Origin of the sequence: Deferribacter autotrophicus (assembly GCF_008362905.1) — a bacterium.
GTDB lineage: Bacteria > Chrysiogenota > Deferribacteres > Deferribacterales > Deferribacteraceae > Deferribacter > Deferribacter autotrophicus.
In genome coordinates this window covers 1-115,343 of the sequence record NZ_VFJB01000009.1, presented here as the reverse complement: position 1 = coordinate 115,343, position 115,343 = coordinate 1, and the positions used below count along the sequence as shown (strand labels likewise).

The 115,343-nt window shown below is 34.0% G+C and carries 107 protein-coding genes, 1 tRNA gene, 1 other RNA gene and 1 riboswitch; of the genes, 92 read left to right on the top strand and 17 right to left on the bottom strand.

Annotated elements, in window-relative coordinates:
• Nucleotides 1–26: 26 nt before the first annotated feature.
• From FHQ18_RS10975 to FHQ18_RS10960, 4 genes are read left to right on the top strand one after another with little or no spacing between them, the layout of a single operon-like run.
• On the top strand, nt 27–323 hold the full coding sequence (locus tag FHQ18_RS10975; protein WP_149267222.1) for a DUF4212 domain-containing protein: 297 nt from the start codon (nt 27–29) through the stop codon (nt 321–323).
• Nucleotides 324–333: 10 nt separating this feature from the next.
• Entirely contained in the window at nt 334–1,974 is a 1,641-nt protein-coding gene (locus FHQ18_RS10970; RefSeq protein ID WP_149267221.1) for a sodium/solute symporter, read from the top strand.
• A gap of 56 nt (nt 1,975–2,030) precedes the next feature.
• Nucleotides 2,031–2,255, top strand: a complete 225-nt coding sequence (locus tag FHQ18_RS10965) for a hypothetical protein (RefSeq protein ID WP_149267220.1) — start codon at nt 2,031–2,033, stop codon at nt 2,253–2,255.
• 20 nt (nt 2,256–2,275) lie between these two features.
• Nucleotides 2,276–4,156: a putative nucleotidyltransferase substrate binding domain-containing protein gene (locus tag FHQ18_RS10960; protein WP_149267219.1), complete on the top strand. Its 1,881-nt coding sequence runs from the start codon at nt 2,276–2,278 to the stop codon at nt 4,154–4,156.
• 14 nt (nt 4,157–4,170) lie between these two features.
• On the opposite strand, the gene FHQ18_RS10955 is transcribed toward FHQ18_RS10960, so the two are convergent.
• The 8 genes from FHQ18_RS10955 to FHQ18_RS10920 form a co-directional block, all read right to left on the bottom strand.
• On the bottom strand, nt 4,171–5,304 hold the full coding sequence (locus FHQ18_RS10955) for an aminopeptidase (RefSeq protein ID WP_149267218.1): 1,134 nt from the start codon (nt 5,302–5,304) through the stop codon (nt 4,171–4,173).
• On the bottom strand, nt 5,304–6,902 hold the full coding sequence (locus tag FHQ18_RS10950; RefSeq protein WP_149267217.1) for a bacteriohemerythrin: 1,599 nt from the start codon (nt 6,900–6,902) through the stop codon (nt 5,304–5,306). The genes FHQ18_RS10955 and FHQ18_RS10950 overlap by 1 nt, the downstream gene beginning before the upstream one ends.
• Nucleotides 6,903–7,125: 223 nt before the next feature.
• On the bottom strand, nt 7,126–8,139 hold the full coding sequence (locus FHQ18_RS10945; protein ID WP_149265152.1) for an IS110 family RNA-guided transposase: 1,014 nt from the start codon (nt 8,137–8,139) through the stop codon (nt 7,126–7,128).
• A 643-nt stretch (nt 8,140–8,782) separates the two neighbouring features.
• Nucleotides 8,783–11,560, bottom strand: coding sequence for a DEAD/DEAH box helicase (locus FHQ18_RS10940; protein WP_149267216.1), 2,778 nt, complete (start codon nt 11,558–11,560; stop codon nt 8,783–8,785).
• On the bottom strand, nt 11,557–12,726 hold the full coding sequence (locus FHQ18_RS10935; protein WP_149267215.1) for a class I SAM-dependent rRNA methyltransferase: 1,170 nt from the start codon (nt 12,724–12,726) through the stop codon (nt 11,557–11,559). Before FHQ18_RS10935 ends, FHQ18_RS10940 begins: the two co-directional genes overlap by 4 nt.
• 392 nt (nt 12,727–13,118) lie before the next feature.
• Entirely contained in the window at nt 13,119–14,195 is a 1,077-nt protein-coding gene (locus FHQ18_RS10930) for a M20/M25/M40 family metallo-hydrolase (protein WP_149267214.1), read from the bottom strand.
• Nucleotides 14,192–14,656, bottom strand: a complete 465-nt coding sequence (locus tag FHQ18_RS10925; RefSeq protein ID WP_149267213.1) for a GNAT family N-acetyltransferase — start codon at nt 14,654–14,656, stop codon at nt 14,192–14,194. The genes FHQ18_RS10930 and FHQ18_RS10925 overlap by 4 nt, the downstream gene beginning before the upstream one ends.
• Nucleotides 14,657–14,866: 210 nt before the next feature.
• Nucleotides 14,867–15,322 carry a PepSY domain-containing protein gene (locus tag FHQ18_RS10920; RefSeq protein ID WP_149267212.1) on the bottom strand — a complete coding sequence of 152 codons (456 nt, stop codon included), beginning with the start codon at nt 15,320–15,322 and terminating at the stop codon, nt 14,867–14,869.
• Nucleotides 15,323–15,701: 379 nt separating this feature from the next.
• Between FHQ18_RS10920 and FHQ18_RS10915 the strand changes: the two genes are divergently transcribed.
• From FHQ18_RS10915 to FHQ18_RS10870, 10 genes are all read left to right on the top strand, one after another.
• Nucleotides 15,702–15,790 (top strand) — tRNA-Leu (locus FHQ18_RS10915).
• Between the two features lie 174 nt (nt 15,791–15,964).
• Nucleotides 15,965–16,597, top strand: coding sequence for a class I SAM-dependent methyltransferase (locus tag FHQ18_RS10910; RefSeq protein ID WP_149267211.1), 633 nt, complete (start codon nt 15,965–15,967; stop codon nt 16,595–16,597).
• A complete protein-coding gene (locus FHQ18_RS10905) occupies nt 16,594–17,223 on the top strand; it encodes a class I SAM-dependent DNA methyltransferase (RefSeq protein ID WP_149267210.1) in 630 nt (209 codons plus the stop codon). Before FHQ18_RS10910 ends, FHQ18_RS10905 begins: the two co-directional genes overlap by 4 nt.
• A complete protein-coding gene (locus FHQ18_RS10900) occupies nt 17,220–17,450 on the top strand; it encodes a GSU3529 family protein (protein WP_149267209.1) in 231 nt (76 codons plus the stop codon). The genes FHQ18_RS10905 and FHQ18_RS10900 overlap by 4 nt, the downstream gene beginning before the upstream one ends.
• 297 nt (nt 17,451–17,747) lie before the next feature.
• Nucleotides 17,748–18,206 (top strand): DUF134 domain-containing protein, encoded by a 459-nt coding sequence (locus tag FHQ18_RS10895; protein WP_149267208.1) that lies wholly within the window; start codon nt 17,748–17,750, stop codon nt 18,204–18,206.
• Nucleotides 18,207–18,397: 191 nt separating this feature from the next.
• Nucleotides 18,398–20,725, top strand: coding sequence for a molybdopterin-containing oxidoreductase family protein (locus FHQ18_RS10890; protein ID WP_149267207.1), 2,328 nt, complete (start codon nt 18,398–18,400; stop codon nt 20,723–20,725).
• A 14-nt stretch (nt 20,726–20,739) separates the two neighbouring features.
• The gene (locus FHQ18_RS10885; protein ID WP_149267206.1) at nt 20,740–21,297 is read left to right on the top strand and encodes a 4Fe-4S dicluster domain-containing protein; all 558 of its coding nucleotides are present in this window, start codon (nt 20,740–20,742) and stop codon (nt 21,295–21,297) included.
• 9 nt (nt 21,298–21,306) lie between these two features.
• Nucleotides 21,307–22,494 (top strand): NrfD/PsrC family molybdoenzyme membrane anchor subunit, encoded by a 1,188-nt coding sequence (nrfD, locus tag FHQ18_RS10880; protein WP_149267205.1) that lies wholly within the window; start codon nt 21,307–21,309, stop codon nt 22,492–22,494.
• Nucleotides 22,495–22,551: 57 nt separating this feature from the next.
• Nucleotides 22,552–23,496, top strand: a complete 945-nt coding sequence (locus tag FHQ18_RS10875; protein ID WP_149267204.1) for an extracellular solute-binding protein — start codon at nt 22,552–22,554, stop codon at nt 23,494–23,496.
• 16 nt (nt 23,497–23,512) lie between these two features.
• Nucleotides 23,513–23,863: a cytochrome c gene (locus tag FHQ18_RS10870; protein WP_149267203.1), complete on the top strand. Its 351-nt coding sequence runs from the start codon at nt 23,513–23,515 to the stop codon at nt 23,861–23,863.
• A 454-nt stretch (nt 23,864–24,317) separates the two neighbouring features.
• On the opposite strand, the gene FHQ18_RS10865 is transcribed toward FHQ18_RS10870, so the two are convergent.
• Nucleotides 24,318–26,219, bottom strand: a complete 1,902-nt coding sequence (locus FHQ18_RS10865) for an NAD(P)/FAD-dependent oxidoreductase (protein WP_149267202.1) — start codon at nt 26,217–26,219, stop codon at nt 24,318–24,320.
• 283 nt (nt 26,220–26,502) lie between these two features.
• Between FHQ18_RS10865 and FHQ18_RS10860 the strand changes: the two genes are divergently transcribed.
• The 28 genes from FHQ18_RS10860 (at nt 26,503) to FHQ18_RS10730 (ending at nt 52,293) form a co-directional block, all read left to right on the top strand.
• The gene (locus FHQ18_RS10860) at nt 26,503–28,836 is read left to right on the top strand and encodes a molybdopterin-dependent oxidoreductase (protein ID WP_149267201.1); all 2,334 of its coding nucleotides are present in this window, start codon (nt 26,503–26,505) and stop codon (nt 28,834–28,836) included.
• A gap of 14 nt (nt 28,837–28,850) precedes the next feature.
• Complete coding sequence (locus FHQ18_RS10855; RefSeq protein ID WP_149267200.1) at nt 28,851–29,405, top strand: 4Fe-4S dicluster domain-containing protein; 555 nt, start codon at nt 28,851–28,853, stop codon at nt 29,403–29,405.
• A 9-nt stretch (nt 29,406–29,414) separates the two neighbouring features.
• A complete protein-coding gene (gene nrfD / locus FHQ18_RS10850; RefSeq protein ID WP_149267199.1) occupies nt 29,415–30,605 on the top strand; it encodes an NrfD/PsrC family molybdoenzyme membrane anchor subunit in 1,191 nt (396 codons plus the stop codon).
• Between the two features lie 236 nt (nt 30,606–30,841).
• Nucleotides 30,842–31,213, top strand: coding sequence for a DUF134 domain-containing protein (locus FHQ18_RS10845; RefSeq protein WP_149267198.1), 372 nt, complete (start codon nt 30,842–30,844; stop codon nt 31,211–31,213).
• A 19-nt stretch (nt 31,214–31,232) separates the two neighbouring features.
• A complete protein-coding gene (locus tag FHQ18_RS10840; protein WP_149267197.1) occupies nt 31,233–31,442 on the top strand; it encodes a DUF5320 domain-containing protein in 210 nt (69 codons plus the stop codon).
• Between the two features lie 3 nt (nt 31,443–31,445).
• Entirely contained in the window at nt 31,446–32,288 is an 843-nt protein-coding gene (locus tag FHQ18_RS10835; protein WP_188020399.1) for an AAA family ATPase, read from the top strand.
• Complete coding sequence (locus FHQ18_RS10830) at nt 32,285–33,151, top strand: ATP-binding protein (protein ID WP_149267195.1); 867 nt, start codon at nt 32,285–32,287, stop codon at nt 33,149–33,151. Before FHQ18_RS10835 ends, FHQ18_RS10830 begins: the two co-directional genes overlap by 4 nt.
• A 15-nt stretch (nt 33,152–33,166) precedes the next feature.
• Nucleotides 33,167–33,526: a NifB/NifX family molybdenum-iron cluster-binding protein gene (locus FHQ18_RS10825; protein WP_149267194.1), complete on the top strand. Its 360-nt coding sequence runs from the start codon at nt 33,167–33,169 to the stop codon at nt 33,524–33,526.
• Between the two features lie 16 nt (nt 33,527–33,542).
• Nucleotides 33,543–33,893: a NifB/NifX family molybdenum-iron cluster-binding protein gene (locus tag FHQ18_RS10820; RefSeq protein ID WP_149267193.1), complete on the top strand. Its 351-nt coding sequence runs from the start codon at nt 33,543–33,545 to the stop codon at nt 33,891–33,893.
• A 280-nt stretch (nt 33,894–34,173) separates the two neighbouring features.
• On the top strand, nt 34,174–34,578 hold the full coding sequence (gene flgB, locus FHQ18_RS10815) for a flagellar basal body rod protein FlgB (protein WP_149267192.1): 405 nt from the start codon (nt 34,174–34,176) through the stop codon (nt 34,576–34,578).
• An 8-nt stretch (nt 34,579–34,586) separates the two neighbouring features.
• Nucleotides 34,587–34,991, top strand: coding sequence for a flagellar basal body rod protein FlgC (gene flgC, locus FHQ18_RS10810; protein ID WP_149267191.1), 405 nt, complete (start codon nt 34,587–34,589; stop codon nt 34,989–34,991).
• The gene (locus FHQ18_RS12890; RefSeq protein WP_281285460.1) at nt 34,991–35,122 is read left to right on the top strand and encodes a hypothetical protein; all 132 of its coding nucleotides are present in this window, start codon (nt 34,991–34,993) and stop codon (nt 35,120–35,122) included. The genes flgC and FHQ18_RS12890 overlap by 1 nt, the downstream gene beginning before the upstream one ends.
• Nucleotides 35,123–35,296: 174 nt before the next feature.
• The gene (gene fliE, locus FHQ18_RS10805) at nt 35,297–35,602 is read left to right on the top strand and encodes a flagellar hook-basal body complex protein FliE (protein WP_149267190.1); all 306 of its coding nucleotides are present in this window, start codon (nt 35,297–35,299) and stop codon (nt 35,600–35,602) included.
• A 1-nt stretch (nt 35,603) separates the two neighbouring features.
• Nucleotides 35,604–37,277, top strand: a complete 1,674-nt coding sequence (fliF, locus tag FHQ18_RS10800; RefSeq protein ID WP_149267189.1) for a flagellar basal-body MS-ring/collar protein FliF — start codon at nt 35,604–35,606, stop codon at nt 37,275–37,277.
• Nucleotides 37,278–38,288 (top strand): flagellar motor switch protein FliG, encoded by a 1,011-nt coding sequence (fliG, locus tag FHQ18_RS10795; protein WP_149267188.1) that lies wholly within the window; start codon nt 37,278–37,280, stop codon nt 38,286–38,288. It begins immediately after the preceding gene.
• A 20-nt stretch (nt 38,289–38,308) separates the two neighbouring features.
• Nucleotides 38,309–39,067 carry a FliH/SctL family protein gene (locus FHQ18_RS10790; RefSeq protein WP_149267187.1) on the top strand — a complete coding sequence of 253 codons (759 nt, stop codon included), beginning with the start codon at nt 38,309–38,311 and terminating at the stop codon, nt 39,065–39,067.
• A complete protein-coding gene (gene fliI, locus FHQ18_RS10785) occupies nt 39,045–40,352 on the top strand; it encodes a flagellar protein export ATPase FliI (protein WP_149267186.1) in 1,308 nt (435 codons plus the stop codon). The genes FHQ18_RS10790 and fliI overlap by 23 nt, the downstream gene beginning before the upstream one ends.
• Nucleotides 40,353–40,597: 245 nt before the next feature.
• Nucleotides 40,598–41,026, top strand: a complete 429-nt coding sequence (fliJ, locus tag FHQ18_RS10780) for a flagellar export protein FliJ (protein WP_149267185.1) — start codon at nt 40,598–40,600, stop codon at nt 41,024–41,026.
• A 16-nt stretch (nt 41,027–41,042) separates the two neighbouring features.
• The gene (locus FHQ18_RS10775; RefSeq protein ID WP_149267184.1) at nt 41,043–41,507 is read left to right on the top strand and encodes a MotE family protein; all 465 of its coding nucleotides are present in this window, start codon (nt 41,043–41,045) and stop codon (nt 41,505–41,507) included.
• Nucleotides 41,504–42,130, top strand: coding sequence for an O-methyltransferase (locus FHQ18_RS10770; protein ID WP_149267183.1), 627 nt, complete (start codon nt 41,504–41,506; stop codon nt 42,128–42,130). Before FHQ18_RS10775 ends, FHQ18_RS10770 begins: the two co-directional genes overlap by 4 nt.
• Nucleotides 42,120–43,322, top strand: coding sequence for a peptidase U32 family protein (locus tag FHQ18_RS10765; protein ID WP_149267182.1), 1,203 nt, complete (start codon nt 42,120–42,122; stop codon nt 43,320–43,322). The genes FHQ18_RS10770 and FHQ18_RS10765 overlap by 11 nt, the downstream gene beginning before the upstream one ends.
• 164 nt (nt 43,323–43,486) lie before the next feature.
• The gene (ligA, locus tag FHQ18_RS10760) at nt 43,487–45,460 is read left to right on the top strand and encodes an NAD-dependent DNA ligase LigA (RefSeq protein WP_149267181.1); all 1,974 of its coding nucleotides are present in this window, start codon (nt 43,487–43,489) and stop codon (nt 45,458–45,460) included.
• 1 nt (nt 45,461) lies between these two features.
• The gene (locus FHQ18_RS10755; RefSeq protein WP_149267180.1) at nt 45,462–46,313 is read left to right on the top strand and encodes a pyruvate, water dikinase regulatory protein; all 852 of its coding nucleotides are present in this window, start codon (nt 45,462–45,464) and stop codon (nt 46,311–46,313) included.
• 347 nt (nt 46,314–46,660) lie between these two features.
• On the top strand, nt 46,661–47,506 hold the full coding sequence (locus FHQ18_RS10750; RefSeq protein WP_149267179.1) for a helical backbone metal receptor: 846 nt from the start codon (nt 46,661–46,663) through the stop codon (nt 47,504–47,506).
• Nucleotides 47,467–48,462: a FecCD family ABC transporter permease gene (locus tag FHQ18_RS10745; protein WP_149267178.1), complete on the top strand. Its 996-nt coding sequence runs from the start codon at nt 47,467–47,469 to the stop codon at nt 48,460–48,462. The genes FHQ18_RS10750 and FHQ18_RS10745 overlap by 40 nt, the downstream gene beginning before the upstream one ends.
• A complete protein-coding gene (locus FHQ18_RS10740; protein WP_149267177.1) occupies nt 48,449–49,204 on the top strand; it encodes an ABC transporter ATP-binding protein in 756 nt (251 codons plus the stop codon). The genes FHQ18_RS10745 and FHQ18_RS10740 overlap by 14 nt, the downstream gene beginning before the upstream one ends.
• A riboswitch (cobalamin riboswitch) is annotated at nt 49,199–49,368 on the top strand. It overlaps the preceding gene by 6 nt.
• A 149-nt stretch (nt 49,369–49,517) precedes the next feature.
• Nucleotides 49,518–51,497: a TonB-dependent receptor plug domain-containing protein gene (locus tag FHQ18_RS10735; protein WP_149267176.1), complete on the top strand. Its 1,980-nt coding sequence runs from the start codon at nt 49,518–49,520 to the stop codon at nt 51,495–51,497.
• A 226-nt stretch (nt 51,498–51,723) separates the two neighbouring features.
• Nucleotides 51,724–52,293 carry an energy transducer TonB gene (locus FHQ18_RS10730; RefSeq protein ID WP_188020398.1) on the top strand — a complete coding sequence of 190 codons (570 nt, stop codon included), beginning with the start codon at nt 51,724–51,726 and terminating at the stop codon, nt 52,291–52,293.
• On the opposite strand, the gene FHQ18_RS10725 is transcribed toward FHQ18_RS10730, so the two are convergent.
• Genes FHQ18_RS10725 through FHQ18_RS10715 form a run of 3 tightly spaced genes read right to left on the bottom strand, consistent with a single transcriptional unit; the run spans nt 52,277 to nt 54,064 of the window.
• Nucleotides 52,277–53,032 (bottom strand): pseudouridine synthase family protein, encoded by a 756-nt coding sequence (locus FHQ18_RS10725; RefSeq protein ID WP_149267174.1) that lies wholly within the window; start codon nt 53,030–53,032, stop codon nt 52,277–52,279. The genes FHQ18_RS10730 and FHQ18_RS10725 overlap by 17 nt on opposite strands.
• Nucleotides 53,029–53,730 carry a CidB/LrgB family autolysis modulator gene (locus FHQ18_RS10720; protein WP_149267173.1) on the bottom strand — a complete coding sequence of 234 codons (702 nt, stop codon included), beginning with the start codon at nt 53,728–53,730 and terminating at the stop codon, nt 53,029–53,031. The genes FHQ18_RS10725 and FHQ18_RS10720 overlap by 4 nt, the downstream gene beginning before the upstream one ends.
• Complete coding sequence (locus FHQ18_RS10715; RefSeq protein WP_149267172.1) at nt 53,714–54,064, bottom strand: CidA/LrgA family protein; 351 nt, start codon at nt 54,062–54,064, stop codon at nt 53,714–53,716. The genes FHQ18_RS10720 and FHQ18_RS10715 overlap by 17 nt, the downstream gene beginning before the upstream one ends.
• Nucleotides 54,065–54,136: 72 nt before the next feature.
• On the opposite strand from FHQ18_RS10715, the gene radC reads away from it, so the two are divergent.
• Genes radC through FHQ18_RS10700 form a run of 3 tightly spaced genes read left to right on the top strand, consistent with a single transcriptional unit; the run spans nt 54,137 to nt 57,062 of the window.
• Complete coding sequence (gene radC, locus FHQ18_RS10710; protein WP_149267171.1) at nt 54,137–54,802, top strand: RadC family protein; 666 nt, start codon at nt 54,137–54,139, stop codon at nt 54,800–54,802.
• Nucleotides 54,799–56,166, top strand: coding sequence for a DUF4139 domain-containing protein (locus FHQ18_RS10705; RefSeq protein ID WP_149267170.1), 1,368 nt, complete (start codon nt 54,799–54,801; stop codon nt 56,164–56,166). The genes radC and FHQ18_RS10705 overlap by 4 nt, the downstream gene beginning before the upstream one ends.
• A gap of 8 nt (nt 56,167–56,174) precedes the next feature.
• Nucleotides 56,175–57,062, top strand: a complete 888-nt coding sequence (locus FHQ18_RS10700; protein ID WP_149267169.1) for a complex I NDUFA9 subunit family protein — start codon at nt 56,175–56,177, stop codon at nt 57,060–57,062.
• Between the two features lie 90 nt (nt 57,063–57,152).
• On the opposite strand, the gene recD is transcribed toward FHQ18_RS10700, so the two are convergent.
• Genes recD through FHQ18_RS10685 form a run of 3 tightly spaced genes read right to left on the bottom strand, consistent with a single transcriptional unit; the run spans nt 57,153 to nt 65,263 of the window.
• Nucleotides 57,153–58,898, bottom strand: a complete 1,746-nt coding sequence (gene recD / locus FHQ18_RS10695; RefSeq protein ID WP_149267168.1) for an exodeoxyribonuclease V subunit alpha — start codon at nt 58,896–58,898, stop codon at nt 57,153–57,155.
• On the bottom strand, nt 58,885–62,196 hold the full coding sequence (locus tag FHQ18_RS10690; RefSeq protein WP_149267167.1) for a UvrD-helicase domain-containing protein: 3,312 nt from the start codon (nt 62,194–62,196) through the stop codon (nt 58,885–58,887). The genes recD and FHQ18_RS10690 overlap by 14 nt, the downstream gene beginning before the upstream one ends.
• Nucleotides 62,186–65,263: an exodeoxyribonuclease V subunit gamma gene (locus FHQ18_RS10685; protein ID WP_149267166.1), complete on the bottom strand. Its 3,078-nt coding sequence runs from the start codon at nt 65,261–65,263 to the stop codon at nt 62,186–62,188. The genes FHQ18_RS10690 and FHQ18_RS10685 overlap by 11 nt, the downstream gene beginning before the upstream one ends.
• Before the next feature lie 336 nt (nt 65,264–65,599).
• On the opposite strand from FHQ18_RS10685, the gene hutC reads away from it, so the two are divergent.
• The 42 genes from hutC (at nt 65,600) to FHQ18_RS10470 (ending at nt 107,560) form a co-directional block, all read left to right on the top strand.
• Nucleotides 65,600–66,376, top strand: coding sequence for a histidine utilization transcriptional repressor HutC (gene hutC, locus FHQ18_RS10680; protein WP_188020397.1), 777 nt, complete (start codon nt 65,600–65,602; stop codon nt 66,374–66,376).
• Nucleotides 66,348–67,913 (top strand): histidine ammonia-lyase, encoded by a 1,566-nt coding sequence (gene hutH / locus FHQ18_RS10675; RefSeq protein ID WP_149267164.1) that lies wholly within the window; start codon nt 66,348–66,350, stop codon nt 67,911–67,913. Before hutC ends, hutH begins: the two co-directional genes overlap by 29 nt.
• On the top strand, nt 67,891–69,573 hold the full coding sequence (gene hutU / locus FHQ18_RS10670) for a urocanate hydratase (protein WP_149267163.1): 1,683 nt from the start codon (nt 67,891–67,893) through the stop codon (nt 69,571–69,573). The genes hutH and hutU overlap by 23 nt, the downstream gene beginning before the upstream one ends.
• A gap of 155 nt (nt 69,574–69,728) precedes the next feature.
• Complete coding sequence (gene hutG / locus FHQ18_RS10665) at nt 69,729–70,679, top strand: formimidoylglutamase (protein ID WP_149267162.1); 951 nt, start codon at nt 69,729–69,731, stop codon at nt 70,677–70,679.
• Complete coding sequence (hutI, locus tag FHQ18_RS10660) at nt 70,676–71,905, top strand: imidazolonepropionase (protein WP_246798755.1); 1,230 nt, start codon at nt 70,676–70,678, stop codon at nt 71,903–71,905. The genes hutG and hutI overlap by 4 nt, the downstream gene beginning before the upstream one ends.
• Before the next feature lie 28 nt (nt 71,906–71,933).
• Entirely contained in the window at nt 71,934–72,299 is a 366-nt protein-coding gene (locus tag FHQ18_RS10655) for a DsrE/DsrF/TusD sulfur relay family protein (RefSeq protein WP_149267385.1), read from the top strand.
• A 457-nt stretch (nt 72,300–72,756) separates the two neighbouring features.
• A complete protein-coding gene (thrS, locus tag FHQ18_RS10650) occupies nt 72,757–74,682 on the top strand; it encodes a threonine--tRNA ligase (protein WP_425457908.1) in 1,926 nt (641 codons plus the stop codon).
• Nucleotides 74,683–74,685: 3 nt separating this feature from the next.
• Entirely contained in the window at nt 74,686–75,210 is a 525-nt protein-coding gene (infC, locus tag FHQ18_RS10645) for a translation initiation factor IF-3 (RefSeq protein WP_149267160.1), read from the top strand.
• Between the two features lie 16 nt (nt 75,211–75,226).
• Nucleotides 75,227–75,424 carry a 50S ribosomal protein L35 gene (rpmI, locus tag FHQ18_RS10640; RefSeq protein ID WP_149267159.1) on the top strand — a complete coding sequence of 66 codons (198 nt, stop codon included), beginning with the start codon at nt 75,227–75,229 and terminating at the stop codon, nt 75,422–75,424.
• Between the two features lie 15 nt (nt 75,425–75,439).
• Nucleotides 75,440–75,787: a 50S ribosomal protein L20 gene (gene rplT, locus FHQ18_RS10635; protein ID WP_149267158.1), complete on the top strand. Its 348-nt coding sequence runs from the start codon at nt 75,440–75,442 to the stop codon at nt 75,785–75,787.
• Between the two features lie 154 nt (nt 75,788–75,941).
• A complete protein-coding gene (gene pheS, locus FHQ18_RS10630) occupies nt 75,942–76,955 on the top strand; it encodes a phenylalanine--tRNA ligase subunit alpha (protein WP_149267157.1) in 1,014 nt (337 codons plus the stop codon).
• Between the two features lie 12 nt (nt 76,956–76,967).
• Nucleotides 76,968–79,352, top strand: a complete 2,385-nt coding sequence (gene pheT / locus FHQ18_RS10625) for a phenylalanine--tRNA ligase subunit beta (protein WP_149267156.1) — start codon at nt 76,968–76,970, stop codon at nt 79,350–79,352.
• A gap of 117 nt (nt 79,353–79,469) precedes the next feature.
• A complete protein-coding gene (locus FHQ18_RS10620; protein ID WP_149267155.1) occupies nt 79,470–79,664 on the top strand; it encodes a hypothetical protein in 195 nt (64 codons plus the stop codon).
• A gap of 13 nt (nt 79,665–79,677) precedes the next feature.
• Nucleotides 79,678–79,944 (top strand): cell division protein ZapA, encoded by a 267-nt coding sequence (locus tag FHQ18_RS10615; RefSeq protein WP_149267154.1) that lies wholly within the window; start codon nt 79,678–79,680, stop codon nt 79,942–79,944.
• A gap of 3 nt (nt 79,945–79,947) precedes the next feature.
• Nucleotides 79,948–80,130, top strand: a non-coding RNA gene (gene ssrS, locus FHQ18_RS10610) — 6S RNA.
• 15 nt (nt 80,131–80,145) lie between these two features.
• Nucleotides 80,146–81,366 (top strand): AAA family ATPase, encoded by a 1,221-nt coding sequence (locus tag FHQ18_RS10605; protein WP_149267153.1) that lies wholly within the window; start codon nt 80,146–80,148, stop codon nt 81,364–81,366.
• A complete protein-coding gene (locus FHQ18_RS10600) occupies nt 81,353–81,895 on the top strand; it encodes a 5-formyltetrahydrofolate cyclo-ligase (protein ID WP_149267152.1) in 543 nt (180 codons plus the stop codon). The genes FHQ18_RS10605 and FHQ18_RS10600 overlap by 14 nt, the downstream gene beginning before the upstream one ends.
• Entirely contained in the window at nt 81,895–83,454 is a 1,560-nt protein-coding gene (rny, locus tag FHQ18_RS10595; RefSeq protein ID WP_149267383.1) for a ribonuclease Y, read from the top strand. Before FHQ18_RS10600 ends, rny begins: the two co-directional genes overlap by 1 nt.
• Before the next feature lie 88 nt (nt 83,455–83,542).
• Entirely contained in the window at nt 83,543–84,322 is a 780-nt protein-coding gene (locus FHQ18_RS10590) for a TIGR00282 family metallophosphoesterase (RefSeq protein WP_149267151.1), read from the top strand.
• 4 nt (nt 84,323–84,326) lie between these two features.
• Complete coding sequence (gene nadA, locus FHQ18_RS10585; RefSeq protein WP_149267150.1) at nt 84,327–85,235, top strand: quinolinate synthase NadA; 909 nt, start codon at nt 84,327–84,329, stop codon at nt 85,233–85,235.
• 178 nt (nt 85,236–85,413) lie between these two features.
• Nucleotides 85,414–85,893, top strand: a complete 480-nt coding sequence (gene rpiB / locus FHQ18_RS10580) for a ribose 5-phosphate isomerase B (protein WP_149267149.1) — start codon at nt 85,414–85,416, stop codon at nt 85,891–85,893.
• Nucleotides 85,890–87,146, top strand: a complete 1,257-nt coding sequence (gene glyA / locus FHQ18_RS10575; protein WP_149267148.1) for a serine hydroxymethyltransferase — start codon at nt 85,890–85,892, stop codon at nt 87,144–87,146. Before rpiB ends, glyA begins: the two co-directional genes overlap by 4 nt.
• Nucleotides 87,143–87,592 (top strand): deoxycytidylate deaminase, encoded by a 450-nt coding sequence (locus tag FHQ18_RS10570; protein WP_149267147.1) that lies wholly within the window; start codon nt 87,143–87,145, stop codon nt 87,590–87,592. Before glyA ends, FHQ18_RS10570 begins: the two co-directional genes overlap by 4 nt.
• An 8-nt stretch (nt 87,593–87,600) precedes the next feature.
• On the top strand, nt 87,601–88,908 hold the full coding sequence (rsxC, locus tag FHQ18_RS10565; protein ID WP_149267146.1) for an electron transport complex subunit RsxC: 1,308 nt from the start codon (nt 87,601–87,603) through the stop codon (nt 88,906–88,908).
• On the top strand, nt 88,895–89,890 hold the full coding sequence (locus FHQ18_RS10560; RefSeq protein ID WP_149267145.1) for an RnfABCDGE type electron transport complex subunit D: 996 nt from the start codon (nt 88,895–88,897) through the stop codon (nt 89,888–89,890). Before rsxC ends, FHQ18_RS10560 begins: the two co-directional genes overlap by 14 nt.
• Nucleotides 89,883–90,440, top strand: coding sequence for an RnfABCDGE type electron transport complex subunit G (locus FHQ18_RS10555; protein WP_246798749.1), 558 nt, complete (start codon nt 89,883–89,885; stop codon nt 90,438–90,440). The genes FHQ18_RS10560 and FHQ18_RS10555 overlap by 8 nt, the downstream gene beginning before the upstream one ends.
• Nucleotides 90,437–91,042: an electron transport complex subunit RsxE gene (gene rsxE, locus FHQ18_RS10550; RefSeq protein WP_149267144.1), complete on the top strand. Its 606-nt coding sequence runs from the start codon at nt 90,437–90,439 to the stop codon at nt 91,040–91,042. The genes FHQ18_RS10555 and rsxE overlap by 4 nt, the downstream gene beginning before the upstream one ends.
• 885 nt (nt 91,043–91,927) lie before the next feature.
• Nucleotides 91,928–92,509 (top strand): electron transport complex subunit RsxA, encoded by a 582-nt coding sequence (gene rsxA, locus FHQ18_RS10545; RefSeq protein WP_149267143.1) that lies wholly within the window; start codon nt 91,928–91,930, stop codon nt 92,507–92,509.
• Between the two features lie 17 nt (nt 92,510–92,526).
• Entirely contained in the window at nt 92,527–93,309 is a 783-nt protein-coding gene (locus tag FHQ18_RS10540; protein WP_149267142.1) for an RnfABCDGE type electron transport complex subunit B, read from the top strand.
• Nucleotides 93,310–93,705: 396 nt separating this feature from the next.
• A complete protein-coding gene (locus FHQ18_RS10530) occupies nt 93,706–94,704 on the top strand; it encodes a histone deacetylase family protein (protein ID WP_149267140.1) in 999 nt (332 codons plus the stop codon).
• A gap of 14 nt (nt 94,705–94,718) precedes the next feature.
• Nucleotides 94,719–95,354, top strand: a complete 636-nt coding sequence (locus FHQ18_RS10525) for a CBS domain-containing protein (protein WP_149267139.1) — start codon at nt 94,719–94,721, stop codon at nt 95,352–95,354.
• A 137-nt stretch (nt 95,355–95,491) separates the two neighbouring features.
• Nucleotides 95,492–96,400 (top strand): GntR family transcriptional regulator, encoded by a 909-nt coding sequence (locus tag FHQ18_RS10520; RefSeq protein ID WP_149267138.1) that lies wholly within the window; start codon nt 95,492–95,494, stop codon nt 96,398–96,400.
• The gene (locus FHQ18_RS10515) at nt 96,400–98,367 is read left to right on the top strand and encodes a hydantoinase/oxoprolinase family protein (protein ID WP_149267137.1); all 1,968 of its coding nucleotides are present in this window, start codon (nt 96,400–96,402) and stop codon (nt 98,365–98,367) included. The genes FHQ18_RS10520 and FHQ18_RS10515 overlap by 1 nt, the downstream gene beginning before the upstream one ends.
• A gap of 9 nt (nt 98,368–98,376) precedes the next feature.
• The gene (locus FHQ18_RS10510; protein WP_149267136.1) at nt 98,377–99,945 is read left to right on the top strand and encodes a hydantoinase B/oxoprolinase family protein; all 1,569 of its coding nucleotides are present in this window, start codon (nt 98,377–98,379) and stop codon (nt 99,943–99,945) included.
• A gap of 1 nt (nt 99,946) precedes the next feature.
• On the top strand, nt 99,947–100,723 hold the full coding sequence (locus tag FHQ18_RS10505; protein WP_188020396.1) for a putative hydro-lyase: 777 nt from the start codon (nt 99,947–99,949) through the stop codon (nt 100,721–100,723).
• Nucleotides 100,724–100,762: 39 nt separating this feature from the next.
• On the top strand, nt 100,763–101,815 hold the full coding sequence (locus FHQ18_RS10500) for a TRAP transporter substrate-binding protein (RefSeq protein ID WP_149267135.1): 1,053 nt from the start codon (nt 100,763–100,765) through the stop codon (nt 101,813–101,815).
• Between the two features lie 52 nt (nt 101,816–101,867).
• Nucleotides 101,868–102,455 (top strand): TRAP transporter small permease subunit, encoded by a 588-nt coding sequence (locus FHQ18_RS10495; RefSeq protein ID WP_149267134.1) that lies wholly within the window; start codon nt 101,868–101,870, stop codon nt 102,453–102,455.
• A 10-nt stretch (nt 102,456–102,465) separates the two neighbouring features.
• A complete protein-coding gene (locus FHQ18_RS10490; protein ID WP_223144616.1) occupies nt 102,466–103,755 on the top strand; it encodes a TRAP transporter large permease in 1,290 nt (429 codons plus the stop codon).
• 74 nt (nt 103,756–103,829) lie between these two features.
• Nucleotides 103,830–104,528, top strand: a complete 699-nt coding sequence (locus tag FHQ18_RS10485) for a DUF2848 family protein (protein WP_149267133.1) — start codon at nt 103,830–103,832, stop codon at nt 104,526–104,528.
• Nucleotides 104,529–104,763: 235 nt separating this feature from the next.
• Nucleotides 104,764–105,741, top strand: a complete 978-nt coding sequence (locus FHQ18_RS10480; RefSeq protein ID WP_149267132.1) for a TRAP transporter substrate-binding protein — start codon at nt 104,764–104,766, stop codon at nt 105,739–105,741.
• Complete coding sequence (locus tag FHQ18_RS10475) at nt 105,738–106,229, top strand: TRAP transporter small permease subunit (RefSeq protein ID WP_149267131.1); 492 nt, start codon at nt 105,738–105,740, stop codon at nt 106,227–106,229. The genes FHQ18_RS10480 and FHQ18_RS10475 overlap by 4 nt, the downstream gene beginning before the upstream one ends.
• Nucleotides 106,226–107,560 (top strand): TRAP transporter large permease, encoded by a 1,335-nt coding sequence (locus FHQ18_RS10470; protein WP_149267130.1) that lies wholly within the window; start codon nt 106,226–106,228, stop codon nt 107,558–107,560. Before FHQ18_RS10475 ends, FHQ18_RS10470 begins: the two co-directional genes overlap by 4 nt.
• A gap of 24 nt (nt 107,561–107,584) precedes the next feature.
• On the opposite strand, the gene FHQ18_RS12885 is transcribed toward FHQ18_RS10470, so the two are convergent.
• Complete coding sequence (locus tag FHQ18_RS12885) at nt 107,585–107,716, bottom strand: hypothetical protein (protein ID WP_281285459.1); 132 nt, start codon at nt 107,714–107,716, stop codon at nt 107,585–107,587.
• A gap of 305 nt (nt 107,717–108,021) precedes the next feature.
• Nucleotides 108,022–109,032: an IS110 family RNA-guided transposase gene (locus FHQ18_RS10465; protein WP_149265288.1), complete on the bottom strand. Its 1,011-nt coding sequence runs from the start codon at nt 109,030–109,032 to the stop codon at nt 108,022–108,024.
• Nucleotides 109,033–109,679: 647 nt separating this feature from the next.
• Between FHQ18_RS10465 and FHQ18_RS10460 the strand changes: the two genes are divergently transcribed.
• From FHQ18_RS10460 to FHQ18_RS10440, 5 genes are all read left to right on the top strand, one after another.
• Entirely contained in the window at nt 109,680–110,810 is a 1,131-nt protein-coding gene (locus FHQ18_RS10460) for an MFS transporter (RefSeq protein ID WP_149267129.1), read from the top strand.
• Nucleotides 110,811–110,901: 91 nt separating this feature from the next.
• Nucleotides 110,902–111,585, top strand: coding sequence for a TorD/DmsD family molecular chaperone (locus tag FHQ18_RS10455; protein WP_188020395.1), 684 nt, complete (start codon nt 110,902–110,904; stop codon nt 111,583–111,585).
• Nucleotides 111,586–111,655: 70 nt separating this feature from the next.
• Entirely contained in the window at nt 111,656–111,985 is a 330-nt protein-coding gene (locus FHQ18_RS10450) for a c-type cytochrome (protein WP_149267127.1), read from the top strand.
• Between the two features lie 88 nt (nt 111,986–112,073).
• Nucleotides 112,074–113,867 (top strand): DUF3373 family protein, encoded by a 1,794-nt coding sequence (locus tag FHQ18_RS10445; protein ID WP_149267126.1) that lies wholly within the window; start codon nt 112,074–112,076, stop codon nt 113,865–113,867.
• A 937-nt stretch (nt 113,868–114,804) separates the two neighbouring features.
• A partial coding sequence (locus FHQ18_RS10440; protein ID WP_149267125.1) for a helix-turn-helix domain-containing protein occupies nt 114,805–115,343 on the top strand: 539 nt, incomplete at its 3' end.

Here is a 115,343-nt window from a genome sequence, read left to right as displayed (position 1 = left end):
CTGCAATAAATTTATAGGAGGTCTTTATGGACAAAGAAAAAGTAATTGATATCAGTTTTTTTAACCCCAAAAGGCCCCACGTTAAGGCTGAGGTAAGAGCAGCCTCTATTACAATCTTTCTTTGGGCCTGTGCGTGGATTTTACCAGTTTTCCTAATCTGGATTACGGGTGATGAAAAAGGGATTGGGCCATTGACAAAGGCAAAGTTTCTTGGGTTCCCATTACATTACTGGTTGTTAGCTCAAGGTTCTACAATAAGCTTCGTTCTGCTTTGTGCTCTCTTTGTCTATCTTTGGAATAAGTTTGTTAAAGCGGGAGAATAGGAGGATATTTATGAAGAAAATTAGATTTTGGCTTTTAACTCTTTTTGTTTTCTTAATGTCATCACCTGTTGTTTTTGCTGCTGGGGAGGAACTTTTCGAGCTTAAAAAAGGTTTTAAATTAGTTCCTGCAATTATTATGATTGCTTTTATTGTTTTATATCTTGCAGTAGGTTGGATGATGAAGGTTCAGACCACAGAAGGTTACTGGGTGGCTGAACGTAACATTGGTAGTGTTGGTAATGGTATGGCAATTGCTTCAGACTGGATGTCAGCGGCATCCTTCATGGGTGTGGCAGGTTTGCTTTACCTGAAAGGTTGGTTTGGTCTTGCATATATTATTGGGTGGACTGGTGGATACGTTTTACTTCTTACACTTAGTGCTTCTCAGCTTAGAAGATTTGGTAAGTTTACAATTCCTGAGTTTTTAGGTGACAGATATAATTCTCATGGAATTCGTCTTATCACTGCAGTAGTAACTGTAATAATTGCTATTACATATTCTACTGCTCAGTTTAAAGGTATTGCTCTAATATCTGGTTGGATATTTGGAATGGGTTATGCTGGTTCAGTATTCTTTGCTGCTGGTATTGTACTTGTATATATGCTGATGTCTGGTCAGAAAGGTGTTACAAAAAACCAGCAAATTCAGTATGTTGTATTAATTACAGGCTTCTTACTTCCTCTTTTCATAATTTTTAGAAAGTATGCTTCACAGCTTGGGACACCTGGTATTTTACCACAAATTGAATATGGTTCTATTATTTCAAATTACATTGCTAATCCTTCCAGTGATAAATATGTTGCATACTATATTACACCTTGGGCAAAAGGTAACTTTTATCAGTTATTTGCTTTGGCAACCACATTAATGATTGGTACAGCTGGTCTTCCTCATATTCTTGTAAGATTTTACACTGTTAAAGATGAGGATGTGGCAAGAAAATCTGTTGTTTGGGGACTTTTCTTCATAGGTCTTCTTTACTGGTCATCTCCAGCTTATGCTGCACTTGGTCACTACTTCAACCCAGATGGTGGTAAAAAAGTAGCTGACGTTATTATCCTTTCAGCACCAGAAAGAGCAGGGCTTGGTCTCTTCTTCATGGGTTATCTTGCTTCAGGTGCTCTTGCAGCTGGTCTTTCAACTGTTGCTGGTTTGATGGTGGCGGGAGCTGCTGCTATTGCACATGACTGGTACGCCACTGTATTTAAGCCAAGCTCAAGTGAGAAAGAAAGACTTTTTATGGCAAGAGTATTCACAGCTGCATTGGTAGTTATCGTTATTTTTACAGCATTGAAGCCTCCTGCACTTATTGCGCAGATTGTGGCTATGGCTTTTGCGATAGCTGGTTCTGCCATATTCCCAGCAATAATACTTGGTGTATGGTATGGTAAATCCAATAAATATGGCGCAATGGCTGGTATGATTGTGGGGCTTGTTGGTGCAGTTGTGGCTATGATTGGCTGGATTAATAAGGTACCGTTCTTTGGTCCTCATGGTATCATGCCAGCTACAAGTTCAGCCCTTATCCTTGCACCATTAAACGCTATTGTTAACATTATTGTTTCAAATGCTACTCAGGAAAAACTTACAGAAGAAGATATTCATGCTGCAAATGAAGTATTGAAGGTAATGCACAATATTACTGAGTAAACAATAATAGAGGGAGAGGCATCACCTCTCCCTAAAATTTATTTTGGGGGTAGCAGATGACTGAAAAAGAGAAAATTTTAAGAGGTATTAAGATAAGAAAGTTTATAGTTAATGCAGCAATTGTTTTGGCTTTTTTTTCTATGGTACTGGATTTGATAATTACAAGAAATTTCTTTGTGCATGTAGGTGAATTGATGCTTGTAAGTCTTTTATCTTTCGGTTTTGCAATCTTTATGACGTACCAGATAAAGCAATTAAGAAGTAAACTTGAAGGGCAATAATATTTATTTTATAATTTAGTATGATTAATGATGAGATATTAAATCTGCTTACGAACTTTTATTTATTTCAAGGTATTGAACCTGATCGACTAAAACCTGTAGCTAAAAATGCTGAAATTGTTACTTTAAGTAAGGGTGATGTTATTTTTTATAAAGGTGATAAATATCACCGTGGTGTTTATTTGATTGTAGAAGGAACCGTAGTTTATAAATCTGATTTTGGCCATGAAGATATAGTTTTAAAACCTGGTGATTTTGTTGGCCTTACCACATTTCTTGGTAAATCCAAATATCTTGTAACAGCAATCTGTGAAGAAGACTCTACTTTAGTATTTTTTCCTGAAGTGTGTATTTATAAATTAATGGATGAATATGATGATTTTCGAGATAGATTCAATTCTATGGTACTTTATAGAATTTCTCAAATAAAAGGGGATAAGGGTAGTGAGCAGCTTTTGTCATCAACTTTTAAATCAATAGGTTCTTATATGAGTTCTCCTGTGATTACGGTAAATGAGAATGAAGGTTTAGTAGATGCCTGTAAGTTAATGTCAAAATATAGAATAGGCTCAATAGTGGTAGTGGATGATGATGAAAATGTAAAGGGGTTGTTATCATCAAAGGATGTAATTCACAATTTTTTTGATGATTTTGAAAATAATTTAAAAGATTTATCTCTTGCTAAATATATGGATCATAATCCTATAATGCTTCCTCCTGAATTTCCATTAGTGGAAGCATTTTCTGAAATTCAGAGAAAAAATGAAGATTATGCCATTGTTGCAAGACGCAATAAACCGTTAGGAATTATTTCAGGTAAGGATATATTACGAGTTCTTTTTAGAAATTCTTCCATTTTTTCAGCTACAATTGATTCATCATCTACACTTGATGAATTAAAAATAAATTTCAATGAGTTATACAAAATTGCTGAAAATATGATTAACAATTCGAAGCTCACAAGTGAAATTCTTCCTGTTATCAGTACGATGCATATAAGTATTCAGAGAAAAATTTATAATATTACAGCTGAACAATATTTAGAAGAGACAGGGGTGGATGTAAGACTTATAAAACATGCTGTAATAATTATGGGAAGTTGTGCAAGAAAAGAGGCAATGCTTGATCCTGACCAGGATAATGGTTTTATTTTTCCTGATAATATAACTGAGGAAGAAAAAAAATATTTGATGGAATTTGGAGCGAAGTTTTCTGATAATCTTGAATATGTTGGTTATGAAAAATGTATCGGTAATATTATGGTAACAAATCCAGAAATGGCAAATACTGTAAGTGGTTGGAAAGAATTTATTGGTGGATGGGTGGATAACCCTGGAGATAAGGGGATAAGATGGTCATCAATTGTTTTTGACCTTTCACTTTTGCATGGCGAAGAAAGACTTGTATGGGAGTTGAGAGATTTTATCCTTGAAAAAATTAGTAAAAAACCGGCTTTTCTTTTACAGATACTTGAAAGTGATTCTAATTTGAGGATTCCAATATCTATTTTTGGCAAATTTATTGTGGAGAAAGAAGGGAAATACAAAGGGAAAATAAATCTTAAAAGAGCTGCACTTTCTTTTATTGTGGATGTTACAAGAGCATTTACTCTCTATAAAAAAATGACAGCGCTAAATACTGTGGAGAGACTTAAGACTTTACAAAGACATAATGTTCTCTCAGAGGAGAAAACTGCAAACGTTTTGAATGCCTATGAAGTGGTAACAGATATCATTTTCAATAATCAAGTGATACAGGCAAAGAATGGAGAAGAGGTTAATAAATTTGTAAATCCGAATGAATTATCATTATTTAATCAGGAGAGATTGAAAGAAGCGTTGCATACCATATCAAAATATTTAACTACAGGTCTCAGATATTTTCGTGGTTCACCATTTTAGAGTGAAAAACAATTCTAAAATTTTAGCATGTAGCTCCTATCTTTCAAAATTAAAGTTTTATTACCTGATTTATCAATTCCATACACTTCAGGATAAAGCACTAAATAGTCTTCATGAAAAGGAGCTTGATTTTTCCCACCGAAAGCGTGATTATCACCAAATGCAATGTGAATAGTGCCATAAATCTTTTCTGATTCCAGAATATTATCAAGCATAATGGCTTTATTGTTTGTACCAAATCCAAGTTCGGCTACAAATTTGTTATTAGGATGACGATTTATCTTTTCAAGCATTTCATCCACATAAGGTTCATTTCCTGAGATTTCTTTAATTATGCCATTTTCAACAGTAATTTTGATTGAAGAGTCAAGTTTTCTGGTGGGTGCATATTCTAATATCAAGGTTCCATGGCTTTTACCTTCTACTGGTGCAAAAAAAGCCTCTCCAGCTGGAAGGTTGCTAAAACTACCTGGTTTATTAAGTTTTCCTGTGTCAGGAATGACGTTTCTATCTTCTTTTGAAATGTATATATTTGTACCATTATCACTTAGTATTTGAAAACCAACAAAATTATCTAAATAATCTGCAAGATTTGTGGTAAAATCTGAAAGTTCATTTATGTCTGCTGTCATGGATGTATTAAACATTTCTGGGTCAAATAGTGGCATACTAGCGTATCTACCACCAGCAATTTCTGTAAATAGTTTTCTAAAAAAAGTATGACTGGTTGAGAAATTTGTAATAGCCATTATTACATCAAAATTTGCTTTTCTTGAAAAAACAAATTTACCAATTAAACCTTTATCCTCTACTGTTAAACTTTTGGTTAAAAGTTTTTCAGACAAGCCGTGAGAATTTAAATAAGATATGAAATCTTCTCCAAAAACAAACTCCCATACCTTTAAATCGGGCTCTTTTCCATGCCCCTTTGTGGATGGATACTCCAATAAATAGGTGTTTTTATGCAACTTTTTTAACTCTACATAAAGGTTTTCCGTGAATTTGTTTAGTTCTTGCCATCTAACTTTATCTTTATCATTAACATCATTGATATCTTCAAATAATTCGGAAAGTATTAAAAGTCGTTCTTCTTTTTTCAATTCAAAAGCATTTTCAATAATATTTTTTGCCTGTACTTCTAGATTCATTATTCCACCTTCCCTTTCAAGTATGGAGCATATTTTTTATCTTCACCCATTATGTGCTTTATAAGCCATTTTTTTAAAAAATTCATTAAGTTAAAACCAATCGCTTCATCACCACTTTTGTATTTATTTATAAAATCAATTACAGTTGCTTTTAATTTTTCATGTATCTTATGATGGGTTTCATATTCAGGATAATTAAACTGCCTGAAAGCCTCTTCTTCTGAATCAAAGTGATACACAGTGTATTCAACTAATTCATTTAAGATATTTTCAAGAATTTGAGATGATTTATCAGCTTTTATAGCGTCATATAATTTGTTAATGATTTCTACTAACTTTTTATGTTGATTGTCAAATTTTGAAATACCTGTTTCCAGTTTTTCTGACCATTCAAAAAATTTTTCAGTGTGAACAATCTTGAAATAACCTAATTCCTGCATTAATTCTTCTGATATTTCAAGAAGATCATCGCTTGCCTGCTTTGTTTTAAGTGACAAGTCTTTTATGTTTGATATTTTTGTGGCTACATCTGATATGTTTTTAGAAATATCTTCGATTGCAAATGACTCTTCATTTATGGCAGTGGTAATAGTCTCCAGTTTTGTTTTTATTTCAGCAAAGGATTCATTTACTTCTCTAATAGCTGATATGGAAGTATTGGCTGTATTAACACCTTTGTCCACTTCTTCTATTTCTCTATTGACGACATCTATTATGTCATTGGTTTCTTTTTGAATATTTTTGATTGATTCTTCTATGAGTTTTGTGGAATCAGTGGTTTTGGTAGCAAGTTTTCTTACCTCATCAGCAACTACAGCAAAACCTCTACCATGCTCTCCAGCCCTTGCGGCTTCAATAGCAGCATTTAATGCTAAAAGATTGGTTTGGTCAGCTATGTCATTGATAGTAAGTATAATTTTACCTATTTCATCAGATAGTTTCTTAAAATTTGATACCTTTTCAGCAATTTGATTTGAAGTATAAGCAATGTTTTCTATTTGGTTTTTATTGTGTTCAATCATTTCAATAGATTTTAATAATTTTTCTTCGGCATGATTTGATGTTTCACTTATTTCAAATATGTTATCAAGAATGTTTTTACTTGTAGAATTTAGTTCTTCTGCAGCAGATGAGACGCTTTGGATCTCATCGTTTATGCTGACAATATTTGTTTCCATTTTTTCACTCGTTAAACTCAAATCTTCAGAAGCAGATTTTAATGTAATAGATGTATTGTAAAAGTTTTTTATAACTTCACTGAATTTTTCCATTGAATCGGTAAAGTTTGTAACCAATTCTGAAAGCTCGTCATTACTTGGTATATCAATTTTTTGAAATTCAATATTACCTTTTTTAATTTCTTCAGTATATTTTTTTAAGATATCTAAGTATTTGAAGAGATATTTTAGAATAAAAATAATGACTGATACAGCTGAAACAGTGCCTATGAGCATAAGAATAGCATTTATGTAAATTATTGTGTTTTTATCAAATGAGTCAGTTGTCAAAGAATAGATATTAAATAGACCAATGATACCTCCAATAATTCCTACGAATAAAATTCCAATTGCTATTTTGATTTTCAAACTCAATTGCATAAGTTCCTCCAATTGTGTTTAAAGATATTTTATTATAAATCGAATCTTTTTCAAGAAGATTAACACTGGCGTCACCCCATTTTTTACAAAACTTTTTTTAATGAGTTTGTGGGAAAACATTTTTCGGGTTCAAGTTCCCATAAAACCGCCATGGATGGCGGTTTTAGAGGAACTTGCCTCGGAACAAAACTGGACGTTTTGTGAGAATGTTCCGTGTTAATTGTCAACCATTTTCTGTAACCTCTGTTAAATTTTTTAAATATTCTGGATCATATGGCCTACCGTTTTTTAATACACCAAATATTTGCCTTATCAATTTATTCGCTACTGCTATTATCGCCAATTTCTTCGCTTTACCTGATGATAAAAGCCTTCTATACAAATTTGAACAAAATTTATTATACCGTATCGCTGACAATGAACATACAAACAATATCTTCCTTATATAAGCATTTCCTCTCCTTGATATATGTCCCCTTCCCCTTACAGATGTCCCAGATTCCCTAATAGAAGGACACAAACCTATATAACTAACAACCTCCTTCGCCCTCTTGAAATTACGAAAACACTCCAATTTGCCCAACACTATCGACGCTAACTTCATACCTACTCCAGGAATACTCATAACTAACTCATATTCCTCTCTATAACGACTTTTCAACAAAACCTCTAGTTCCTGCTCCAATTTCTTAATCTTGCTCTTATAGGCGGAAATTACATCTTTATAACACGATATAACCTCTTCTTGTTCATATGGCAATTGGCTAAATCCCTCTATCTGATTATTCAATCTATTTATCTGAGATTGAAAATCCTCTATTGCTTTTAAACGACTATCTATCTCATAATATAATTCATCCTTAGGTTTAAATCTCCATTTATAACCATATTCCAGCCCATATTCCGCTATCAATTTGGAATCCGATTTGTCTGTCTTTGCCTTCCTTAAATTCATATCTGAATATTTCTTTATTGACATCGGATTAGCTACACTTACTTCGTAACCTAACTCCCTACTCAAATGGGTGGCTAATTTTAAATGATATACTCCTGTACTTTCCATCATAAAAAGTACTTTCGACCAATCTACTCCTTTTACTTTCTTAAGAAAATCTTTAGTAAAAGATCTTACACTATTGCTCGTCTCGTAATACTTGTGCGTAGATCCATCATAAAAACTTATTGACAATGTCGACTTTGATACATCAATACCTACCACATTTTCAAATCTTCTCATTTTATAATGTCTCCTATATTTTTTCTTGAGCTTTGCTTCCCTTTATACTATCATCGCAACATAATACAGGCTCGTAGCCTAATGTTCCGTCCAGTATTTGGAAAGCTGAAGGTGGGGACAACATTCTCAACGGTTTCTTACAACCAATGAGAAAAATGTCCTTGTTCACCTTCAGTGCTCCATACATTACATAACCTTTTTTTAACTCTTTGTTAATTGTTTATTCCATATTTCTAATATACGATGAGAAAAATGTTTTCCCACAAACAATTCAACATAATTTATTGATATATAATTATAATTCAAAACAGCCTCCGAAAAAATGGGGTGACTCCAGGATTAACAAGTTTTACATAGTCGTACTTACAACCTTTTTCGACCATAGTCTGATCTCTTAAATGCGATTAAGTCAGAGTTAAATAGTTAACCAATGTAAGTGCTAGTTAATCGGTACTGAAAAAGGGTATTAGGGGTAGTAAAGGTAGTAGAGGTTTTAGGGGGAAAAGAGGAAATGGGGGTAGGGTGAGGTTAAGGTTAAGGTTGAGGGGAAAAAATTATAGAAAAGGCTGAGAGAATTTATTTTCTTTTTCTTAAAAACGAAATTGCAACAATACATTGGGATTTTTTTTTAAGTAAGCGATAATTACATAAATACGTAGTTCCAGTTGACGGGGATTGTTATTTTCAATCCTTTGTTGTCACAATATACTTTTTTGTGTTGAATTCCGTATTCAAAAACCTTATAGGTTATTTCAACATCTTTTTTACAATATTCTATAATTTTATCAAAATTACCTTCTTTATACCATTGTAATGATTGCAGCCCATCAGCACATTTTTGAATATTCAATGTGGCTTTAGCAATGTTGTTTAAAGAAAAACGCTTTCCTGTGATATTTTTAATATCGTGCAGTATATCTAAAATTATAGAATGCTTTTTATTTATGCTTAAGTAAGCACTCAATACCTTGAAGTCAAAATTAATGATATTAAAACCGATGAGTGCTTTGGCATTTTTTATAATATCTTCAAAGAATCTCATATCTTTTTCATAAAATATTAGATAGTCATCCTTTTTAAAAGAATAGGCCACGAGGATTGCTACTCCCATTTTATGAGCATTTTTCCATCCGCCCACTTCATTGGCCGAATATTTTGTTTCAATATCAAATACAAGTATGTCATCTTTATGAACTGAGTTTGATACTTTTTTTGTGTCAGATTTTTTATTTAAAATGAATTCAAGAAGAGCTGTTGCGCCATTTTTATCAAGGGGGTAGTTACCTGATCCACATTTTGGGGAGATGATGCATGCTGGACAACCAGTTTCACACTGGCAGTTTTTTATATTTAACAATGTGATTTGAAGAATTTTTTCTATTTTATCAAAAACACGTTTTGTTATACCAATACCACCTGGGTATCCATCGTATAAAAAGATAGATATTTTTCCTGTTTGTGGATGGGCTGGATATGATATACCACCAATATCATTCCTATCGCAAAGAATTTCGGTGGGTATCATTGCTATAATTGCATGCTCTATCGCATGAATTGAACCCATTAGGTTACCGATTAGTTGAGTTTCAGGTATCTCTATTACAATACCTTTAGTTTCAAACTGGATGGGTTCTGTTTCGATATCCACTTTCCCAAGTTTTTCTCCTGTTTTTTCAGCGATTTTTTCATAACCTGTCAAATGTTCTGTCACAAGGAGATCAACATATTTGCAGTTAAAATTACTTATATTTGTTTCTTTATGAATTTTTAATATTGCAGTTTGTTTTTCTACCAGGGGGCGTGTGTAGTAATTTGGATTTGCAGGTTTGACGTGTATTTCCCTTTTTGAGTGGTCAATTTTTTCCACTATGAAGGTTTCTCCTCGGTGAAGATAGATGGCACCTATATGATTTTCAGTATATGCTTTTTTTGCAGAATTTGTGCCTATGATAATATTGTTCATCATAATGGTGTAAGTGTTACCGCTTGCCCTTAAATCCACTTCCTTGTGGGGGTAGTTTTTGAAAGTGACGATAACTCTGTTCTCTTCATCCTGAAAAAGTTCTTTTGATTCAAGCATATTATCAATGATTCTGGAATAATGATTGTAATAATATTCGCTATTACTTATCGGCTTTTCAAAGGCTGCACATTGAATGTGTTGTTTTTGAATAATTTCGTTGTCTATATCAATTAGGGCATCCTCAAAGCTCGAAGATAAAAGTTTATCGGGATTTTTTACAAAGTATTGATCGAGGGCATCGTTGGTAGCAATTAATATAATAAGGCTTTCGTTGCCGTTTCTGCCTCCTCTTCCTGCTCTTTGCCAAAGACTCATAAGGGAGCCCGGAAAGCCTAAAATGATTGTGGCGTCAATTCCACCAATATCTATTCCAAGTTCGAAGGCACTTGTGGCGATTACACCTTTGAGCTTACCGTCTCTAAAATTCTTTTCAATGGCTCTTCTCTCTTCAGGCAAAAAACCGGCACGATACGATGATATGGAATCTTTTTTAACATTTACGTCAGAGATAAGTCTTCTATAAATCGTTTCGGTTTGAATTCTTGATTTTGTAAAGCAAAGGGTTTTAATTCCTGATTCTATAAATATTTTCATAAAATAAGAGCTTAAATTTGCAGCAGGAACGGTTTCCGGATTGAAAAAAAGAAAATATTTTTTACTGGAGGGTGCGCCATTTTCGTTAATATGTTCAAAATCTATATCAAAAAGATCCCTTGCAAACTCCTTTGCATTACCAATTGTGGCTGATGCTGTGATGATTTGTAGATGAGGTAAAAAACGTTTTAACCTTTGAAAAATATTTCTTACGTGTGAGCCGAAAACACCTCTATAAATATGCAGTTCATCTACTACAATGTATTTTAAATCTTTTAGAAAAGTTTCCCATTCCGTGATTTTGGGTAATATAGAATAATGTAATATATCCACGTTAGATATAATAATATCAGGTGGATTTGTTAAAATTTTTCTTCGCTTTTTTTTGTCTGTATCTCCATCGATCACTTCAACCTTAAAATCAAAAAGAGGTATTTTATTTGCAAAATCTTCTAATTTTTCTTTTTGGTCATAACCCAAGGCTTTTATAGGAAAAAGATAAAGGGCTTTTGATCCGTTTAGATAGATATCTTCCAGTATGGGAAGATTGTAGCATAATGTTTTTCCTGAAGCTGTGGGGGTGGTAATAAGAACGTTTTTACCTTCTTTTATTAATTTGTAAGCTTTTGCTTGATGGGAGTAAAGGTGGGATATTCCCATCTCTTTTAATGTTTCTTTAAAAATTTGATTTTCTATGATTTCTAAGTCTACAAAAGAGCCTTTTTGTTCTTCCAAAATTTTTTCAAAAACAAGATCATTTGCAAATTTACCGTTTTTTATATACCTGACAACAGATTCTATCATAATACCTGAATAAAAAATCCTTTGAGATAAAATGTTTCCTTCATTTTGGGGTTGACCGGATGATCAAAACCTTGTGATAGCTTGGAGAGAATTTTAAACTTTTTACCAGCTGTTTTTGCTGCATTATTTAATATCCAGTGAAATTTTTCTTCATCTACATGCTGCGAGCAACTGCATGTAAAGATAAATCCATTTTTTTTCACAGACTTCAACGCCCATTTATTTAAATTAATATATCCTTTGAGAGCCTCATTTAATTTTTTCTTAGATTTTACAAAGGCCGGTGGGTCTATGACAAGAACATCAGGCTTCTCATTACTTTGGGCTAGATTCTTTAAAAAATCTATGGCATCCATTTTTATAAACTCTGTTTCTGCCTTGAATTTATTCAATTTTACGTTTTCCTCAGCACATTCAAGGGGGAAAGCGGAAATATCTACAAAAGTAACCTTTTTAGCACCGTTTTTTAATGCGTTTAATCCCCATCCTCCTATGTAAGAGAATACATCTATCACATAGCTATCTTTTGCCACAAATTGCATTAACTTTTTGTTTTCCCGTTGATCGAAATAATAGCCGGTTTTCTGACCTTTAAGAATATTTACATACATTTTTATTTCGTTTTCTTCAAAAAATATGTCACCATTAAATTCGCTATTAAGAGATTCTACCGAAAGGGGTAACGTCTCGAGAAGCCTTGCGTTGTTATCATTTTTCAATACGATATTTATATTATTAGAAAATATTTCTTTTAGGGCTGTTATAATGAGATCTTTATTTTTATCAGCCCAAAATGTATTCAATTGAATGGAGAAGATGTTATCGTATCTATCGATTATAACACCGGGGAAGAAATCACCTTCACTAAACAGTAATCGATAATAAGGCTTGTTATACAATTTTTTTCGCAATGAAAGTGCTGTGGTAATTCTATTTTTTACGAAATCAATGTCAATTTTTGTATCTTTTTTACTTAGGATCCTGGCACATATAAGAGAATGAGGATTGACATATCCGATTCCCACAAAGTCTTTGGTATGTGTAAAAATTTTTGCAAGTTCACCAGGAACAAAATCTTTTAGGTTTTCCACTTCGTTTGAAAATATCCAGAGATAACCAGTTTGGACTCGTCGTTCAAAACCTTTTTTCAAGAAAAGTGACTTCATAAGATTATTTTAAACAATAAACGAAAAAAAAAGTCAAATGAAAAAGAATTATTATTTTTTTTCATTATAAAAGTGAGTTTTTATTTTTTTATGAAAAGAGAAAACTAAAAGTAAAAGATTTGCCAGTGCCACACTTGATAAAATTATAAGCATTCTCATATAAGGTTCATGAAAATGCAAACGAATAATTGACAGTTTATAAGCAGTGATTATCCATATAATTGTGCCGAGTACAAAGGAGATTTGAAGTATATACATTGCAAATTTGTTTTTTATAAAAAAGAGCAGAATCATACTCATAAAAATTACGGTTAAAAAGATATTTCCTCTTCTTAAAAAGTGGGCAGCATTGATAAGCTCTGTTATTAATAGAATAATAAAAAAAATAGTTTTTATTTTTCTCCCTCCATTACAGAATAATAAATGTTTGATGCTTTTACTACTTCTGTAAAATTTACATACTCATCTCCAGTATGGGCACTGGATAAATCTCCTGGACCTAAAATAATAGGTTTAATACCTGATTGCCATAAAATTGGAGCATCGGAATCACTTTTAAAGAGTGAAGGGGTAAAATCGATGTTTTGTTCATTGTAAATTTTCTTCAGTTGTTTTGGTAAATATGCTTTTTCGGATAGTTCGTAGCCATGATGTATCGTTTCTAATGAAAATTTTATTTCTTTATCATTAAACTTACTATAAATTAATTCTTCTATTTCAAAGGTTAATGTACCTATAGGGTATTTAGTGGGTAGATGTAAGTCAAGGTATGCTTCACATCTATCAGGACTTGCAAACCCAGCCTGTGAACTATTAAAATCCCTAATATTGTAAAGGATATCTCCTTTTTTATCGATATAGTTTATTATCAGGTTAAGGCAGTCCATCATTAATTTTACTGCATTTTTGTCAGGTTTTGAAATGGATGCGTGTAATTTTTGTCCGTAAGTTACCAGTGACATCTCTACATAGCCATAATGACCAAAACATGGATTTAAACTTGTAGGTTCACCTATAATTGCCCAATCAAAGGAATATTCACGGGCAAGTTCAAAAGCACCGTCACCAGATTCTTCTTCTCCCACAACAAGTGCAAGTGAACAAGGAAAATCTGATTTGTTCTTTTCTCTATATGTTAAAAATGCTTCAATCATAGCGGCACAGCCACCTTTCATATCTGCAGAACCAAGACCATAAATTTCGTCGTCGTATATGTCAGCTTCATAATTTTCATAGTCAAAGGCAGGTACGGTATCAATATGGCCTACAAAGACGAGATCACATTCCCCTTCTTCAGGAAGAACTAAAATATTGCCTCTTGAATCTTCAACCTCTTGATATACAAAATCAATATTATATTTTTTTAAAAAATCTTTTAAGAAATTTATTATTTCTTCTTCTTTACCTGATGGACTGTAAATATTGATCATATCTGTAAGTAAATTCCTAAGTCGTTCTACATTTATCATCTGTTCTCTCTTTCTTTTAAATAAAGTGTTAAATAAATTTGTTCTTTTGGTTCACTAAAACCTTTATTTCTAAAGAAATTTAATGCTTCTTCGTTGCTTTTTTCAACATCTACAAAAAGAGTTACAACGCCATTTTTTTCCATATATTTTTTAAATTCGTCAAAAAGTTTTGATGCTACTCCTTGTTTTTTATATTCCTCATCTACGCACAACCATACAAGATAACCATATTTTATTAGTGCTTTATTGACCACATAAGAAAGTATAAAACCTGCGATTTTACCGTCTATTTCAGCTACAAAGCAGCTTTCTTTATCATTTATAAAGAATTCGGCGACTTCATTTTCATCCCATACCCTGTAGAGATTTGGGTAATTTTGTAAAGTAAAGACCTTTTCTCCAAGCTTATAAATATGCGGTAAATCATCAATGGTTATTGTTCTAATTACTATGTTTTTCATACAAAATCCCATTATATAGTAATTTAATATGGTCTAAGTAGATTTATAAATCAATTCTAAATTTAAGCTATAAGATTATTTTTTGAAGATATGGTGTCTAAGGAAGGAAATTTATAACAAATTCTTAATGTATGTATACTAATTTATTCTTAGTACTTAATATGCATCATAGTATACATTCTTTAAAAAGAGGGGGGTGCCCATACCCCTCTAATTTCTATCTTCGTCATAATTGTCTGGGAAAGGTCCCATTACGTAGCCCCATGGATTAACATGAAATTCAAATTTATTGCCTGCAGAATCTACAACATCAACTTCGTACATTGTTCCCATTGGCATTCTGAATTTCTCAACTTCTTTTATTGTGTAACCTTTAAAATATTCTTCCAAAACTTTTTCCACTGCTTTTTTTGCATCTTCTTCTGTGATCTGTTTTACGTTACCTTGAAAACCTGTACCGTAACCCATGCAATAGCCTGGACCATAGCCATAGCCAGCACCTGGGGCATAACCTTGATTGTAACCAGGTCCCATCATACCATGACCCATCATTCCAGGTCCCATTCCGTATCCATAACCAAAACCTCTACCGAATCCTGGCCCGTGAGCAAAAGCTAAAGTTGCTCCAAAAACTACGATTGTTGCTAAAATTAACAGTTTTTTCATAACTGCACCTCCTAATGTATTTTTTATCAACGTTTACATTTATATTTAGAGCATAAAGGATGCCAGAATGCCAAAAGTTGATAACTGGTTGATATTAAAGGGAATAGCTAGAATAGCGTTACTTGGAAACTGTGTAAATATTACGCAACTGTGTAAATATTACACATAAAGTGGGTAGGAATTTTCTTGCTTACTATTTCTTACTATTTAAGGTGTTGGGATAAAATTTTTGGATGTTATTAAAGTTTAATAAAGGTAGTAAAGGTTATAAGAAACTTTGTGGATGTTATCACCCTACAAAACTGTCTCTCATTTCCCCTAACCTCGATTTAAAATACTTGACATTTTTCTAAAAAAAATATAAAGCAATTGAGCACTTGCCGAAGTGGTGGAACTGGTAGACACGCAGGACTAAGGATCCTGTGGGAGTAAAATCCCGTGGGGGTTCGAGTCCCCCCTTCGGCACCATCTCATCTTTTCTTTTTAATATGTCAGCATAGAATTGAGATCTTTTTATTTTAGTATCTTGTAGCTTTACCTACCTTTTTATTACCCTTATTACCCTCATAACCTTTAATACCTACTACTCCAAAATAGTTATCAGCTATTGCTAAAAACTCAAAAATGTTTTAGATTTATTCTATGAAAATCAGGAATGTTGCTTTTAAGAAGTTTTTTGAAAATTATGATGATTGGTTTATTGAAAATGAGAATCTATACTTATCTGAGCTAAAAATCTTTCAAAAGTTAGGTATTGGAGGGGAATCTGTTGAGATTGGTATAGGCACCGGCAAGTTTGCCAGACCTCTTGGGATAAAATATGGCGTTGAGCCTACAAAGGAGATGTATGAGAAAATAAGAGATAAAGTAAACATTGTGGAGGGAGTAGCAGAGTATTTACCTATAAAAACCGGAGTGATGAATTGGACTGTAATGATTACCACAATCTGTTTTGTAGTAGCCCCATTATTATCCATCAAAGAGATGTATAGAATTTTAAAAAAGAATGGCAAATGTGCTTTGGGTTTTGTGGATAAGGATTCTCCCATTGGTAGGCTTTATCAGAAAAAGAAAGAAAAAAGTAAATTTTATAAAGAGGCAACATTTTTTGGTACGAGCGAGTTACTAAATATGATGAAAAGTGTCGGATTTACCCATCTTAATGTATGGCAGACTCTTTATGGTGATTTTGATGAAATTAGAAATAATGTTCAGGAGCCTAAGGCTGGTTATGGTGAGGGGAGTTTTGTGGTGATAGTGGGGGAGAAGCTATGAGTGTGAAGAAATTTGATAAAACAGCTTTTACATATGACTGCAAGCCGATGCATGTAGAAAGGGCAAAAGCAGTTGCTGATGCTATTAAAAGGATTGTACCTATGCAGAAAGATTGGAAATTGGCGGATTTTGGATGTGGGACAGGATTACTTGGATTTAATTTTGTTGATGATGTAAGAGAAATTGATATGATTGATTTATCTGAAAATATGTTAAGTGTTTTGAAAGAAAAGCTGGAAAGCTTGCAACTTTCCAATATGAATCCAAAATTGGTGGATATCTTAGATGAAAATATACCTATAGACGAATATGACATGGTTATTACTTTAATGACATTTCATCACATTGAAGATTTAAAAGGTGTGTTGGAAAGGCTTTCTAGTATGTTAAAACCAGCTGGATATCTTGCCATTGCAGATTTGGAAGAAGAGGATGGAACGTATCATCAAGATGGGGATACCGTTCATAATGGAATCAATCAAAAAATGTTAAAACAGTTAGCGACAGAATCAGGATTAAAATTTATTCAAAGTGATATCCCATATATTATAAGGAAAAAGGTGAGAGGAATTAACAGAGAATATCCTGTTTTTTTGCATGTTTATAAAAAGGGGGGGGGATTATGAAAGAAAAATTGGATAAATTAAAGTATTTGGCCAAATTGCAAAATACAGAATCTGATTTACCTAATTATTTGTTAGATAAGATATTAAAAATTGAAAAAGTAAATAATGAAAAATTGCTGGATGCATTAATTGAGTATGTGGAAAACTTCAATCCTGAGGCAGGTTTAGGCTGTTTTTCAGATGGATATTCTGCTAAGGATATAGAGGAAATGCTTAAAAAATTATAAGCAAATAATTGATAAAATTATAAGTTTTTGGATTAAGCCAATAATAATAATTTTTATATTTTTGATAAGAGCAAAGCTAATATTTGTTGGTAAAGGTTTTTAAGGTTATTTAATCGAAAAAATAGGTGGAAAAATTTTTAATAAATGGTCAAATGCTAATAATATAAGGAGAGAATTTATAATGAAAATCTATACCTGTTATATATGAAATAATGAGCATATGCTATTTATAGAACGATGTTATAAATTGTTTGACATCATTGCTTAATTTGTATATATAAAAATTCGAGGTTAGATATGGCTAGACCACCAAAGAAGAGAAAAGTTAAACATAGACCGCGTTTTTTTGAGTTTGGTCCTTATTGTAATTTTTACGAGCATATTCGTTCAATAAATTTGTCAGTGGATCAGCTAGAGGCAATGCGATTGGCTGATCTTGAAGGGTATTCACAAGAAGAAGCCGCTGAAGTGATGCATGTATCCAGGCAGACTTTTGGTAGGATTGTGGAACAGGCTCGTAAAATTGTTACAGATGCATTAGTAAATGGTAAAAGAATAACAATAACTTATGATGATTACATCGAGTTTATACCTAGAGAAGTAAAATGTATTGAATGTGGGTATGAATGGGTTTTAGCTGATGGTATTGAAGATAAAGATATAGTTTGTCCAAGTTGTGGTAAGAGTGAAGTAATAAAAAGACAGCGTTGCGGCGTTTATTGTCAGTGTCCATTAAGAGTGAATTCTAAAATCTAACTTTTAAGCAAAAAAACTTATTAATTTTAGCAAATGCCAAAAATAATATACTGTTCTATATTATTGGCATATCCTATTAATTTACCTAGCATAATCTCATAACCTATTGATAAACAAGTAAATTTAATATTGACATTATTATAATATAGTTATATTCGGATTTATCAAAATCCATAAAGGAGGTCATAACCATGTCTTTATTGAAAACGAAAGTTTCAAGGAGAAAGTTCCTTGGGCTCACGAGCGGGGCATTGGCTTCAACTTTAGTAATGTCAAATTTTGGTGTTTTGAAAAAGGTTGGGGCGTCAGAGGAAAAGGGTAATTCGAAGTATGGCAGAAAATTTGTTCCTTCCACTTGTGCCATTTGTGTTAACAAGTGCGGTTTTATTGCAGAAGTTGATAACGGTGTAATAAGAAAAATTAACCCTAATCCAAAGTTTTTCAAGTCACGTGCAATGATATGTGCAAGGGGTAATGCTGGTGCTAAAGTTCCTTATGATCCAGACAGGCTAAAAAAGCCTCTTATTCGAGTAGGTAAGAGGGGCGAGGGTAAATGGAAAGAGGTTAGCTGGGAAGAGGCTTACGACTATATCGTTGATAATGTCGTTAAGCTGGTTAGAAAATACAAAAACAGATCAACCATTGCTTTCGCATCAACAGAGGGGTTTCAAGAAGAATATTTTATTGATCTTGCAAATATTATAGGTACTACAAATACTGTAAGACACCCCACCCTTTGTCTTGCATCTAATATTCAAGGTTATTCTTCTGTTTTCGGGACCTTTCCAGATGCAGATATTGCTAATGCAGAGTTTGTAATAATTGCAGGTTCAAACAGAGCTGAAGCTATAGTTACTCCGGACACTATCGATATGGCTAAAAATCATAGGAAACAGACATTAATATATATAGATCCAAGAGCTACTAAAACAACCGCTTTAGCTGACAAGTGGTATCCAATTAAGCCTGGTACCGATTTGGCTTTGGTTTTGGCAATGATCCATGTGATTATTAAGGAAAATCTTTACGATAAAGAATTCGTTGAAAAATATACTTACGGTTTTGATAAGCTTGCTGAGCATGTAAAACAGTATACTCCAGAATGGGCAGAAAAAGAGACAGAAATACCTGCCAGTGAAATTTACTGGCTTGCAAGAGAGTTTGCCAAACATGCTCCAAGATCTATATGGTATCCTGGAAGAAGGAGCTCTTTCTATGCTAACGATGTATATTATAGAAGGGCTTGTGCAATCTTAAATGCAATATGTGGTGCATGGGATAGACCTGGCGGTTTGATTCCAAAATCAAAGATACCTTTGAGAAAGTATGAAATAGAATTTCCAATTTTCGATTGGACTAGAGATAGAATTGATGCTGGTAAAGTACCTTTCCTTGGTGATGTTTTGCCAGAAGAAGATAAAACAGATGCAGGTCTTCCAACAGACTCATGTCAATATCTATCTGAAAAAGACGGTAGCTGGATACTTTTTAGAGAAGCTATTTTAAAAGGTGTACCTTATCCTGTGAAAGGGTTGTTTGTATACAAACAAAACCCTGTTGAGTCGGTGCCAAACAGAAAGAAAACATTGCAGATGCTTGAGCAGATGGAATTTATCTGTACTATTGATGTGGCAATGAGTGATACTGCCTGGTATTCCGATGTGGTGTTGCCTGAATCAACTTATCTTGAAAGATGGGATCCAGTTCACTCATTAAACGGTGTGGTACCTATTGCAGTAATGAGACAACCAGTAATTGAACCTCTATTTGATACAAAGTCTATGTTTGAGATTATGTGTAATCTTGCTCACAAATTTATGGAAAGAAAAGATTTCTGGGAAGATACCTCTGAAGAAGATCTTGAGATGTTTAAAGAAACATGTTTGAAAAGATTGACTAAAAATCCTGTAAAAGATTTTGCAAAATATCAGGTTTCCAAATATCCAGGTGCCTTTGAGCAGTTGTTAAAAGAGGGTGTATTTTATTTAAGTGACAAACCAAAATATGGCAAAACATTAAAAGATGGGTTTAGATTTAAAACCAGAACAGGTAAGATTGAACTTTATAATGTGAAATATGAAGAAAAAGGTTTGCATCCATTACCTGTTTACACAAGACATACCGATCCAAAACCTGGCCAATTTAGATTTGTTGTAGGTAGACATGGTCAATTTACCCATGCTTCAACACAGAATAACCCATGGTTACTTGAAGCGTACGGAGATAAAGAGAATGCTGTTTGGATAAATGCAAAAGTAGCTGCCAAAATGGGTATTAAGGCTGGAGATAAAGTAAAAGTTAAAAGCCCTGTAGGGGAGCAGATTGTTAAAGCGTTACCTACAGAGTATATAAGACCGGATGTGGTATTCTATGTTCACGGTTTTGGTAGACTTTCAAAAGGATTGTCAAATATTTATCGTGTAGGTGCTTCTGATGCAGAGATTATTGTAGATTATATGGAATCTATTTCAGGAAATGCAGCTATGCATGAAACATTTGTAACTATAGAGAAAATTTAATTTAGGGGTGTGAGATGAGTAAGAAAAAATGGGCTATAGTTTTAGACGATAGCAAATGTATTGATTGTAAGGCTTGCACTGTTGCATGTAAAATGGAGAACCATGTTCCTTTGGGGATGTATTTTTATAGAAACTGGGTTGCTGAAAGGACAAAAGAATCAGAGTTTCCTATGATAAAAAGAATGTTCAGACCATCTCAATGTCAACAGTGTGAAAACCCCCCTTGTGTTCATGTGTGTCCAACCAGGGCTTCATATCAGACAGAAGATGGTGTGGTGCTTGTGGATCACGAAAAATGTATCCTTTGCAAATATTGTATGACAGCATGTCCTTATGATGCCAGATATGTAAATGAAGAGATTGAGGCTATTGATAAATGTACATTCTGTTATCACAGATTAGCTGAAGGTAGAATTCCAGCTTGTGTGGAAACATGTCCTCCAAAAGTTAGAGTATTTGGTGATTTGAATGATCCTGATAGTGAAGTTTCCAAGCTTGTGAAGATGCATGATACTGAGGTTTTAAAGCCTGAAAAAGGTACAAAACCTAAGCTTATTTATATTAAAAGATAGGGGGTTATCATGAGTGCTCATGCAACTACAATAAATAAAAGTGATATCTTTAATGGTAACAAAAGGATTTCTAATGTATGGTTGGGTTTGTTTTTGCTCATAGCATTAATCGGTTTGTATGGTGTATTTAAAAAGCTTACTTTAGGTGATGCTGCTTACGGTGTTACCAAAACAGTACCTTGGGGAATTTTGATCTCCACATATGTATTCTTTGTTGTTTCAAGTACTGGATTATGTTTGATATCTTCAATGGGGCACGTTTTTGGAATTGAAAAGTATGAAGTTATTGGTAAAAGAGCGATTGTCTTAGCTATTTTTACTCTTTTATGTGGTTTTGGTGTTATCGGTCTTGAGCTCGGTCATCCATTTAGAATGATGATTTACAATATTATTTCACCAAATTTTCATTCTGCTATCTGGTGGATGGGTACACTATACGGTTTGTATCTCATTTGCATTGCTATTGAATTTTATTTTCTCATGACTCATAATCATACTGGTGCTCAGATTGCTGGTCTTGCCGGTTTTATTGCTGGTATCTCTGCTCACTCAAACCTTGGTGCTATTTTCGGGTTTCTTGAAGCAAGACCTTTCTGGCATGGGCCATATCTTCCTATTTACTTCATTCTTTCTGCTCTTATTTCTGGAACTGCATTAATTCTCATCATTATGAATGTTGCTTATGGTGGTCCTAGCAGATTACCAGAAAAGGCTCATGAAGCGCTTAAAGGGCTTTCTAAAATTTTTGGTTTATTACTCGGAATAATCATATTCTTTGATATCTGGAAAGTTTTAACTTCCGTATATGGTGCACCACCTGAAAAATATGAAACTGTGAAAGTGCTTTTAACTGGAGACTTGTCAATCAATTTCTGGTTCTTTGAAGTGTTGCTTGGAATGGTTATACCTTTCTTAATAATTATTACTACAAAAGGGAATAACTTAAAGGCATCATTGGTAGCAGCAATTTCAGCTGTTATCGGTATTTTCTTCATGCGTTATGATCTTGTAATTGCAGGTCAAATGGTACCAATGAGAGAGCCAGTTCCTGGTGCGAGAGTTCAGGGTGCAGGCTTAGATGGTCTTGTACATTATACTCCATCTTTTGCGGAAATTTCCATTGTAGTTGGAGCAATATCTTTTTGTATCTTCCTTTATCTTCTAGCAGAAAAAGTTCTTAATTTAAGCGAAGAGTAAAATCATAGGGAGGTGGTTAAGGCCACCTCCCGAATAAAAAAAATTGTGGGGTGAGTTATGAAAAAACTATTTGTAGTCTTGGGATTATTGTTGGCAATTTCGATATCAGCATATGCTCAAGAATATTTAAAGGTATTGATACCGAAAAGCCTTGAAAAAAGCTTTTCGGTAATAGCTAAAGATTTTTATGATAAGCATAAGATAAAAATTAAGTATGAAAGCAATTGTAGTGGTAAGGCAGCAAAACTCATCCATGATTATGGCAAGATAATTGATGTGATTGTAAGTGCTGATTATTCAGTTATTGATAATGTACTTGTGGAAAAAGGATTTGCCGATTGGAATATAAAATTTGCTAAAAACGAGATGGTTGTAGGTTATAGAGCTGATAGTAAGTATGCTAATAAAATAAATGCAAATAATTGGTATGAGATTATCATGAAACCGGATGTAAAGTTTGGACTTTCTGCAGCGACGGATGAACCTTGCGGTTATAGAAGTTTAATGGTTTTAAAACTTGCCGAACTATTTTATAAAAAAGATAATTTTGCTGAAGATGCGGTACAGAAGGCTATTTTTGAAAGAAAAAGTGATCTAGATATAGTAAAAGATTTATTAAGTAAGAAAGTAGATTATATTATTTCATATAAGACTTACGCAAAAGAATATAACTTCAATTATTTAAAGCTTCCAAAAGAAATTAATCTATTTTCTTCCAGATATGGTGAATTTTACAAGAAAGTAAAAATAAAAGATCATAAGTATGGGCTTGGGCTAAAAGAAATTCCTGCAACATGTATCTTTTACAGTGTAACAATTCCACAAACAACTCAAAAAAGGGATTTGGCTGTAAAGTTTGTGAAATACTTACTTTCAAATGATGTGGCTTCTATTCTTGAAAAGCATGGTTTCTTTGTTTTGTGCGAGCCAGAAGTGACAGGGAATATTGACCATCTGGATAAAGAGCTGAAATCTGTTGTTAAATATTGTGTAAAGTTTTAAAAAGTGGGAGGATGTCATGAAAAAAGTTCTTATTTTTGTTTTAGTTAGTTTTTTTGCTTCTATGACAATTTATGCTGGGAAATCACCAGATGCAGGAAGAAACATTTGGAAAAAGTATTGTAGACTTGCGTGTCATGATGGTAAAAAAGTCGATTTTCCTAAGTTGGCTCCAAATTCAAAGACTCAAGAACAATGGAAAAATGTTTTTGCCAATAATAGAAAATATTTGATGGATGTACATAAGGGTATAGATTTTGGCAAGTTAAAGGATATTGATTGGAAAAAGATCGAAATGTTTGTGGTAAATCATGCATATGATTCTAATCAGCCTGAGAGTTGCGAAACTACAGAGTATTTCGTAAAATAAGAAATGAGGGGGACACCCCCTCTTTTTATTATTCTGGGGTCACCCCATTTTTTAAGTTTTCAAACTTGTAATTAATTGATATTAAAACGAAATATATGTTTTATTGAGAGAAAATGTGTCTGCTATTTTCTTGCTCATTCTCAAAAAACATCCTGTTTTTTTCCGAGGTTGTCCCTCTAAAACCGCCATCCATAACAGAACATAAAGGGGGTAACCCCCCTTTAAAACCCCCCGAAAATAGGATAAGACCGTAAATAAATGTTTTAGGAAATTAGTTTTCTTTTCAGAAAACTAATTTAGGGGGTAACCCCCCTTTAAAACCCCCCGAAAATAGGATAAAAATAGAAAGTATTATTTTTATAAATTTAATTTTCGTAAATGAAAACTACGAAAAATGTTTTCCCGCAAACTCATTAAAACAAAGTTTTCCAAAAAATGGGGTGACTCCAGTTTATTATTCGATTGAGATTGCTGCTTTGTATCCTTGTTGAGTGGCTGCGAAAATATCTTCTGGACAGTTTGCATCTCCGACAACTAAAACATTTTTGCGTTTTTTCACAAGTAATGTATGCAATTCGTGGTTTGGCAACATTCCTGAGGCCACAATTACAGTGTCGAAAGGCTCCCATTTCCCCTTTTTACCTTCGTGTTCATAAACTACACCATTTTTTTCAAACTTTAAGACCTTAGTATTAGGCATAATCTTGATATTTGGTTTATTTTGGAGACGCTTTAACATAAGGTTTTTGGTTATAGGCTCCATATCATTGGCAATGGTGTCTGTTCTTTTTGTAATTACCACATCATACCCTTTTTCCACCAATACCTCTGCAGCTTCCATCCCCACCATTCCAGCACCGATTATTAGGACTCTTTTACCTTTAACCGGTTTTGAGTTTTCAAAAAACTCTAGGCTTGTTATCCAATATTGAGCGTCTAAATTTTCAATTTCAGGGATGTTTTGTCTTGAGCCTGTGGCTACAATATAATAATCAAAACCGTCTATGTCATTTTCAGTAAAAGCATAATTCAATTTAATATCTTTTACATGTTTTATAGTTTCATTAATTAACCCTTCCAATGGTCTTGTCATTGTTTCTTTGTGAGGAGCAAGGGGAGCTAATCTGAATTGCCCACCAAGCTCATTGTTTTTTTCAAATAAAGTTGGTTTATGTCCCATTTTTGAAAGTGTAATTGCTGCACTCATACCGGCAGGACCACCACCTATAACGGCAACTTTTTTAGGATTGTCTGTTTTTGTGACAGGTTTTTTATCAATTTCTGGATTTACAATACAGCCAAGTCCCTTACCATTTCTTACATTATATAAACATCCTTGCAAACAATAGCCGCAATAAACAATATCATCGGTTTTATCTTCTAATATTTTATTAACCAAATTATGATCAGCAATAAGAGGTCTTCCAAATGCAATAAAATCTGCAATATTTTCACGTTCGAAAAGCTTGATTTTCTCCAAATCAGCCATTCTACCTGCAGCAATTATAGGCAGGTCTGTCATATTTTTTATTGCTTTGAATGCTTCAATTTGCATATTTTCAGGTAGTGCCATGTGGCTATAATACCATGGTGAAGTATCACAAGCATTTCCAAGGCCGCAATGGATAGCGTCAAAGCCATATTCTTTAGCAAGGTCTAAAATTATTTTATTTTTTTCAGGTGTAATACCTTCTTCTACGAATTCATTTGCGGAGATTCTTATAAATTTCACGGTGTTAGGTGCATTATTTGCAGCGATTTCTAAAACTTTTCTTAAAAAGAGAGTTTTATCTTTACCATATTCGTCATTTCTTTTGTTTAATCGCTCTGATAAAAACTGATGCACCAGGTATCCGTGTCCACACTGTATTTCAATGGCATCAAATCCAGCTTCGACGGCTCTTTTTACAGCTACTTCATAATCGTGTAAAATTGCTTCAATTTCATCTTTGGTAAGTTCTTCTGGGGTCTGTCCTGTGGATGGGCAGGTTATGGATGATGGTGCCTTTGGGGGCATTCCTGTTGCCTTGGGATTGGCAGCCCGGCCTGCATGGTTTAAATTGATGCAAGCAAGACAATCGTTTTTATGTAGTAAATTCACAATCTTTTTTAAATTTTCTACGCTATTCTCAAGATGTATGGTAATCTGCTTTGGGTGTTCTTTGCCACTTTGGGATACGGACACAGGTTCTAAAATAATCATTGCTACGCCACTTTTTGATACATTATCGTAGTAGGTGAGATGTCTTTCATTGACATCACCATTAGGTGAGCCGTACCCGGTTTTTATCGGTGCCATGATAAATCTATTCTTGAATTTTAAGTTTTTGATTGAAACAGGTTCTTTGTAAATCATAATACATCCTCCCTCTTGTAGTAGTTTTAATACGAAATAAATTATAATCATATGTTCGTAACTTCAATAAAAAAATTTTAAAATATTTGATTATTTGAATAATACAATATTGGTCCTAATTTAACCCATTGTTATTTAAAATAAAATTCCGTTTGAAAACTTTTGTGAAGTTATGCAACTATTTGTCAAAAGATAAAAATTTTTCTTGCATATGCTAACAAAATATGTATATTGTATACAATTCTAAGGTAGCTAAGCTATTAAATACAGGAGGACTGCTATTATGAAGCTAGCAGATTTAAAAATTAGCAGAAGAAAGTTTTTAGCAGCCTCAGGTACTACTGCAGCAGCCATCGCAATGGCTGGTGGATTATCAAGTTTAAAAGCAGTGGCATCTGAGCACAGTGCAGAATCAAGTAATGGTGGTGAACGTGGAAGAAAGTTCATTCCTTCTACATGTGCAATATGCGTTAATAAGTGTGGATTGATTGCTGAAGTTGTGGATGGAAGAATCAAAAAGCTAAACCCTAACCCAAAATATCTTAAAAGTAGAGGGATGTTGTGTGCTAGAGGAAATGCAGGGGCTGCAGTTCCTTATGATCCAAACAGGTTGAAAAAACCTTTACTGAGAGTTGGAAAAAGAGGTGAAGGTAAGTGGAAAGAGATTAGCTGGGATGAGGCTTTCAAATATGTGGCAAACAAGCTGGCTGAGTTGAAACAGAAATATGAAAATAGATCTACCGTATTGTTTGCATCCACTGAAGGGTTTCAAGAAGAATTTTTCTACTTCTTGGCACAGTCTTATGGTTCTCTCAATACCGTTAGACATCCAACCCTTTGTCTGGCATCAGTAATTCAAGGATGGATGTCTGTTTTTGGGACATATCCAGATGCGGATATGAGAAACGCTGAATTTGTTCTTATGTTTGGAGCAAATAGAGCTGAAGGGCTTGTGACTCCTGATTCTGTAGATTTTCAGAGATTTAAACCAAAAGGGCAGCAGCTTATATACTTTGACCCAAGATTTACCAATACTGCTGCCAAAGCGGATAAATGGTATCCAATTAAGCCTGGTACCGATATGGCTCTTGTTCTCGCTTTGATAAATGTAATCATTAGCGAGAATTTGTATGATAAAGAGTTTGTTGAGAAATATACTTACGGTTTTGATAAGCTTGCAGAACATGTAAAAAAATACACACCTGAGTGGGCTGAAAAAGAGTGTGAAATTCCTGCATCTGAAATCAGATGGATTGCTAGAGAATTCGCAAAGTACGCTCCAAGAAGTCTTGTGTATCCAGGTAGAAGGAGCTCTTGGTATGTAAATGACACATATTTCAGAAGAGCATGTGCCATCTTAACGGCTATTTGTGGTAGCTGGGATGTTCCTGGCGGTATTGTACCTAAATCAAAGATAGCTTTGGCTAAACATGATGACATAGTTTTCCCTGTTTTCGATATGGCTGAAGATAGAATTGATAAGGAAGCTAAAGGAATTATCAAAGAACTTCTCCCTGATGATGAAAGAACATCAGCTGGACTACCCACTGATTCCTGTACCTTCTTAGGTGAAAAGGATGGTAGCTGGCTTGCATTAAGGGAAGCTGTGCTTAAAGGTGAGCCATATCCTGTGAAAGGGATGATGGTTTACAAACAAAACCCTGTTGAATCTGTACCAGAAAGACGTAAGACACTGAAAATGCTTGAACAGATGGAATTTATCTGCGTAATTGATGTGCAGATGTCCGATACAGCTTGGTTTGCAGATATTGTGTTGCCTGAATCTACATATCTTGAAAGATGGGATCCTTGTCATGGTGAGTCAGGTATATGGCCAGTAGTTGCTTTTAGACAACCTGTAATCAAGCCATTGTTTGATACAAAGTCAATGCATGAAATTGCTGCTGGAATCGTGGATGAAATGTTGAAGATTCCTGCACTTTGGGATGATGCTGATCCTGAAGAGGTGGAAGAATTTAAAGAGACTGTAGTTGAAGAGATTTTCCATAAAACAACAGAAGAATTTGTAAGACATCAGCTATCTAAATATCCAGGTGCTTTTGAAAAGTGTAAGAAGGAAGGGACCTTTTATCTAACAGATAAACCCCATTATGGCAAAACAAGGAAACCAGGATTCAGATTTAAAACACGTTCCGGTAAAATTGAACTGTACAACCTTAAATATGAAGCGAAAGGGCTTGATCCTCTTCCAGTATACAGAAGGCCAAAAGATGCGCCTGGTAAGTATAGATTTATTGTGGGAAGACATGGGTTTTATACCCATACAAGTACCCAGAATAACCCATATTTATGGGAGCTTTTAAAAGAGAATGTGATCTGGATAAATACCAAAGAGGCTAAGAAACTGGGTATTAACACAGGGGATTATGTAATTGTGAAGAGTGAAGTGGGTGAACAAAGAGTAAAAGCATATGTTACAGAAAAGATTAGGCCTGATTGTGTTTATTATGCCCATGGTTATGGAAGATTATCTCCTTGGTTGAAGCTGGTTTATAAGAAAGGCGGATCACAAGCTGCTATTATAAAGAGTGCCATTGAACCGATTTCAGGCAATGCAGCAATGCATGAAACTTTTGTTGAAATCAGGAAAGCGTAAATAGGGGTGCGGCTATGAGTAAAAAGCATTATGCTATAGTTTTAGATACAAAAAAATGTTTAAACTGTAAGGCCTGCACCGTTGCCTGTAAGTTTGAAAACGGTGTTCCTGTCGGAGATGAAACATATAGAATTTGGGTAACTGAGTTGCCATTACAAGGACATTTTCCTAATTTACATCAGGAATATCAACCTTCTCAATGTCAGCACTGTGAAAACACCCCTTGTGAAAGTGTATGTCCTACTCATGCGACATATAAGACCGAAGAAGGGGTGGTATTGGTTGATTATGATAAATGTATACTTTGTAAGGCATGTATGACTGCATGTCCTTATGATGCAAGATTTGTCAGCGAGCATCATAAGGCTATTGAAAAATGTACAATGTGTTATCACAGACTCAGTGAAGGTAGAGAGCCAGCATGTGTGGAAACATGCCCAACTAAGGTTAGGGTGTTTGGAGATCTGAATGATCCTAATAGTGAAGTGAGCAAGTTGCTGGCATCAAGGGCATATTATCAGTTGAAACCTGATAGAAATACTCGCCCAAGATTATTTTACTTAAAGTAGGAGGATAATATGTCTGCTCATGTAGAAAAGAAATCATTTTTTAGCGTAAATAAGGAAATTCCAGCCTATCCATTTATTTTCATAGGTTTAATTTTGTTGGCTATTGGTGGGATAGCTGTTTTGCAAGTATTGATGAAAGGACATGAAGCTGTTTATGCTGTCAATAGAGAAGTACCTTGGGGATTGCTGATTGCAACCTACGCATATTTTGTTATTACTTCTACCGGGCTTGCTTTTATAGGTGGTTTGGCTCACGCTTTCGGTTATGAGAAATATGGAAAAATCAGCAAAAGAATAGTTGTTATGGCGTTTGTGATCCTATTGGCAGGTTTTACTCAAATTGGTATGGAGATTGGCCATCCTATTAGACTTATGATATATTTGATTTTATCTCCTAATTTGAGAGCTCCTATTGTTTGGATGGGTGTGTTCTATTCCATCGAGCTTGTAATCCTTGCCATAGAATTATACCTTGTGTTTAATCCTAAGGGTGCAAGCCATACTGCATCAGCTATTGTGGGATTTTTTGCACTGCTCGTAGGTACAGTTGCTACAAGTAACCTTGGTTATGTTTTCGGATCCCTAAATGCGAGACCTTTTTACCATGGTATATATTTCTCAACATTTCTTGTAATTTCAGGGATTACAGCTGGCGCTGCTATGCTTATGTTAATCCACAATATTGTTTATAAAGGAAGAATCCCATCCGATTTAGAAGAATCAATGACTGCTCTTGGTAAATTAATGGGGATGGGAATAGGGATGATGATATTCCTTTATTTCTGGAAGATAATGTCATCTTTGTACACTGAGCCAAAGGGAGCGTATGAAGCTATTCTTGCTTTGTTAAAAGGACCTTTAAGTTTGAATTTCTGGATTGGTGAAGTTTTATTGGCTGTTGTGTTACCATTACTCATTATTGTAGTTACTAAAGCTAAAAGCATGAAAGCTTTGGGTGTGGCTGGATTTATTTACATGATAGGGCTATTCTTTACGAGATACGATTTTATTGTGGCAGGTCAGTTACCACCAATGAGAGCTGGTTATGAAGGTTCTGGAGTTCATACAACCATTTCCGGTTTGGCTCATTATTCTCCATCTACTGGAGAATGGATGATATTTGCACTTGGTTGGGGTGTATTTCTCTTCTTATATTTTGCCGCTGAAAAGTTTCTGAATTTGGAAACAGAGCATCACTAAAAATGTAAAGGGGAGCTTAAAGGCTCCCCTTTTTTATTATCTTCATATCTGATATATAATCTTAACTTTTAAATCCTAATTCATTTCAATAAGTTGTAGCATATTTGTATATACCAATAAACATAAATACTATTAGGTTGATAGGTTTTTTATTGTGTTAATTATGAAATAATGTAAAATTAAAAAAAGGGTTGCGTTATGAACATATGTTTATTATATTATAGGTGAGGTGGAAAATGGCAAGACCAAGTAAGGTAAGAATGGTTGCTTTTAAACCAAAATATTATGAATTTAAGCCGAAGGGAGTTCCAAGTACGGAGCTTGAAAAAGTGGAACTTGCTATGGATGAGTTGGAAGCGGTCAGGTTGGCAGATTATGAAGGGCTTGATCACGAAGAAGCTGCAGAGCTTATGGGGATTTCTAGACCCACTTTTTCAAGGTTGGTAGAAAAGGCTAGAAGAAAGGTGGCAGAAATGCTCATAGAATCGAAAGAGCTTGTTATTGAGGGTGGAAGTGTTGAGTTTGTTAGAAGGCACAGATGCCGTAGATGTGGTAAGGAAACAGGATTTTTAGGAAGTAAGCATAAATGCAAAAAAGTTGAAAAATAAAAATAGAAGGAGGTGCAATATGCCAGGATTTGATAGAACTGGACCAATAGGTGAAGGCCCAAGAACAGGTAGAGGCCTTGGAAGATGTAATGGGAATGTTGAAAACAGAGAAAATACTAATGCGGAATATCCAGTAAGAAGAAGATTAAGAGATGGCAGCTGCCATAATGGTAGAGGTCAAGGGTTAGGCAGAGGATACGGACGTGGTTTTGGATGTAGACGAGGATAAGTGGTGAAAGTTGCAGTTATTAGTGGCAAGGGTGGTACAGGTAAAACCACCTTTGCCATTAATTTTTCAAAATTTCTTAGCAAAATAGGTAAAAAAGTTTTATTGGCTGACCTTGATGTGGAAGAGCCGAACGGTAATCTATTTTTTAACTATCCATTAAAATATAGTGAGTCTTATACTTATATTCCAAAACTGATAAAGGAAAATTGTGCATACTGCAGAGAATGTGCAGAGAAGTGCATGTTTAAAGCTTTAGCGGTTTCTAAAGGTTTCTGGATGCTTTTTCCGGAGCTTTGCCATGGTTGTAGAGCGTGTGAATACGTATGTAAATTTGAAGCTATAGCGGAAGATAAAAGGTGCATAGGGAAAATAGGTATTAATGAAGTGAATAATCCTTCATTTATTGAGGGGAGATTAAATGTCGGTGAAGTGCTTACAACTTCTTTGATCAAAGATGTGAAAAAGAAAATAAAGAGAATTGAAGAAAAATACGAAGTGGTTGTAATGGATGCCCCTCCTGGAACATCATGCCCTGTTATTGAAGTGGTAAAGGATGTTGATAAGGTGATTGTTGTAGCTGAAGATTCCCCTTTTGGATTTTATGATTTTACATTGATTCACGATTTGCTTAGCGAATTAAATAAAGATTATCATCTCGTTATAAATAAATTTAAAGATGGGAAAGAAATAATACCTTTTTGTGATAAAGAAAGTATTAATGTTCTTGCTAAAATTCCATTGGAGAAAAATATAGCATATAAGTATTCAAAGGGAGAATTTGCGCTGGATGAGTATGACGAAGTTTTTCGAGATGTTTATAATAAGTTAATTGAGGTAGAAAATTGAAAGAGATAGTGGTTGTTAGTGGAAAAGGTGGTGCAGGTAAATCTACGGTAACTGCATCCCTTGCATATTTTTTGAACCACAATGATGTATTAGTGGATGCGGATGTTGATGCGGCTGATTTACATATTTTGATGAAGCCTGATATTGAAACGGAAAAGGATTTTTATTCCGGATTAGAGTTCGTAATCGATAATGATGTTTGTACTAATTGTGATGAATGTCGTCAGAAGTGTGAATATGACGCCATAAATGTAATTGATGGGCGTTATCTTATTGATGGGATTGCTTGCGAAGGGTGTGGTTTTTGTAGCTATGTTTGCTCAGTGGAAGCCATTTCATCAAGTGAGAAGTTAACCGGTAAAAAATATATTTCGAACACAAGGTTCGGCTTTAAAATGGTTCATGCAAAACTAAATGTTGCGGAGGAGAATTCCGGTAAATTGGTGGCTGAGGTTAAAAAAGATGCGAGAGAATTGGCCGAAAAGCAAAATAGTGAAATTATTCTTGTGGATGGGCCTCCTGGAGTAGGATGTAGTACTATATCTGCACTATCTAATGCTGATATAGCGTTGTTAGTGGTGGAATCAACAGTTTCAGGATTACACGATATAAAAAGGTGTATGGAGCTATTACAACATTTTAAGAGTAAGATATGCGTAATTATTAATAAATTTGGATTAAACCCTGACATAGATTGCGAAATTTTAAATTATTTTGAAGATAAAGAAGTTGAGATGCTTGGGAAAGTTGATTATTCGCTGAATGTTGTAGATTCATTAAAAAGATGTATGGTGCTACCTGAGTACGCTGAACTTTATAAAAAAGTTTTTGCTGAAATTTTTGATGGGTTAAAGAAAATGTGAGTTTTGGAGGTGAGTATGAAAATATTGGTTACAGCCTTAAAAGATGATGTAAATGAGAAGATGGATCCAAGGTTTGGACGTGCGAGATACTGGTATGTTTATGATACTGAAAAGAATGAGGGGTATTTTATAGATAATTCTAAAAATATGTCTCTTGATCATGGTGCAGGGATTCAGGCTGCTACTTCAATTGTGGACGAGGGAGTAGATGTGTTAATTACGGGAAGTGTTGGACCTAAAGCTTTTAGTGTTTTGGAAGCAAACAACATAAGGATTTTTAAAGGGTATGCGGATTTAAGTGTAAAAGAAAATATCGAGGGTTTTAATAAAGATGAGTTAGAAGAAATACAAAGTGCTGGTAAGCCACACATATAACCATTAGGAGGATAAAATGAAAATAGCAATACCTTTAACTGAAGATAATAGGATTAGTGAACATTTTGGCCATGCTTCAAAATTTTTTATTGCAACCGTTGAAAATGAAAATATTGTTGAATCAAATTATTATGTAGCTCCTGCACATCAGTTTGGTTCGTACCCAATGTGGCTTATTTCACAAGGGGTAGGTGTTTTGTTGTGTAAAGGTATAGGGCATAAGGCTGTTGAGATGCTTGAGAGTAAAGGTATAGAAGTTTTTTCCAATGTGCCAGGTTACAATCCTACTGAAGCAATTGAAAAGTTTTTAAAAAGTGAATTGACTAAAGTTGGCGGATTTTGTTCTGGAGGAAATAGCTGTCATTAAGGAGGTTTCCTCCTTTTTTTAATTTGTTTGATATTTTGATTTATCCAAGTTTTTAATAACAAGCTTTATTCAAAAATACCGTGACACGTAACAATCGTAACACGTAAAGCGTGATGCGTTAAGCGCATTACGGTTGTTACGTGTCACGCGTTACGTTTTTTAGTCACTCTGAGCGATAGCAAAGCAATCTACAAAATTATTTTTTCAGTATAAACTACAATAGCATTCCACAAAAATTGGCATAAATTTTGTTTATTTTTTAGTGTAGATGGAGGTGGAAATGAATATCTTTAGCGCTACACAAATTGATAAACTTGGTTTTGCTCTTGATGTAACCTCTTATAAAAACAAGATAATTGCTGAAAATATTGCAAATGTAGATACCCCTTTTTATAAAGCGAAAAAACTTGATTTTAATGAAGTTATGAAGAACGCATTTGATAACGGGAAAAAACTTCCTCTCTATGTTACGAATCCAAAACATTTAATGGGAAAAAATGATTTGATATCTCCCGCATCCTTTGTGAAATACCAAAATAATATGTCTGTCAGAAATGATGGGAATGATGTGAATCTCGAATATGAAATGAGTGAAATGGCATCAAATGGTATTCTTTTTAATATGCTTTCACAAATTACTGGTTATGAATTTACAAGGTTGAAAAGTGCAATTCAGGGTAGATAGGAGGAGTTATGAGTTTTTTTGATGTTTTAAAGATATCAGCAACAGGTTTGTCAGCACAGAGAATAAGAATTAATGTTATCTCATCAAATCTTGCCAATGCCAATACTACAAGAACGGAAGAGGGTGGTCCCTACAAAAGGAAAGATATTGTATTTAGAGAGATTTTAGAAGGGGAACTTGCCGGTGGTGTAAAGGTAGAAAAGGTCATCGAAGATGAAAAACCTCCAGTTTTGAAATATGAACCAGGACACCCAGATGCCAATGAAGAAGGATATGTGGCCTATCCTAATATAAATCCAATAGAAGAGATGGTTAATATGCTTGAGGCATCAAGAAGTTATGAAGCAAACGTTACAGTATTAAACACTGCAAAGCAACTTGCTTTGAAAGCTCTTGAAATTGGTAGAGCTTAGTGAATGTATTAAAGGTAGTAGGGGTATTAGGGGTAGTAAAGGTTGTAATGGTTGTAGAAGTGGTACAGGAATTTTATTTCCATAACCTCAACCTTAACTTTAACCCTATTACCCAGATTTACAAAAATTAGGGTGTTGCCATAATAAATTAGTTCTCACTGAAAAAGTGAGAACTAATTATTAAATAGAATTTTTTAATTTTAATAGTTTTTAACTATTATAAATTAGTTGCCACTTTTTCAGTGGCAACTAATTTAATATTGATAGATAAGTAAAAAAAATGTATACTTATTAAAGAGGTTAATATGTCTGGAATTAACAAGGTTAATTTTCTCTTACCAAATAAATTAGATACTGGGCAAAAAGTTGAGCAGGAAAAGAATGATAATTCTGTTGACTTTTCAGACCTTTTGAAAAAGGCCATAAAAGAGGTAAATGATGCCCAGCTTGAAGCTGATGAGGCGGTTAAAAAGGTGTTAAATGGTGAGACGAAAGATATCCATCAGACAATGATTGCTTTGCAAAAGGCTGATGTTTCTTTAAAATTAATGCTGGAAGTGAGAAATAAATTATTGGAGGCTTATCAAGAAATAATGAGAACTCAGGTATAATATGGCATTAAAAGATTTTATTAACCAGTTTAAAACCGTATTTAATAATTTAAGTCTTGTACAAAAAGTTTCTATTATTTCTGCTACTGCTGCTGTTTTTTTATCTATTGTAGTATTAGTAATCTGGGCAAATAAACCAGTTTATAAGACTCTTTATGCAAATTTGTCACCAGATGATGCATCAAAAATTGTGGAAAGTCTAAAAGGGAAAAGAATTCCTTATAAATTAAAAGATGATGGGAAAACTATACTTGTACCTGAAAAAGAGGTTTACGAACTCAGGTTGGATCTTGCTCAGGAAGGTATCCCCACAGGGGGTGGTGCAGGGTTTGAGCTTTTTGATAAATCTTCATTTGGTGTTTCAGAATTTGCCCAAAATGTGAATTATCAAAGAGCCCTTCAGGGAGAATTGGTAAGGACAATAAGGAGCCTTGAAGAAGTGGAGGATGCGAGGGTTCATTTAACTTTGCCAAAGGAAAGGATTTTTGTGTCAGAGGAGAGTGAACCTAAAGCCACCGTGGTATTGAAATTTAAAAATGGTGCTAGAATAAGTAGGGAAAATATTAAAGCTATAGCATCCCTTGTGTCCGGTGCAGTTAAAGGGTTAACTCCTGAAAATGTGCAAATCATAGATTCTAAAGGAAGACTGTTAAGCGATTTTTTATCAAAGGAAAATGCTCCACTTTTAATGACACAGACACAACTTGAATATCAAAGAAACATTGAAAGAAACCTTGAAGCAAAGATAAATGCTATTTTGTCCAGAGTTCTTGGTCCTGATAATGCTGTAGCTAAAGTGACAGCGGAGATCGATTTTACAAAAAGAGTGATTTCAAAAGAGGAGTATGATCCAAACCCGGTACTGAGATCTCAGCAGACTGTTGAGGTAGAGAGTAAAAATATTCCAAGTGCACCAGGAGGTGTTCCTGGGGTAGCATCTAATTTAGCAGAACCAACTCCTGCACCAACTGGTAACAATTCCGAATATACTAGGGCAGAAACTACTCAAAATTTTGAAGTGGGTAAAACAGTAACAAAAGAAGAAAAAGCTATTGGTGAGGTTAAAAAAATTACTGTAGCGGTATTACTTAATGATAAAAAGATTTTGAAAAAAAATGGGAATAAAACAGAGATTGAGTATGTACAGTGGAAGCCTGATGAAATAGAAAAAATTAAAAAACTTGTGGCATCTGCTGCAGGTATAGATGAGAAAAGAGGGGATAGGATTGAAGTAACCAATATATCCTTTGATACAACTCATGATGTAGTGGAAGCTTCTTTTTATCAAAGGCAGGAAAAAATGAATTTGATTTTTACAATTGCAAAATATGTCTTTGCCCTTGTAATTATTTTACTATTCTACTTCCTTGCAATCAGGCCAATTATGAAAAGACTTGAACATGTCAGAGAGACTGAAGAAGGGACTTTTGTAGCAGCAGGTGTAGGGGCTGGGAAAGGTGAGGCCCTTGATATTACTTTGGGAGAAGAGATAAAATTTCCAAAAACTATAGAAGAGCTTGAAAAAGAGATTGAAAGTGAGTTGGAAGAGAGTGCACCTGTGGATATTGATACGGTAAAAACAAAAGTTATGATTAAAAAACTTGAAGAAGCTGCAAATGAAGATCCAGAAGTGCTTGCAAATCTGATTAAGGTATGGATTAAAGAGGGTTGGTAAATGGCAGAAGAAAAACAGCAATTATCTGGGATAAAAAAAGCAGCAATTTTATTAATAACATTAGGTGAAGAGGTATCTTCGAGAATTTTAGCTGAGCTTGATGATGATGAGGTTCAGGAGATCTCGAAAGAGATTGCTCTTACCAAGATAGTTGATCCGAATATAGCTGATGATGTGATTGAAGAATTTTATAATATGTATCTTGCCAAAAAGTTTATTTCCAAAGGTGGTCTTGACTATGCAAAATCTGTTTTGACCAAGTCTTTGGGACCTGAAAGAGCAAGGAAAATTATCGATAGACTAACAAAACTTCTTGAACAGTCCACAGGTTTTGAGTTTCTTACCAAAATTGATCCAAAACAACTTGCAAAATTTATTCAGAATGAGCATCCTCAAACAATTGCACTGATTTTGGCTCATCTTGATCCTTCTCAGGCAGCTGAAGCTTTAAGTGAGTTGCCTGAAGATTTAAAAGCTGATGTAGCTCTAAGAATTGCAAATTTGCAAGATATTTCTCCTTCTGTTATTAAAACACTTTCGAAAACGTTGGAAGAACGTTTTGAGTCCATAAGTTCTTATAAAGTAGATGTTGGTGGTGTAAAATCAGTGGCAGAGATTTTAAACAGGATGGATAGAAGTACTGCTAAAGTAACCCTTGAGCGACTAGAGAAAGATGCACCTGAGCTTGTGGCACAGATTAGAGATATGATGTTTACCTTTGATGATATTAGAAGACTGGATAATACCGCTATCCAAGAGATTTTAAAACGTGCAGACAAAAATACATTAACCCTTGCTTTAAAAGGTGCCGATGAAGAGCTTCAAAATAAATTTTTCTCCAATATGTCAAAGAGAGCTGTTGAGACAATGAAAGAAGAGATGGATTATATGGGACCTGTTAAACTTAAGGAGGTTGAAAAAGCTCAACATGAGATTGTGCAGATTGTGAGGGAGCTTGATGAAGAGGGTGTGATTAGTATTTCCGGTGGCGAAGAAGATCAATATGTTTAGTTATTATCGGGTAATTTTTTATGGGTAGAAAAATTATTAAAGCCGAGGAATCTTACAAGATAGAAAGTTTTAAGTTTCAAATATTTCATGCTGGCAAACGTGGTGTATCTCAATTTGTTTTTAAGCATTTTGATAAAGAAGAAGTTTTAGGCCAAGAAAAGGAAAAACCTCAAAAACTACAAAAAATTGAAGAAGATAAGTCTTTACAGAAAAATGAGAAGCAATATGAAGAACAACAGGTTAAATCAATAGATGTTGAAAAGATTAAATTAGAAGCCAAAGAGGAAGGATTTAAAGAGGGGTATGAAAAGGGGCTTCAAGAGGGGTTGAAGAAAGCTAAGGAGTTTCAAAGAGAATATGAGGCAAAAAAAGAAGATTATTTAAATATTTTAAGAGATGGGATTAACAAAGCTATTTCGAATTTGGAAGAAATCAGGAAAATGATAAACGCATTGGATGAAGATCTTCCTCAATTGGTGCTCGGTTATGTAAAAGAGTTGATAGGGTATGAAAGAAAAATAAATGATGAAATGATACTATCTGTTTTTAAGAAACATATTGAAAAAATAAAAAGTGCTGTTGATGCAATAATATATGTGAATCCAAAAGATTTGGATGTTATTAAAGCTGAGTTCCCTGATTATAATTTTCAGCCCACTGAGGAAGTTGCCCCTGGAGGATTTAAAATTAAGACAAATATTGGTGAATTTGATTTTACAGTGGAAACAATTTTGAAAAATTTTGAAAAGACATTGAATGAAGAGATTGAAGCTTCTTAAAAATCTAAAAATTGACGACTCCATAATCATTTCCGGAAGAGTTACTAAAATAGTGGGATTGACCATTGAAGCAGATGGTCCCCTTCTCAGTATTGGTACACGCTGTGAGATTGAAAACGTAAATGGTAAAAACATTTTGGCAGAGATAATAGGTTTTAAAGATGATAGAGTGATTCTTATGCCGTATGCTGAGAGTGAGGGGATAGCTCCAGGGAGCATTGTAAGAAATGTAGCTTATGGTAATGTAGTGAAGGTTAGTAATGAATTACTTGGTAGAGTATTGGATGGTCTTGGTAAGCCCTTTGACGGCAAAGGTAACATTAATGAGTTTGAACTGCTTAATATCTATCGTGATCCTCCCAAACCTCTTGAGAGGGAAATAATTAAAGAGAAAATACAAACAGGTGTTCGAGCTATTGATGCTCTATTAACTGTTGGTAAAGGGCAGAGAGTTGGTATTTTTGCAGGCAGTGGTGTGGGTAAGAGTGTTTTGTTGGGTATGATTGCAAGAAACAGTAGTGCTGATGTAAATGTTATTGCTCTCATAGGTGAAAGAGGAAGAGAGGTTAGAGAGTTTATAGAGCGGGACCTTGGTGAAGAAGGGTTGAAAAAATCTGTTGTAATAGTGGCTACAAGTGACCAGTCTCCCCTTATTAGAAAGATGGGTGCCTTTGTGGCTACCACAATTGCAGAATTTTTTAGAGCTCAAGGTTTGGACGTAATGTTTATGATGGATTCCGTTACAAGGTTTGCTATGGCTCAAAGGGAAATAGGGTTGACTGTGGGAGAGCCTCCCACTACAAAAGGTTATACTCCATCTGTATTTGCACTTTTGCCAAAACTTTTGGAGCGAGCGGGGACGAAAAAAGGGGAAGGGACGATTACGGGATTATATACGGTATTGGTAGAAGGGGATGATATGAATGACCCTATAGCTGATTCAGTTCGTTCTATAATAGATGGGCATATCGTACTGGATAGAAATTTGGCTGCCAAAAATCATTTCCCTGCCATTGATGTTATGATGAGTGCAAGTAGATTAATGAAAGAGATCGTTGATAAGAAACACTTTGAGGCTGCAGGTAGATTGAGAGATTTAATAGCCACATACAGGGAAGCAGAGGATCTGATAAATATTGGTGCTTATGTAAAAGGAAGTAATAAAAAAATTGATGAAGCGATTGCAAAAATCGATGCTATAAACAATTTCTTGAAGCAGGGGATTGATGAAGTTGCAAATTTTGATGGAACCTTGCTGCAACTTTATAAATTAGCTGGTGTGTAAATGAATGAAAACTGGCGTCACCCCATTTTTTGCAAAAGAATAGTAATTTTATGTGTATTATTAGTAGATTACATAGTGAATACAGAGGAAAAACATTTTTCTCATTCTCGTGGCACGTCCAGTGCCACTGCGAGGCAGGTTTTTCAAAAATCGCCATCCATGGCGATTTTTTGGAAACCTGAACCCGAAAAATGTTTTTCCTCTGTATTTCTAAAGCGTTATTGTAATTTTTGGAGTGATACCAGATGAAAAGAGTTTTCCCTCTTCAGAAAGTATTAGAGCATAGAAATAGAGTTTATGAAATCAAGTTGCAGGAACTTGAGAGATTAAGAGGTGAACTACAAAATTTGGAAAGTGAGAAAAAACTACTTACAGCAGAGTATGACAGATTAAATAAAGAAATAATGTCTCTAGATAGTAAAATGATATTGATGAAACCGATATATGACAAATATAAGGATAAAGTGGAAAAAGCTATTGAAAATGTAAAAAAGAGAATTGATAAAAAGAAAATCGAAATTGAAAAGAAAAAAAAAGAGGTGGTTGAGGCATTGAATGATAAAAAAATAATGGAAAAGTTGAAAGAAAAACATATAATTGATTACAGGAATTTTCTAAAGAAAGAGGAGTTAAAGCTGATTGATGAGTTGGTTATTACGAGGTATAATAGGTAACATTTTAATATTATTTATGATTTTTATTTTTTGCATTGATTTGAGGGCAGCGGATAATATTACGGATCTTGATAGAATTTCTCGAAATTTAAAGAAAAAAGAAGAAGAGTTGCTTAAAAAAGAAGCTGCACTTAAAAAGAGGGAAGAAGAATTGAGATTATTGGAAAGTATTTTGAATGAGAAAGAGAAAGAGATCGATGCAAAATTAACTAAATTAATAAAGCTTTATGATGAGATAAAGAAAATACAGGATGAGGATTTGGATAGATTGGCGAAATATTATGCTTCAACAAATCCAAAATCAGCTGCTAAGATTATTTCAAAGATGGAGTTGAAAAAAGCTGTACAGCTTTTTAAAAGGATGAGTCCGATGGCTGCAGGTGGCATATTGAGTCAGCTTGGGAAAATTGATCCTGAAAAGGCATCTAAAATTAGTGAAGCGATGACACCTAAAAATGTTGATTTTGGAGAAATAAAATGAAATCTTCAGTTATGATGCCTCATATTGTTAAATTTTTATCAAATTTTTATTCCGATGATTTTAGTGAGATTGAGAGCTATTCATTGGAAAATAAAATTCCTGCTGCCCACAAATGTGTAGCAGAATTTTTGAGGTTTATGGTTAATCTCAAAAAACCAAAAAAAATACTGGAGATTGGAGCTGGCGTAGGTTTTTCCACTGCTTACTTATCTTCAACGGGTGCTAAAGTTACGGCAATTGATTATAATAAAGAAAGGGTTGAGAAAGCAAAGCAGTTTTTGAAAGATTTTGACAATGTGGAGTTTGTTTTTGATGACGCAAAAAGATTTCTTAAAGAGTGCAATGAAAAATTTGATTTTGTCTTTGTGGATTCAGTAAAAAGGGATTATTTGGAAATGTTTTATTTACTTGAGCCGCATTTAGAGAATGGAAGCTTTGTTATTTTTGATGATGTTTTAATGTATGGACTTATGGCTGATGAAGCAGCTGAAGTGCCTGAAAAATATAAGAAATCCACTGAATTATTAAGTGAATTCTTAAAAGAAATGTACGATAGATTTAATAATAATGTTTATTTACTTCCAATTGGAAACGGGGTATTATTGTTAAATTATGAGTGTTGAGTTATTAAGTCCTGCAGGAAACTTCCAAAAACTTAAATCAGCTATCGATTTTGGAGCCGATGCCGTCTATTTGTCCGGCAAAAGCTTTGGCCTTAGAGCTCAAGCAGGTAATTTTTCTCTGGAAGAGATGGATGAAGCTTTTAAATACCTTCATTCTAAAGGTAAAAAAGGGTATGTAACTGTCAATATTTATGCAAGAAACTATGATTTTAAGGATTTAAAAAATTATCTTCATGAATTAAAAGAAATCAATCCTGATGGTATCATTATAAGTGATCTGGGAATTTTTAAACTTATCAGAGATGAAAAGATAGATATTCCTGTTCATATCAGTACTCAGGCAAATACCACTAATTATTATGCCATAAATATGTGGAAAGAGCTTGGTGCAAAAAGGGTGGTGCTTGCAAGAGAACTTTCCAGAGATGAGATAAGAGAAGTATGTGAAAACACGGATATGGAGATAGAAGTTTTTGTTCATGGGGCCATGTGTATTTCCCATTCTGGACGGTGTGTTTTGAGTAATTATATGACGAAAAGAGATGCTAATCGTGGGGAATGTACCCATCCATGTCGTTGGAATTATTACCTTATGGAAGAGACGAGACCCGGAGAGTACTTTCCTATCTTTGAGGATGAAAGAGGTACATATATTTACAATTCAAAAGATTTATGTTTGTTGAGATATATTGGTGATCTGATTGATATGGGGGTCAAAAGCTTTAAAATCGAAGGCAGAATGAAAAGTATCATGTATGTATCTGTGGTGACAGGAGTTTATAGAAAAGTGATTGATGACTTGAGTGCCGGCAGAACACCTGATTATGAGTATCTACAAAATTTACTCAATTCTGTAAGTAATAGGGAATATACAACCGGTTTTTATACCGGTTTTGCTGATGAGACATCTATGAATTATAAAACATCAAGTTATGTGAGAAATACCGATTTTCTAGGTGTCGTAAAGGAAAGTGATGGGGGCAAAGTGATTTTTGAATGTAAAGGGAAGATCAACAGTGGGGAAACTCTGCATATTCTTGATAAGAACCTAGTTGAACAGGAAATAATTTTTGATAAAATATTAGATTTGAATGGTGAGAGAGTTGAATTTACAAAACCTAACAGAGATTATATTTTGGATTGTGGGATAAATTTTCAGAAAGGTTCTTTAATTAGAAGATACAAGGTATAGATAAATTTGGGATTACTTCGTCCGCCCTGCGGCCGATTTGCAATGACGTAATTGTTTGTCATTGCAAATGTTAGCGAAGCGATCTAATTTATTGGATAGTAATATAGGTTTAGAAATCAAAACTATAACATTGAAATATAAAAATTAAGGTTTGGTTGTGAAAAATGGATGAGAAGTTGTTGCAAGAATATCGAAAACTTGTGGATGAAATTAATTATCATGATTACAGATATTATGTGTTGAATGACCCTGTAATTTCTGATTATGAGTATGACCTGCTTTATAAAAAGTTGAAAGAGATTGAAGAGAAATATCCTGAAATTATTGCACCTGATTCCCCCTTACAGCGTGTTGGTTATGCTCCGGTGGATAGTATAAAAAGTGTAGCTCATGAAATCAAAATGTTTTCACTGGACAATACTTATAATGAAGGTGAACTGAGAGATTTTATAAATAGAATTTATAAAAATATTGATAAGGATGTAACCTTTGTGGTGGAGCCGAAAATAGATGGAGCAGCAATCTCCCTTGTTTATGAAAATGGTGTTTTGAAGGCGGGTGTTACGAGGGGGGATGGTGTTGTAGGAGAAGATGTTACACATAATATAAAAACAATTAAAACAATTCCTTTGAGAATCAATTACAATGAAAAACTAGTGGTACGTGGTGAAGTATTTTTACCTAGAAGTGAATTTGAGAAGATCAATGATGAGAGGCTGAAGCAGGGGTTGGAGCCTTTTGCAAATCCCAGGAATGCTGCTGCGGGAACTCTTAAGTTGCTGGATTCGAGAATAGCTGCAATGAGAGGGCTTGATATATATATTTATGCCCTTGATATTGGTAGAAAGCACAATAACCATTATGAAGATTTGCTTTATCTGAAAGAGATAGGGTTTAAGGTAAATGAGCACATCAAAAAAGTAAAAAGCTTCGATGAGATAATGGAACATATCGAGTATCTTGGAAAGCTGAGGGATAGTCTTGATTATGAGATTGATGGTGCTGTTATTAAAGTAAATGAATATGAAATTCAAAGGGAGCTTGGGGAGACAATAAAATATCCAAGATGGGCTGTGGCATATAAATACCCTGCTGAGATGAAGACTACACGGTTGAAGGATGTGGTCTTTCAAGTAGGTAGAACGGGTATAATAACACCAGTGGCAATACTTGAGCCTGTTAAAATTTCTGGTTCTACGGTTTCAAGGGCTACTCTTCATAATGAAGATGAGATAAAGCGTCTTGATGTGAAAATTAATGATACAGTTTTTGTGGAAAAAAGTGGTGAAATAATCCCAAAAATTATAAAAGTGGTGAAAGAGAAGAGAACTGGGCAAGAAAGAGATATAATTTTCCCAAAAAATTGTCCTGTATGTGGAGGAGTTGTATTTAAAGAAAATGCCTACTATCTTTGTCTTAACCCTGACTGCCCTGCAAAATTGAAAGCCTCCATTATTCATTTTGCATCAAGGGATGCGATGGATATTAAAGGGCTTGGAGAAAAGGTTGTAAATAAATTTGTGGAGTTAGGATTTTTAAAGTCCATTGGGGATATTTATACTCTTGATTATGAGAAGATTGCTACACTTGAAGGGTTTGGTAAAAAATCTGCTGAAAATTTGAGAAAGGGTGTAGAGGAAAGTAAAAAAAGACCTTTTGATAGAGTATTATATGCCCTTGGTATTAGACATGTAGGGATAAAAACTGCAAGAATTTTGGCTGAACATTTTAAAAGTATTGATAATTTAATGAGTGCTGAGATAGAGGACCTAATAGCTATTGATGAAATTGGGAATGTTATAGCAAAATCTGTATATTATACGCTTAGGGATGAGAAATCTCTAAATTTAATCAATAGATTGAAAAATTACGGCTTGAAATTTAGTCTTGATGAAACAAAGGAAAAAAGTAAAACTTTAGCGGGTAAAAAGTTTGTCATTACCGGGACATTGAGCAAGCCTAGAGGGGATTTTGTTAAGTTGATAGAAGAGTTAGGTGGAGAAGTTTCAAGCTCTGTGTCGAAAAAAACGGATTTTCTTCTTGTGGGTGAAAATCCAGGGAGTAAGCTTGATAAAGCAAAAAGTCTTGGTGTAAAGATTATAAATGAAGATGAGTTTAAAAAGTTAGTTGGTGAGTAGTATGAAAAATATCGATGTTTTTATAGGAAAGAGCAATGATAATGTGAAAAGGATTTTTATTATTTCTGATGGTACGGGGCAAAGTGCAATAAACTTGATGAGGGCTTGTCTGATTCAGTTTGAAGAACATAATATAAGATTTACTATTTATCCTAAAATAAATACAACTGAGCAGATAGACAAGGTTTTGAAAAGCGCTAGAGAACACAAAGGGTTTGTAGCTTTTACTCTTGTAAAAAAAGAGTTAAGAAAATATATGCATGAGCTTTGTCATGAGTATGATATAATGCATTTTGATATACTTGGACCTCCAGTAGAGAAACTTTCAAAGTTTTTGAATGCAAAACCTCTTGAGAATCCAAACCTTTTAAGACGAGTGGATGATAAATATTTTAAGAGAATTGAGGCAATCGAATTTACTATTAATCATGATGATGGCAAAAATTTAAAAGGCTTAAATGAGGCTGATATAGTTATTTTGGGACTTTCAAGAGTTTCAAAGACTCCCACATCATTTTACTTGGCTCAGCTTGGTTATAAGGTGGTAAATATACCCATTGTGCCAGAGATACCTTTGCCAAAAGAGCTTTTTAAAATTGATCAGAGAAAAATTGTGTGTCTTGTGATGGATCCTGAAGTTTTACAGAAAGTACGTCAAGAAAGGATGAAACATTATAGAGGAAATAATAACTATACAGATTTAAGAAGAATTTTTGAAGAATTGGAATTTGTGTATGATCTGGTGAAGAAGAATAGACAGTGGCATATTGTGGATACTACAAATAAATCTGTAGAAGAAACTGCCAGAGAAATCATAAGCAGTATTTACGGAAGAGAACAGGAATTCTTTTAGATATATTCATTATAAGACTTCTAAAGGTGTTTTTGATTAATTGGCACTGTAAAAGTGTCAACTAATTATTTAAAGGTATATAAATAAATCCCCAGGTTTGTGCTTGATTTTATAAAAAATCTGGGGGAAATGGTTATAATAAGGCGTGTAGCGTCTAATGAGATTGCTTTTCCTTCCAAATACGATCTATTATTTCTGACAATTTTTGTGGCAGTAGATATTAAATTGTTTTGCTGTGTACCTTGAAATAAAATTTGAAATTGTCAAATTTTATTTGTTTGATAGTATATGATTTAGTAAGCAATAAAGTTCATGGAAGGTGCTCAGGAGGTAGAGGATGAAGCCCTATGTGTTTGTTCGAAGGGAATTTTCCAATGATATTGAATAAATTGGTTGTTAAAACTTGGATTTTAAGGCACAGTTTTTTTGTTTTTCTATTTTTATTTTTTACATTTTTTGATGCCTATGGATTGAAAATTGTATCTTTGTCTCCAAGCATTACCGAAATTATTTTTGCTCTTGGTGCCGGCGATATGCTTGTGGGCAATACAACATTTTGCAATTACCCTGAAGAAGCAAAATACGTTACGAAAATTGGGAGCTATATAAATCCCAGTATTGAAAAGATATTAATCTTAAAACCTGATATAGTTCTGGGAATGAAGGAGGGGATGGATAAAACAATTAAGATTAAGTTAGATGAATTGAATATAAAAAGTAAATTTTACTCTGCAAATAATGTAAATGATATTAAATACATTATTCGAGATATTGCAAAACTTACAGGCAAAAGCCCTGATAAGCTAATTGAAAAGATAGATAAATATTATGGCAAGAGTTTTAACGACATCAAAAATAATGGGATTTTTTTGGTGAGTGTATCCCCTTTTATAGCTGCCGGCAAAAAAACGTTTATAGATGAGATATTAAGATGTGCCGGAATTAAAAATCTTGTTGATAATTTTGTTGGATATTCACAAATAAACGGAGAATATTTGTTAGAAAAGCAACCTGAAATTATAATACTGTCTATGATGAATAAAAGGCAAAACAATTTAATGAAAGAGGTAATAAAAAGGTTTTCTTTAAATTCGAAATTGTTTATTGTAGATCCTGACCTTTACAATAGGCCTTCCTATCGGATAGTGGATGCATGCATAGATTTGAGGGAAAAATTAAAAGATTTAAATTAACTTTTTTTGCTTTGATTTTTATTTTTATAACTTTGATTATTATTTTAATTTCGCTAAAATATGGTGGAAATTTACTGAAGATAAAAGAGATTTTTCAAGAAGAGAATAAACTCTTAATTTTTCATCTTCGACTTCCAAGAATTTTGGCTGATTTTATGGTGGGAGCAGGTTTATCGGTGGTGGGATTTAGTTTTCAAACAATCGTAAGAAATCCTCTCGCTGATCCTTATCTATTTGGGATATCAGGTGCTGCAGCTTTTGGATATATTTTTGGAGTTATATTTTTTGGTAATTTTATTGTTGGTTCATATTTGTTGAGCATTATAATTTCAATTACTACCGTTATCTTTGTGCTTTATCTCGGTACTAAAAAACATGAAATCGGTATTTCAAGTCTTATTCTTACAGGTGTAGCGGTTAGCTTTTTTTTTAGTGCTGTAATTGCCGTAATGAGTGTATTTTTGAGTGATAGGTTTGTAAAAAATATCTTACTCTGGTATATGGGGAATACCGGTGGACTTACTTTAAATGAATCTGTTTTTTCTTTATTTATAATTGTTTTGTTATCATTTTTTATGTTTTTGGATATGGATAAGTTAAATATCTGCAGAATAGGGGAATCTTTTGCACAAACTACAGGAGTTGATGTGAGAAATTTGATTTATCGCCAGTACATTTTGGGTTCTATGATAACCGTTGCTGTTGTTTCAAAATGCGGTGCCATCGGATTTGTGGGGCTTGTTATGCCTCATATTGTCAGACTTATTATGAAAACGGACTACAAGATGCAATATTTGATGACATTTTTTATAGGTGGCAATATGTTGATTGTTTTAGATACAGTGATTAAAACCATCTTTTATCCGGTGGAGATACCAGTGGGAGTTATTACTGCCTTGCTGGGAAGTCCTTTTTTAATAATACTTTTAAGGAAGCATAGAAGTGATATCAATTGATGGATTATCTTTTTCGTATGATAAAGAGTTTGGTTTAGAAATTCCTAATATGATTATTGAAGATAATTATTTACATGTATTAATTGGCCCAAATGGAAGTGGTAAAAGTACTTTTGCAAAAATTTTAACCGGCATGATAAGAAACTATTCAGGTAAAGTTGCTATTGATGGAACCGATATAACAAAACTCAAGTATGATACTTTAAGTAAAAAAATTACTTACATGAATAAGAGATTATTGAGGGACTATAATATTTCTGTATATGAATTTGTCTCTTTTGGGAGATTTCCACATAAAAAAACTGTTTTTTTCGAATTGAATAGTGAGGACAAAGATAAAATTTTTCATGCATTGGAGAATGTAGATTTAAATAATAAATGGGATAAAATGTTGTATGAGCTTTCCGATGGGGAGATTCAGCGGGCATATCTGGCAAAGGTTTTGTGCCAAGAGACAAAATATGCAATATTGGATGAGCCCACATCTAATCTTGATTTGAAGCATATAAAAGATTTTTTGGATTTACTTGTTGAGTTGAAAAAAAAGATAACTTTTATAGTGATTTTGCATAATATAAATGAAGCATTAACTGTTTTTGATAAATTGATAGCTTTTAATGATGGTAAAATCGATTTTATCTGGAATGGAATAGAAGATTTTAATTTACAAAAGTTGAAAAATTTATATAACATTCCTTTGAAAAGTTTCTCAAATAACGAAAAGTATATTGTATATTTTTAAGTCGATGCTTCTGGTGTAGGGGAAGTCCGGTGAAAATCCGGCGCTGTCCCGCAACTGTGAGCCTGACGAAAGCCCATTAAGCCACTGTCCGCGCGGTCGGATGGGAAGGCGGGTGAGTAGGATGAAGGCGAGCCAGGAGACCCAGCCAGAAGTTCTCGGCACTAACCTTACGAGGATAAGGAGGTGCGTGATGTGCAGACTGAATAGTTCATAAATAATCTATTTTTTTATCTTCTTACTTTCTTAAAACAAAAAATAGGCAGCGTATTATTGAAAGTACATTTTCGACAAATTTAAATAGGAGGAGTATACAATGAAAAAACTATGTTATACATTGTTTTTGGTTATTTTTTTATTTGTAAATGGTTATTCTGCTTCAGATGTTGTTTTAGTTACAGCTGAGAGAGTTAAAGGAGAAAAAAGCGCTTTTACACAAAATATTATTACGCTTGATGAAGAAGAGATTAAAAGCTATGGAACCGAATATGTCGCAGATTTACTTAAACAGCTTAATATAGGACATATCCATAATTATCCTGGTTTAAGCACTTCCGTTGCCATCAGAGGCTTTCGCAGTGATACTCATGGGATTGATTTGAGAGGGCATATCCTTATTCTTGTTGATGGAAGAAGAGCGGGAACAGGTAATTTAGCTAAACTGTTAACTAAAAATGTGGAAAGAATTGAGATTATAAGAGGACCGGCAGGTATTCAGTATGGATCAGCTGCTATGGGTGGTGTAATTAATATTATAACCAAAAGAGGTAGTAAAAATAAAAATATTTTCATAGAGCAAGGAATAGGTAGCTTTGGTTATTTAGAGTCGACATTGGGTGGAAGTGGGAAACTTGGTGTACTAGATTATTCTTTTTCAGGGACAGAAGTTAAAAGAGACAATTATGCAACAACACATGGCGAATACGAAAATACAGACTACGGAGTTAATAATATTAGTATAAACTTTGGTTATAATCTTAAAAGACATCGATTTGGTGTCATTTATAAAATATATAATGGTTATGACATTGGATTAACTAGTCAATACAATTTTACTTCTAATTATAAAGATGATGAAGCTGAAAAGATGTTAAAATCAATAGATTTAGATTATGAAGGTGTTTATGAATTAGGACAGTTAAAACTTAAATATTATAAGGGAGTGGATGAGAATATCTATTATGATAAATTGAAAAATGATTATTGGGGTTCTCCTGAAAAAAGTAAGTATAAGACTAACTTCGAAGGTGCTCAGTGTACTTTTAGTATGGAGAATAATATATTAAAAATTGTTACAGGTGTTGATTATAATAAATATGAAAATGAAAATAGAAATTCTGACAGTGTAGCTCCTTATTCACCGGATAGTCTATATAAAAATTATGGTTTATTTTTAATTCCAAAATTCTTTTTTATAAATAATAGATTAGTGATTGTTGGTGGAATAAGGTATGATAAGTTTAAATTGAAAATAAATGATACTCCTTTAAGGGATGATGTGACTGAAAGTAGCGAAGACTTTTCAAATGTTATTTACAGTGCAGGGGTAGCTTATAATAAAAATAAACATTTTAAGTTTAGAGTTAATTATGGAGAAGCTTACATAATACCACAAGCTGATCAGATGAATGCTGATTATTCTGTTTGGGGAACTCCTTATAAGGGTAATCCTGATCTTAATCCGGAAAAAAGTAGGACATATGAAGCTGGTTTTGATTACAACAATAAAGGGCTAAGTTTTTCGTATACCCATTTTTATACAAAATATAAAGATAAAATAGTGGTAGAGTATACAGGAGCTTATAAGACTTGGATAAATAAAGGTAAGGCTACTTTCCGTGGTAGTGAGATAAATTTTAAATGGGATATTGGAGAACTATTAGAATGGCCTTTTATATTGGAACCTTATTTTAATGTAACATATTTTGATAAATTTCGGGATGAAGATAATGATGAGAAATTGCTTTATGTATCAAGATTGCAGGCAAATTATGGATTATATTTTTCTCATTATGATCTTGGTACTTCAATTAGGCTAAATTTTGCATATACAGGTGAACAAGATATAGAATATTATGATCCCGCTACTTTGTTTTCAGAAAGAATGAAATTAGGTAGTTTTACTGTAGCAACATTGAATGTTGAGCAGAAAATTTATGAGAATAAATTTTATGGGAAACTGTTGGGTACTGCAGTAGTTGATAATCTATTTAATGAAAATTATGAATATGTTAAAGGTTACCCAATGCCAGAAAGAAATTATAAAGTTACTTTAAAATATATTTATGAGTTTTAGGTTTAGGGGAGCATTGCTCCCTTTTTTACTCGTATCTATTTTTGTGCATTTAGTTTTATTTAGTTTTTTTAAGTATGAAAATGATTTCAAACGATTAAATAACAATTATATTTCTCTGTCGTTCGTAACAATAAAAAAAACACAATGTGTTATACAATTCAAAAAAAGAATCGATAAAAATAGCACAAAAAAAAGTAATGAGTTTAATAATAACCTAAACCGCAATTTGAAGATAAAAAAAGAAAAAAATATTAGGAATAGAACTAAAATATCTACAAAACAGCATGAACATTTTACTGAAAATATAAAAAAGAAAAGTGATAACGGTTTAATAGTTAATAAAAATACTATTTTAGAAAAAAAGGTTACAAAAGTAATAGATTTAAAACAAAAAATTGTAAAAAAAGATTCAGATGAGAACGATATTAACGTAAAAAACGGTGTTGAAAGAAAAGTAAAGGGAATAAAACAAATTAAAAGGATTGCCCAGTTTGAGTATGTCAAAACTATAGACCCAAAAATTATTTCAATTTATAGAGAAAGGGTTATTCGTTTGATTTCGGATAAAATCGAATATCCTTATATTGCCAGGAAAAGGGGGTATGAAGGATATTTCTTATTTCAGTTATCAATTGATAGGGATGGAAACTTGGTATCATATGAAGTTCTCAAGAAAGATGGAAAAGAAATTTTGAAGAAAGCTGCAATAAAAACACTTAAGGCAGTAAGATATCCGTCACATGAATATGATAAAATTGAAATTAAAGTTCCTGTTTTGTTTAAATTAGTTGATTGAAGATTTTGAGAAAGTTATTTTTATTTAGTGAATAGGCTTCAAATTCATTGATTTTTGTGTAGATGCAGGAAAGCATCATTCTGTTATAAGGGATTCCACCATAAAGTTTATCTCCCAAAATAGGGTGGCCAAGATAAGAGAGATATGCTCTAATCTGATGTCTTTTGGCTTTTTCAAGAGTTATTTCTACGAGACTAAAACCGTTATTAAAATTTAATGGTCTTATAATCGTTTCATTTTTATCATCTTCTTCTAACACTTTTACTTTTTTACGTTTTTTATAATCGATTTTTTTGCTCAATTTTACTTCTTTTTGGAAATTTCCTTCCACAACTGCATAATATTTTTTTTGCATTATTTCAATAATATAATCTTTTTTTATTGCTCCAATTACTCCATCTGTTTCAAAGTCAAGTCTTGAAATAAGGGTGTACTCTGGAAATTCTTTGTTTACTATATCAGAAATTGTTAGGTCATCTTCAATTCTCAAACGTTCTGTGTGCATGAAAGGTGGTTTATACAAAAAAAGAATATCATCGTATTTTTTTATTAAAAAATCATTGATATTATAGTCAAATGTTTTTTGGTTTACATTGAGTACAATTTTTGAGTTGTTTGAAATTTCGAAGTCTTTCTTGATAATTTTTTGATCAACAAAGACAAGTCCTTCTTTAATATATTTTTTTGCAAGTCTTTTGGAGATTTTGTATTTGTCTACCAAATATTCAGAAATTTTCATAGCAACTTATAAATAATGTAAAAAATGATTGGTGTAAAGATAGCAGTTGCAATTCCATTTAGGCAGATGGCAAGAGAGCTTGATGCTCCTTCCAATTCACCTTCTTCAAAGGCTCTGGCTGTGCCGATACCATGGGAGGCACTTCCGATAGCAAGTCCGATAGCTATTTTATTTTTAATTCCTGTAAGTTTTAGAAATGCGGGTCCGATGACTGCTCCAAGAACGCCTGTAGCAATTACAATGGCTGCAGTAAGAGAAGGGATTCCACCTATTTTTTCAGAGATTCCCATTGCTATTGGAGTTGTGACAGATTTTGGAGCTATGGAAGCCACTACAGTTTTAGATGCGCCAAGCAGCTTTGCAGTCAAAGCAGCCGATAAAATACCAACTATACTACCAATTGTAATGGAAATAAGAATAGGGATACCTCTTTTTTTGATTTCTTCAAACTGTAAATATAGTGGGACTCCAAGTGCTACCACAGATGGGCCAAGAAAAAAACTGATTATTTTTGCTCCTTTAAAATAGGTATGATAATCAAGGTTTATTGTTTTTAAAATAACTATTAACGAAGTGATTGAGACAAGCACTGGATTAAAAAGGATGAAGCGATATTTGGTATAAAGTTTGGTTGCAAGATAAAATACCATAAATGTTATCATTACGGCAAAAACAGGTGTTTCAATTAGACTTTTCATTTTTTTTATCCAACGCTTGTTGTATTTTTCCCACTACAAATAGTACGGCTAAAGTGCTAAAAAAGTATGACACAATTATAGGTATGAGCTCCTTTTTTATGAGATCAAAATAAATCATAATACCAACACCAGGTGGGATAAAAAGAAATGCCATATTTTTTACAAGGATATCTGCCGCAGGTTTTACATTTTTTAATTTTATTATTTCAAATTTCAAAGCCCCTGTTAATAAAATCATACCTATAACATTTCCAGGGATAGGAATTTTAAAAAGGTTTGAGATAGTATCACCAATGAAAAGAAATAGAAAAATAATTGTAAGGCCCTGAATCATAACCTATTTTAGCATAAGTATTCAAAATTTCAAATATTTTGATTTGAAGTAAAATTATGTTATAATCAATCCATGAGTGAAAAGCCTTATTATCTTGGACACCGTAAGAGATTGAAAGAGAGATTTAAGGCGCATCCAGAATCTTTACAAGATTATGAAATAATTGAGCTTATTTTGGGTTATGTTATAAGAGGAAAGGATGTAAAACCTTTAGCCAAAAAGATTCTGGATGAAGTAAAGGGAGTTGCTAATATTTTCAATGTTAATGAAGATATTGAAGGGGTGGGTGGTGAGACAGTATTGATGTTCAGATTATTGCAGGAGTTTTATAGAAGGGTGGAAAGTGCAAAGGTTTTAGAAGAGAAAGTCTTTGATAATCCCGAGAAAGTGTTCAAGTATTTGAAGTATCAGATAGGCTTTGAAAATGTGGAAAAGATCGCTGTGCTTTATCTTGACTCAAAAAATGGACTGATTTCCTGCAAAATAGAAAGTGCAGGGACTGTTAATGAATCTTACATTCCGCCAAGAGAAATAGTAAAGAAAGCTTTGCTGGAAAATGCTGTATCTGTAATTCTTGCCCATAATCACCCCTCTGGCAATCTTACACCGTCAAATGGGGATAAAGTGTTTACAGAAACAGTGGAAAGTGCTTTATCAACTGTTGGTATAAGGTTATTAGATCATATAATTGTTTATAAAAATGGATATCTATCTTTTAAAAAGGAGGGAATTTTATGAAAAAACTACTGATAGGTTTGTTTATGTTATTTACTGTAAACTTTGGTTTTGCATCAACGGTAGAAATTTATAGAGATATAACGATTTATAATACAAAACTGTCGGATGGTTTTGTAGGGTTTAATAAAGACATAAAAGTTTTATGCGATGGAGAAGAGCATTATATTTATCCAAAAGGTGAAGTGGAAAATAGTTGCTATCTTTGTAACATTTTTAAAAAGGTAAAATCATTGGATGAACAGATTATTTATCTAAACTATAAAGAAAACATATTAGATAATGTGGCCAAAAATTTTAATATTAAAGATGATAACAGTTTTGTGTTAATGGATAAGATTTCAAAAGAATTTACAAGGATTAAGATAAATAAAGAGAGATTAGAGCAAGAAATTGATAAATTAAATACAGATTTTCAATTGGGGGCAAAAAGTAAACTTCCATATTTTACTGATACAACTAGTTGCAAAGATTTGGTTTTAAAGTTTTCTGGTATCTCCTTTAATATAGAAAATGAACTTGAAGTGGGGCAGGTTGCTGGCAATAAGGCTAAGGTAATAGTTTTTAAAAAGATTAATCTTCAAAATAAAAGTGGTGTCGATATTAGGGCGGAGATAGCAAATCTCTATTTCAAGAATAGTGGTGGTTATCAAAAAGGTTTTACTTTTGAACCTCTTGTGATCAGACAGAGGGAAATGCCAAAAATGCTTTTTAAGGCTGCTCCCGCTACGGAGAAAATGGATATGGCAAAACCTGCAAAAGCAAAAGAGAAGGGGAACAGAGTGTATACTCTGAATGATTTATTTTTACCATCCAATGGATTGAGGAAGATGTACATTGTTAACAGTGCAGTAAAAATAGCCGATTTCAACCTTATGACATATCCTTATTTGAGTAATGAGGTTTATAAGGAGATAACTTTTGATGTCCCTTTTGATATAGAGAATAACAGGTGGAGAGTAAAAATAGATGGTGAGGTGTTTACAAATGTTTACGGTAAGCTTGAGGATGGTAGGTACAGAGTTGTTGCCGGAAAATTGTATGATATTAAAGTAGAAAGAAAAAGAAATATTGATTATCAAGAAAGATCAGGATTTTTTGGCAATAAAAAGAAGATTACAGATGGATATAAGATAGTATTAACAAATGTTGGGAGTAAAAGTTATAATGTAATTGTGGTGGATAGGGTGCCTGTTTCTGCTGATGAGAAAATTGAAGTCAAAGATGTTAAAGTTGATAATCCATCATGCAGCGTAGGTGAAAAAGGGAAACTTACTTGTAGTGTAGAAATCTTACCAAATGATACTGTGGAAATAAATGTGAGCTATACTATATTGTATGATAAGGATATAGAGATTACTTACTGAGGAGTTGAATGAAAATTTTTTTAACAGGTGGTACGGGTTTTGTTGGAACAGAAATTTTAAAAACGCTGCTGAAATACGGTTATGAACCCATTGTTCTTGTAAGAGATCCTGTCAGATTGAAAGTGAAGGATGACAGGATTCAAATTGTAGTGGGTGATGCTTTAAAACCTGAAAGCTACTCTGATGCTTTAAAAGATGTTGATACAGTTATTCATCTTGTAGGGATAATAAGGGAATTTCCATCAAAGGGAGTTACCTTTGAAAAAATGCATTATGAAGCAACGAAGTTATTGGTTGATGAAACTGTAAAGGCTAATGTAAAGCGTTTTATCCACATGTCTGCAAATGGTGCGAGAGAAGATGGTGTTACTACTTATCACAAGACAAAATTTAGAGCTGAAGAATATGTGAGAAATTCAGGCTTAACTTATACAATATTTAAACCTTCTATAATTTATGGACCTGATGATTCTTTTATAAATATGTTAAATGATTTCATGAAAAAAATGCCTGTTTTTTCTTATTTTGGTGACGGTTCATATCCTATGCAGCCGGTGAGTGTCTATGAAGTAGCAGAGATATTTGTTAAATCGATAGAAAATGAAAAGACTTTTAACAAAACATTTACTGTATGCGGGAATAAGATATTAAGCTATAAGGAGATTTTAAAGCTCATAATGGAAATTACGGGTAGAAAGAGAGTTTTAATTCCAGTGCCTGAGTTTATAATTGATTTTGCAATAAAACTTTTTGGCAAATTTTCCTGGTTTCCTATTGCAAGAGATCAGTTTGAAATGCTCAGAGAGGGCAATACATGTGAGAATAATGAAATTTTTCAAATAATGGGTATTATTCAGAAGGATATCGAAAAGACTTTATCCGATTATTTAAAATAATTGGCGTCCACTGAAAAAGTCCTTTCAAAAAGAACTCAGAGGGGTTATTTCCCAATCTTATTAATATCAAAAGAAATTCTTCAGTAGAAATTACCTATAAAGCATGTCGGATAGAGCGGATTTGCGGGTGGTTTTCTTCATTAGACTGTTAAAAAGTAAGTCTTTATTGCCTATGATAATAATCTTTTTTCTGGCTCTTGTGATGGCAGTATAAATGAGTTCCCTATTCAAAAGATCTGATTCTTTTTGACCTATGAAAAAATAAACTTTATCAAACTCTGAACCCTGACTTTTGTGCACAGTCATGGCAAAGGCAAGATCGTAGGCAGGTAAAAGGGATGGGTGCAGATATTTATAATTTTCATCACCTGTTCTTAAAAAGGCTATATACTCTTTATTATCTTTTTTCATACAAATACCTATATCTCCATTGAATAGTTCGTTCTGGTAGTCATTTACGGTTATGATAACTTGCCTGCCTGTATACCATGTTTGGGATGTAAGAAATTTTTTTCTGAGTTTTTTATCTATAATTTCATTTAATTTTTCGCTTCCAAAGGGTGTGATTCTGTATGGTGTCAATATTTTTACAGCAGTTAATGTGGATAAGAGATCATCCTTGAGATTGTTGTAATAATCATCGACAATCTCATCAAAAAGTGTATTTGACGGTTTTTCGATTAAGATGAGATCGTCAAAAGAAATCTTTTTACTTATTATATTTTCAATAAGAGTAAAGTTGTTATTTTTTATAGCATTGGATAGGAGACCGATACCGCTATCTTCTTTAAATCTATAATTTTTTGTAAATTCTATAGTGCAATCGATAAGCGGATTATCAATATTTACAAGGTTTTCATCAGGAATATATAGTTTTTTACCATATTCTTTGGAAAAAGAATTTATAGTATTTATTTGAGGGTAAATTTCAGGAAAACTACAGATTTCTCCCATAATTGCTCCGGCCTCCACTGATGAGAGCTGGTCTTTATCTCCCAATAAAATCAATTTTGCATCATCTTTTATTGATATTAAAAGCTGGTGCATCAGTTCAAGATTTACCATTGATACTTCATCCACGATTATTACATCGTAGGGCAGTTTATTTTTATCGTTGTAATAAAAGCGAGTGAGGGTGTAGTTTGCACCAAGTAGTTTGTGGATGGTTACAGGTGGATTGATTTTTTCAGATATTTCATCATCTTTTAGTGATTCCTGAAGTCTTGAGACAGCCTTTCCTGTAGGAGCTGAGAGAATAATATTTAATTTTTCATTTTCCATTAAAAGATTTTTAATAATTTTTTTTACTGTGGTGGTTTTCCCTGTACCCGGGCCACCAGAGATGACAAGAAGCTGATTAATTTTTGCCATCTGTATGGCCACATCTTGCCAATTTTTTCCCGGGGATTGCTTTGTGTTTGAATTATTAAAAAAAGTTTTAATTGATGCTAATTGTTTTAATTTATTTGCTACATTTTTTTCATAGCTATATATTCTTTTAAAAAAAAGCCTATTTTTTTCGTCAAGATGACAAAGAGAATTTGCGTTGCCTATCAAACCTGATTTTGCAAGCTCATCAACTATTTTTTGTTTATCTGGCAACTTTAAATCGAGAGATGATTCATAAAATAGTATTTCGGCTAAATCTTTTTTTTCAATTTCATCAATTAAGAGACAACTATCCCCATTGCGAAGTTTATAGTTTACTAACAATGCTATTAAAGCTGTAATATTAGAAGAATACAGTTTGTAAATCCATTTATAAATTTCATAATCGGCAAAGGTTATAATGTTTTCATCAATTAATTTTTCTAGAAAATTATCATTCAATTGCATCTAATTCTTCCTCGCTAAAACGGTATCTAAATATTCCAAGATTTTTGCTGGGGTCAAAACCTCTTGTAAATATGTAAAAAACTTCACCTAGCTTAAAATTTTTGTTATTTAATTGTTTTAGATACTTATAGAGAGCAAGTTGATAGAGAAGAATTTGCAGATAATAATGATTTTTAGCAATTTCATCTTTTATATTTTCCAAAGAATAATCAGATAGATTATCCCCTAAATAGTTGGTTTTCCAGTCAATGATATAAAATTTACCATTATATTCAAATACAAGGTCTATAAATCCTCTAAGATAGTGCTTGAAATCAAATTTACCGTTTATTAGGGTCTTAATTTGCTCTGCAAAATCCTTTTCACCTTTTGACAAGAATAAATTATGCACAGATGATAGAAAATCGTTCAGATTTTTAATTGGGATATAAAACTCGAATTCGTTTATTTTGTTTATTGTACTCAGGTTTTTTAAATAAAATTGTTTTCCGTCAATGATTATCGGTTTATTTAAAAGGCTTTTAACCATATTAAAAGTATAGTTATATGCATTGTTGTCAAATCCATAATTTCGAATAAATTCTTCTATTACAGACTTTAATTCTTTATCAGAAATATCATAAGGTATTGTTTCAAGGATTTGATGTATCATATTACCTGTTTTAGCACCTGGAGGTAATTCGGTTTTTGACTTTATATCAAGCTCATTGAAAAGCACCTCTTCAAGATATTCATCATCAAAGAGATCAGTCAGTTCATCAGATTTACCGTGCGTAATGGCTGAATAACTTGATAGCTGATAATCCCTTTTTATTTCACCTTGAAACTCATTAAATTTTAAATCCAAACTTTCTTGATAGATAGTTTGAAAAGCTATCTCTTTACTTTCATCCTGGATAACTTTTATTATCGCAGTATCTTGTAACAAATTGGTAAGGTTTGAAATTTTTGTTTCAAAATTTAGTTTTTCCCCGATAGCAGCACCATAAAGAAATGTGTCTAAATATTTATAACCTTTTGTCTTGTAGTCAAATAGATAACATCTCCCTTTAGCCCTTGTTAATGACACATAAAAAAGCCTTGCTTTTTCTGCTATGTCTTCTTCTAAGCCGGCAAAGGTTGACGCTAATGATTTAGACGTTATTACATGTTGTCCTTTTGTGGCATCAAATTCGGTAAAGAAAAAGTCTTCGTATTTTTCGCTGTAAGAATAGTTGAAAAAGAGTAAAAATACCACAGGGTATTCAAGGCCTTTACTTTTATGGATGGTTGTGATTTTTACAGCATTCTGATCCGATTCAAGCCTCAATTCGTAATCTTCACTTTCTTTTACACTGCCGGTCATTCGTGCAGAAAGCCATTTTTTGATATTTTCTATGGTGAGATTTTCGTATCTGGATGCGTTTTGAAGTAGTTCCAAAATGTGCATATAGTTTGTAAAAATTCTTTCGCCGCCTGTTTCTTTTAAAATGTTGATTTTTGTCTTCTCTTCTTTAAAGAGATGCAGGAAAAGAGGGATAATCCCTTTTTTTGTTAGCAGTTTTGAATATTCGCTAAATTTTTCTTTGTAATGTGAGATTGTCTCTTCAGAAAGTTCGTTGATTTTTTTATTAAAAATCTTTGTGAGAAGAGCCGTTTGAACTTTTACATTGCTTGAATAGTTTTCAAGAGCATCGAATAATAAGTATAGCTCTTTTGCTTCGTCTGTTTCAAATACTGATTTTGTAGAATTTAGTACAGTCTTAATGCCATATTTGCTGAAATGTGCTCTGATATCTTCCGCATCCATATTGCTTGGGACGATTATGGCAATGTCCGAAGGTGTTATCTTTCTTACGGTTTCACAGCCATTTACAATCTCTTTTATTTGAGCGTTTTTCAGCAGGTAGTTAATTTCCGAAATAACATCATCCAGAATGCCAGATTTATTTGTAACATCTTTCAAATAGATACAAAGATCTTTTGTCTTATCGCCCGTTACAATATGTAGTTTTTGAAGGGATGGAACATTGATTTTTTCATAAGAGATTTTTGAATCTTGAAAAAAATTATTTTGAGAAAAAATTTTATTAAAGTTGTCTATTAAGTTTTTAGTGGAACGGTAACAGGTGGTAAGTCTGAATCTGTTTTTCTTTTCTACTTTATCTGTTGCGTAAAAATATGCATTTAAATCAGCGCCTCTAAATCTGTAAATGGATTGCTTGGGATCACCTATAAAAAAGGCGGTTTTGTCTTCAAATATTTTTTCAAATATGAAAACCTGCAAGAAATCTGTATCCTGAAACTCATCTATTAAAAGAGCCTGAAGTTCACCATATTTTTTAGGATTGAAAGTATGGTTTTTTATTGCAAGGTAAACATTTCTTATCATATCAGTGAATGTGAGCAGATTTTTTTTCACCTTTTGGATGTTGAGTTGCTTTTCTAATTCTTCAAGAGAGTTGAAGATATTGTTTTCTATGTGTTGCTCGATTTTGCTGCATAAAAGCTGATATTTTTCGGCAAAATCTGGATAAGCTTCCATTATTTTATTACTTACTTTGAAATTTCCAAAATCGTTGATAAGAGTGTTTTCTTGAGCAAAAAATTCATCTTTGTATTTTGCCGGTTTATTATAGTTGTTTTTTAATTGATAAAAAAAGTCGATAACTTCAGAGTGTAGATCTTTAATTTCATCAATAATGACATCTTTTGGAGGGATAATAATAGAATTAATGGAGAAAAAGTAGCTGTTAATGAGATTAATCAATTTTTGGTCTGTATATTTTTTTAAGAAATAAGAGATAATTATGAAATCTTCCTTATAGAGCCATTGTCTGTAAAGGTGATATAAGGTATCGATGAGAAAATCTTTGTCATCTGATGAGAAATCCTGTTCAAAGGTGGCGTTTGTGTCAATAGGATTTTCAGATAAAACTCGTTTGCAAAACTTGTGAATTGTGTAAATGGAAGCTTCGTCGAAAAGAAGCATGGCTTCTTTTAATCTTAACAGTGATTCATTTCTTGGGATTGATTCTAGGTACTGTTTAAGGCTGCTATCTGTGAGTTCAGTTTCATTAATTTCACCCATGAGAAATTTATATGATGTAATTATGATTTTTCTGATTCGCTCTTTTAGCTCTTCGGCAGCATCTATTGTGAAAGTTACGGCTAAAATATTTGCAGGATTTAATTTCTTTTCGATTAATAACCTGAGATAGATGGCAGCTATACTGTATGTTTTGTCTGTGCCAGCTGAAGCTTCTATTAAGTTTTTTCCATTAAAATCAAATTTCGCCGTAAAAGGATTAAAGTTCATTTATTGCCTCATTTACTGAAAAAAGTTCTCTATTTATCTCGAAAAGTTTATCTATGTATTCATCAGAAAAAGTAAAATGTTCGAGATAAAATTTTAGATATCTGTTTTCTTCACCAGTGACAAAGCTTTTCACTTTTTTGGATAAATGTTCTTTAAAATTGGTAATATCTATTTTTTTATTTTTAAGCAATTTTTTATCAAAGTATAGTGGGATTTTCAGGCCTATTTCATAAATTTCCAAAATCTTTTTCAGATAATTATTATCCGTGGTAAATGTGATTTTTTTTGTTTCATTGAGATTGATAAAATAGCTTTCGTTGAAATTTCCCATTAATGTGTAAATAAGAATCTGAGGAAGTAGAAAATCTCTTTTATCAAGCCCTTGCTTGCCGAAATCAATCATAATAAACGAGTTAGAATATACATATTCTATTTTTCCTTCAATGAGGTAGCTGTTAATTTCTTTTTGGATATTTAAAGAGTTAAGGGTGTATAACTCAATGTCTTTATGGACTTTTTTTAATGCTTTTTTAATGATTTCCACTTCACTAGTTATTAGGTTAGTAAAAAGTTTTCCTATATTAGCGTGAGGTAGCAATCCGGTGTAAGGGATTGTATCAACGTGAAGTTTTTCATTTATTAAAGAGTTTCTCAATTTATACTGCTGAAGGTTGTCCAATGATAAATCTTCCCTGGTTTGTAATTCGTTTAGCTTTATTTCAAGATATACTCCGTTTTCTTTGAAGAAGGTTTTGAGGGGATCTTTTATAAAATCAATCAATTTTTTCAATGGTAGCTGTTTTGGCAATTCCTTTTGTATTAGAGGGGAATCGTCCAGTAAAATGATATTTGATGCTTCATTGATATCCAGCAAAGATTTTGCGGCTTCAAAATCTTCAGGATTGTAGTTTACAAGCTCATCCCTATTCTCTGAAAAGTAAAGAGGGCTGAATGAGTGTAAAGGGTGTTCAATGGGGTTGAGAGAGAGGAAATCCAATAGCTCTGAAACAACAATACTCGGATTTATCTGCTTATTTTTTTTCATATCTTTTCCAATAAAGCTGATGTATAGGTATTCTTTTGCTGAGAGGATTGACTCTAAAAAGAGGAGTCTGTCATTCAGTTTGCTTGATCTGTCACCTCTTTTTGGTTTCAGCTCCATTTCATTGAAAAGAAGTTTACTTGTTTTTCTTGGAAAGTTTTCGTCATTCATCCCTATAAGACATATTACTTTGAAAGGGATACTTCTAAGTGGTACGAGTTCGCAAAATGTGATGCCTCCCCTCATAAAATTTAAGCTGTTTTTAGATTTTGTTGTAATGTTTTTTATCAGTTCTAAAAAGGCAGGAAAATATATTTCTATTGTTTCATCATTAAACTGCTCCAATTCTTTTAAAAAACTTAAAAAAGATGCTGTTTCCGTATATTTTTTGGCAATAAAAGTATTAATGATATCTATTAATAGGTTTTTAAAATATTTTAAGTCCCGTTTATCTTTTAAGAGGTTTATAAAATGTGTTATTTTGTCGATAATATATAAAAACTTCCCAGCCGTTTCACCATTTGATACAGTTTGCTCTGTGTAGGGTAGCGAGTCGAATATAATTTTGTTTTCATTAGTGAGATAGCCAAGCAGAATTCTTTTGACATTATATTCGAAGGTGTTGAAGATGTCAGTATGAGGATAAGAAGATTTTACAAAATTTTCTGTAAGCCCCCATCTGATATTAAGCTCGTTGATCCATTCTCTGATAATCTCCTGTTCTGTTTGGTTGATTTGAAACTTTTCCTTTATTGCGTCATATTCTAAAAGAGAAACAAACTCCTTTACCGTTAAATCTTTTTTCAGACAATCAAGTATGGAGAAAAGGGCTTTAATCCCGTTATCCTGTTTAAGAATTCTGCTGTCTGAAATATTATATGGAATATTTTTATTTTCAAAAACACCTTCAATATAAGGTGCATATTCGTCAATATCAGGACACATTACAACAATATCTTCAAGACATATATCTGGATTGTCTTGAATAATTTTTAAAATATAATTGTAAATTCCTTCTATTTCTCTGAATCTGCTGTGAAATGAATGAATCTGTATGGTTTCATCATTTAGTTGAAAAGGTGCTGGATCATTGTTTAAGATTTTTTGTTTTAAAGTATTTAATGCTGTTTCATTGTTGAAATCGTTATAATTTTCTATTTCATGCGGTGTAGGATCGGTATCGTAAAGAATTGAGAAAAAGTCTTGTACAAGTTTTCCATTGTTTATTAGCAATGGGTTTGATCTGGTGAAATAAAATTCATCTTCGCTGAAGAAAGCTTTTTTGAAAAAGCGTATTTTTGCTTTTTCGCTTAAATCGTCAAACCAATATTCCTGTGAAGGATTGATGCTGTATAGGTTTATGGTTTTGTATGTTGAGAGTTTTTTTATAAAATTGATGTAAATAGGTGGGAGTATGGATATGGCAAAAAGATTTATTGTATCTGGGATTTCTTCTAATTTATTGTGGGCAAAATTGCCTAGTAAAAATTCTTCAATAGCTTTTGCTACACATTTATAACCGTTATTTATGATTTTGCTGAAAAGATCTTGTTGCCAAGAAGTACTGATTTTTTCTGGATAGAGTATATATTCTGGTCTGTAGGTGAGATACTGATCAAAAATATCAGCCATACGGATGGCAAATTGTCCGAGTTTTTTCCCGTCATCATCACTAAGATAACTCTCTAATTCTTTATAGCGATGATGTTGTAAAATCTTGATAATTTCCAGTGTGAGATTTTTTTTATCAAAATAATTTATGTCCTCGTCCGTGAGCAAATTTAGTTGTTTTAAAGTATTGAGTATGAAATTTCTCGGAAAAAGAAATTCAAAGTTGCAACAAATTCCGAATTTTTCAGCAATGTTCAGAGAGATCCATTTTACCATCCCATCGGTTTGTACTACAATTGTTTGTTTTTCAGTGAGTGGATTTTTTATTTGATGACTTTTGATGTTATTTAACAGCTCTTGAAGCATAATTTCCAGATCATTTGAAAGGTACAGTTTAAAATAAGAATTACTCATGAGAAGTATTTTAACATTATTATTAACATTTTCAATATAATAAAAGCTGACATCATCCAACTTTTTAGTTATGGGTCGTAAAGGTTTTAGGGGGTGTAAAGATTATAAAGATAATAAGGGGTGTAGGAGTTGTACTTGCATTTTATTTCCTTAACCTTAACCTCAACCTATTTCAAACCTTGAACTTTTTCTATCTCTTCATCTCACCTACGACCTTTATTACCCATACTACCCTTACAACTTTTATTACCCTTACGACCTAATTAAACAGTGTTATTTATTGACAATTAATTTTAACTTGTATATACATGTATAATCAAAATGGGGGCATTATATATGGAGATATCACCAGCTTATATAAAGATTAAAAAGTTTATTATTAATATGATTCACAAGGGGGAGTGGAAGCCAGGCTTTAAAATCCCTTCCGAAAATGAATTGTCCAAGTTGTTTGCTGTTAGCAGAATGACTGTAAATAGGGCGTTGAGGGAGTTAACATCTGAGGGTGTTCTGGTTCGTGTACAGGGGAAAGGTACTTTTGTGGCAGAGGAAAGCAATGTCTCTGAAATGCTTGAAATAAAAAATATTGCTGATGAGATTGAACGACTTGGAAAAAAACACAGATTGGAAACAGTGCTGATTGAGGAAACACTAGTTGGTAGTGAGGCTATGAAATGGATGGGGTTAAATGATGATGAGACAGTTTATCATACAATTTTTGTTCATTATGCCGATAATGAACCGTTTCAGATAGAGGATAGGTATGTAAATAAAAAAGTTGTACCTGAATATCTAGATGTAAACTTTGAAAATGAAACTGCTCATCAGTACCTGATGAGAACAATCCCTTTTACCGAAGCAGAGCATATTGTGGAGGCTATTTTGCCTGATGATTTTGTAAGTTCACTTTTGAAAATTGAGAAAAATACTCCCTGCCTTCAGTTGAGAAGAAGGACGTGGCTGGGCAATGAGGTTGTTACTTATGTAAAATTTGTCTCTCCTGGCAATAAGTACAGAATAGGTACAAGATTTAAATACAGCAAAGAAGGTGTAGCTATTAGGGATACAGTAAATGTGGGGGCTTATGAAAAAATTTTTATTGGGCAAAGATAAAATTAGTCCAAAATTGATAATTGAAATTTTAAATAAAGAAAGAGAATGCATTATTGATGAAGATTCAGCAGAAAAAATTAAGGCATCTTATTTAGCAACGAAAAAAGCAGCAGAAAGTGATTTACCGATCTATGGTGTAAATACAGGTTTTGGTTCCCTTTGTTCAACAAAGATTTCGACCAAAGATACCACACTGCTTCAATACAATCTTTTAAAAAGTCATAGCGCAGGTGTGGGAGAAAATTTACCGGATGATATTGTAAAAATAATGCTCATTTTAAAAGCACATTCCCTTTCTTTTGGTTATTCTGGAGTGAATATAGAAACCATTAAAAGGATATTATGGTTTGTTGAAAATGATGTTATGCCTGTCGTACCGAGTCAGGGATCTGTGGGGGCGTCCGGAGATCTTGCTCCACTTGCTCATCTCTTTCTTCCTTTGATAGGTTATGGTCAGGTGAGGTATAATGGTAAAGTTTTTGAAACTGCAGAAATTTACCAAAAGTTTGGAATAGATCCGATAAAGTTGGGTCCAAAAGAGGGGCTTGCCCTGATAAATGGCACTCAATTTATGGCTGCTTTTGGTGTGAAATCACTCATTAGGATGAAAAATATTTTGGATAATGCAGATATTATTGGTGCCATGACTCTTGAATCATTAATGGGTTCTGTTAAGCCTTTTGATGAAAGATTGCACAGGTTGAGGGAATACAAAGGATGTCTTTTTGTTGCCCATAGATTTAGGGAATTGTTGAAAGGATCTGAGATTTTAAGAGCTCATGAAAATTGCGATAGAGTACAGGATCCTTATTCACTTAGATGTATTCCACAGGTACACGGTGCAAGTAGAAATGCATTTTTGCATCTAAAAGAAATTCTTATGACAGAGATTAATTCTGTGACAGACAATCCGATAATTTTTAGTCATGACGATATAATCAGTGGTGGTAATTTTCATGGACAGCCTATAGCTCTTCCTATGGATTATGCAGCTTTTGCTGTGAGTGAAATTGGGAATATCTCTGACAGAAGGACCTATCTTCTTTTAGAAGGACGAGTGGGCTTACCGAAGTTTTTGATGAAGGATACAGGGATTAACTCCGGATTTATGATTCCGCAGTATACTTCGGCTGCCCTTGTGACAGAAAATAAGACACTCTGTTTTCCTGCCAGTGCTGATAGTGTTCCCACATCTTTAGGGCAGGAGGATCATGTAAGTATGGGTTCAGTAAGTTGTCGTAAATTGGATAAAATTCTTGATAACTTAGAAAATATTTTAGCAGTGGAATTGGTTTGTGCTGCGCAAGCCTTTGATTTTAGGAGACCTTTAAAATCAAGTGTTATTTTAGAAGCGTGCTATCAGGTGGTGAGAGAAAAGATAGATCATGCGGATGAGGATAGGGTGTTTGCAAAAGATTTGAAAGTAGCAGCTGAAATAATCAAATCCGGAGAGATGGTGACTGCATCAGAAGATGTGGCAGTGAAAAGTGGAATAGATTTGAATGGAGGTTATGATGAACTATTTGGACTTTATTAGACAATATGCTAATCATCCTAATTATAAAGCACCAAGAGGGAATAAGTTACATGCCAGATCTTGGCAAACAGAAGCTCCTTTAAGAATGCTTTTAAATAATCTTGATAAGGAAGTAGCTGAAGATCCCGCAAATCTAATTGTATATGGTGGTACAGGACAAGCTGCAAGGGATCCAGAGGCTGTGAAAAAAATAATCAAAATACTGCTTGAACTTGACAATAATCACAGCCTTTTAGTGCAATCAGGAAAACCTGTTGGGATAGTAAGAACTCATGAAGAGGCTCCAAGGGTTTTGATTGCAAACAGCAATTTAGTGCCTAAATGGGCTGATTGGGAATATTTTAACAGGCTCAAAGAGCGTGGTCTGATTATGTATGGCCAAATGACTGCAGGTAGCTGGATTTATATCGGCTCACAAGGGATTTTGCAGGGGACTTATGAGACGTTTGTGGCTTGTGGTAAGAAATACTTTGATGGAGATTTAAGCGGTAAGCTTCTTGTTACAGGCGGTCTTGGTGGTATGGGTGGGGCTCAACCCCTTGCTGCTACTCTTGCAGGTGCAACTTTCTTGGGTATAGACGTAGATCCTGAGCGCATCAAGAAAAGACTCGATACAAAATATTTAGATATCATGACAGAGTCTTATGAAGAGGCTGTTAATATTGTGATGAAAGCTAAGGAAGAGAAAAAGGCTATTTCTGTAGGGCTTGTGGGCAATGCTGCTGATGTACTTGAAAAGCTTCTTGCTGATGGCATTATTCCCGATATTGTCACCGATCAGACATCAGCACATGATCCTGTAAATGGATATGTACCATCTGGTATGAGCCTAGAGGAAGCAATTGATTTGAGAAAAAGTGATCCAAAAAAATACAGAGAACTTGCTATAAAAACCATTGCAAGACACGTGAGAGCGATGCTTGAGATGCAAAAACGTGGCAGTATTGTATTTGATTACGGGAATAACATAAGAGAGTTTGCAAAAGAGGGTGGCGTTGAAAATTCTTTTGATTTCAATGGATTTGTTCCTGAATTTATTAGGCCACTTTTCTGTGAAGGTAAAGGGCCTTTCAGATGGGTTGCTTTGTCTGGGGATCCTGAGGATATTTTTGAAACAGATAGGGCATTAATGGAGGCTTTCCCTGAAAACAAACATATGGTTCGTTGGTTGCAAGAGGCTCAGAAAAAAGTGGCTTTTCAGGGGTTACCCAGCAGGATATGTTGGCTGGGGCTTGGAGAGCGTGAAAAAGCTGGATTAATATTTAATGAGCTAGTGAAAAGCGGTAAAGTAAAAGCACCAATAGTGATAGGTAGAGATCATCTTGATTGTGGTTCTGTGGCATCTCCAAACAGAGAAACTGAGGGGATGAAGGATGGTAGCGATGCTATTTCTGATTGGCCTTTGTTGAATTTAATGTCGAATACGGCAGGTGGAGCTACATGGGTATCTTTTCATCATGGTGGCGGCGTAGGTATAGGATACTCACAACATGCTGGGATGGTAATCCTTGTGGATGGTACGGAGAGAGCGGAGCGCTGCATAAAAAGAGTTTTATTCAATGATCCTGCGATGGGAATTTATAGGCATGCTGATGCTGGTTATGAAGAGGCGATTGGAGTGGGAAATAGATTTGGAATTTTAAAAGATATTTTAGAGTAAATAGGGTAATGGGGAGATAGGGAAGTTCGATGTTCAAAGTTCAATGTTCAAGGTTCAAGGTTCAATGTTCAAGGTTCAAGGTTCAATGTTCAAGGTTCAAGGTTCAATGTTCAAGGTTTGGAATAGGATAAGGTTAAGTTTGAGGTGAAGAGGATATGTGTGAATATAAATACGATAGTTTTAAATGGTCGGGAAGGGTTGATTCTACAAGTGATTTTACAGCTTTTAGATGGCATCAGGTTATTAAGCAGATAAATCTTGATAAAATCGATAAAATTCAAAAACCATCCATAATTTTATTGGGATTTTGCTGTGATGAAGGAGTAAAAAGAAATAAGGGCAGAGTAGGGGCAAAGGATGCCCCTGCTGTTATCAGAAAATATCTTGCATCTCTTCCATGGCATTGGGAAGATTTGAATCTGTTTGATGCCGGTGATATTTTTGTGGATGATGGACGGCTTGAAGATGGACAACAGATGTTTTCAGAAAAGGTGAAAAAAATAAAGTCTGTTGGAGCTTTTCCTATAGTATTAGGTGGTGGCCATGAGGTGGCTTACGGTACATTCGGCGGAGTAAAGAAAATAAAACCTGCAATAATAAATTTTGATGCACATTTTGATAATAGACCTTATGAAAATGGTGCATCTTCAGGGACTATGTTTGCTCAAATTGCCGATGAAATAAAAGAATCTTATAAGTATTTGTGTATAGGGATACAAAAAAGCGGCAATACAAAGCTTCTTTTTGAAAGAAATAAAGAATTCGGTGGGGAGTGTTTTACTGCTGAAGAAGTATTTAACAACTTGCAAAATGTGATTAATGGGATTAAAAAATTTCTTGAAACTGCTTCTGCAATTTATACAACCGTTTGTATGGATGTCTTTTCTTCATCTGTTGCTTGCGGCGTGAGTGCGCCTGTTCCGTTTGGTATTTTGCCAAATCATTTTCTTTTCTGTTTTGAGAAAATCGCAAAAACAGGGAAATTAATTGCCTTTGATATTGCAGAGGTAAACCCCTCTTTTGATGTAGATGATAGAACGGCAAGATTAGCTGCACATATAATTTTTCATGTGGTGGATAATATTGCAAAATGGGGTTATCAATGAGAAAGGTTATTAAAAATATAAAACAGCTTGTGACACCAATAAGTCATGATTTTGCTGCCGGAGATAATGTTAAAAAGCTGCAGATTTATGAGGATGTGAATATTGTTATAGAGGATGGTGTTATTACGGATATTACGAAAAAAGATGTGGATTGCAATGATGTAATTGATGCAAGTGGTAAATGTGTGTTGCCGGCATTTGTGGATCCTCATACACATATCCCTTTTATTGGCTCAAGGGAGGATGAATTTAATAAAAGGATTATGGGAAAAACCTATATGGAAATTGCAAAAGAGGGGGGTGGTATAAATTCAACGGTTAGAGCGGTGAGAAATGCTACTTTTGATGAGCTTTACAAGGCGGCTAAAAAGGATTTGGAATTAATGATTAAGCATGGTGTGGCTACCATAGAGATGAAAAGTGGCTACGGTCTTGATTTGGAGAATGAGTTAAAGCAATTACGTGTCATCAAAAAATTGCAAGAAGAGTATCCTCTTGATATAAAAGCTACTTTTCTTGGTGCCCATGAAATACCACCTGAATACAGAGGAGATAAAGAAAAATATGTTAAGATAATTATTGATGAGATGTTACCTATTGTAAAGGAAGAAGGGTTGGCTGAATATGTGGACATTTTTTGTGAAAAAGATGTTTTTGAGCTTGATGATACGAGGAAGATACTTTCTGCTGCTAAAGAGTTAGGATTTAAAATAAGGATTCATGCCGATGAGATTTATCCTCTTGGAGGTGCTGGGCTTGCTGCTGAATTTGAAGCTGTTAGTGCCGAACATCTTGTAAAAATTAGTGATGAAAATATTGAAAAAATGATAGACAAGGGTGTTGTGTTTAATTTATTGCCAGGGACGACATTTTTTCTTATGTCTGATGATTATGCACCTGCAAGAAAAATCCTTGAAAAAGGTGGGATAGTAGCTCTTTCCACGGATTTGAATCCCGGTAGTTCATACACTCATTCGCTACCACTTATTATGGCCATTGCTTGTTTAAATATGGGGATGACAATGGAAGAAGTGATAAATGCAGTGACAATAAATGGAGCGTATTCTTTGGAGCTTTCAAATAAAACAGGATCTATTCATGTGGGTAAGCAAGCTGATTTAATAGTATTAAATGCTCCTGATTACAGATATATTGTGTATAATTTTGGTGTTAATCGAGTTGAAAAAGTGCTTAAAAATGGAGTTGGAATCTACAATTGCTTTTAATAACAAATATTCAGAAAATATTGAGGTAATGGCAGTGAAAATTTTGATCATTTTGAATAATCAGCCTTATGATGGACGAGATAATACTTGGAATGCGTTGCGTCTTGCTAAAAAATTACATGAAAAAGGTGAAGAAGTACGAATATTTTTGATGAATGATGCAGTGGATCTTGCCAGAGATATTACAAAAAAGCCTGATTTTTATGATCAGGATCTTGTTCAGATGTTAAAAGAGCTTTATCACAGTGGTGTTGAGCTAAAAGTGTGTGGAACTTGCCAGGCCAGATGTGGCGTAAATAAAAATGCTCCTTATTTTGATGAAATGATTAAAGCTACAATGAATGATCTTGCAGAATGGGTAATTACAAGTGATAAGGTTTTGACATTTGGTTAAATAAAAGTTCAAAGTTCAATGTTCAAGGTTCACTTAGATGTTCTCTTCCACTAAACCATAACTAACTATAAATTACTACCAATAACCACTAAAAACTATTCAATTCAACATTCAACATTCAAAATTCAACATTCACCATCCCCCTATCTCCTCAACCTAAACCCATTTAAACCTTGAATTCGTGGAATAAGGCATATACTTACATATGCAGGTAGAACAGATACAAATTTCATGCTTGATAAGTAAAATTTTAAAGTGCCGTATTCCACGGGTTGAACTTTGAACATTGAACGTTGAACCTTGAACTTTATACTTCCTTATTTTTTCCATTTTCCTATTTTTTCAATCTATATGAATAAATTATTTGAAAAAAATGGTGTGATGCCTATGATAAAATACTTGATTATTTACTGACATTGTGACATATTCAAATCCCAAAAATGCTAAGTGGAGTAGTATGATGAAGGTTGTTTTGCCAGATAAATCTGAGATAGAAGTTAGAGATAATGCCACAGTGAAGGAGGTTGCAGAGGCAATAGGTAGAGGGCTTGCAAAGCAGGCTGTGGCTGGTGTTATAAATGGAAAGATGGTGGATATTTACTATACCGTTAATGATAGAGATGAAGTTAAGATTATTACCGAAAGAGATAAAGAAGGTCTTGAAATACTGAGGCATTCTACAGCTCATTTGATGGCTCAAGCCGTAAAGAGACTTTTTAAAAATGTGAAGGTTACCATTGGTCCTACTATTGAAGACGGGTTTTATTATGATTTTGATATAGATACCCCTTTTACAGAGGATGATCTTGAAAAAATTGAAGCGGAAATGGCAAAAATTGCCAAAGAGAATTTACCTATTAGAAGGAAAGAGCTTACCAAGGAAGAAGCCATTGAGTTGTTTAAAAAATTAGGTGAAGATTATAAAGTTGAGATAATAAATGAGTTGGATGAAGATATTGTATCTGTTTATGAGCAGGGAGAGTTTGTAGATCTTTGTCGAGGACCTCATCTTGAATCAACCGGAAAAATAAAATATTTTAAGCTTCTCAGTGTTGCAGGAGCATACTGGAGAGGCGATGAAAACAATAAAATGCTTCAAAGGATTTACGGTACCGCCTGGTTTAAAAAGAGTGAGCTTGATGAGTATCTTCACAGACTTGAAGAAGCAAAGAAAAGGGATCATAGAAAGTTAGGTAAAGAGCTGGAGCTGTTTTCAACCTTTGATGAGATTGGTGCCGGACTTATTTGCTGGTTTCCAAAGGGTGCAAGGATTAGATCAGTTATTGAGTCTTTTTGGAAAGAGGAGCATTATAAAAACGGTTATGAAATGCTCTATACACCCCATATAGGGAAATCTACACTTTGGGAGACTTCCGGACATCTTGCCTTTTATCAAGAGAATATGTATTCACCTATGGATATTGAGGGCAATAACTATTATATAAAACCGATGAACTGTCCATTCCATATTATGGTATACAAGTCAAAGGTTCGCTCGTACAGAGATTTGCCTCTACGTTGGGCTGAGCTTGGTACTGTTTACAGGTATGAACGATCTGGGGTATTACATGGTTTGTTAAGGGTGAGAGGTTTTACGCAGGATGATGCCCATATAATTTGTACACAGGAGCAGATTGTTGATGAGATAAAGGAAGTTTTAAGATTTTCTTTGAAAATGTGGGAAAATTTTGGATTTGATCAGATAAAAGGTTATATTGCCACACGTCCTGAAAAGAGTGTGGGTGATGATGAAATGTGGGAAAAGGCCACTCATTCTCTTGAGAACGCTATTAAAGATTCTGGCATAGAATTTGAATTGGATGAAGGTGGTGGTGCTTTTTACGGTCCTAAAATAGATCTTAAGATTAAAGATGCTATTGGAAGAGAGTGGCAGATGACCACTATTCAGTTCGATTTTAATCTTCCTGAGCGTTTTGATATGACTTATGTGGATAAAGATGGTAAAGAGAAAAGGCCATTCATGGTGCACAGGGCGTTGCTTGGCTCTCTGGAAAGGTTTTTTGGTGTGCTGATAGAACATTATGCCGGTGCTTTTCCATTTTGGCTTGCTCCTATTCAGATAAGAATAATCAATGTTTCTGATGCACAATACGATTATTGTAAAGATATAGAAAATAGATTGAGGAAAGAAGGTTTTAGGGTAGAATTTGATAGCAGAAATGAAAAGATTGGATATAAAATTAGGGAAGCACAGCTTCAAAAAATCCCGCATATGATTATTATTGGAAACAATGAAGTTGAGGCTGAGAAAGTTTCTGTGAGGTTAAGAACAGGAGAAAATAAAAATAATCTTGATTTTTTTGAATATATTAGTGTAATAAAGGAGCTAGATAGCTCTCGTAGTAAAAATTTATGGAGGTGATTTATAAAAAAGGAAGATAAAGAAAGGGTAAACGAGGAGATAACTGCTCCCGAGGTAAGGTTAATCCTGGAAGATGGCACTCAATATGGGATTGTTAGTATTGATGAGGCATTGAAGGTTGCAGAAGATCGAGGGCTTGATCTTGTAGAGGTTGCTCCTAATGCGAAACCCCCTGTTTGTAAGATAATGGATTATGGTAAGTATAAGTTTGAAAAGAATAAGAAAGAACGGGAAGCCCGTAAAAAACTTCGTCAACATCAGATTGAAGTAAAAGAGATGAAGTTTAGGCCGAAAATCGAGGAGCATGATTATCAGGTAAAATTGAAGCATGTGAGAAGATTCTTGGAAGATGGTGATAAAGTTAAGATTGTGATGAGATATCGTGGTAGGGAAATGATGTTCCAGGAACAAGGCCTGGAAATTTTAAATAGAGTTGTAAAAGATTTGGAAGATCTCTGTGTTGTTGAAAAACGCCCAGAGATGCAGGGTCGTCAACAGATAATGGTGCTTGCACCGAAACACAATTAACTTTTAGGAGGTATGAATGCCAAAGGTAAAGACCCACAGAGGGGCTGCCAAAAGGTTTAAGGTAACCGGCAGCGGAAAAATCAAGTACAAAAAGAGTGGCTTGAGGCACCTCCTTTCCTCAAAAGCCGCAAAGAGAAAGCGCGCATTGCGCCACCCTGGCATCCTGGAAGGAGCAGATGCCCAGAATGTCAAAAAATTAGTACCGTATCTTTAAGAAAAGGAGGAAAAAGTGCCAAGAGCTAAAGGTGGATTTAAGACAAGAAGGCGTAGGAAAAAATGGCTAAAACTTACTAAGGGTTTTCGCGGTGCTGCTAACAACGTTTACAGAAAAAGCCGTGAAGCTGCAGAACGTGCCCTCGTATATGCTTATAGGGACAGAAAGCAGAGAAAGAGAGAGTTTAGAAAGCTTTGGATTATTCGTATTAATGCAGCAGTTAGACAGTATGGTTTGAGTTACAGTAAGTTTATGGGATTGTTGAAAAAAAATAATGTTGAGATTAACCGTAAGGTACTTTCTGAAATGGCAATTCACAATCCCGAAGAGTTTGAGAAACTGGTCAAAAAAGTTACAGGATAAGCTTTTTTATAAACCGGGGTTTTCCCCGGTTTTTTTTATATTTTTTTATCAAACACTTCGGTTGATTTATCCCTTAAAAATTGCGTATTGTTTAGATTATGATAAATCAACCGAGATGTTTGATAAAATTTAGTAGACTATTGTGGGGTGTTTTATGGAGCTTGATTTAAGTAATGTAAAAGGGTTTGAAGAAGAGATAGAAGCAAGTATTACCATTGATGAACTGTATCAGGTGAAGGTTAAATATCTTGGTAAAAAAGGTAGTATTTCTCTGTTAAATAAACAAATGAAAAATTTTCCACCTGAGCAGAGACCAGAAATTGGTAAAAAGATAAATGAGCTCAGAACAAGATTTGAAGAATTATACAATGCTAGATACAACAGGTTGAAGGAAGAAGAGAAGAAAAAGAGATTAGAGCAAGAATCCATCGATGTAACAATGCCTGGGTTCCCTTTTACACCTGGGGCATTGCATCCTATTACAAGAGTTTATTATGAAATTGTGGATATTTTTACTGCTATGGGCTTTGAAGTGGCCACTGGCCCAGAGGTAGAATATGATTATTACAATTTTGAGGCGTTAAATATTCCAAAAGAGCATCCTGCGAGAGATATGCAGGATACTTTTTATATCACTGATGAAATTTTGCTAAGAACGCATACTTCTCCTGTGCAAATTAGAGTTATGGAAGCAAATACTCCTCCCATTAAAATAATTGCACCAGGTAAAGTTTATAGATGTGACCATGATGTTACGCATTCACCAATGTTTCATCAGGTAGAAGGGTTGTTGGTGGCTGAAAAGGTGACTTTTGCTGATTTGAAAGGGACTTTGACACTCTTTATCAAAAGGATGTTTGGTGAAGATATCCCTGTAAGATTCAGGCCAAGCTTCTTCCCTTTTACAGAGCCAAGTGCTGAAGTGGATATGGGGTGCGTAATTTGTGGTGGTAAAGGGTGTAGAGTTTGTGGTCATACAGGGTGGCTTGAGATTTTAGGGTGCGGGATGGTAGATCCCGAGGTTTTCAAATCTGTAAAATATGATACTGAGAAGTATCAGGGGTATGCTTTTGGGATGGGGATTGAACGTATTGCTATGTTAAAATATGGCATAGATGATTTGAGATTGTTCTATGATAATAAATTGAGATTTTTGAAACAATTTTAAGGAGAATGAGTTATGAAGGTATCTTATAGCTGGCTATCCGATTTTATTGATATAAAAAGTATTGACCCAAAAGACTTGGTTGACAAGCTTACCATGAGTGGGCTTGAAGTTGAAGAGTTGATAATAAAAGAAAAAGTTGAAAATGTTGTATTCGGTAAGGTACTGGAAAAAGTTAAACATCCCGATGCTGATAAACTATCCATATGTAAAGTGTATGATGGATTGGAGACATATCAGGTAATTTGCGGCGCTGCTAATGTTGAGGCTGGGCAAATTGTTCCTTTTGCAAAGATAGGTGCTAAGTTACCGATAGGATTGAAGATTAAAAAGGCTAAAATTAGAGGTGTTGAATCCTATGGTATGATCTGTTCTGCAGCAGAGCTTGGTTTGGAAGAGAAAAGTGATGGAATTATGGTTTTGAATGTGTCTGAGGATAAATTAGGAGAGAATGTAAGTGATTATCTTGGATTGGAAGATGTTATTCTTGATATTTCCATTACACCGAACAGGGCTGATTGTCTCAGTATTTATGGAGTGGCAAGAGAAATTTCTGCATTATACAATTTACCGCTGAAGAATAAAACTTATAATCTTACTGAAGTGGAAGAAAATGCGGCTGAATACAAAAAAGTAGAGGTGAAAGATAAAGATAAATGCCCTATTTATCTGGGTAGGATTATCAAAGATGTAAGAATAAAAGAGTCACCAATTTGGATGCAGAATAGACTGCGTTCGGTGGGTGTAAGACCTATAAATAACGTTGTTGACATAACAAATTATGTCCTTTTCGAATATGGGCAACCTTTACATACTTTTGATATGTCAAAACTGCAAGGGAATGTGATTATTAGGACTGCAAAACCTGGAGAGAAAATTATAACCCTGGATGGTAAAGAAAGGGAATTGAAGGATTATATGTTAGTAATTGCTGATGAAGAGAAAGTTGTGGCTGTTGCTGGGATTATGGGTGGTGAGCATTCTGGAATATGTGATGAAACAAAAGATGTTTTTTTGGAGTGTGCATATTTTAAACCAGAAAGTATCAGGGTAACAGCAAGAAGATTGGGTATGCAAACAGATTCATCATACAGGTTTGAAAGAGGGATAGATAAGGGTAATGTTTTTAATATGGTTGATTATGCGGCATTCTTGTTACAAGAATATGCTGATGGTAAAGTATTAAAAGGTGTATTATCAAACGATTATGATGAAGTAAAACCTGTCAAAGTGAGTTTTAATTTATCAAAAGTAAATAAATTACTTGGTACTGATATTAAAGCTGAAGAAGCTAAGAATATTCTTGAAAGATTGCAGTTCAAGGTTCATTCTCAAAATGATAATGACTATGAAGTGGAAGTGCCTACACACAGAGTTGATGTAGAAAGATGGGTGGATATTGCAGAAGAGATTGCAAGAATTTATGGATATGAAAAGATTGAGACCACAATTCCTGAAATTAAAGCTGATAGCAGACAGGCACCTTTATTTTTAAAAGTTCAAAGAGAAGTTAGAGAAAGTTTGAAAACCCTTGGTTTTTATGAAGCTATTAATTTTTCTTTTATGAATGACGATTTTCTTGCTAAATTTGATGATAAAGAAAAGTTTGTATATTTGAAAAATCCTCTCAGTGAAGATATGAACGCTCTTAGAACTTATGTGTTTCCAGGACTCGTAGCAAATACCGTAGGGAATATAAGACAGGGTTTTGGTCAGGGTAGATTTTTTGAGCTTGCAAATGTTTTTGTGAAAACTTCTGAAGATAAATTACCTGAGCAGAAATTGCATTTAGCTCTTTCGATTACCGATGAATTTTGGCCTTTATCCTGGTCGGCTAAAGACAAAATTGAGCCATTTTATTATTTAAAAGGTATAGTGGAAAATATTTTTCTAAATTATAAGCTGAAACCTCGATTTGAAAAATGTGATAAAGTATTTTTACATCCTGGTAAAAGTGCATACCTAGTTTGTGATGGTGAAACTGTTGGATTTATGGGCGAGCTTCATCCTGATATTATTGAATATCTTGATATTGATAAAAATATTTTTATTGCAGAAATCTTTTTTGAAAAAGTTGTAAAATTGATTGAGTCAAACAAAATACAATATAAAAAGTTTTCGGTATTTCCTTCAGTTACAAAGGACTTATCAGTTGTTGTTGGTAAAAATGTTTATGTTGATGACATGATTGAATCTATTGAAAAGATGAGTAATCTTATTGATTCTGTAGTTCTTTATGATGTATATCAGGGTGATAAAATTGGTGTTGACAAAATAAGTCTTACTTTTAGAATTTATTTCAGCTCAATCGAAAGAACATTGACTGACGAAGAAACAAACAATTTGCTTGAAAAAATAATTGACGATTTGAAAGAGAAGTTTGGTGCTGAGTTGAGATAAAAAATATTGAGCTATTATGGGGTTATTTAAATAACCCCATTACTTATTTTTATTTCTTTTATTCTGAGTTGGTAAGTAGTCGTTGACAGGATAACAAGTTTATAGTAAATTTTTAGTATGGATGAGTTAAGAGAAAAACTTGAAGCTTTAGAAAATAAAATTGATAAACTTTTAAAGAATTACAAAGAGTTACAACTTGAAAATACTGAATTAAAAGAGAAAGTTCAAGATTTAGAATTAAAAATTGAGGAGTATGAGAAGGAAAGAGCGCTAGTAGTTGAAAAAATTGAGAGCCTGGTTAATAGGATTTAAGAGGTGTGGCGGTTTGAAGGTTTCAGAAGTATCGATATATGGCAATAAATATAGAATAAGGTCAGAGCTGGATGAAGGTTTTTTGAAAGAAGCTGCAAAGCTGGTTGAAGATGGAATGAGAGATATAGAGAAGAATTATAAAATTTTGACAACTTCGAAGATTGCCATAATGGCAGCGTTTAATTTGGCTGCTGAGTATTTAAAATTAAAAAAAGAAGTAGTTTTTTTAGAAACGAAACTTGATGAGATAGAGAAAAAAATTAGTTTTGCAGAGGGTTAAGAAAAGCCCCTGCGGTGTTCGATTCAGTGTAGGAAATTTGGAGCCAACACCTCTTAGATGAGGGATGATACTGGCTGTGGTGTGCAGGCCCACCTTGTAGTGGGAAGCCTAAAGCAGCCGTGATTCCCTCAACCTGGTTAGCCAGGGCTGCAAATGGACTACACGGTCGGCACACGCGGGGGCTTTTTTTTATATGTGGCTATGAAAATATTAGAAGCTTTAAAACCTGAAAAATTTGAGGATATTATAGGTCAGGATCACCTTACAGGTGAAAACACTCTATTTAGAAGAGTGGTGGAAAGAGGTGATTTTGCATCTTTAATATTAATTGGCCCCCCTGGTAGTGGAAAAACGAGCATTGCCTCTATTATTGGTAAATACCACTCATTGAATTTTTACAGATTGCATGCGGCAAACAGTAGTGCGGCTGATATTAGAAGAATTGTAGAAGAAACAAAGGGGTTTGGCCGACAGTCAATTGTATTTATTGATGAGATTCACCATTACAGTAAGTCTCAGCAAAATTTACTTTTAAACATAATTGATGAGCAGTATATAAAACTAATTGGGGCATCTACTGAAAACCCTTATTATAACTTGATTCCACCATTAAGGTCTCGAAGCCTTTTATTCAATTTAAACAAACCTGACAGAGGAACCCTTGAGAAAATTTTTCAAAAAGGGGTTTCATGGGTTAAAAAAGAATTTGCTGTCAAAGATGTAAAAGTTGAAGATGAATTTGTTGAATCTTTGCTTGAGACTGCTGATGGTGATATCAGAAGGTTACTGATTTTTGTTGAAAATTCAGCGCTGATAGCTGAAAGGGTTGATGGTGTTTTGATATTTGATAGGAAAGTGCTTGATAGGCTTCCTTATAATTTCAGGTATTCAAAGGATGAGCATTATCATGCATTATCAGCAATGATTAAAAGTATTAGAGGAAGCGATCCTGACGCTGCATTACTTTGGTGTTTGAAACTTTTAAAAAGTGGTGTGGATCCAAGGGTGATTTTTAGGAGGCTTCTTATTTCTGCCTCAGAAGATATTGGAAATGCAATGCCTGATGCTCTTGTTGTTGCAAATGCAGCCTATGAAGCATTTGAAAAAGTAGGTTTACCTGAAGGTAAAATTATTATGTCCCAACTTGTTACGTATTTGGCGTCATGTCCAAAAAGTAACCGTTCTTATATTGCTGTAAAAGAGTGTGAAAAATTTTTAGAAAAAAATAATCCTATACCACCTGATCATTTAAGATCAGATAGTAAAAAGTATAAGTATCCTTTTGATTACGGCGGTTTTGTAAAACAGGCATACTGTGATGAGAACATTCTGTTTTATAAACCTTTAAAAGTGGGGTTTGAATCAAAATTTTTGGAAAGGCTTAAACGACTTTGGGGAACTGAGAAGTATGAACAAGAATGAATTACGTAAAAGGTTTAAAGATTTAAGAAGTAATATGAGTGATTTGGAGGTTAGGAAAAAGAGTAAAGTAATTGTAGATAAGTTCTTATCTATGCATGGAAATTATGAGAAATATCTTCTTTATTATAGTTTTAACAATGAAGTAAGAACTATTGAATTAATCAGTCATCTAAGAAAGGAAAAAAAGAAGATTTATTTGCCAATTTTACATGATGATGAGTTTTATGTTGGTGAATTTACTGATTTTAGTGAAATGAATGAAAATGTTTATGGAATTTTTGAACCGACAGAAAAATTAAATGTGTGTGAATTTGATGTGGTTGTGGTACCAGGTTTAGCTTTTGATGAAGAGTGTTATCGACTTGGGTTTGGTAAAGGGTACTACGACAGATTTTTAAAGTCTGTGAAAAGAAAAATATGTGTGGGTTTTGCCTACGACTTTCAGGTGGTTAAGAAACTGCCTGTGGATAATCATGATGAGAAACTAGACTTGATTATTACTGAAAAAAGAATATTAGGAGGCGAATGATGATTTGGTTGTATGTGTTACTAGCTGTCGCTGGTTTAATTATTGGATTTTTGCTTGGAATAATTATTCAGAAGAAAAAGAATGAAAATGAAAACATTAGGCTGAATAAAACAGCAGAAGAAATTATTAACAGAGCAAAAAGAGAAGCGGATGAGATTGTTAAAGAAGCAAAACTTGAAGCAAAAGAGATAATATTTAAAGGTAAACAAGAGCTTGAAAAAGAGGTTAAAGAGAAAAGGAAAGAACTTCAACTGCAGGAAAAAAGACTTATTTCAAAAGAAGAAACAATTGATAAAAAGCTAGAACTTGTTGATAAAAAAGAAGAATTAATATCAAAGAGAGAGCAAGAATTAGAAAACAAACTTCAGCAAGTTAAAGAAAAAATGGATGAGGCTGAAAATTTAAGAAGTCAGCTATTAAATGAAATTGAAAAAGTAGCTGGAATGACCCGCGATGAAGCAAAAGAAATGCTTATTAATGAGATGGTGGCTGAGGCTAAAAAAGAAGCCGCAAGGACTTTGAAAGAGATAGAAGAAGAAACAAAATTGATGGCTGAGAAGAAGGCTCAAAGTATAATTGCCACAGCTATTCAAAGATGTGCTCCTGAGTATGTTGGGGAAGTTGTTGTTTCAGTTGTAAGTTTGCCAAATGATGAGATGAAAGGAAGAATTATTGGTCGTGAAGGTAGAAATATTAGAACATTTGAGAGTATTACCGGTGTTGATATCATTGTTGATGATACACCTGAAGCAGTTATATTGTCATCTTATGACCCATTTAGAAGGGAAATAGCTAAATTGACTCTGGAAAAATTGATTGCCGATGGAAGGATACATCCAGCTAGGATTGAAGAAGTTTATGAAAAAAGTAAAGCTGAATTAGAAAAATACATACTTGAAGTTGGTGAAGAAACAGCATTTAATCTTGGACTACATAATATTCATCCTGAGCTGTTAAAGTTGATAGGTAGATTAAAATATAGAACAAGTTATGGTCAAAATGTTCTTGCTCACTCAATTGAGGTGGCAAAAATTGCTGGAATTATGGCTGCTGAGCTTGGCTTGGATGAAAAACTTGCCAAAAGAGCAGGACTTTTACATGATATCGGTAAAGCAATTGACCAGGAAAGTGAAGGTTCACATACAGAGATAGGTGTGGAAATAGCTAAAAAATATAATGAACATCCAATGGTGATAAACGCTATTTTGTCTCACCACGGTGAAGAAGAATTTAAATTTGTGGAATCTGTATTAATTCAAGCTGCTGATGCAATTTCAGCTTCAAGGCCAGGAGCTAGAAGAGAAGTGCTTGAATCTTATATCAAGCGATTAGAGAAGTTAGAAGAAATTGCAGGTTCTTTTGAAGGGGTTAATAAAAGTTTTGCCATTCAGGCGGGTCGTGAGGTTAGAATCATTGTAGAACCTGATAAAATTGGAGATGATGAAATTATTACACTTTCAAGGGATATTTCCAAAAGAATTGAGGAAGAGCTTACATATCCCGGACAGATAAAAGTTGTCGTTATTAGAGAATCAAGAGCTGTGGAGTATGCAAAATAAATGAATAACAGTATTGTCCAATGGTTAAGTGTAAGAAAATATTTAGACTTTGTTATAAGTCTGTTAGAAAAAATAGGGTGTTACTGAAATGAATATACTTTTTATAGGTGATCTTATAGGAAGAGCAGGTAGAAAAGTTGTATCTGCTCTTCTTGATTCTATAAAATATGAATATGGTATCGATTTGGTAATAGCCAACGGTGAGAATTCTGCAGGTGGATTCGGTATAAATGAGAAAATTTATAAGGAGTTGAGAAATAAAGGGATTGATATAATCACTACCGGTAATCATATCTGGGATAAAAAAGAAACGGCAAATCAACTTGATGAAATGGAATATCTCATAAGACCAGCCAATTATCCTGAAGGAGTGCCGGGGGCTGGCTTTATTACAGTGACAGTGGGAGATATGGAAATAACCGTTATTAATCTAATGGGCAGAGTTTTTATGCCGTTATCCGACTGCCCTTTCAGAGTTTTTGACGAAATATATGATAAAGTATCAAAAACTGTGGTATTGGTGGATTTTCATGCTGAGGCAACCAGCGAAAAGAATGCTTTTGGTCTGTATGTGGATGGCAGGGCTGCAGCAGTAATCGGTACTCATACACATGTTCAAACCAATGATGACAGATTACTTCCAAAGGGAACATTTTATATTTCAGATGTTGGAATGTGTGGAGCACTTGATTCTGTGATAGGGATGGAGAAGAATGCCCCGATTAATCGTTTTTTAACTGGAATACCTTCAAAATTTGAGGTTGAAAAGAAAGGAAAAATGGTATTTAATGCCGTAGTTTTTTATATCGACAAAGATACAAAGAAGGTAAGAGATTTTAAAAAAATTTTTAAAGTAATTGAGGGGTAATTTTATGGACATTAAAAAAGAAATTAGAAGATTACTGAAAGAGAAAGATGCTGTATTGTTGGCCCATAACTACCAAATTGATGATATTCAAGAAATAGCGGACTTTACAGGTGATTCTTTAGGTTTGAGTATTGAGGCATCAAAAGTAAAGCAAAAAACAATTGTATTCTGTGGTGTCCATTTTATGGCGGAAACAGCGTATATCCTTTCTCCTGATAAAAAGGTATTGTTACCAGAAATTGATGCTGGATGTCCAATGGCTGATATGGTGACAGCTGAAGGGCTCAGAGAGTTAAAAAAGAAACATCCTGGCGTACCGGTTGTCTGTTATGTAAATACATCAGCAGAAGTAAAGGCAGAAAGTGATATATGCTGTACATCCGCAAATGCAATTAATGTAGTAAATTCCCTTGATTCAGATAAAATTATTTTTGTTCCAGATAAGAATCTTGGCCATTATGTATCTCGATTTGTTGATAAAGAAGTAATTCTTTGGGAGGGTTTTTGTCCAATCCATCATAAAGTAAGGAAAGAACAGGTGCTAAAGCTTAAAGAGCAGTATCCTGATGCTGTTTTTGTGGCGCATCCTGAATGTCCACCCGATGTCATAGATATAGCAGATCATGTTTGTTCCACATCAGGTGTTTATAAATACGTTAAAGAGAGTAACAAAAAGCGTTTTATCATTGGTACCGAGCAAGGTGTGGGATATAGATTGAGGAAAGAAAATCCAGATAAAGAATTTATCTTTGCTTATGAAAACTTTGTTTGTCAAAATATGAAAAAGACAACTTTGCGTAAAGTTTACGATGCTCTTATAAAAGAACGGTATGTTATAACTGTTGATGAGGAAATCAGGAAAAAAGCTTTAAAATCTATTCAAAGAATGTTAGATATACCAAGAAATTATTGATAAAGCGTAAGTGTAAGTGAAGAATTTGAGTTTTTGGTGCTAAGTGTTATTGAACTATTACATTCAAAACTTTTCACTTAACGCTTAGCACTTGAAACATAAATTTGTTTATGTTGACATAGTAAAGGTTTTAGATTATAGAACAATGACTCATTAAAAATAAAACGTAGGGATTGCTATGAGTGAAAAAGTTATAGCTTTAGGCTCAGATCACGGCGGTTTTCATCTCAAATCTGAAATCTCAAAATACCTGGAAAGCTTGGGATACACTGTAAAAGATTATGGTACATATAGCGAAGAATCTGTGGATTATCCAGAGTATGCATATAAAGTGGCTGTTGCTATCTCGAAAGGGGAAGTGGAGAGAGGAGTGATACTTTGTGGTACAGGGATTGGTATATCGATTACTGCAAATAGATTTCCAGGTGTAAGGGCTGCACTTTGCTGGGATTCTTTTACAGCAAAGATGAGTAGGCTTCACAATAATGCTAATTTACTGGCTCTTGGTGGAAGGATTATAGGGGTAGAGCTTGCAAAAGATATTTTAAATACATGGTTAAATACGGAATTTGAAGGGGGAAGGCATTTAAGAAGAATCAACAAAATAGATGAATTGGCAGCAAAATTTTGGAAAGAATATTTGGAGGGAAATAAATGAATTTATACGAAAATGTAAAAAAAATTGATATAGAAGTTTATAATGCTTTGATAAAAGAGATTGAAAGGCAGGAAACTCATATAGAGTTGATTGCGAGTGAAAACTTTGTTTCTTCTGCAGTGTTAGAGGCTCAAGGCTCAATAATGACAAATAAATATGCCGAAGGATATCCTGGTAAGAGATATTACGGTGGTTGTGAATTTGTAGATATTGCAGAGCAACTTGCCATAGATAGAGCTAAAGAGCTATTTGGTGCAGAGCATGCAAATGTACAGCCTCATTCAGGTAGTCAAGCGAATATGGCAGTGTATTTCTCTGTATTGCAGCCAGGTGATACTATTTTAGGGATGAATTTAACTCATGGTGGTCATCTCACTCATGGTAGTCCGGTGAACTTTTCTGGAAGATTTTTTAATGTAATCTCATATGGTGTGGATAAAGAAACCGAGACCATTGATTACGAAGAAGTAGAGCGCCTTGCATTGGAACACAAACCTAAAATGATCGTAGTAGGTGCAAGTGCGTATCCTAGAATTATAGACTTTGAAGCATTTAGAAAAATTGCTGATAAAGTTGGCGCTTATGTTATGGTAGATATGGCGCATATTGCAGGGCTTGTGGCTGCCGGTGTCCATCCATCTCCTGTTCCTTATGCTGATTTTGTTACTACAACTACACATAAAACATTAAGAGGGCCAAGGGGTGGCCTTATTCTCTGTAAGGAAGAACATGCAAAGAAAATAAATTCTCAAATTTTTCCAGGTATTCAAGGTGGTCCCCTTATGCATGTTATTGCAGCTAAGGCAGTAGCATTGAAAGAGGCGATGAATGAAGAGTTTAAAGAGTATCAGCGACAAATTGTTAAAAATGCAAAAGCCCTTGCAGAAACATTGAAAAATAGAGGCTTTAGGCTCGTTTCTGGTGGTACTGACAATCATTTAATACTTATGGATTTGACGGATAAAGATATTACAGGTAAAGATGCTGAAGAAGCTCTCGGTAAAGCGAATATTACAGTAAATAAAAATACAATCCCATTTGAAACAAGAAGTCCATTTATCACCAGTGGTATTAGAATAGGAACACCTGCAGTAACAACCAGAGGTATGAAAGAGGATGCTATGGAAACAATTGGCAATTTAATTGCCGATGTGCTTTTAAATATTAATGATGAAGAAGTTATTAAAAATACACAAAAAGAGGTTTTGGCTCTTTGTGAGAAATATCCATTGTATAAAGGTGTACTGTATTGAGACCTGATTGGGATGAATACTTTTTAGAAATTGTAAATGTTGTCAAAAAGCGCTCCACCTGTTTGAGAAGGCAGGTAGGAGCTGTTATTGTAAAAGATAGGCAAATTCTTGCCACAGGATACAATGGAGTACCAAGGAATATTACTCATTGTGAAGCGGTAGGGTGTTTGAGGGTAAAGTTGAATGTACCATCAGGTCAAAGGCATGAGTTATGCAGAGGGCTACATGCCGAGCAGAATGCCATAATACAAGCGGCATATCACGGCGTATCCATAAAAGGGAGCACGATATATACAAATACAAAACCGTGTTCCATTTGTACGAAGATGATTATTAATGCGGGGATAAAAAGAATTGTTTACGAAGAAGATTACAACGATCCCCTTGCAGATGAGCTTTTGGCTAAAACAGATATCATTGTGGAACATAAAAAATACAAAAAATAAGGTGAAATATGCCGTATTTTGGTTTTAAAGGTGGTATTCATCCAAAGTACAACAAAGAGAAAACTTCCGGTAAACAGATTGAAAAATTTAATCTAAATGTGGGTGATGAAGTCGTTATCCCTCTCATTCAGCATATAGGTGCGCCTGCTGAAGCTGTGGTAAAGAAGAAAGAGACTGTGAAGAGAGGACAGCTTATAGGTAAATCGAAAGGGTTTGTCAGTTCTAATATCCATTCTTCTGTAACAGGGGAAGTGGTAAATATTGAAAATGCCCCTCATCCAATAATGGGTAGTGTTCCTTCTGTAAGGATTAAAGTTACCGAGATTGATGATGATTTTGTTCCCATTGATGAGGTTAGTAAGTTCCAGGATAAGGTTCTTGCTGCAGGAATTGTAGGTCTTGGTGGGGCTACTTTTCCATCTCATGTGAAATTATCTCCGCCTAAAAAGATAGATTATCTGATAATTAACGGTGCTGAATGTGAGCCTTATCTTACTTGTGACCATAGGTTAATGGTGGAAAAGACTGCTGAAATTTTGAAGGGTGCAAAACTAATACAGAGTGAACTTGAAATTGAGAAGTTGATTATCGGTATTGAAAAAAATAAACCTGATGCTATTAGCGCTTTTGAAAGTTTAAAAGGTGAATACGATTTTGAGTTAATCCCTTTAGAAGTAAAATATCCTCAAGGTGGTGAAAAACAGCTCATAAAAGCGACAGTAAATAGGGTTGTTCCTGAAGGGAAATTGCCTCTGGAAGTGGGTGTTATTGTTCACAACGTAGGAACGTGTCTTGCGGTATATGAAGCTTGTGAGATGAGAAAGCCGCTTCTGGAGAGGGTGGTTACCATTACCGGGGCAGTGAAAGAGCCAAAAAATCTTCTTGTGCCTATCGGTGTGCCTGTGGGAAAGTTAATAGAAGCTTGCGGTGGTCCCCTTGGAAATATTAAGAAGATTGTAATGGGTGGGCCGATGATGGGGTTTGCCCTTTTTAATCTTGATACTCCTGTAATGAAGGGGACAAGCGGTATTATTGTGTATAGAGATACGGATTTGCCTGATTTATCAATGAATAACTGTATTAGATGCGGTAGATGTGTGGAAGCATGCCCTATGGGACTTGTACCTGCCATAATGGAACAATTTTCTGTAAACGAGATGTATGAAAGATTGAGTGAATGGCATGTTTTAAATTGTATTGAATGTGGTTGTTGCAGTTATGTATGTCCTTCAAGAAGACCCCTTGTAGGATATTTTAAAACGGCAAAAAGAGAAATAATGAATATGATGAGGCAGAAGAAAGATGCAGCAAAATAAGTTATTCGTTACCTTTTCCCCTCATGAGAGGGATGATTTAAAAACAGACAAAATAATGCTCTATGTAGTTTATGCCTTAATCCCCGCCATGGGTGTATCCATTTACTATTTCGGTTTTTATGCTATAAGAACGTATCTTTTAACGATAATTTTTACTCTCTTTTTTGAGGCTGCATTTCAAAAAATCAGCAAAAGAAAGATAACCTTACACGATAATTCGGCACTAGTGACAGCCATTTTGCTTGCCATGAATTTGCCTCCTTCAAGTCCATGGTGGTTAATACTTGTGGGTAGTTTTATTGCTATTATTGTGGGGAAACAGGTTTTTGGTGGTCTTGGACAAAACCCTTTTAATCCTGCGTTGGTGGCAAGAGTGTTTTTACTCATTTCTTGGCCAGCTCAGATGACAAATTGGATAAAACCTGTACCTATTACGCAAAAATTTATGATTGATGCGGTTAGTGTAGCAACACCACTTGGGCAGTCAAAAACAGAAGTGCTTACCTATGGAAAAATTGTATCAAGTGAAATTGCCAATGTAAGTAATCTGTTCTTAGGTAATGTGGGTGGTTCACTGGGTGAAATTTCTGCCATTGCAATAATTTTGGGTGGTTTGTTCTTACTTTATAAAAGGATAATCTCCTGGCATATACCGGTTAGTTTTATTGTTGCATTTTTAGTTATTGTTGTTCCTTACTGGTTGTTTACTCCTGAAAAAACATTGAATCCTGTAATTCATCTTTTTTCAGGTGGTTTGATGCTTGGTGCTTTTTTTATGGCTACTGATATGGTTACAAGTCCTGTTACAAAGAAAGGGCAGATTATTTTTGGTATCGGTTGCGGTATATTAACTGCAGTGATTAGATTGTTTGGCGGATATCCCGAAGGGGTTTCCTTTGCTATCCTTATTATGAATGCTTTCGTTCCTTTGATAGATTATTATCTAAGACCAAAAAGTTTTGGTGAGGTTACCAGTGCGTGATAACGGATTTAAAATGGTATTTGTTTTGACTGTGATTGGTGTAATTGCTGCCACTGCTCTTGCAATTGTCAATTCTATGACCAAAGAGAAGATTGAGTATCAATACAGATTGGAGTTGCTGAAAGCATTAAAAGTAGTATTACCTGAATATGATAATTCTCCCGATAAAGATATAAAAAAGATAAGAGATAAGACAGTATTTGTAGCTAAAAAGGGTGGAAAGGTTGTTGGGTATGCGGTGAAGTCTGTTTCTGAAAAAGGGTATGGCGGTAGTATTGTAGTGCTTGTGGGTGTGAATACTAGCGGAAAAATTTCCGGTATCGAAATTTTAAAGCATGCTGAAACACCTGGGCTTGGCTCGAAGATTGAAGAGGAGTGGTTTAAGGATGAATTTAAGGGGCTTACTCTGAAAGATAAAATTGCAGTGAAAAAGGATGGTGGTGTGATTGATCAATTCAGTGGTGCTACAATTAGTCCTCGTGCTGTTAGTGAAGCTGCAAAGAATGGGCTAGAGTTTATAGTGAAGAATGTCCTGGAGGGCTCAAAATGAAAATGAGGATTTTTACAGAAGGGTTTTGGAAAAACAATGCAGTTTTTAAGCAAGTATTGGGGATGTGTCCTACCCTTGCTGTGACCACTTCAGCAAAAAACGGTATAGGGATGGGGCTTGCTACCACTGCAGTGCTTGTATGCTCCAATATTGTAGTTTCTTTGATAAAAGATTTTATTCCTTCGAAAGTGAGGATTCCTGCTTATATTGTGGTGATTGCAAGTTTTGTTACAATGATAGATTTACTTATGAATGCATATGCTCACAGTTTACACAAGAGCTTGGGGTTATTTATCCCTTTGATCGTTGTAAACTGTGTAATACTCGGTAGGGCTGAAAGCTTTGCTTCTAAAAATAATGTGATGGATTCTTTAATAGATGGTTTTGGTATAGGTTTAGGTTTTACATTTGCTCTTTTTGTTCTGGGATGTGTTAGGGAGCTTCTCGGTAACGGCTCTATTCTTGGCGTAAATTTATTGGGAGAGAGTTTTAGTCCAGCAATCGTTATGATTTTACCTCCAGGGGCGTTTTTGGCATTAGGATTTTTACTTTTTATTATAAATTATTTGGATGATAAGAGAAATAAAAAGTCTGTAACTTAATTAGTTGCCACTGGAAAAGTGGCAACTAATTAATAAATAATATTTTTTTATGGTTTTGTTAGTTTTTATCCCATACTTAGTTCTCACTGAAAAAGTGAGAACTAAGTAAAAATAATAGATTTATGTTTTTAAATTAATTTTATATTAAAAAGTTATATAAAAATACTTTACTTCTAAACCATAAAACGTGGTAAACTAAAAACTTTCATCTCCAAACTAGTTATTATGAAAACTAGTTTTTTATAGAAAACTAAGTTTTATCCTTATTAGGGGGGTTTAAAGGGGGTGCTAACCCCAAATTAGTTTTTGCATGAAAACTAATTTACTAAAAAGCAGGAACTAATTAAAAGAGAACGCTTCGTCCCGAGCACTTAAGATGTTAGGTGCTTGGTCCTCGCGATGACGGTAATGTCGTCACCAGCGACCGAGCACCTAACATGAGGACTCATTTCGCAAATACCATATCCCATTTCCAAACAAAACCAGCTCAAACATCATCATTTTTCAAATTAGGTGCTCGGGAAGCAATCTCATAGTGCATCAATAACAAACAAAAACGAACATTTCTAGAGTCACCCCATTTATTTACAAATTTTAGTTTTATTGGTTCGTAGAAAAATATTTTTCTGATGTAGGGGCAGTTCATGAACTGCCCCTACATTTAGAACCATAACGGCGGTGGTTTAGAGGAACATATCTTTGAGCAAAACGTGATGTTCCCAAGAGAATGAGAAAAATGTTTTTCCTCTATCTTAATGAATTGATGTTTTGCAAATTTTGGGGTGACTTCAGGGGAATTTTTATTGCAAAATTGAAATAAATCACTTACTATAAATTAGTTGCCACTTAAAAAGTGGCAACTAATTAGTGAGATAAGGGTGTGATATGAAAGAGTTAATACTTATTTTTATAAGTGCTGTTCTTGTAAACAACTTTGTTTTAAGTAGATTTTTAGGAATATGTCCTTTTTTCGGGGTCTCCAAAAAGCTTGATACTGCCATAGGGATGTCCTTTGCCGTGACATTTGTAATGACTATGGCTGGTGTTATTACGTGGATAATACAGTATACCGTTCTTAATCCACTAAATCTCGGTTATTTACAAACTATTGTGTTTATTCTCGTGATTGCATCTTTAGTACAGTTTGTGGAGATGGTAATTGAGAAAACTTCACCAGCTCTTTACAAGAGCCTTGGTATATTTTTGCCGTTGATAACTACCAACTGTGCAATACTCGGGGCTGCATTACTCAATATACAATTTAAGTTTAATTTTCTTCAGATGCTTGTATTTACTATAGGTTCATCTTTGGGTTTTGGACTTGCTCTTGTGCTTTTTGCAGGGATTAGGGAGCGTATTGAATTATCAGATATCCCTTTTTACTTTAGAGGTTTGCCAATAGCATTTATTACTGCAGGTATTCTTGCACTTGCTTTTATGGGTTTTTCTGGATTGGTAAAAATATAATAGTAAGAGGTAAATAGATGATTGAAGCTATAATTGTTGTTGGTGCTTCTGGTTTTGCAGCAGGCTTTGGGCTGCTTTTGGCATCAAAAAAGTTTAGCGTAGAAAAGGATCCGAGAATTGAAGATGTCAATAAACTTTTGCCTGGAGCAAATTGTGGAGGGTGTGGATATCCCGGTTGTTCAGCTCTAGCTGAAGCTATCGTAACTGGAGACACTCCACCAACTGCCTGTCCGGTAGGTGGAGCTGAGTTGGCTGAAAAAATTGGAAAACTTCTAGGACTGGAGGTTGGTGCTTCTGTTAGAAAAGTAGCAAAAATAAAGTGTAGGGGCGGCCATAACGAGTGTCCTTCCAAGTATGATTATTACGGTCCGTTAGATTGTCATGCCATTGTGTTATTAGGTGGTGGTAATAAAGGTTGTATTTATGGATGTGTGGGGGGAGGTAGTTGTGTAAAAGCCTGCAATTTTGATGCTCTGAAAATGGGAGAAAACGGAATACCGGTTGTAGACGAAGATAAATGTACAGCCTGCGGATTATGTGTAAAAGCATGTCCGAGAAATTTAATTGAACTTATTGATGTTGAAAAAAGGTATCTTGTTACCTGTTCGTCAAAGGATAAAGGGGTAGAAACTAAAAAAGTGTGTTCTGTAGGGTGTATTGCATGCAGATTGTGTGCAAAAAATTGCCCAGTTGATGCTATAATAGTGGAAAACAATGTAGCATACATACAACCAGAAAAATGTACAAATTGTGGAAAATGTGAAGAGGTTTGCCCTACAAAGGCAATTGTAAAGCTTTGAAGTCAATATGTTTGTAGGGGCAGGGTGCACCGTACCCCTACAGTTGTCTATACAGAAATATTATGGCGAAATACAATTTGAATATTTTTAAGCGGCGTTCAATCAGATTAGGGGGATACGATTATACATACCCCGGGTTATACCCTACCATTTGTACATATAATTATTTATTATTTTTGGGGAATATTAAAAACGAAAAAGTATTCTTAAATAGATTCTGTGAAAATGTTGGAAATGAGTGGTTAAAAACATCTGAAATTAGGGACAACATTGAAATAGATGGATTTGTTATAGCGCCAAACCATATTCACGAAACTATCCATATAATTGACAACAATGTAGGGGTGTATAGCAAAACATCTCTACAATAAAAGTGGAATTAGGAGAATTATTTAATTGGTAAATCTGGTTTTTGATGAAGTTTTTCTGGAGCATAAAACATTTGAAGGTCACCCTGAAAGTCCTGAGCGCCTTAAAAAACTTATAGCTACTCTTAAGAATTCAGAAATTTTAGATTTCATAAATTTTTTAATACCAGATTATGATTATGATTTGGAATTGCTTTCATTAGTTCATACGAAGCCTTATATTGATGAATTTAGAACAGCTTGCAAAAAAAACGAATATTTTATGCATAAAGATAATTCTATTTGCAGTTATTCTTTTGATGTGGCAGTTAGAAATGTTTTTGCGCATTTTTTTGCAGCTGATTATATTGTGTCAAATGAACCGAAAAAGATATTTGTGGCAGGAAGACCACCAGGACATCATGCAGATACAAACAAGGCTCTTGGGTTTTGCTTTTTCAATAATATTGCTCTAGTTGCAAAGTATTTACAAAAGATACATGGTGTTGGTAAAATACTTATATTTGATTTTGATGTTCATCATGGCAATGGTACGCAAAATATTTTTTATGAAGATGATTCGGTGTTTTATCTAAGTATTCATGAGCATCCGACATTTTTATTCCCAGGTACTGGTCGTTTCTTTGAAAAAGGTAAAGGGGCTGGCTCTGGGTTTACACGCAATATTCCATTAAAACCTGAAGCAGATGATAATGATTTTGGTAAGGTATTTCTTGAAAAAGTTGTTCCTGCGTTTTATGAATTTAAACCTGAAATTTTACTTGTTTCTGCAGGATTTGATGGACATAAAGATGATATTATTGGTGATTTAAGATATAGTACTTCCTTATACAGAAAAATTGGTTATGCGTTAAAATACTTAAGTGACAAATTTTGTGAAGGGCATTTACTTGTTACCCTTGAAGGTGGATATGAACCTGATATATTATCAAAATGTGTTTTAAACTTTCTTGATGCTTTGAGTGATGACAAAATGATAGATGTATATGATTTGTTTATTACGGATGAAATATTTGGTATTTTTTAATAAAAGGGGTTGCTATGTTTGTTAAAGATTGGATGACAAAAAATGTGATTTCTGTTTTTCCTGATACAAAAATAGAGACTGCAGCATACATTATGAATATAAAAAATGTGAAGCATCTACCTGTTATAGATGATGAAAAGAGACTGATTGGAATAGTTGTTAAAAGCGATATTAGAGAAGTATTACCAACTTCTAAGGTTGATGAAAGAGAAAATTTTGGCAAAAAACCTGAGTTTGTTAAAGAGATTATGTCAACAGAGGTGGTTTCTATCAATGAAAATGATACATTGGAGGATGCTCTTCTTTATATTTATCAGGGTAGAATTGGTGCATTGCCTGTGATAGATGATGAAGAGAGAGTTGTAGGAATAATTTCAAGATACGATATCCTTAAAGCAATGGTTTCGATTATGGGGCTTGAAGAGCCAGGTAGTAGAGTGGATGTAGTGCTAGAAGACAAGCCAGGTATGCTGGAGCATCTTGCAAGAGAATTTAAAGAGCTTGGGATAAACATTATTTCTGTGATAGTTTCAAATACCGGTGATAATAAAAGGATAGTTTCAATCAGATTTGATGGATTATTTAAACATAAAGTAGAAAAACATCTTGAATCTAAAGGGTTTGAAATTTACCACCCCTGGAAAGTATAAGAAAAAGTATAATGAATTATCTTTGATTGATAATTTTATAGATTATTTTGTTTCTTAACTTTTGAAAAAAATACCAAAAAGTTATTAAAATAGATTTAATTATTGAAATTTTATAAACAGTATTTTATTTTTGGGCCATGGATAACATTCTGACAAAAACAACAATTGTAAAAATGAGACTTTTAGAGCTATTTTTCTTTGGCGACGAAAATCATTTTTACAAATTAAATGATGTTGCAGAGGAATTAAGTGTTAATATTAACACTGTTAAGCAGGTTTTCTCTGAAATGAAAAAAATGGGGTATTTTGTTTCATTAAGAGGTAAAGGTTTTAAGATTAATAAAGAAATGTTTAATAAAAAGAATAATTTTCATATATTCTTGAATGAAATCTCTAAAATTGTTAGCAAAATGAAAGGGGGCGGATTTTTTAATGATGAACTTCTTTTTGCCTTTTATAACGCTATAAATCGAGATGTTGAGACCGATATATATTATGTAGATGAAGATTATTTAAATTTATATGTAGGAAGAAGAGAGCTTGAAGAATATCTTGGTGTTGAAATACAACCTATTTTGATTTCTGAAGCGTTAAAAAGGCTAGAGGAAGGGTATCTTGAAGAAGGTTTGCTTATTACTACTTATTACTGTCTAAAACGTCTTGAAAATTATGCTAATAGTGTAATTAAGATATTTCCGCTAAAAATTACTCCGCCTATCGATTCTTTGATTAATTTTTCAAAGGTGAGTTTGTCAGATACAATCCTAGTTATTACAATAAATGAGGAAATGAAAAAAAGATTTGAAAATTCTTATCATGCTTTGAAAAGAAAGTATAAAAATTTAATTTTTGTTACTCTAGATGATATTAGCGAAAAAAAAGAGCTTATTAATAAAGCAAAATATGTATTAACTTTAAAACATCTTTATGAATCAAATCAGAAATTGTTTAGCAAAGTAAAAAACCTGATCGTATATTCAAGGTTTCATGATGATGATGGAATAAATATGCTTATCGATATTGTAAAAGATAATAGGAGGAGTTAATGATAATCGTTGGTGTAGATACCGGTGGAACATTTACAGATTTTATTTATAGGAAAGACGGAAAATGGGGAGTCTACAAGATTTTATCAACACCTCACAATCCTGCGGAAGCTGTACTGAAAGGACTTGAATATATTCTTGAGGGAAAACCTGGAAATATTACCCATGGTTCTACTGTTGCGACAAATGCAATTTTAGAAAAGAAGGGAGCAAATACTGCTCTTATTACCAATAAAGGTTTTGAAGATGTTATTGAGATAGGGAGACAAAATCGAAAAAATTTATATGATTTGTATTATCAAAAAAACAAGCCACTTGTACCTTCATCGATGAAATTTGGAATTGATTGCAGAGTAAATGCAAATGGGGAGGTGGTAAAAGATATTAAAATTGAGGATATTGAAAAGGTAATTGATAAGTTAAAAGCTTTTGAAGCAGAGTCTGTGGCAGTTTGTTTTTTATTTTCCTTTTTAAATAGTGAGCATGAAAAGATTGTTGGTGAGTATTTAAGAAAACATGGTTTTCATTATTGTCTTTCCAGTGAAATATTGCCTGAGTTTAGAGAATACGAGAGGCTTTCAACCACAGTAATTAATGCATATGTTTCACCAAAGATGGATAGATATATAAGCCATATAAAGGATAATTTAACGGAAGGAAGCAAATTGAGAATAATGCAGTCAAATGGCGGTATTATTTCTGCAGAAGTTGCAATGACTGAGTCTGTAAGAACCATCTTGTCGGGGCCAGCAGGCGGAGCTGTTGGTGCTTTTGAAATAGGGAAAATGGCAGGTTTTGAAAAACTTATTACTTTTGATATGGGAGGTACTTCCTCTGATGTTGCATTAATAGATGGTGGTCTTCCATTAACAGTAGAATCAGAAATAGATGGATTCCCAGTAAAAGTTCCTATGATTGATATACATACTGTAGGTGCGGGTGGAGGCTCAATAGCATACAAGGATGAAGGTGGTGCTCTGAGAGTTGGGCCCATCAGTGCCGGGGCTGATCCTGGACCTATATGTTATGGAAAAGGTGAACAGATTACTGTTACAGATGCAAACCTTTACCTTGGAAGACTTATTCCTGATCATTTTTTAGGCGGGCGTATGAAGCTTGATAGAGATAGACTTGAAAAATACTTTGATAGTTTAGCTAAAGAGTTTGGGCTTTCAAAAGTTGAGCTTGCTGAAGGGGTTTTGGAAGTAGCTAATACCAATATGGAGCGCGCAATTAGAGTAATTTCGGTGGAAAGAGGATACAATCCTTCAGAATTTACCCTGTTTTCATTTGGCGGAGCAGGTGGTATGCACGCAGCTTTTCTTGCAAAACTTCTGGGTATTCCAAGAGTGTTTGTGCCCAAGAATCCTGGGATATTATCTGCCATTGGAATGATACTATCAGATATTATTAAGGATTATTCAAAGACAATTATGCTGAAAGAAGCATTAAATTTTGATGAGTTGAAAAGTTATTTTGCTGAATTGGAAAAACAGGGTGTTGAAGACTTGTTGAATGAAGGAATTGAAAAAGAAAATATTACGTTAGAATTATATCTTGATATGAGATATTTTGGGCAATCCTATGAAATTATAGTACCATTTACTGAAGATTATGTGAATACATTTCATGAATATCACAAGAGACTGTACGGTTATGCAAATTATGATAAGCGGGTTGAGATTGTAAACTTGAGGTTGAGAGCAAGAGGGAAAATGGAAAAGCCTGAATTTGAGAGGAAAACAAAAAGAGTTGAAAAAATATCAGAACAAGCATTGCTTGGCGATACAAAAGTAATTTTCGATGGAAAAGAGGCCACTGCAAAAGTAATTAATAGAGATTTTCTACAATATGGGAACAAATTTGAAGGCCCAGCGATAGTAATAGAATACTCATCAACAATAGTTATTCCACCAAATTCATTGGTAGAGGTGGATCCTTTTGAAAATTTAATAATCAATGTGTGAGGTGCTGTAATGAAAATAAATCCTATTCTATTGGAAGTTTTCAAAAATAGATTTGTATCCATATCAGAAGAAATGGGGGTTACACTAAATAGGACAGCCTTTTCACCAAATATTAAAGAGAGAAGGGATTTTTCCTGTGCGATTTTTGATGAGAATGGAGATATGATTGCACAAGCAGCTCATATCCCTGTGCATCTTGGCTCAATGCCAATGAGTGTAAAGTCTGCAATTGAAAATGTGGATTTGAAAGATGGTGATATGGTAATTCTTAATGATCCTTATAAAGGGGGGACACACCTTCCAGACGTAACTATTGTTGCACCAGTGTTTTTAGGGCAGGAAAAACCACAGTTTTTTGTAGCAAACAGAGCTCATCATGCAGATATAGGAGGTATGACTGCAGGATCAATGCCTCTATCCACTTCAATTTTCCAGGAAGGGTTGATTATTCCTCCTTTAAAAATTGTGGAGAAAGGAGAAATAGTCGAACCTCTGATGAAATTTTTGCTTAACAATGTGAGAACACCATATGAGAGGGAAGGGGATTTTACTGCCCAAATTATGGCTAATATGACAGGTATTAAAAGAATCGAGGAGTTAGTTGCTGGTTATGGACTTGATATGGTGAAAAATTATGCAACAGCTATAATGGATTATTCTGAGAAAATTTTGAAAAGCAGACTGAAAGATATTCCTAATGGAACATATAAATTTGAAGATTACATGGATGATGATGGAATTGATAGAGAAAAGATAAAGATTGCTGTTCAAATAACTGTAGATGATGATAATGTAGTTGTGGATTTTAGCGAAACTGATGATCAGGTAAAAGGTAGTGTAAACGCTGTTTATTCTATTACACTTTCGGCAGTTCTTTATGTATTCAGATCGCTTGTTAAAGATGAAATTCCAACAAATGCTGGATTGTTAAGACCAATTATTCTGAAAACTCGTAAAGGGAGTATAGTGGATGCGAAATTCCCAGCCAGTGTAGCGGGAGGGAATGTAGAAACATCGCAGAGAATAGTTGATGTATTGCTAGGTGCTCTTTCCAAGGCTCTACCAAATGAGATACCTGCAGCAAGTCAGGGGACTATGAATAATATAACAATAGGCGGTATTGATGAGAGAAATGATCAGCCTTTTACCTATTACGAAACTATTGGTGGTGGCATGGGGGGATGCAGTTTTGCAAATGGTGAATCAGCAGTGCATTCTCATATGACAAACACTCTTAATACACCGGTTGAAGCTCTTGAATTTACCTATCCTATGATGGTGGAAGAATACAGTATCAGGAAAGATTCTGGAGGAAAGGGTAGGTTTAAAGGTGGTGATGGAATTGTAAGACAAATAAGATTGTTAAATGATGCAGAAGTGACAATGCTTACAGAGAGGAGAAGGTTCAGTCCTTATGGCTTGAATGGGGGTGAACCTGGGAAATCTGGAGAAAATATAATTATTTCAAATGGTGAAAAGAAGAAAATGCCTGGTAAGTTTAATATAAATCTTAAAAAAGGCGATATTATTAGGATAGAGACACCGGGTGGTGGTGGTTTTGGAAAAAGCGAGGTGTAACATGAAGGAGTCTGAAAAAATAAGAAGAAAAATTAGAGACGGTGAATTTGTAGGACAGACGTCTGGTGTTGCACCAGGATATGCCCAAGCTAATTTAGTTGTGCTTCCAAAGAAATATGCATTTGACTTTTTGTTGTTCATACAACGAAATCCAAAACCTTGTCCGTTATTAGAAGTGACAGATGTTGGCTCACCATATACAAAACAAGTTGCGGATAATGCTGATTTAAGAACTGATATTCCAAAATACAGAGTGTATGAAAAGGGAAAACTTGTAGATGAACCTATTGATATAACATCATACTGGAATGATGATTTAGTTGCTTTTCTATTAGGGTGTAGTTTTAGTTTTGAGTGGGCATTATTGGAAGCTGGTATACCTGTGAGACATATTGAGGCAAATAGAAATGTTCCTATGTATATAACTAATATTCAGACAAATCCTGCAGGTGTTTTTCATGGCCCCTTAGTTGTAAGTATGCGTTCAATTCCATATGATTTGGTAGTTAAAGCTACAAATATTACAGCTCGATTTCCATCTGTTCATGGAGCGCCAGTACATATAGGTTATCCAGAGTTGATAGGTATATATAATTTGAATAAACCAGATTATGGTGATCCTCCAATAATAAAAGAAAATGATATACCTGTTTTTTGGGCATGTGGAGTTACGCCTCAAGCTGTTGCTGTAAATTCAAAGATCGATTTTATGATTACTCATTCTCCGGGGCATATGTTTGTAACAGATCTGAAGAATCAAGATTTTGCATTGTTTTAAAATGCAGTAAAGCAGTTATAAAAAAAAGGGAGGTTGTCCATGAAAGTAAAATCCTTAAAAGTAATTGTGCTAGCTTTATGTTTTCTAAGTATTTCTGTTCTACTTTATGCAGCTCCAAAAAATTTAAGAGTTGTTGGTAGCTGGAGCAGTTTGGCTCTTTATAAGCAATTTGAAAAACCATTTTGGACAGAAGTATTGCCTGATGCTTTTGGCGGAAAAACAAAAACAATTATGAGTTCTTTAGGCCAAGTGAAGCTTAAAGGAGCTTCTGTATTAAGAGCTATGAATAATGGAGTATTTGATGTTGTATCAACTGTAGCTGATTATGTTGTTTCAGATGCTCCAGGATTAGCTGGGTTGGATTTGCCTGCATTAGCACCTGATCTTGAATTAGCTAAAAAAGTAGTAGAAGCTTACAGACCTGTTATGGAAGATATTATTGAAAAAAGGTTTAATGCAAAATTATTAGCTGTTGTTCCATATCCAGCTCAGGTATTATTTTGTAGAGTAGAAATTGATGGTTTAAAAGATCTTAAAGGTAAAAAAATTAGAGCAAGTGGTTGGACTACTTCAAAATTTATTGATGCTTTGGGTGCAACAGGAGTGACAATTAGCTTTAGTGAAGTGGCTACATCTTTACAAAGGGGAGTAGTTGATTGTGCAGTTACTGGATCTTTGTCAGGATATTCTGCAGGATGGGGTGATGTTACTAATTATTTATATCCATTGCCTATTGGAGGCTGGGATTATGTTATCACAGTAATGAACATGGATGTATGGAACAGTCTTAGCAAATCAGAGCAAGAACTTCTGAGTAAATTAATTAAAGAAAAATTAGAGATTCCTGCTTGGGAAGATGCTGATGAGGAAACTGTACAGGGAATTAATTGTTTAACAGGCATAGGAAAATGCGATTATGGAAAACCTAATAAGTTAAAACTAGTTGATATTAAAAAAGAAGATATGCAGTTGTCGAAAAAAATATTGGTAAATGACGTGTTACCAGCTTGGGCAAAACAAGTGACTCCTGATATTGTAGAAAAATGGAATGATACTATTGGAAAAGTAGTAGGGTTAAAAGCAAACAAATAAACAGTCATGAGGTGTGTTTTTCACACCTCATGTTTTTTTATGAGGAGTGGTGATGTTACAGTTCTTAGACACTGTCAGTGAAAAAGGATTATTTATTGTAAAAAAAATTTGTTTTTATGGAATTATAATACAGGGTCTACTTCTATTTTTTATGTCATTTTTTATATGCGCAGATGTTTTAATGAGGAAACTGTTTTCTTATTCTATAAGGGGATCAATTGAACTTTCAAGTTATACTCTTGCTGTTATGAGTGGATGGATTTTTGCTTATGCCCTTTTAACAAAAGCACATGTTCGTATTGATATTTTATACAACAAATTTTCTTTAAAACTAAGACTTATTTTAGATGTGCTTTCTTATTTGTCGTTGTTAATATTTTTTGTACCTTTGACTTATTATTCTTATCACTTTTTTTATACGTCATGGGAGAAAAAATCTGTAGCTAATACACCATTGCACACGCCTCTTTGGATTCCTCAGGGTTTATGGATTATTAGTCTCATTTTCTTTGTAGTGGTTGTATTTATAATGTTATTAAGGATTTTAATATTAATAGTTAAGAAGGATTATTTAGAAGCTTATAATGTAGGAGGAGCTTCTACTTTAGAAGAGGAAATAGAAAAGGAAAAAGCAGCTTAGGGGTAAAAGTATGAATATTGCAATAGTTTCTTTAATTATTTTGTTAACGTTATTGTTGTTAAGCATACCTGTTGCAGCTACAATGGGAGTTTTAGGGATAATTTTAGAAAAATTATATTCACCATTTCCTCTTATAAGGGCCATAGGTGATGTGGCATGGTCAGAAAATGCAAGTTTTGTATTATTTGCGATTCCTCTTTTTATTTTGTTAGGACAAATTTTGTTAAAATCTGGTATTGCTGGAGATACATACAAGGCTATTGATAAATGGTTATCATGGTTACCTGGTGGTCTAATGCATGCTAACATAATGACTTCTGCTCTTTTTGCAGCAACTTCTGGTTCAAGTGTAGCTACTGCTGCAACAATTGGAACATTAGCTTTACCCCAAGCTGAAAAATATGGTTATAACGAAAGTTTGTTTGCAGGATCGATAGCAGCAGGAGGGACGTTAGGTATATTAATTCCTCCATCAATAAACTTAATTGTATATGGATTTTTAACAAATACATCTATTCCAAGATTGTTTGTTGCAGGTATTATTCCCGGGGTTATGTTAGCGTTTTTATTTATGTTTATGATTTTGATTTTATGCATAATATATCCTAAGTTAGGTAAAGTTAAAAAGGGTATAAGTTGGCAAGAGAGAATTAAAACGATTACAAATTTATTACCAATTTTAATTATTTTTTTAGTTGTAGTTGGTTCAATTTATGCTGGGTTTGCAACACCTACAGAATCAGCAGCAATGGGAGTTATAGCGTCTTTAATAATTACGGCAATTAGAGGTAATTTGAGTTTAAATCTATTGAAAGAATCTATTGAAGGTACAATGAGATCTACAGGGATGATAATGTTAATTTTACTTGCTGCCACATACTTAAATTTTATTCTGGTTTCATTAGGATTAACTGATATTCTACAAGATTTTATTAGAAATTTAGGTTTTTCACCTTTAAATACATTACTTATTATTATTGCAATGTACATCGTGTTAGGTTTTTTTATCGAAACATTATCGATGATGGTATTAACAATACCGATTGTTTATCCTGTTATTTTAAATTTGGGGTTTGATCCAATTTGGTTTGGCATATTGCTTATTTTGTTAATAGAGATGGCTCTCATTACTCCCCCTGTTGGTTTAAATCTATATGTTGTGCAGGGTGTTAGAGGAAAAGGTTCTATAAAAGAAATTATTATTGGTAGTGTACCATTTGTAATTATGATGATAATAATGATTGCTGTATTGATAATGTTTCCTGAGATAGTATTGTATTTACCAGCAAAGTTTAATTAGTAAATTATAAAATATTTTTTTAACAAGTTAACTATTATAGTTATGAATTGTTGTTTAACAAAAAGGAGTTTTAAATGTTAAAAGCTAAAGTAGTGAATAGAGATAATGTGACAGCAGAAATTAATTTAGATTGGGAATTTGCTGTTGCTTTAGGTTATACTGGGAGAGATCAAGAATCTGTTAATAGACATATTGAAGAATTAAAAAAGTTAAACGTTCCAATACCTCAGTCAATACCTGCGGTTTATTGGTTTGATCCTGAACGCATCTCTACCACAGATACACTTTATGTAATAGGTGATAAAACTTCAGGAGAAATTGAATTTTTTGCTGCATTTAATGCCAGTGATGAACTGTTTATAACAGTAGCAAGTGATCATACAGACAGGGAATTAGAATCAATTTCAGTTTCAAAATCAAAACAGATTTGCACTAAAATTATTTCAAATATTTTTTGGCGCTATGATGATATAAAAAATCATTTTGATGAAATAATACTTCAATGTTTTGTAAAATTTGAGGATAGTGAAGAATATATTCTATACCAAGAAGGAAAGCTCAATAATATTTTACAGATAAATGAATTAATCAAATACATAAAATCAGACTATTTTTATAATAATGAGAAATTTTGTTTTTTTAGTGGTACTATTCCAATCTTAAGTAGTGAGACTTTGTTTGCAAAGAAATATAAACTTCTAATGATTGATCCTGTCCTAAAAAGAGAAATTACCCATACATACAAAGTTATAGCGTTGCCTGATCGTTTATGATGTAAACATTATAGCTTATTAGGAGTTTGTTATAAAAAAATTTTTTATATTAAGCATAAAAAAATGATTTAGAGGCAAGTTAGTAAATATAATATAATATCTTAAAGAGAATTAAAAGTACTTTAATTTGTAATATTATGATAACTAGGATAAAATTAAGATTGAATAAGGAGATTATTTATTTATAATTAATACGCTAAACTTAAAAAATTACGAACAAAAAAAGGAGGATGTCATGAAGCATGTAAAGAATATTTTAAGTTTTATGCTAATGCTAATGTTTTCTTTAACCGTGTTTGCTGGAAATGTTAAGCTTGATTTAAACGCTATTTATGGTGCTACCAGTTTTCATACTCAGGGAGCGATGGAATTTGCTAAGTTGGTGGAAAAATACTCTAATGGTAGCGTGAAAATAATTGTTCATCCTGGTGGAAGTTTGGGGTTTAAAGGTCCAGAGCTTCTAAAAGCTGTAAAAGATGCTCAAGTTCCTATGTCTGATATTCTGATGGGTGTTGTTGCAGGTAGTGAACATGTTTTTGGAATCAGTTCATTACCAAGACTTGTTTCAAACTTTAAAGAAGCAAGAGCTTTATATGAAGATTGTAAGCCGCTTTATGAGAAAGCTGCATTGAAATGGAATCAAAAGTTTTTATATGCTGCTCCATGGCCACCAAGTGGTTTGGTTACCAAAAAGGAAATAAAAAGTGTTGCTGATTTAAAAGGGCTTAAAACAAGGACTTACGATAAGAATGGTGCAAAGTTTTTGAGAGAGCTTGGTGGATCTCCTGTATCAATGCCATGGGGAGAGGTTTACTCATCTCTCAGGACCGGAGTAATTGATTCTGTGTTAACTTCCACTGAATCTGCGAAAAATGGTAAATTCTGGGAAGTATTGAAGTATTTTACAAATATTTACTATGCGTTTCCTCTCAATATGGTGACTATAAATCTCGACTACTGGAAATCATTGTCAAAAGATCAGCAAAAAGCAATTTTGAAAGCAGCCAAAGAGATTGAAGAAAAGCAGTGGAAAAATTCTGAAGAAAGGTATTTTTCAGCTGCAGAAATACTGAAAAAGCATGGAATGGTTATAAATGATCCAACTCCAGAGTTAGTTAAGGCTATGGATAAGGCTGCTAAAAAGATTATTGAAGAGTTTATGAAAAAAGCAAAAGGTAAAGAAAGAAAAGTTTTGGAAAAATATGTAAAATGAAAAGAATATTAAGAATCATTGAGACGGCATCGAATATCGGTGCCGTTTTTTCAGCAATTTTTATGATTTTAATTGTATGTTTGATAGCAGTAGAAATTTTTCTTAGGGCTTTGTTCAATACGTCCACGTTGATAGCAGATGAATACAGCGCTTATATGTTTGTTTTTGTTGTAATGCTCGGCTTGTCTTACACTTTTAAGGAAAAAGGTCATATAAGAATTACTATTATTACATCGAGATTGGGAGAAAAAGCTCGAAACTATCTTGAGACAGTAGTTCTTTTTGTTGTTTTGGCAATACTTGTTTTTTCCATATATCATTCTGCAATGATGGTTTATGACACATATTCTTTGGATATGCGGGCGGATACGATAGCGGAAACGCCACTGTATATACCTCAAATAGCATTACCTATCGGATATACAATTTTTGCTTTGCAGATTTTGGGCGAAATTTTGAAAAAATTTATTAAAGAGGATGGTAAATGATCTCTGATCCACTAATACTTTCCTTTGTTATGTTTGGTATAATGTTTTTGTTTTTACTTAGTGGTTTGTGGATAGGTTTTTCCCTTTTTGCTGCTGCTATTGCAGGGATGTTGCTTTACAAGTTTAATTTGCCACCCACTATCTCTGTTTGGCACAAAATTGGAGCGTTGATTGCAAATTCTGTATGGAACAGTTTGGATTCTTGGTCTTTGACTGCGTTGCCGTTGTTTATTTTGATGGGTGAAGTGTTATACAGGACAGCTATTTCCACAAAGCTGTTAAACGGATTATTACCATGGCTTACAAAGGTTCCAGGGAAATTACTTCATATAAATGTTGTAGCATGTTCGCTGTTTGCAGCAGTTTCAGGCTCAAGTGCAGCCACTACAGCCACAGTGGGAAAGATTACGTTGGATGAACTTTCAAAAAGAGGGTATGATAAAAATCTTGCATTGGGTTCTCTTGCCGGAGCTGGGACTCTCGGTTTTCTTATTCCACCAAGTTTAATTATGATTATTTATGGTGTGCTTTCTGACACATCTATCGGTAAGCTTTTTGTAGGTGGTGTTATACCTGGCTTAATGCTTGCTGGTATGTATTCTACATATATAATTATTGTTACTCTTATAAAACCAAATGTAGTTCCTAAGGACGATGAAGAATTTTCTTTTAAAGAAAAAATTAAACGATCAAAAGAAATATTTCCAGTTTTATTTCTTGTTTTTATAGTGTTAGGTGGTATTTATCTTGGTTTTACAACACCTACTGAAGCAGCTGCCATAGGTGTAATAGGTGCTTATTTGCTTGCTATATTGTTTAAAAACCTTACATGGGAAAACTTTAAGACTTCTCTATTAAGTGCTGTTAAGACAACCTGTATGATTTCATTTATAATAATGGGTGCTGCGTTTTTATCACAGGTAGTTGGTTTTGTAGGAATAGCCAGGGCGTTAAGTGAATATATTGCAAGTTTAAATTTGTCACCTTATGTTCTGATTTTTGTTGTGGGATTGATGTATATCTTTTTAGGGATGATTTTGGACGGAATTTCCATGGTAGTTATGACTCTACCCATTGTATTGCCCATTGTTACTTTGGCCGGGTTTAAGCCATTATGGTTTGGTATATTTTTAGTGTTCATGGTGGAGTTGGCTCAGATTACACCACCTGTGGGGTTTAGTCTTTTTGTAATTCAGGGGATATCTGGTGAGGATATATCTAAAATATTAAAGGCTACATTTCCATTTTTTCTTATAATGATAATCATGGTTGTTTTAATTACTATGTTTCCAGAGATTGTATTTTATCTTCCCCAAAAGATGATTGAATGAAATAAATATTAAAAAGGATATTTGTTAATTTTGTTTTTGTTTTCTGTGGTGTTTGTTTTTAATTTTACTATATTTTTTATCTTTTAAATATAAATTATATTGCATAATAGCTGTTAATAAAAACATGATAATCAAAAAGAGCTGATGAGTTTTCATTTTTACCTCCTTCATCTTTTTTATATTTATATGATTATTAATGGTTAAAAAAATTCAAATTTTTATAAAAAAAAAGACGCTCTTTCTTTGTCATTGCGAGGAGCGAAGTGACGAAGCAATCTTTTTCGTCCACATCCCTCATTTTTCGCACATGAGATTGCTTCGGGTCTTACGACCCTCGCAATGACGAAAGAGAAAGTTGTCATTGCGAGCGTCAGCGAAGCAATCTTATTTGCCGATCATTTACCTTTTGTAAAAGAGATTGCTTCGGGTCTTACGACCCTCGCAATGTTCTGTGTTAAAAGTCAAGCATTTTTTGCACTATGTGTTAATCCTGCATGATAATCAGGATCATAAGGTTTTCCACTTTTCAATATCCCAAAAGCTTGTCTTATTAATTTATTTGCAACAGCAATTAACGCTAGCTTTTTAGGTTTCCCAGATGCAATCAACCTATAATACAAAGTCCTACAGCTCCTGTTATGCTTACAAGCACTTAATGAACACATAAATAATATTTTTCTCATATACGTGTTACCCCTCTTGGATATTTTACCTCTGCCTTTAATTGAACTCCCTGACTCATAAGGACTAGGACAAATCCCAATATATGAACTTACTTGCTTAGCCTTATCGAAATTTTTAAAACATTTAAGTTTACCTATTACAAGTGAACAAAACTTTAATCCAGCACCTGGAATACTACGTAAAAGCTCATATTCCACTTTAAAATTTTTCTTTATTAATCTCTCTAGTTCCTTCTCCGCTTCTCTAATCTTTCTTTGATATGTTTTTATCATGCTTTTGTAACTTTTTATTATTTCAGGAAATTTATAGTATCTTTGCATTAAACTTTCCAATTGATTACTTAGCGTGTTTATTTGATTATAAAAATCATCTATCATGTTTAACGTTAATTCTATCTTTTCTGAGAGTTCATCTGTAGGACTAAATAAGTATTTATCACCATAAATATAACCAAACTCTGCTATCTTTTTAGAGTCTGCCTTATCTGTTTTTAATCTGTTTAAATCAATACCTATAAAGTTTTTTATTGCAAGCGGATTTACTACTGATACTATACATCCTAATTCTTTTACTAAATAGGTTGCTAACTTTAAGTGATATACTCCTGTGTTTTCCATTATGAAAAGTGTGGTTGATAAATCTAATCTCTCTTTGTCAAAAAAATCTTTTTTAAATAAGTTAGTATTATTAGAAACTTCGTAAAAACTATACTTCTTACCATCATATACGCTTATGGATAAATTCAACTTCGATACATCAATACCTACCACCTTTTGATACTTATACATTTACTCACCTCAAATTTTTTATTGAGCTTGCTCCCTTTTTACTCTATCATCGTAAATACAGGCTTTATGCCTAATGTTCTGTTCTGAGTAAAGGGAGCCTAATGTGGGGATAACATTGCGAACGGTCTTTTTAGACCAATGACAATCATATCCTTCTCCACATTAGGTACTCTCTATAATATTAAATTAATTTTTACTGCTCGTTAATATCTTTTAATAATTTGCAATATACGATGACGAAAGTGTGGTGTCACCAGCGAGGAGCAAAGCGACGAAGCAATCTCAATTCACTGACGTATTATAAAAATAATCTCCAATTTTGAGTAATGTTCACAAAGAGATTGCTTCGGGTCTTACGACCCTCGCAATGACAAAGAAAGAAATTGAATGAGAGATTGCTTTGCTAACGTTTGGTAGTAACAAATAATATATATTGTAGTGCCTGTGCAATGGCCTCTATATATTTGTAGTGCCTGTGCAATGTCCTCGAGTAGTAAGGATTGTAGTGGTAAAGAATAGCTAGTGAATAGTTGAACCGTTTTAATGTACCAACGTTGAACATTGAACATTGAACTTTGAACATTGAACATTGAACATATAAGTGATAAAATGTTGATAAATCCTGTAAATGAATTTATAGTACGTTTATGAATAAAAGATATATTTTTATTGTTTCCTTTGTTACAATTATGACTTTTTCGGCTCTGTATGCTCCTCAGCCACTACTTCCAATTTTTTCAAATGAATTTTCAGTTACAGAAGATAAATCATCTCTTTTAATAACAATAACTTTAATTCCTCTTGCCATTGCGCCTCTATTTTATGGCTATATCCTTGAGAAATTTTCTGCGAAGAAATTACTGTTAGTTGCAACTGGCTTGTTGGCCTTTAGTGAGTTGATAATTTATTTTGCATCTGACTTTTCATTAATACTTTTGGCTAGATTATTTCAAGGGCTATTTATACCAGCAATACTTACAGCGCTAATGACTTATATTTCTTTAATATCAAGTCTTGATTCTGTTCAGAGGATAATGTCTTACTATATTGCAAGTACTATTATGGGAGGTTTTTTTGGCAGATTTATTGCGGGATTGATATCGAGTATTTTTGGATGGCGTTATGTGTTTTTATTTTTAAGTATGAGCCTAATTTTTTCATCTGTTTTGATTTTTAAGTTAAAAAAAGATGAAAAAGTCAAGGTAAACAAAATCAATTTGTCTGTCTTTAAAGATGTTTTGTCAAAGAAAGTTTTTTTGTACTATTATTTTTCAATTTTCTGTGTATTTTTTGTATTTGCAGCACTCTTAAATGCTTTACCTTTTCGCATGAAGGAGATATCAACAAATATTGGGGAGTTTAAAACAGGTGTGATGTATAGTGGTTATATGCTTGGAATTGTAGCTTCATTAAACTCTACCAAAATTGTTAAAATATTTAAAGGTTCAGTTAGAAATGCAGCCCTTGCAGGTGCTACACTTTATCTTGTTTCATTGCTTATATTGTCGATAGAAAGTAGCTTAATATTTTTCATAGGTATGTTTTTTTTCTGCGGTGGAATGTTTACCATTCACTCTCTTGTTTCAGGTTTTTTAAACAAGTTGGCTGATAAGCACAAAGGTGTTGTAAATGGATTGTATGTATCATTCTATTATTTAGGTGGAAGTATTGGATCGTTTTTACCAATTTTAATTTATAGACATTATGGATGGTACGTTTTTTTAATAACATTGGGATGCTTGATACTATTAGCAAAATTTTTCATAAAACGATGTTAATAAAAAATTGCATATTGTATACAAAAAAAGTCTTTACAAACAAAAATCAAATTATTAATATATTAAAAAGTATAAATGAATGAGGTGCATTTTGATTGATTTTACTGTGTTGAAAACAAATTTACTTAAAGGTAATTTTGAAAGTATTCCATATGAAAGGTTAAATCCTGATCAGTTAGGACTTGAAAGTTTATCGTCTGTTTTTTTCTTTTTATCTCTTTGTTATCGATATCCAGATAAAGAAATATATGAGAGGATAAAAGAGGCTTTACCTGTTTTTCAAGATTTTTTTGAAGATTATGTAGGGCATTTACCTGAGTTGCCTGGTCAGGTGGATATGGAAGCTGAATATGTAAGACTTTTTGTATCAAATTATGGTGGTGTTGTCGCTGTGCCTTACGCTTCATATTATCTGGAAGAGGAAAAGCTATTAATGGGCGAAACTACAGTTGCATTAAGAGATATGATGAACAATGAAGGTTTTGCTTTAAAAGAAGATATAAAAGAGGTAGTGGATCACGTATATATTATATTGGAATTTTGTTCTGGTCTTATAAATAAAATTATTGATATGAAAAAAAAGAATGAAAATTTTATAAATACTCTTGCTACGCTTTTTACCGTCTTGTACAATTATATTGGTAAGTATGTAGTTGATTTCTCAGATAAAGTAATCGAAGGGTCCAATTTGGCTTTTTATAAAGATGTTTCGGCTGCTTTAAAGGGATTGTTTCTAGAGTTAGATGAGGTTTTAGCTGAAATATTTGATTTATAATAAAGAGTTTTTTGATTGTAATAAAAGGCAAAAAATGGCTTTTTAAAAGCCGTAAAATAAGGAGGTTGCCATGAAAAAAACATTTGTTTCTATTTTGGTAGTTGCTTTAATTGCTATGTTTGCAACTACTGCTGTTTTTGCAAAAGCTAATGCAAGAAAGGGGAAAAGAGTTTGGAAGAAAAACTGCCGTCTTGCATGCCATGATGGTTCAAAAGCTGATGCACCAGCTCTTAGCCCAGTGAGCAAAACTCAGGCTCAGTGGAAGGCATTACTTCCAAAAATCAAAGAGTGTGCTGCAAACAGATCTGCAAAAAAGCTTAGTGACAAAGATATTGAGAACATGTTCCAGTATCTTTATGATCATGCTCTTGATTCAGACCAGCCAGAAACTTGTGGTTAAGATCTAAAAAGAGGCAGGGTTAAACCTTGCCTCTTTAGTAATATTTAGAATCCTACTAGAAGGGTAGTTTATTAAAAGGAGGTTGATTATGAAAAAGTTTTTAGCAGTTTTATTGGGAGTGTTCTTTGTAGCATCTTTTGCTTTTGCTCAGGATGTAGACCTTGAGCAGCTTAAGAAACAGATTGCTGATTTGCAAGCACAAGTTGATCAAATGAGCAAATTTGTAAATCAAAACACCAGACACACAGCCACTGATAAGCTTTCCATCAGTGCAGAATTCATGACAAGATTAGACAGTATCCAGTACAAAGATGTAAGAGCTATGCCTGATATGATGGAAGCAATGATGGGTGATTTTTTACAAGAGAAGTTAACTGATAGTAATGGCTATTTTATGACTACTTACAGAACAGTTTTTACTCCCGATTTGTTATTGGAAATGGCTCAGAATGATGCAGAAATGTATAAGGCTTTTTCAAATGTAGTTGCTTATTATAATTCAGAATATGGTGCAGGTATAGATCCTAGTGATGGATTAGATACTACAGAATTTCAAACATTTATGGGTCTTTTTGCAAATGACAGAACTTTAAATGCTGATGAAGCTAAATTAATGGAAAGAATGTTGGCAAACTCAAAGCCTAAGAAATATGATGCAAACAATGACTATATGTTAACTGAGAGACTAAGACTTCGTCTAAAATCAAAAATTAATGAGCATGTTTCTTTTACCGGTCGTCTTGTAATGTACAAGACTTTTGGAGATTCCACACCTATTCATTTCTTCAATGGCACAATGAGCAGTATGTTTATGGATAGTAATTCTGCTCAGTATCCTACAGATGACAGCGTAAGAGTAGAAAGAGCTTACTTTGTGTATAAAAACAGTATTGGTGATGTTCACTGGCACTTCTCTTTTGGTAGAAGACCTGCAGCATACGGTTATGGTATGGAAAATCATGAAAATGCAGTGCTTGGTGGTTCTCCTGTAGCTTCTATTATTCAGATGAACTTTGACGGTGGTTCTCTTGGTTTTAATCTTGAAGATGTGACAGGTATTCCTGGCTTTAACATCAAATTCTGCTATGGTGAAGGGGTAGAAGGACAATATGGTACGCTTAACTCTTTAAACTCTCAAGCAGATGTTAATGATGTTCATTTCTTTGGTGTAATTGCTAAACTCTTTGATAATGATGAATACAAAGTGGTGTATAACTATGCTCATGGGTTTGGTTTAACAGATGGCTTTATTGGTTTGACTGTAATGCCATTTTACATTCATGGATATGATAAAGACAGAGATGGTATTTATGATGAGTATACTTTTGAGCCAAATTTTGGTGGTTTTGTATCACGTGTGGAGCCAACGAGTGAAGTGGGTAATATCGATCTTCATACACTCATGGTTGAAGGTATTACATATGACTTTAGCTGGTTTGCATCATACTCAATGAGTAAGACTGATCCAACAGGGCGTAGTAAAAATCCTATGTACCAATTTATGGGTATGGATGAAATGATGGATGGTACTGGCCACATGATATGGGTAGGTGTTATGACTCCTGAGCTTCCATATACCGGTGGTAAACTTGGATTTGAATACAACCATGGTAGCAAATACTGGCAGCCATTTATGAATACCTGGGATGCTCAAAAGCTTGCAACCCGTGGTGATGTTTACGAAGTATACTATCATCAGCCAATCGTAGGTAACAAATTTTTCTTAACTACTGGCTTCATTTACTATGATTATGAGTATACAAACAGTGGTAACTATTTAGGTGAACCTGTTAAAATATCAGAGGCTACTGCATTCAATACTATGATGCCAGTAGTTGATAAAGTAGAGCAGTTCTATCTCAAGGCTACATACAGATTTTAATACTCCTGTAGGTTGTTAGAATAAAATAGATAAAGGCCGGGTTTTCCGGCCTTTTTTTGTTTTGATATCAATTGGTGCACGTTGTGTCATTGCGAGGGCTTTTAAGCCCGAAGCAATCTTTCTTTATTGATGTTTCCCCCTTTCACACAAGAGATTGCTTCGCTGACGCTCAGGGTGACAACATTATTTGCGTCATTGCGAGGAGCGTAAGCGACGAAGCAATCTCATTCGTCGACCATTTCTCCCTTTCGCACAATAGATTGCTTCGCTGACGCTCGCAATGACGGCAAGCCCTTGTCATTGCGAGGAGCGGATGCGACGAAGCAATCTCATTCGTCGACTACTTTACCCTTCACACAAGAGATTGCTTCGCTAGCGCTCGCAATGACGGAAGGGAGGTGTCATTGCGAGGAGCGTGAACGACGAAGCAATCTCATTCGTCGACCATTTCCCCCTTCGCACAAGAGATTGCTTCGCTGACGCTCGCAATGACAACATTATTTGTGTCATCGCGAGGAGCGGTAGCGACGAAGCGATCTCACCACTTGCGTCATTGCGAGGAGCGTGAGCGACGAAGCAATCTCATTCGTCGACCATTTCCCCCTTTCACACAAGAGATTGCTTCGCTGGCGCTCGCAATGACGGCAAATCCTTGTCATTGCGAGGAGCGTAAGCGACGAAGCAATCTTACCACTGTGTCATCGCGAGGAACGAAGTGACGAAGTGATCTCTCTCAGTTATGTCACCAGCGAGGAGCTTATAAGCCCGATGTAATTTTTTTTTGCTGATGTTTTTCCTTTAGTATAAGAGATTGCTTCGCTGGCGCTCGCAATGACGGCTGTTAAAGGTACAATAATTCCCCAGTAAAAGGCCCTTAAAAATCCCCACCTGTGTATGTTAACATCCTCCAACAAATACACAGGTTGGAGGAAATAAAATGCTGGGGGTAGAAATGTATTACACAGTAAAGACATTGTTGTCGCAAGGCAAAAATATTTCCCAAATAGCCAGGGAATTAGGGATCGACAGGAAGACAGTGAGAAAGATAAGGGACAAAGTGAAAGACGGTAAAGTAGAAACACCCAAATTTTCAAGAGTAAGTGTTTTAGAGGCTTACAAAGAAGAAATAATCGAATACCTCTCAGAAGGTTTAACAGCAGTATTAATCCATCAGAAACTAATAAGTGATCATGGTTTATCCGTAAGCTACAGTTGTGTGAAAAAGTATGTTAGGAAATTAAAAGGCCCGGATGGAATTTATGTCCCATTAATTTCCCCACCAGGCGAAGAAGCCCAAGTGGACTTCGGTTACATAGGTTATCTTTATGATAGCGAAAAAGGTAAAAAAGTAAAGAGCTGGATATTTTGCATGGTGCTATCTCATAGCAGATATAAATATTATGAAATAGTTAGGAGTCAGGACGTAGAAACATTTTTAAGATGCCACATTAATGCATTTGAATATTTTGGAGGAAT

Bases quoted from the DNA above. Each gene is read 5' to 3' on its own strand.
- FHQ18_RS10485 (WP_149267133.1), top strand. From the start codon at position 103,830: ATGTTAAAAGCTAAAGTAGTGAATAGAGATAATGTGACAGCAGAAATT.
- rsxE (WP_149267144.1), top strand. From the start codon at position 90,437: ATGAAAATGAGGATTTTTACAGAAGGGTTTTGGAAAAACAATGCAGTT.
- FHQ18_RS10920 (WP_149267212.1), bottom strand. From the start codon at position 15,322: ATGAAAAAACTGTTAATTTTAGCAACAATCGTAGTTTTTGGAGCAACT.
- FHQ18_RS10525 (WP_149267139.1), top strand. From the start codon at position 94,719: ATGTTTGTTAAAGATTGGATGACAAAAAATGTGATTTCTGTTTTTCCT.
- FHQ18_RS10445 (WP_149267126.1), top strand. From the start codon at position 112,074: ATGAAAAAGTTTTTAGCAGTTTTATTGGGAGTGTTCTTTGTAGCATCT.
- FHQ18_RS10875 (WP_149267204.1), top strand. From the start codon at position 22,552: ATGAAAAAACTATTTGTAGTCTTGGGATTATTGTTGGCAATTTCGATA.
- FHQ18_RS10480 (WP_149267132.1), top strand. From the start codon at position 104,764: ATGAAGCATGTAAAGAATATTTTAAGTTTTATGCTAATGCTAATGTTT.
- FHQ18_RS10725 (WP_149267174.1), bottom strand. From the start codon at position 53,032: ATGAAAATTTCTGAATATTTGGTAGACAAATACAAAATCTCCAAAAGA.
- nrfD (WP_149267205.1), top strand. From the start codon at position 21,307: ATGAGTGCTCATGCAACTACAATAAATAAAAGTGATATCTTTAATGGT.
- FHQ18_RS10655 (WP_149267385.1), top strand. From the start codon at position 71,934: ATGGCAGTGAAAATTTTGATCATTTTGAATAATCAGCCTTATGATGGA.
- FHQ18_RS10840 (WP_149267197.1), top strand. From the start codon at position 31,233: ATGCCAGGATTTGATAGAACTGGACCAATAGGTGAAGGCCCAAGAACA.
- FHQ18_RS10790 (WP_149267187.1), top strand. From the start codon at position 38,309: ATGGGTAGAAAAATTATTAAAGCCGAGGAATCTTACAAGATAGAAAGT.
- FHQ18_RS10860 (WP_149267201.1), top strand. From the start codon at position 26,503: ATGAAGCTAGCAGATTTAAAAATTAGCAGAAGAAAGTTTTTAGCAGCC.
- FHQ18_RS10750 (WP_149267179.1), top strand. From the start codon at position 46,661: ATGTGTTTGTTCGAAGGGAATTTTCCAATGATATTGAATAAATTGGTT.
- FHQ18_RS10925 (WP_149267213.1), bottom strand. From the start codon at position 14,656: ATGAAAAACATAGTAATTAGAACAATAACCATTGATGATTTACCGCAT.
- FHQ18_RS10865 (WP_149267202.1), bottom strand. From the start codon at position 26,219: ATGATTTACAAAGAACCTGTTTCAATCAAAAACTTAAAATTCAAGAAT.
- flgC (WP_149267191.1), top strand. From the start codon at position 34,587: ATGAGTTTTTTTGATGTTTTAAAGATATCAGCAACAGGTTTGTCAGCA.
- radC (WP_149267171.1), top strand. From the start codon at position 54,137: ATGAGTGAAAAGCCTTATTATCTTGGACACCGTAAGAGATTGAAAGAG.
- FHQ18_RS10495 (WP_149267134.1), top strand. From the start codon at position 101,868: ATGTTACAGTTCTTAGACACTGTCAGTGAAAAAGGATTATTTATTGTA.
- FHQ18_RS10500 (WP_149267135.1), top strand. From the start codon at position 100,763: ATGAAAGTAAAATCCTTAAAAGTAATTGTGCTAGCTTTATGTTTTCTA.
- FHQ18_RS10935 (WP_149267215.1), bottom strand. From the start codon at position 12,726: ATGAAGTCACTTTTCTTGAAAAAAGGTTTTGAACGACGAGTCCAAACT.
- rsxC (WP_149267146.1), top strand. From the start codon at position 87,601: ATGCCGTATTTTGGTTTTAAAGGTGGTATTCATCCAAAGTACAACAAA.
- FHQ18_RS10895 (WP_149267208.1), top strand. From the start codon at position 17,748: ATGGCTAGACCACCAAAGAAGAGAAAAGTTAAACATAGACCGCGTTTT.
- FHQ18_RS10855 (WP_149267200.1), top strand. From the start codon at position 28,851: ATGAGTAAAAAGCATTATGCTATAGTTTTAGATACAAAAAAATGTTTA.
- hutI (WP_246798755.1), top strand. From the start codon at position 70,676: ATGAGAAAGGTTATTAAAAATATAAAACAGCTTGTGACACCAATAAGT.
- fliJ (WP_149267185.1), top strand. From the start codon at position 40,598: ATGAAAAGAGTTTTCCCTCTTCAGAAAGTATTAGAGCATAGAAATAGA.
- FHQ18_RS10510 (WP_149267136.1), top strand. From the start codon at position 98,377: ATGAAAATAAATCCTATTCTATTGGAAGTTTTCAAAAATAGATTTGTA.
- FHQ18_RS10720 (WP_149267173.1), bottom strand. From the start codon at position 53,730: ATGAAAAGTCTAATTGAAACACCTGTTTTTGCCGTAATGATAACATTT.
- FHQ18_RS10825 (WP_149267194.1), top strand. From the start codon at position 33,167: ATGAAAATATTGGTTACAGCCTTAAAAGATGATGTAAATGAGAAGATG.
- ligA (WP_149267181.1), top strand. From the start codon at position 43,487: ATGGATGAGAAGTTGTTGCAAGAATATCGAAAACTTGTGGATGAAATT.
- FHQ18_RS10490 (WP_223144616.1), top strand. From the start codon at position 102,466: ATGAATATTGCAATAGTTTCTTTAATTATTTTGTTAACGTTATTGTTG.
- FHQ18_RS10470 (WP_149267130.1), top strand. From the start codon at position 106,226: ATGATCTCTGATCCACTAATACTTTCCTTTGTTATGTTTGGTATAATG.
- rpmI (WP_149267159.1), top strand. From the start codon at position 75,227: ATGCCAAAGGTAAAGACCCACAGAGGGGCTGCCAAAAGGTTTAAGGTA.
- nadA (WP_149267150.1), top strand. From the start codon at position 84,327: ATGGACATTAAAAAAGAAATTAGAAGATTACTGAAAGAGAAAGATGCT.
- FHQ18_RS10955 (WP_149267218.1), bottom strand. From the start codon at position 5,304: ATGAATCTAGAAGTACAGGCAAAAAATATTATTGAAAATGCTTTTGAA.
- hutH (WP_149267164.1), top strand. From the start codon at position 66,348: ATGAAAAAATTTTTATTGGGCAAAGATAAAATTAGTCCAAAATTGATA.
- FHQ18_RS10540 (WP_149267142.1), top strand. From the start codon at position 92,527: ATGATTGAAGCTATAATTGTTGTTGGTGCTTCTGGTTTTGCAGCAGGC.
- FHQ18_RS10910 (WP_149267211.1), top strand. From the start codon at position 15,965: ATGAAAATCAGGAATGTTGCTTTTAAGAAGTTTTTTGAAAATTATGAT.
- FHQ18_RS10475 (WP_149267131.1), top strand. From the start codon at position 105,738: ATGAAAAGAATATTAAGAATCATTGAGACGGCATCGAATATCGGTGCC.
- FHQ18_RS10900 (WP_149267209.1), top strand. From the start codon at position 17,220: ATGAAAGAAAAATTGGATAAATTAAAGTATTTGGCCAAATTGCAAAAT.
- FHQ18_RS10745 (WP_149267178.1), top strand. From the start codon at position 47,467: ATGCATAGATTTGAGGGAAAAATTAAAAGATTTAAATTAACTTTTTTT.
- FHQ18_RS10765 (WP_149267182.1), top strand. From the start codon at position 42,120: ATGAGTGTTGAGTTATTAAGTCCTGCAGGAAACTTCCAAAAACTTAAA.
- pheS (WP_149267157.1), top strand. From the start codon at position 75,942: ATGGAGCTTGATTTAAGTAATGTAAAAGGGTTTGAAGAAGAGATAGAA.
- fliG (WP_149267188.1), top strand. From the start codon at position 37,278: ATGGCAGAAGAAAAACAGCAATTATCTGGGATAAAAAAAGCAGCAATT.
- FHQ18_RS10945 (WP_149265152.1), bottom strand. From the start codon at position 8,139: ATGAGAAGATTTGAAAATGTGGTAGGTATTGATGTATCAAAGTCGACA.
- FHQ18_RS10970 (WP_149267221.1), top strand. From the start codon at position 334: ATGAAGAAAATTAGATTTTGGCTTTTAACTCTTTTTGTTTTCTTAATG.
- FHQ18_RS10715 (WP_149267172.1), bottom strand. From the start codon at position 54,064: ATGATTCAGGGCCTTACAATTATTTTTCTATTTCTTTTCATTGGTGAT.
- FHQ18_RS10515 (WP_149267137.1), top strand. From the start codon at position 96,400: ATGATAATCGTTGGTGTAGATACCGGTGGAACATTTACAGATTTTATT.
- FHQ18_RS10930 (WP_149267214.1), bottom strand. From the start codon at position 14,195: ATGATAAATGTAGAACGACTTAGGAATTTACTTACAGATATGATCAAT.
- pheT (WP_149267156.1), top strand. From the start codon at position 76,968: ATGAAGGTATCTTATAGCTGGCTATCCGATTTTATTGATATAAAAAGT.
- FHQ18_RS10465 (WP_149265288.1), bottom strand. From the start codon at position 109,032: ATGTATAAGTATCAAAAGGTGGTAGGTATTGATGTATCGAAGTTGAAT.
- rsxA (WP_149267143.1), top strand. From the start codon at position 91,928: ATGAAAGAGTTAATACTTATTTTTATAAGTGCTGTTCTTGTAAACAAC.
- nrfD (WP_149267199.1), top strand. From the start codon at position 29,415: ATGTCTGCTCATGTAGAAAAGAAATCATTTTTTAGCGTAAATAAGGAA.
- FHQ18_RS10885 (WP_149267206.1), top strand. From the start codon at position 20,740: ATGAGTAAGAAAAAATGGGCTATAGTTTTAGACGATAGCAAATGTATT.
- rny (WP_149267383.1), top strand. From the start codon at position 81,895: ATGATTTGGTTGTATGTGTTACTAGCTGTCGCTGGTTTAATTATTGGA.
- hutG (WP_149267162.1), top strand. From the start codon at position 69,729: ATGTGTGAATATAAATACGATAGTTTTAAATGGTCGGGAAGGGTTGAT.
- FHQ18_RS10620 (WP_149267155.1), top strand. From the start codon at position 79,470: ATGGATGAGTTAAGAGAAAAACTTGAAGCTTTAGAAAATAAAATTGAT.
- FHQ18_RS10905 (WP_149267210.1), top strand. From the start codon at position 16,594: ATGAGTGTGAAGAAATTTGATAAAACAGCTTTTACATATGACTGCAAG.
- FHQ18_RS10705 (WP_149267170.1), top strand. From the start codon at position 54,799: ATGAAAAAACTACTGATAGGTTTGTTTATGTTATTTACTGTAAACTTT.
- flgB (WP_149267192.1), top strand. From the start codon at position 34,174: ATGAATATCTTTAGCGCTACACAAATTGATAAACTTGGTTTTGCTCTT.
- FHQ18_RS12885 (WP_281285459.1), bottom strand. From the start codon at position 107,716: ATGAAAACTCATCAGCTCTTTTTGATTATCATGTTTTTATTAACAGCT.
- fliI (WP_149267186.1), top strand. From the start codon at position 39,045: ATGAAGAGATTGAAGCTTCTTAAAAATCTAAAAATTGACGACTCCATA.
- glyA (WP_149267148.1), top strand. From the start codon at position 85,890: ATGAATTTATACGAAAATGTAAAAAAAATTGATATAGAAGTTTATAAT.
- FHQ18_RS10460 (WP_149267129.1), top strand. From the start codon at position 109,680: ATGAATAAAAGATATATTTTTATTGTTTCCTTTGTTACAATTATGACT.
- FHQ18_RS10685 (WP_149267166.1), bottom strand. From the start codon at position 65,263: ATGAGTAATTCTTATTTTAAACTGTACCTTTCAAATGATCTGGAAATT.
- fliF (WP_149267189.1), top strand. From the start codon at position 35,604: ATGGCATTAAAAGATTTTATTAACCAGTTTAAAACCGTATTTAATAAT.
- FHQ18_RS10590 (WP_149267151.1), top strand. From the start codon at position 83,543: ATGAATATACTTTTTATAGGTGATCTTATAGGAAGAGCAGGTAGAAAA.
- FHQ18_RS10845 (WP_149267198.1), top strand. From the start codon at position 30,842: ATGGCAAGACCAAGTAAGGTAAGAATGGTTGCTTTTAAACCAAAATAT.
- FHQ18_RS10770 (WP_149267183.1), top strand. From the start codon at position 41,504: ATGAAATCTTCAGTTATGATGCCTCATATTGTTAAATTTTTATCAAAT.
- FHQ18_RS10560 (WP_149267145.1), top strand. From the start codon at position 88,895: ATGCAGCAAAATAAGTTATTCGTTACCTTTTCCCCTCATGAGAGGGAT.
- FHQ18_RS10520 (WP_149267138.1), top strand. From the start codon at position 95,492: ATGGATAACATTCTGACAAAAACAACAATTGTAAAAATGAGACTTTTA.
- FHQ18_RS10890 (WP_149267207.1), top strand. From the start codon at position 18,398: ATGTCTTTATTGAAAACGAAAGTTTCAAGGAGAAAGTTCCTTGGGCTC.
- FHQ18_RS10605 (WP_149267153.1), top strand. From the start codon at position 80,146: ATGAAAATATTAGAAGCTTTAAAACCTGAAAAATTTGAGGATATTATA.
- FHQ18_RS10700 (WP_149267169.1), top strand. From the start codon at position 56,175: ATGAAAATTTTTTTAACAGGTGGTACGGGTTTTGTTGGAACAGAAATT.
- FHQ18_RS10870 (WP_149267203.1), top strand. From the start codon at position 23,513: ATGAAAAAAGTTCTTATTTTTGTTTTAGTTAGTTTTTTTGCTTCTATG.
- FHQ18_RS10755 (WP_149267180.1), top strand. From the start codon at position 45,462: ATGAAAAATATCGATGTTTTTATAGGAAAGAGCAATGATAATGTGAAA.
- recD (WP_149267168.1), bottom strand. From the start codon at position 58,898: ATGCAATTGAATGATAATTTTCTAGAAAAATTAATTGATGAAAACATT.
- FHQ18_RS10735 (WP_149267176.1), top strand. From the start codon at position 49,518: ATGAAAAAACTATGTTATACATTGTTTTTGGTTATTTTTTTATTTGTA.
- FHQ18_RS10690 (WP_149267167.1), bottom strand. From the start codon at position 62,196: ATGAACTTTAATCCTTTTACGGCGAAATTTGATTTTAATGGAAAAAAC.
- FHQ18_RS10505 (WP_188020396.1), top strand. From the start codon at position 99,947: ATGAAGGAGTCTGAAAAAATAAGAAGAAAAATTAGAGACGGTGAATTT.
- FHQ18_RS10450 (WP_149267127.1), top strand. From the start codon at position 111,656: ATGAAAAAAACATTTGTTTCTATTTTGGTAGTTGCTTTAATTGCTATG.
- FHQ18_RS10600 (WP_149267152.1), top strand. From the start codon at position 81,353: ATGAACAAGAATGAATTACGTAAAAGGTTTAAAGATTTAAGAAGTAAT.
- rpiB (WP_149267149.1), top strand. From the start codon at position 85,414: ATGAGTGAAAAAGTTATAGCTTTAGGCTCAGATCACGGCGGTTTTCAT.
- FHQ18_RS10940 (WP_149267216.1), bottom strand. From the start codon at position 11,560: ATGATAGAATCTGTTGTCAGGTATATAAAAAACGGTAAATTTGCAAAT.
- FHQ18_RS10820 (WP_149267193.1), top strand. From the start codon at position 33,543: ATGAAAATAGCAATACCTTTAACTGAAGATAATAGGATTAGTGAACAT.
- hutC (WP_188020397.1), top strand. From the start codon at position 65,600: ATGGAGATATCACCAGCTTATATAAAGATTAAAAAGTTTATTATTAAT.
- FHQ18_RS10960 (WP_149267219.1), top strand. From the start codon at position 2,276: ATGATTAATGATGAGATATTAAATCTGCTTACGAACTTTTATTTATTT.
- FHQ18_RS10975 (WP_149267222.1), top strand. From the start codon at position 27: ATGGACAAAGAAAAAGTAATTGATATCAGTTTTTTTAACCCCAAAAGG.
- FHQ18_RS10950 (WP_149267217.1), bottom strand. From the start codon at position 6,902: ATGCAATTGAGTTTGAAAATCAAAATAGCAATTGGAATTTTATTCGTA.
- FHQ18_RS10775 (WP_149267184.1), top strand. From the start codon at position 41,043: ATGATTTTTATTTTTTGCATTGATTTGAGGGCAGCGGATAATATTACG.
- fliE (WP_149267190.1), top strand. From the start codon at position 35,297: ATGTCTGGAATTAACAAGGTTAATTTTCTCTTACCAAATAAATTAGAT.
- hutU (WP_149267163.1), top strand. From the start codon at position 67,891: ATGAACTATTTGGACTTTATTAGACAATATGCTAATCATCCTAATTAT.
- FHQ18_RS10965 (WP_149267220.1), top strand. From the start codon at position 2,031: ATGACTGAAAAAGAGAAAATTTTAAGAGGTATTAAGATAAGAAAGTTT.
- thrS (WP_425457908.1), top strand. From the start codon at position 72,757: ATGATGAAGGTTGTTTTGCCAGATAAATCTGAGATAGAAGTTAGAGAT.